Below are 115,343 nucleotides of genomic sequence, written 5' to 3'. Positions count from 1 at the left end.
GGTAATTGGTTTGGCAGCATACATAGCCCTGCTCCCGGCTAAAAGCAAATAATTAGTTTGCCATTATTTTGTTAGGCAGATATATGCCTACTATTTCATCAAGCTTTTGTTTTGGCAATGGCTTGCTGATAAAACCCTTAACTGCCGAAAACTCATTAGCACGTTGCTTATCACGATAATCAATTGACGAGCTTACGATAAACACATCCGGCTGTTTGTGCAACGATGGCATTAAATGCTCCAGATCAGTAAGAAACTGCCAACCGCTGTAAGGCATATGCAGATCAAGAAATATAACATCGGGCAATACCGACAGATCCTGGTGGTTCTCCTCTAAAAAGCTAATGATGGTTGAGCCATCAAGGGTGTGGGCAGTATCCTCAAATACTTCGTAATGATCGAACAGCTTTTGCATTATCAGGTGTTCAATCGGGTTATCGTCAATCATTAATGTTTTACACATGGTGCTGTTATTGTTTTTGTACTGAGGGGAATGCAATTGGTATGCCAGTTAATTTTATGTATTGTTGACGTTTATTGAAGCCTAATACATAGTGTACAATTTACACAATGAGCATTTTTGGGGAATTTTGGGAAATATAATCTATGCCGATCAAGAAACAACCTATCGCATAGCGACATATTTAACCATGAAAATAACCATTGATTAATACATCTCAGTTCAACATAAATTATGAGTTAACAAAAAAGGTTGCGGCGTTAGCACCGCAACCTTATAGAAAAACAGAAACAATATATTATTACCAACCCTGATTTTGGGTTATGATACCATTGCTACGGTCGATCTCTTTTTGAGGCACCGCCCAAACATGGTGTACTGATGGATTGAATGTGCGTGATGGCCAGATAACACTACCGCTAAAGCCATGCAGCGGCTGAGCGTAAGCGGCCTGCGCATCGCCCCAGCGTACAAGGTCGCGGTGGCGATCGGCCCATTCACCGGCCAGCTCGCAACGGCGTTGTTTTTTAAGCTCGGCTATGGTAGCGCCCTGTATCGGGTCTAAACCGGCACGGCGGCGTATCATGTTTATCTCGTTATCAGCGCTCTTACCCTGCATCAGCGCGGCTTCAGCCTTGATCAGTATAACCTCGGCGTAGCGCAGTAAAGGTATGTTAAGGTCGGTAGTAGGGTGATCGCCATTAGGACTAATGTGCGTACCCACCGGGTTAGCATAGCCAAACGGCTCCATGTATTTGTTAAACTGGTAGCCCGATAAGCTGTTAACCGAGCTATAAGAGGTTTCAACACCAAAGTACATGAATTTATCGCCCGGTTTTAATATGGTAACCTCACGACGGGTGTCGCCGGTTTCAAAGGCATCATACAGCTCTTTGGTTGGCTGGTAGTAGCCCCAACCATTGTACTGGCCCCAGCCTTTATTTTCGAGCATAACACCTGCCAGTATACTACCCCAACCGGCAGCGCCCTTTGGTGTACTTACAGCCGACCATATATACTCCGAACCATAGTTATTAGCTGATTTGAACACATCGCCATAGTTTTCCATCAGCGAGCGTTTACCGAAGTTAATTACCGAGTCGGCATACTTTTCGGCATTGGCGTAATCCTTTTTATACAGATACATTTTTGACAGGTAACCCCATGCCGCAACTTTATGCGCACGGCCGTAGTTGGTTACACCCAGCTCATCAAAATAAGGCAACAGGTTAGCGGCCTTTTTCAGTTCGCTTTCAATGTAATCATAATTAGCGGTAACGTTCGCTGCCCTTGGCGTAGGGTTAGGGTCGTTATTATTTTCGCGGGTGATGATAGGCACACCGGCACGATCATCGGCATAGTTATACGCTAACTGAAAATACATCAATCCGCTTAAAAAATAAGCCTCGCCCATCAGGCGGTTCTTCAACGCGCCATCCATGCTGATGGCAGGCACTTTGTTGATCACGTCATTAGCGCGGCGAATAACCGAGTAACGCATATTCCATTGATCAACCGTGTAGCTGCTTGAGTAATAGGTGCTGCTAAAATTTTTGATGGCATCAGCATTGGTGTTGATACGACCGGTAACCATATCATCGCTGGCGTTGATGAACCACATATAACCACGGCCGTAAAATTCTTCGCCGTCAAAAGGTTCGTACATGGCATTGGCGCCAAGTACGGCATCGTCAGACGTTTGCCAAAAGTTACTTTCAGACACCGCGCCTTCGGGCAATATATCAAGCTGTTTTGAGCAGGATGCCATTACCAGCCCTGCCGACGCGATCAGTATTGTATTTAATATCTTTTTCATGCTCATTATTAATTTATAGTGAGATATGTTTTACTTACAGTGTTAGGTTGATGCCGAAAATAAAGGCGCGCGATTGCGGATACCTGCCAACATCAATACCATAGTTATCAAAGCCAACCTCGGGGTCAAAACCTTTGTATTTGGTAAAGGTGAACAGGTTGTTAGCGCTTGAGTAAATGCGCAGCGAACTGATACCGGCTTTTGATAATACCCTTGGCGCGAAGGTGTAACCCAGGGTTACGTTCTTGATACGCATATATGATCCATTCTGAATATAAAAATCAGAATTGGTACCGAAGTTACCGTTGGCATCGGTAGCGGTGATGCGTGGCACGTTGGTGTTGGTATTTTGCGGTGTCCAGGCATCAAGCACATCGTTAAGCAGGTTGTAATTTTGACCTAAACCACCGGCATTCCAGCTGGTGTATTGCAGGGCGTTGTACAGCTCGTTGCCTTGTACACCCTGTAAAAATATATTCAGATCGAAATTCTTATAGCTGGCGTTAAAACTCAAACCATAAGTAAAGTCGGGATAAGCGCTGCCTAAAAACTGGCGGTCATCATCACCTATCTTACCATCGTTGTTATAATCAACAAACTTGATATCACCCGGCTTGGCGTTAGGCTGAATTACCGTACCGTTTGATGATTGATAGTTATCAACTTCATCCTGGCTTTGGAACAATCCATCCGTTTTAATTGAATAGTACGAATACAATGGCTGGCCTACCTGTATGCGTATTGGCGATAATAAGCCACGTACACTTGGGCTGCTGCCTGTTGTAAGGTAATCATTAGGTAATGACAGCACCTTGTTATTCAGCTTGCTCAGGTTAGCGTTAATGCTGTAGTGAAAATCTTTACCAGGGGCGCTGTTGTAGGTAAGGCTTACCTCAACACCTTTATCCTGCACCTTACCACCGTTAACCCATACGTTACCCAAACCAATACCTGCCGGAATGCTCATCAGCATATCCTCGGTATTTTTGATAAAGTAATCGGCATTTAAGGTGATACGCTCATTTAAAAAGCCCAGATCCAAACCTATATCAGTTTGTTTTGATTTAGCCCAGGTAAGGTTTGAGTTAGCACGATCGTAGCTGTAATAGCCATTAAGCAAAGTTGGATCGGCACCCAAATAAAGTGAGCCTGATGCCAGGTTAGGGCTTACCGCGGTAGTTGATACCGACGACAGGTTACCCAACACACCATAGCTTGCACGTACCTTTAAATTGCTTAACCAGGTAACCGGCTGCATAAATTCTTCCTGACTAACAACCCAGCCACCTGATATGGAGCCAAAGTTCTGGAACCTGTTTTGCTCAGCCACCAGTGATGTACCATCCCTGCGGCCGGTTAATGATAACAGGTATTTACCATCATAGTTATAGTTAACCCTGGCCAGGTATGATATCAGCGCTTCCTCAGTTCTGTAATCACCCGGTTTTATCAGATCGCCGGTACCGTTAACAAAATAGCGGAACAGCGGGTCCTCATTACCAAAACCCGACAATGAGGCCGATAAACCCTGGGTACTGTTTTTTTGATAGGTATAACCACCCAATACATCAAAGTTATGTTTACCAAATGTTTTGGTATAGTTCAAAGTCTGCTCGGCCAGGAAACGATTTTCATTGCCCGATGCTTCAGAAAGCGTATTGGTCAATACCGGCTTACCCACCTCAGGCACTATAGGCGAGAAGTTTTTGTAGTAGTTGAATACCTTGGTGATCGAGTAGTTTGAACGGAACTTTAAGCCCGGCAACAAAGTAGCTTCCAAATAAGGGTTAGCTATGATGGTGTTGATCGGATTACTGCTGTCAATTCGCTCCAAATTAGCTACTGGGTTAACCACGTCACCGTATGAACCCGCGTACTCAACAGGCAAGCCCGAATAAGCGCCGGTTGCTGTACGTGGCGTAATACTTGGCGGGTAGAATATAGCTGCCTGTATGGCGCCTGTATAACCGCTAAAGGTGTTGGTACCACGACCATTGGTATTACTGAATGACAGGTTCTCGCCTACCTTAAGCCACTTGTTAACCTTATGATCTGAGTTGATACGGTAAGCGTAACGCTCAGAGAATGTGTTAAGCAATATACCCTGGCCTTTACGGTAGTTAAAGCTCATGTAAAAATTGCTGTTATCGTTACCGCTGCTCAGGCCTAAATTATAATCCTGCATTTGGCCGGTGCGGAAAATCTCGTCCATCCAGTTGGTGCGTGTTATCTGCCCGTCAGGATACAAAGTAGCATCAAACGCGGGTAAACGATCTCTGCCCGCCGCGTCAGTAGCCGTATTGTAAACATCGGCATACTCTTTAGCGTTAAGCGGTTGCAGCATACGCCAGGCATTTTCAATGCCGTACTTGGCATCAAAGTTTATTGATAGCTTGCCTTTTGTACCTTTTTTAGTGGTGATCAATACCACACCACCCGATGCACGTGAACCATAAATAGCCGCCGAAGCATCCTTCAGTACTGATATCGACTCAATATCATTAGGGTTTGTAGTTGGCGTACCCGGATAAAAAACCGAACCATCAATTACATACAATGGTTGCTCGCCGTTTATACCACCCAAACCACGAATGTTCACCTGCGGTGTAGCTGTCGGGTCGCCGCCGTTGTTGTTTACCGTAACACCGGCTGCCTTACCTTGTAAAGCTTCCTGCACGTTACGGAACGAGCGTGAGGTCAGCTTATCTAACCCAACAGTACCAACGGCACCTGTCAAGGTTGAGCGGCTTTGGGTGCCATAACCCACAACCACAACCTCGCGCAACGATTGGTTGTTGGCCTTCAAAACCACATCAATAGTGGTTTGATTTTTAACGGCAACCTCCTGGCTGTTAAAGCCGATGTATTGGAACACCAGAATATCGGTAGGCTCAACGTTAAGTTCAAACTGGCCGTTATCATTAGTTGTGGTGCCTTTTGATGTACCTTTTACGGCAACGCTCACACCTATCAGCGGCAGGCCTTCCTCATCCTTTACTGAACCCGTAACACGAATGGCCGCAGCCGATTGGCTTTGCCTGGGCTGAGCCGGTTCAACCGGTTTTTGCAGTTCAACCTTAAGTAATATATGTTGCTCATCTACCTGCTGTACCGAGCCTTCGTAACCGGCCAGCAGTTGTTTTAATACGCTAACAACCGGCTGGTTGTTGGCGTTAAGGCTAACCATACGCTCAGAGTTAAATACACTTGAGTTATAGCCTATTTTGAAAGAGCTTTTTTGCTCAATCAGTTTAAATACATTTTTAATACGCTCATTTTTTACCGTAAGACTGATGCGCACGGTATTCATGTTTTGCCCCTCGGCCGAGTATGACGGCGTGGTGCTGATAGTTACGATCAATAACATCATCAGCAAAGCCTGTAGCTTACTGTAAATGTTGTTGGTTGAAATTAATTGATAAAGATTTCTCATTTTTACTTACTTGTTATTAACGTAATTCACGATCGTTAAAATGACATGGCCCGCTGCTACAGCGGCCGATCTCTTTTTTTGAACAGGCTGGTGTTAGCGCACCGGCTTGTTCTTTTTTCGCTGTTGATTTACCTCATATTTTAATGGCAGTTTTTTGCATGTATTGTGGTTTTGTTTTGGGTATACTGATAGGTAATGCCGGTTAGCTGGCCCAGCACATCAAGCGCGCGGGGTAATGATTCTCCCGATAGATCGATAGTGTAGCGGCAACCTTTGGCCGGTTTATCAATAAGCTGAATGGGGTGATTGTAATGCCTGCTTAAAGCCTGGGCTATTTCGCTTATGCTGGCTTCCTCAAAGTAGGCACCACCTGTTTGCCAGTTGCTTAGCTTGCCTGCATCGGTTGTTTTTATAAGATGTTTGCCGCTGCTGATGTTATAATTTAGCATCAGGTTATGGGTAAGCACACGGCCCAGTTGTTTAATGTTGCCGTTATGCTGTTCCTCGCTAACCTTTACACGGCCTTTTACCACGGCTACCTTGATATTATCTTCGGCGCCGTAGGCGTGCACGTTAAATTCGGTACCTAAAACCTGGGTTTGCAGTTTGCCTGTGGCTACAATAAATGGCCGGGTAGTATCGTGCTTTACGCGGAAGTAAGCCTCGCCCGATAATTTTACATTACGGCGCTTTTCATTAAAATCGGCACTTACAGTTAAGGTTGATGCCGCGTTGAGCATAACCTCGGTACTATCGGGCAAAGTGATCATCTTAACCTCGCCGTTGCGTGTGCTGAACTGCTGCTCGGCAACTGTTGCCGGTTTGTTAAGCGCAATGTATAACCAGTATGTCAGCGGGAAAATAAGTACTGCCGCCGCGCCTTTAAGGTATGGCAACATCAGCCTGTAGACTGATGCCTGCCTGCCGGTACCGCGCAACACATTTTGCCTGATATTTTTTACGGCCGCGTTCTCTGCGGATCTGTCCGCTCCCCTATTTTGGGCCAGACTCGCGTACCAGGCTTCAACACGCGCTTGTTCTTCAGCGGTGCATTTGCCCTCGCGGTACTTTTTTAGCAGATCCTTAATTTGTGCCGATCGTTCTGTGTTCATCTGCACCTATAATCGGGCAACAGGGCAAGTAGTACCGTTAAGTAATCATGAAAGGTTTGTTAAAATAACATCAACAGCGAGATTTCGCTATTTTGTAAAAAGCGCCTTGATCAGTAATAACATTACCGATGCCCCCTCCATACCGGTAAAGCGTATACGCAGGCGTTTAATGGCGATGGTAAGATTATTCTTCACCGTTTGTTCGGATAGGGAAAGCTGGCGGGCAATATCCTTTACGGGCAAATGTTCCTGTCGGCTCAGCCTGAAAACGCTTTTTACGGTATCGGGCATTTTATCAACCTCGCTGCTTAACCAGTCCTGCAATTCGGCGGTCATGATGCCGGTATCGGCAGCCGGGGCAACCTCGTTGTTGTATTCGGGCAACAAGGCTTCGTAGTTAACTATCTCCCTGTCAGCAGTTATATAATGATCAACCACCTTGTTTTTGGCAGCTTTGTACAGGTATGGTGAAAGACTATCAATAATATTTACCGTGAAGCGGTTATTCCACAGGGTAATGAAAATATCCTGAACAGCCTCCTGCGCGTTCTCTGCCGATTGGATACGGGCATCAATGTATCTGAACAGCGCACAGTCGTACTTTTTCATGAGTTTCAACAGGGCCAGTTCATCGTTGGCCTGCATTTGGCTCAACAAATAGGTATCCGCTGGCAGGCTGTTTTTCATCGCCCCAAACCTACAGGGCAGGCTTTAACTAAATGTTACGTACAGATAAATTATGTTGAAACAAATAAAAAAGGAGCATCAGTTACTGATGCTCCTTTTTTATGGTCAAACTACCACCCTGCTCTTTCGTACCGATATCATGGTTTGCAGCACTACCGACATCATCACGAAAAGTAATCCTAAATAGAAGGAAAAGTTAACCTCCCTGCCCTCCTTAAAAAACAGGAACGCCAGTACAATGGAGTATACAGGTTCAAGGTTAAAACTCAGGTTTACGGTGAAGGCCGGTATAAGCTTCAGTGTTTCGGCAAACATAATGTACAGACCAACGGTACAAATAGATGCCAACAGAAGCAAATAACCAACATCCGTAAAATTGGGAATTACATTAACAGGATAGAACCAAAGATATACCGGCATCAAAACACCCAACCCTACAGTTCCGCCGGCCATTTGGTAAAAGTTGATTAAACGACTGTCGTACTGCTTAACCAAACGCTCATTATAAATGGTATACAGCGCCGCGAAAGCCGATGATATTACACCCAAACCTATACCCAGCTGGTACGATGAATCAAAATGAAATATGAGCGCTATGCCAAACAGTGTAAGCATACTTAAGCCCAGCTCGGTTACATTGAATCTCTGCCTGTTTACAAACGGGGCGAATATGGCGGTGAAAAAGCTGGTTAAACAATAACATACCACCCCTACCGAGATGTTGGAGTACTTGATGCTCGCGTAAAAAAACACCCAGTGTATGGTGATGAGCATGCCCACCTTGGCAATGTCAAACTTTTGCTTTGCTGTAATGGCTGTTGATACTTTAAACAACCTTAATACAAACCATAAAATAATAGCCGAGAAAAACACACGGTACCATACCAACGGCACTTGGTTTAAAGAGATAAGCTTACCGAACACACCGGTAAAACCCGCGAGAATTACAGCGAGGTGTAATACAATATATGATCTTTTCATAAAAAGAATGGATCTGCCTGTTCCTGAACAAACAAGGAGTTAAAAGTTAATAAATAAATTCAATACCAGAGCCGATAAACAGCCCTGGTATAACTAATCACTATTTATTAATACTTTGGAGGCGAAATACTATTCTTTAAAATCATATCTGTAATACATCAAAGCTATAAAAATCAATCAAAATATTATATAAATCATATAAATAATCACAAGTAATATCTATTTACATGATTTAGAATAATTAATATTAACCAACCTCAGCATTCAAAGCAATAATGGCCTTACGGAACAGATCGCGCGCTAATACAAACTGGATATTTACACGTCCGTTGGCAATACCGGCAGCCATTATGTTTATCTCGTTATCGGCAAGCGCGGCGGTGGCTTTGGCCAGCAATCCGGGTTTATCCATATTGCTGCCCAGTAAACAAACTACGGCCACAGGGTCGCAGGTTACACGCTCAAAGGCGGCACGCAGGTCGGTCAGTAATTCCTGGCGCAAATCATTCTCCCATATTACTATGGTTATGCTGTTGGCGCTGGTACTTTTAAAGGTGTAGCTAACACCGTGATTAAAAAACAGCTGCATGATTTGCAGATCGCTACCTACGTTACCCACCATCAGCGGGTCGTAAATATCTATCAGTAATTGCTGGTCGGTACCGGTAATAACCTCTACCCTTTTTTGCGCCGAAACATAACCACGGGTTATCAGCGTGCCGGGGTGCTCGGGCTCAAAGGTATTTTTTATGCGGAGATGAATGCCCGCCATCTCCAGCGGTTTTGATGCCTTTGGGTGGATAGCTTCCATGCCTACATCAGCTAACTGGTCGGCAATATCGTAATTGGTATTACCTACCGGGCGCACATTCTCGATACCCACAATGGCCGGGTCGGCGGTTGAAAGGTGATATTCCTTATGGATTATGGCCTCGGCAGGCAACAATATCTCAGCGATTTTTGAGAAGGTAACTTCCGAATAACCACGATCGAACTCGCGCATAATACCCTCGGTACCTTTGGCATAACCGGTAACAATGGCCACACAATTAGGCATATTTATCTTGTTGAAGGCATCAGCAATACGCTCGTTAATGGTCATGGCGCGCGAATCATCAAAACCGGCAAGATCAACCAATTCGGCATTTACACCCTTGTTACGCAGAATGCTTGCTAATACATAGGCCGAATGAGTTTCGCCTATCGAGGCCAATATCTCGCGTGCGGCCAACAACACACCCTCATTCAAATAGCCTGATGCCAGCATGGTGGTGGCACTATCAAGGTAAGTAAGTGCGCGGGCCATGTGTGTTTCTATCATCGCGTCGGCAGCGGCTACATCAAGGCCAAGCGGTTCGTATTTTTTGTTAAGTTCCTTTAAAAACTCAGTAACCTCGTTCAAGGCTACATCATAACTCTCGCGCGCGGCAAGGCGGTGGTATACTCCGGGGGCCTTGGTCTTTTTATTTTCGAGCAGTACATTGGTAACGCCCGAGAATGCTGAAACCACAAAAACGCGGTTGTATAACTCAGCTCCGGTACGTTTATATAAAATAATATTGTCAATAACCTGGTGCAGGGCACTCATGGATGTGCCGCCTATCTTTTCAACTGTAAGCATAATGGGGCTAAGATATGGATTTTATAAAAACGCGCTTAAGCCCAACAGCTATAAATACTGCATAACTTATACACTTTAAACATTTTGCACCCAAGCCTGTATTTGTATAACTTTGGTTTGATACATGATAGCTGAATTTGAAAATTACCTGCGACGGCAAACCACCCTTAGCGATGACGACATAAACCGTGTTATTGCCGGGGCTACCCTTAAAAAGCTGCGCCGTAACGAGTTTTTGCTGCGCGAGGGCGATATATGCCGTCATAAAATATTTATTGCTAAAGGGTTATTGCGCTTTTTTAGCGTAACTGCCGATGGCGGCGAGCATATCCTGCAATTCTCGCCCGAGGATAACTGGATGCTCGACCCTGAAAGTTACGATCAGCAAACACCAACACAATACTATATAAACGCTGTTGAACCCAGCGAGGTACTGCTTTGGGCCAAGCCCGAATTTGATGGTTTGCTGGTAAGCGTGCCGCAGCTAAAGCTATTTGCCGAGCAATTAATATCGCGCAGCGGATACAATAATCGCCAACGTTTACTTACAGCTTTAAGCGCCACACCCGAGCAAAAGTACGAGGACTTTGTACGCACCTCGCCCGAGCTGCTATCGCGCCTGCCCTTGCGGATGATCGCATCGTACCTCGGCATCTCCCTAAAAACCCTGAACAGGGTACGCCACGATCAGTTGCTACGCTCCTGAAAAAATCGTGTCAAATGACCTTGTTTTGAGATGCCTCTGCTATGCAACTTTGTTATAAATAAAATTGCTAACCTATGCGAGTATTTGTAACAGGAGCATCCGGATTTGTGGGCTCCGCAATTGTAAATGAATTATTAAGTAACGGCCACCAGGTGTTGGGGCTGGTACGCTCGGCCGAAGCTGCCGAAAAACTAATCGCCGCCGGTGCCCAAGTGCTGCAAGGCGATGTTAATGATGCCGATATTATTAAGCAGGGCGCTACCACGTGCGATGCCGTGCTGCATACCGCCTTTAACCACGATTTTTCAAAGTACAAAGCTAACTGCGAGGCCGACCGCCTGGTGATCGAAACCTTTGGTGATGTTTTGGCCGGTACCGGTAAACCACTGGTCATCACATCGGGTGTGGGTTTGCTTGGCTTAGGCAGACAGGCTACCGAGGATGATGTTGTACCAGGCGGATCAGACGTGATACCACGCGCGGCATCAGAAGAAGCTGCCAAAGCCGCTGCCGATAAAGGTGCTGATGTATACATTGTGCGTTTACCCCCAAGCGTACATGGGGATGGCGACCATGGTTTTGTACCGATGCTGATCGATATCGCCATAGAAAAAGGTGAAGCCGCTTATGCTAATGATGGCAGCAACCAATGGCCGGCTGTTCACCGTACCGATGCGGCTAAAGTGTACAGATTAGCTATCGAGAAAAAACCGGCATTAAAGGTTTTCCACCCTATGGCCGAAACGGGTATACCTTTCCGTAAGATAGCCGAGGCTATAGGCCAGCGTAAAGGCCTGCCCGTAGCAATCAAAACCGGCGATGATGTAGCGGCATACTTTGGCTGGTTCGCGCATTTCGCATCATTGAATTGCCCGGCATCGAGCCAAAAAACCAGTGAGGTATTGGGTTGGGAAGCCACAGGCCCTAAACTGGTGGATGATATTTTGAAGTATTATTAATTGATATGCCGGTCGGCTTAACGCTGGCCGGCCATCATATCATAAATATTGCCAAAATAAACGGCATCTTCCATCGCGGCCTGAAAACCGTCCCATTCATCCAAACTAAAGGTGAGGCAAATGTCGTTATTAGGTGTGCGCAGCACCAGGCGTTCCTCACCATCAGGGAAAGGGAATGAGGCATCGGCAGCATCCAGGTTAGCGGTAAATGTTTTGAACGACCGGAATTGTTCTTCCGAAAAATTAAGCAACAAATTATGCTGCCAAATGCAAAAGGTTCTGCAATCGGGGCATTGGCTAATTACGGTTTGTCCCTTGCGGGCTAATACTATATGCTGACACATAGGCAATTTAATTTGTGCCTGTTTTGCCCGTGCGCCAACAAACGGCCGCACGGACAAACAGGGCTTTATTCATAGGTAGATGAATTTCAAAAAACTATACACTCATCAACTCCCTTAAAACCGATAGGCAAAACTTGCCGTGTAGTTTACCGGGCGTTGCGGATTAACTGACCAATAGCCGGTATAATACTGCTTGTTGGTTAGATTATTACCGTTCAGCGTTATTCTGTAACGGTCGCTATCATAAAATAAACTTGCATTTAAAAGGGTGTAGCTCGGTAATTCAAAAACACCGGTTACACTGTTATCTATCACCTTGTATACACCGGCGTAGTTGCCGCCAATACCAAAGCCAAAATCTTTCAGGCTGCCGCGCTGTATCTTGTAGTTGCTCCACAGGTTTACCATATCCTGCGGGCCCTGGCCACCCGGCGCACGGCCGTTCTCGGTATAAAAATCGGTACCGTTGCTTGATGTATTTTGAATACGGTTATGGGCGTAACCGGCAAGCAGGCTCCATCCCGGTGCAGGGTAAGCGTTAATATCTATCTCAAAACCACGGCTGCGCACCTTACCACGCTGATCATAATCAAACGGGTTTTCAACCAAAGGCGTAACACGGTTGGCCACCTTTATATCGTAGTATGATACCGTAGCCGATAGCTTATCAGAGAACAGGTTGGTTTTGGCGCCAAACTCCAGTTGGTTGGCATGCTCGGGCGTAAATGTTTTTACACGCGGGTTGGTTTCACCATCCTGATCGAACACCTGTTGCGGGCCAACATTTAAAAACGAGTTTTGGTAATTGGCGAAGATCGAAAGCCTGTCTATCAACGGCTGGTAGATCAGCCCGAATTTTGGCGAGAGTTTGAATTGGCGGAAGTTATCTGTCGGGTCGCCCATTTCACCATGATCAACCAAACCATCGGCACGTAAGCTGGCCAGCACATTCAGGCCCGGCGCTACGGTTATAACATCTGATATATATGCCGCGTAGGTTGATGTACTCACATTGCTTTGGCTGTTGCCTGTGCCTGCCAGCAAACTATCAACCGATGCACGGGTAAGGTATACAGGCAATGCGCCATCCGGATAACTCACATCGCCCTGCGGAGTAACCAAACGCATCATACCGTAACCTGTACCGTTATCAATTATATTACGGTTAAAGTAATCTAACCCTAACAATAAGCGGTGGCGCATACCGCCCAGCTCAACATCGCCATTAAAATTTTGCTGTATATCAATGGTGTTACTGGTTTGATTCTCTTTATGAATGTATTGCTCAAACACGTTGGTGCCCGCCGCATTGCCATATATGTAACCATAATAACCATCAGCCTTTACCGAGCCGCGCGATATGGCGGTTTGCGATGTCCAGTGATCGTTGAACTTGTACGTCATTTCGCCCTGCATGGTATAGCGCGGGTTTTTTATAGGCAGATCATTACTGGTGAATGATTTTTTGGGGTCGAGGTTAAGCTCGGCAATGTTTCTTTGTGTAAGCGGATCGGCACGGTTGGTATTGAAGAATACCGGCGCTACTGATCTTTCCTCCTGCAATATCTCCGCCATAAAGTTGAACGTAAGCTTATCATTAGCCTGGTAGGTAATGGCAGGCGCCAGGAAAAACGACTTGCGGTAACCTGCATCCTGAAAACTGTTTTCGGTGCTGTAAGCGGTATTTACACGCAGGGCTACCTTTTCTGTTTTACTTAACGGCGTATTTACATCAGCCGAGATACGGTTAAGGCCGAAACTGCCCGCGGTAAATGCAACCTCGCCACCTGTACTGAAGTAAGGCTTTTTGGTGATCACGTTGATGATACCGCCATACCCAACAAAGTTGGCGCCGAACAGTGTACCCGACGGGCCTTTCAGCACCTGAACCTCCTGCACATCAGCCAAATCAAGGTTGCCTGATGTAAAACCCGGCAGGCCATTGTAAAGCGAGGGCTGCGCTTCAAAGCCACGCAAGGCAAAGTATGCGGCACCATCACCTGCACGGCCTGTTGATTCCCAAGTACGGGCTATGCCCGGTACGTTGCGCATTACATCATCAAAATTAACAATGCCCTGCTGCTTAATAGTTTCAAGCGATACCACATGGTATGCCTGCGGATTTTCCAGATTTTTCAGCGGCGTTTTGGCAACCATGGCATTCACCTTATTGGTATTACGCGATGATATGGTTACCTCCTGCAATTGCGATGAATTTTCTTTAAGTACAAAATTCACTACGGCTTGCTGCCCGGCTACAACATTAACCTGCTGCTCCTGGCTTTCTAAACCAATAAGCGATGCGATCAGGGTATAGCTGCCCGGCTTAATATTTTTTATAGTGTAATTACCGTTGGCGCCTGTTACTGCGCCTTTAGTTCCGCCTTTTACAGATATGGTTACCGCTTGTGCAGGCTGTCCGTCGGCAGTGGTTACGGTACCGGTTATGTTTACGTTTTGGGCGTAGGTTTGTGAACCGCAAACCAATAAAATAATAAACAGGCTGATGCCTTTAACAATTGTTTTTGTAGAAGTTTTACTGCATAAGTAAGATTTCATGATTGATTAATAAGTTTATGGCTGCGAGCAACCCGGTGTGATTGAACAAAGTAAAATCTTATTTAGAATAAATCCAAATAAAAAGAAGCAAATATTATTTATTCACCGAAATCATACACTAAACAAAAAAAGAGCGACCTTTTTGAGGTCGCTCTTTTTGCAAATATTTATATTCTGATTTTTACCAGGTACGCTTTTCCATAAACTTGTCGAGCTGTGCTCGGGTCATCTTCATTTCTTCGGGATGCTTATCAAGCCATTTAATAAAGGCATCCTTTATTTGTGGTGTCCATTGGCTGTCTATCTCACCGGTTGAATAGGTGCCTGCTTTCAGCATTTCCTGCCCGAATTTATCACGCAGGGCAATAAACTCTGCCGTTACAATAACCTTTTCGGCCAAATGCGCCGGGATGAACAGCACACCCTCTTTTTCAGATATCACCAGATCACCAGGCAAAACAATAGCCTGGCCAATGCGAATAGGCGTATTCAAACCCATCAACACGGTTTCTTTCAGGTACGATGGATCAAAATCTCTCACGAAAGCATTAAAGCCCTCAATTTTGCTCAAGCCCTGCAAATCGCGCACCGAGGCATCAAATATTACCCCATTGCCTGATTTTTTGAAGATGGAATTACCCAGGTTATCACCTATAAGCGTACCTTCTTTTATCTTACCAAAACCATCGGCTACATAAACATCGCCGGTAGTCAGCACGTCGATTGGCCAAGCATTAGTATTACCCTTACGGCCTTGCTTAGCGCCGCGGTCTTTAATGTTCTTTTCAACATCCGGGCGGGTAGGCATAAACATGGCAGTTACCGCACGACCAACAACGGGTTTGTCGTTCACGGTTTTCCAGCCACGTTCAAACTGGTTGTTATAGCCTTCGTTGGTCAGCACCGTCCAGGCTTCTTCAATACCAATGTTTTTGGCGCGTTCAATCAGTCCATCGGGTATTTTAGGGCGGCCATCCTTAAAACGTTCGCCTTTCCACTCCGAGGTATAAAATATCAGTTCGTCGCGTGTAATGGTTTGTGCATCTACGTTGGTAAACCATGTGATCAGCACACTTAAACCAATAGCAGCTTTTTTAAATGTCATAAAATAATGTTGAGGTGACTAAATTAACGGATAGTGATGGGATTGGCAATGCCATTCAGATCGTACACTATTTTACCTGCGCGTACGGTAAGTTCACACTCCAGTTTTTTATCGGCTTCAACCTTACGGCCGGTATAATCAAACAAACCGAATTTGCCTTTACGTACGTTAAGTATAGCCACATCAGCCTCGGCACCTACGCTCAGGTTACCCAGTTCTTCGTGCTTAATTTCAGTAGCGGGGTTTGAGGTTGATGCCTTGATCACGCTTTTCAGGTCCATACCCAAAGCCAGGAATTTTGACATGGTGGTTAACATATCTTTCATGGCATTGTTCATGCTGCCGGTATGTATATCGGTGCTGATAGAGCTCGGGAAAAAGCCCTCCTTAGCAGCCGGTATAGCCTGCGAAAAGGCAAAGCTGATACCGCCGTAGCCTACATCGAAATATATACCGCGCTTGCGGGCTTCAAGCACAAATGGTTTTACTTTTTGGGTTTGCTGATCAACAATAAATTCCCGGCCGTTTATCTGTGCGAAACAATGGGTAAATATATCGCCCGGGCGCAGGTGCTTCATAAACAACTCCTCGATAGGCAATGGCGGGGTGCTGCCACCAAAATCGATCATCACAGGTATGTCACCGGCTTCTTTACCTGCCGCAACGGCACGGTCAACCGGCGACCAATCATGTCCCTCATAATGCGCAACCTTGAAGCCTACAATGTATTTCTTGAACCGGTTAGCCATCAATGCCGACATGCGGGTATCCATATCGTTCAAATTTTGTTCGTAACCGCCACGCATACCCTCACCCACAATATTCAAAAAAGCTAATACCCTTGTTTGCGATTGATCAATAGTTTGCTCCTTAAACGTGGTGAACGTACGCCAGCCTGAGCTGCCCGCGTCAACCACGGTAGTTACCCCGTTACGAAAGGTAAAGCCATCAGGCGGCAGGGCCAGGTTACCGTTTTCGTACTGATGATCGGGCGCGGTACCAAAAAAGTTGTGTGAGTGTATATCGATCAATCCGGGTGTAACATACAAACCCTTGGCATCAACCGTTTGGGTGGCGTTGCCTGTAATGCTTTTGGCCACCTTAACAATTTTGCCATCGGCAATGGCTACATCCATTACTTCGTCAATATTATTTTTAGGGTCGATAACGTGGCCCCCCTTGATCAGTAAACTGTAAGTTTGCGCCGATACCGCGTTGCTGAAACACAGTGCCACAAACGCAATGGCGAATATTTTTTTCATCTGTAAAATAGTAAATTCAAACAACCATCCCTCATTCTGAGCCACTCAGCCATCCGGAAGAATATAAAATAATAAATGCCGCAACTAAGCGGCATTATATGTTAGGCTGAGGCAGCCTGTTGTAATATTGCTTTAACCCTGCCGGCTACCACATCTATCTGATCGGTACGCAACAGTACTACGCCTACAATTAGCGAGTCGCCTTTTTCATTAGCAACAATACTTGGGGTGCCGCTTTTTAATGCTTCAACAACCTGTTTAGGTGTAGTTTTTATTTTAGCCTGATCCCAGGTGGCAAACAAGCTCGGGAAGGCATTTGCAGGCCCCGGATCAACTACCTGGCGGGTTTTTACCGTTGGTACGGTTTCCAACTTAGCGCCGATGGTTTTTACACGTTGCTCCCAATCAGCCCATTCTTTTTTATGATCGCGCTCCAGATAAGCTTTCAGCGCAGCATACATACCAAACATTTCCTCCTTGTTCACTTTCATCGGGCGACCGATAGGCGCTTCATGCGGACTATGGTTCAATCGCGCGGCAGCTATCAGATCCTTACGACCGAACAACAAACCGGCACTTTGAGGCCCACGTATCATTTTACCGCCTGAGAAAGTTACCAGGTCAAAGCCCATCTTTTGGAATTTGAACAGGTTTTCAACCGGTGGCACATCTGCCGCGGCATCCAAAAACGTAGGGATATTACGGGCTTTGGCTACCTTCAAAAATTCCTCGTGGGTAATGCTGCTGCTACCGGCCGCGTTAAAAAACAATGCCATAACGGTATTGCTGTTAATAGCGGCGGCCATAGCGGCAGCACCTTCAACTTCAATAATTTTAGCGCCTGTAGTGCTCACCGCCTGATCAAACAAATACCTGTGCGATTTTTGCATGATCACCTCCGGGCGCGGACCCGGCAGGTTAGGCAGCATTTTTATTTTTTGCTCATCAGTACCTGTGATACAGGCCGCGGTACCCAGCACCATGGCACATGCCGCGCCTGATGTTACCATAGCCGCCTCGCAATGCAGCATTTCGGCAATTTTAGCGCCTACTTTATCTTGCAGATCGTACAGGTTAGCAAAATCATGCGAGGTTGAGTTGATAGCCTCCAATACCTCGGGCAGCATTAGCGAGCCCGAAAGAAAGGTCATGGTAACTGACGCGTTGATAACCGGGGTAACACCCAGTTCCTTAAAAAAATCGCGCTTAGGGGCTGGCGCGGCCTCGTGGGTAACAGCACTTGCTGCTTTAGCAGTCAGTGCCCCCGCGAAAGGGAGCATTGACAGGCTTTTTATAACGTTTCTACGTTTCATTATCAAAGTTTAATGGGGGTTGTTAACCGATCAGATATAGGCAATGCAGTCCATCTCAACCAGTGAGTCGCCGGGTACGCCGCCTTTGGCAACAGCTACCGTGGTACGCACCGGAGGTTTTTTACCAAAGCGGCCTTTGTAAACCTCGTTCATGCCTTTGTAATCGGCAATATCGTTCAGGTAAACATTAACCTTCAGTACCTTCTCCATTGATGAACCTGCTTTTTTAAGCTCTGCCTCAAGCTCCTTCAACACGATCTCAGTATGGGCCTTAATTTCAAACGGCACTGTGTGTGCACCCTTGCCGGCTACAAAGATCATGTTGCCTAATTTGGTTGAGCCAGAGAACAGCGGAACATCATCCTGCGTGGTAATGTTGTTTACTTCCTTCTCGTCGGCTGCCTGTACATTGCTTGCCTTAGCAAGGCCAAAAACAGATAAACCAGCTACCGAGGCCAGCATTTTCTTTACGATCGATCTTCTTTCCATTGTTTTGTTATTTATTTTTCTTCAGTATTGAATAAAGCTAAGTTAAAAAATGAATAGCCCGCCGTCAAATCATTAAACACGGCGGGACTATTCGCCACTTAACTAACCAAATTCTTTTTTATTATGGACGATCCCACCACATACGGGTCAGGAATTCATCCGCGCCCTGGCGCGCGATAGCCGCCCTGTAGTTTTCGCCATTTAAGTTCTGCTCAGTTGCAGGGTATAAAAATCTTCTGAAAATTTTACCGCCTGTAGCGTTACCCACATAGTTGTTAGGTGTAAGGGCCGGATAGCCTGTACGCCTGTAAGTACACCATGTTTCGGTAGCGTTAGGGTACACACCTACCCAAAACTGGGTGTAGATCTGCTCTAACTGTTGCTCAATATTACCGGCTGTATTCAGCTGATGGTAACGAATGTAGGTTTCTATCTGGTTAGTTGATATATTACCTGCACCGGTGCCAAACTGTGCCCACTGCCTCATGGCCGCGCTTATACCACTCTCGTACGAAACGCTGGCCGATGCACCTGTATACCAGCCACGCAATGCGGCCTCAGCTAACAAAAAGTTAACTTCGGCATTGGTAACTAATAAGTAAGGGCTGTTCAACTGCAATATAGTTGCCGGGTTAGGCTCAGAGTATGTTACAAAATCAGCAGGTTTGGTACCCAGCATAGCCGACATACCTTTTTGTACTGATGATGTAGTATCAGGCGTGGTACCATTCCATACTATTGAAAGCACACCTAAACGAGGGTCGTTATTAGTTTTCAGGAAGTTGATGAAAACGTCCTGAAACTTACCACCCTCCGGGTTGCTGTTACCGTTACCTGCAATATAATCAGAGTTATACAGGTTTAACGCAAGCGGATTTTTGTTGATGTCCTGACCTGTTAATACATAACCGGTTACTTTGGCTACATCAGCATCTTCCAATATAACACCACCTGCAATGGCTTTTTTAGCCCAGGTTTCGGCAGCGGTAGCGTCAACCTTGGTCATGCGCATGGCAAGGCGTAACATCAGCGAGTATGAGAATTTTTTCCACTGCGCCATGTTGCCTTTGTAGATTAGATCGGCAGCGCCAAAGCCTGTACCTGTGGTATTGATGGCTGTCGCGGCTTCGTCAAGCTCTTTCAACATATCCGCATATATGGCCTGTTGCGTATCATAAACCGGCATGTAAAGGTTTTCGGTATACCCTTTACCGGCCTGGCTGTATGGTACATCACCGTACAGATCGGTTATACGGCTAAAGCAGTATGCTCTCCATATACGTGCACATTGCAATTGGTTTGACACGGCTGCATCAGTACCCAAAGCTGCAATAACCTGAGTTATCTCGTTTATCTCCTTCGGGTAAGCGTTATTGAATACCGGCCACGATTGCTGGCTTTGGCTAAGTACATACTTGGCACCAAAACCGGCCACATCGTTATAGCTGGTGGTGTATTGCATGGTGCCTTGCAGCAGGTTAAGCACATCACCCGTACCATCAAGTAACGATTTGGTGAACACGAACGCCGGGGTTGGATTTGGCGATGTATTCGGGTTAACGTTCATATCCTCCAAGCCCTTATTACATGCCTGCAAACCCATTGAGCCGGCCATGAAGAATGCTATATATTTTCTTAAGTTTCTTTTCATATCAAATTGTCCTTTTAATAATTATTGGATCAATGCCCTAATTAAAACTTAACCATCAGGTTTAAACCAAAGCTGCGGGTACGCGGTAAACCAAACGACTCAAAACCCTGGCTTGCACCGTTGGTGAAGCTTGATTCCGGATCAAAATTGTCTGTTTGGCTGTATAGCGTTAACAGGTTACGCGCAACAAAGGATATGCTTGCACCTTGCAGTTTAGCAAACTTCAGCTTATCAACAGGGATGTTGTAACTCAGGATAACCTGACGAAGTTTAACAAAGCTCGCATCGTGCAAAAACAACTCTGAATATGATTTATTGTTATCATAGTAAGTACGCAGATCGGCCACAGGCACTGTACGTGAGTACGGGTTACCAGCCTGATCAACACCGCTTATAGCTAAACCACCATCACGACCAGGTAAGGTGCTTTTCATCAAACCTAAACGTGTACCGTAGATCTCCATAAGTGATAGTATCTTGTTACCGAACTTACCATCAACCAATACATTCAGGCCAAACCTTTTGTACTTAAAATCGTTGGATAAACCCATGGTTAAAGGCGCAACGCCATTACCCAGGTTTTGCAGTGGTGTGGCAACAGGTAAACCTGTGGTTGCATTGTAAACTACGTTACCGGCTGCATCACGCTGCATGCGGGTACCCACAATGCTACCGTAAGGCTCGCCAACAATGTTGTTAATGTAACCCCAACCGTTTACTGATGATGCCATTTGTATCTGGTTCAAACCGGCGGCAAGCTTAACAACCTCATTTTTGTTGTAGGCCATGTTGTAGCTGGCGCTCCAGGTGAAATCCTTGGTTTTAACAGGCGTACCGTTCACCAAAGCCTCAATACCCTTATTGCTCAACTCACCCACGTTCAAAATAACGTTGTTGTAACCTGATGTTCCTGATATAGCAACTGATACGATATCGTTAGTTGTTTTACGGTTATACAAGGTCAGGTCGAAGCCTAAACGGTTATCCAGAAAACGTGCTTCAACACCCGCCTCAGTAGTAGTTGAGGTGTATGGTTGCAGGTTTCTGTTGGTCATGGTAGTGCTTGATACGTTTTGCAATGGCTGGCCTGAGCTTGGCACCATCATGAAGGCCTGATTAATTTGGTAAGGATCGGGCGCGCCGCCACCTACCTGTGCCCATGATGCACGTACCTTAGCATAAGTTACCGACTGCGGAAGCTTGAACGCTTCTGACAATACAAAGCTACCACCTACCGATGGGTAGAAGATCTTATTATTTTCAGGGCTTAAGGTTGAGAACCAATCCTGACGGCCGGTGAATGTTAAGTAAGCAAAGTTCTTATAACTCAAATCGGCCGAACCCATTAATGAGTTGATACCTGTTTGGTTATTGGTTGGAGTTGTAGAGATTGTCGATAAGTTGGTAGAGCTGTAGAAATATGGAATGATATAGTTAGCACCTACAATGTTTGATTGATTGTAGACAGAACGCTGCTTGTTAGCACCCACAAATGCCGATATACCAAAATCTTTTACCTGAGTATTGTAGTTCAAGGTTACCAGGGCGTTGGTTTCTGACGCGTCAGCCTTTAATTCATTGTACTGGCCGTTAAGCACATATAACGTACCGGTTGGTATAATGTATTTGTAGTTGTAGTTGTAAAAATCGCGGCTTACCACACCTTTTAACGAAAGGTTTTTCAAGAACTGGTAGGTTACGCCTGCCTGGCCAATAAAGCGGTTCTTGGTATCTTTTTGCTGATACTTGTTTACCACGAAGTAGCTGTTTGAAGCGATAGAGGCATCATTCCATGGAATTTCGTTACCGTTGGCATCATATCCCGGATCAAGCCATTGAATATCGGCAGTATTGGCGATCATGTATGGGGTCCAGTTAGGGTTACCCAAAGCATCACCCGCGCTTGCACGGTTCTTGGCATTCTCAATGTTATATTGTGCCGATGCCTCAAAGCTTAATTTTTCACCCAATTTACCTCCTAAACTAAGATTACCTGTTTTACGGCCAAAATCGCTATTAGGCAATATGCTTTTGCTATTCAGATCAGACATCGAAAAGCGATAATTAACAGCCTCAGTACCACCTGTAAAAGCTACCGTATTGGTTAAGTTGGTACCTGTGCGATAAAAATTCTTGATATTATCCTTTTGCGCTGAATACGGATGCTCTAACCCATCAAAGCCAACATAGGTTGAGCCATCAATACGGGCACCGAATGAGCGGCGACCTGTTTGTATAGCAGCAGCCTGGGTCATTGGTTTTACACCACCATCACCCTGGCCATACTCATACTGCCAATCGGGGAAAACTGATGGAGTTTCGGCAGTAAAGGTTGAATTATACTCTACACCAATACCTTTTTGCGCACGGCCTTTTTTAGTAGTTATCAATATAACACCGTTTGCCGCGCGTGCACCGTAAAGCGCTGCCGCGGTACCGCCCTTCAACACGCTCATTGATTCGATATCGTCAGGGTTGATGCCCGCAATACCATCACCACGGTCAACGTTACCGCCGCCTGCGTTGGTGCTTGCACTACCACCCGGTACCGAATTATCAATAGGCATACCGTTTACCACGTATAATGGCTGGTTACTGCCCGATAATGAACCGTTACCACGTATCAACACGCGACTTGATCCGCCAGGGCCGGTTGAAAGACCTGTGGCGTTAACACCCGCAACCTTACCTGTTAAGGCGTTGGCCACGTTGTTTTCACGAGCCTGGGTAAACTCATCACCTTTAACTTCGGTTACCGCGTAGGCCAGGGCTTTCTTTTGTTTTGATATACCCAGTGCCGTTACCACAACCTCGTTCAGTTTGGTTTCGTTCTCAGCTAATTGCACGTTAATAATTGTACGACCGTTAACAGGCACCTCCTGGGTAACAAAACCCATATACGAGAATACCAGGATCGAGTTTTCTTCGGGCGCGGTGATAGAGTAGCGGCCTTCGGGGCTGGTTACCGTACCATTGTTGGTACCTTTTATCATAACACTAACACCTACTAATGATTCGCCTGCCTTGTCAACTACCTTACCGGTAACTTTTACAGGGGCGGCAGCCTCAGTGGTTGGGGCTGGTTCATCAGCAACAGGGGTCTTTTTATCTATTAAAACCACATTGCCTGATATGGAATACTCCATACCTATCGGGTTTAACATTCGCCTTAAAACAACACCTAATTGCTCGTTCTTTACATCAACACTAACTTGTTGTGTAGTAACAATTGAGTTACTGAAAACAAAGCTGATTTTGGTTTCTTTATTAATTTGCCTCAGTACATCTTTAACGGGCATGTTGTTTACATGCAAAGAAATACGGGTATTGAGGTCTTGCGCGGAAAGTTTTTTAGCTGACGCGTACGTAAAGCAAACAGAAATGATGGTACAAATTAAGCTTAACCGCATAAATGCTTTACATATCAAATGTGAGGACAATGATTTATTTGTCATATATTTGATCAAAAATTTATAGTGATGAAATGCCCTTTCGGGTTGACTATGAATTTGAGGGCCCTGAGCCCGTAGAGGTTGGGTGTGCTGGTACCACATTCAACCTTATTTTTTAGTAATATTTTTCTACTCTATATGGGTTCTCCTTCTCTTTGCTTTTAGTGGTGATTGCTGTGTTTTTAATATTGTATAGGTAGTACTGTCGGTATTAGTATATTTTGTGTGGGTTATTTTGGTAACCGCCTTTAATATGCCCGATAATGTTTGCCCCTGGAATATGGCGGTGATGTGTTGCGCCGCCAGCTGATCATCAGCAATATTGATGGTTACGCCGTATTTATTGCTAAGTACTGATGCAACCTCTTTCATATTCGCATTCTCGAATATCAGCTTATCATCTATCCAGGCGATAGCGTCTTCGGGGTTTTTAAGCGTATCCAACTCAAATGCACTTTTACCCTGACGCATAGTTGCTGATTGGCCGCGGGTAAGTACCGCCAATGCGTTAGCCTGCTCATGCTTTACGGCTACCTTACCGGTTAGTACCGTAACATTAAGCGGCGATACCGATTTTGGGTAAGCGCTTACGGTAAATGTAGTACCCAATACATGGGTAAGTAAATTACCTGAGTGTATAACAAATGGCTTATCGGCATTGTGGAAAACCTGGAAATAAGCCTCGCCTGTTAAATATACTTCACGCTTATCGCCATTAAAATTTTCGGGGTAACGCAGCTCGCTATTGGCGTTAAGGGTTACACGTGTGCCATCGGCCAGGGTTACTACCTTGGTTTTGGCTGATGCTGTTTGCTCGGTTAAATAAGCAACCTCGGTTGGTTTGGTATAACGCGGGTACAAAAACAAAGCCGCACCACATATAACCAATAACAGGGCAGTGTGCTTAAACCGTTGCCTGGCTTTTTTAATAGCCCAAAGCCTTAATACTATATTTTGATAGATGCCATCCCAACTGATGGTGTGCGGTGGCGTTTTGTGTTGCGCCTGCTCCCAATGCTTTTTGAAGGCACCGTCAAATTCGTCGAGATTATCCGACTCCTTAACCGCTCCGATAAGTTCATCAAACTCCTCGCGGGTACATGTGTTTTCCATGTACTTTTCAAAGAGCTCTGATTTGCGTTGCCTGTCGTTCATTAATATCCAATTGATACACTAAAGACACAGCAAAGCATCGATCAGACTAATGCATTGTAAAATAATTATTACTTTTTTTTGATCTTTCTTTAAAAATAAGACACATCCAAGCATCAATTTAGATACTTTACACGTTTTAGCAGATTATTTTGGCCTAAAACCTAAAAATCATACCCTAAAATTATTTTTTGATAAAAAATCCAAAGAGAAATCACCCGCCTTAATGATAGGTTCTAATATCGACGAATATTGCAAGATCAAATCAGCTATACAAGCAGCAAAATAGAAGTATAAAGGTGGGATGCACACCATTTTTGGCGAGATAAGTATTTATAAAACTCAAAGCGGCCATCAAATGGTTTTTAACGGTATGCTTTGAAAGATTTAGCTCGGATGCTATTTCATCATAGCTCATGCCATCTTCCTTACATAGTTTGTATACCAGCTGGCGTTGTGGAGAAAGCTTACTTACGGCATTGTTGATTAAAGCTTTACACTCAGATGCGGCAAGGCGGGCTTCGGTGTTGTTATCATTTACCACGGCAACACGCATCAGCTCGTTAACCAGCTTTACATCGCTGGCGGTTTTACGCAGATAATTAAGGGAATAGTTACGGGTGATAGTATATATATAGCCGCCCAGATTTTTTACATCGTTAAGCGCCTCGGCATTTGTCCAAAGTTTAATGAATATCTCCTGGGTTATTTCCTCGGCGGCGTACTGAGATTTTGCTATAGCGTAAACCTGGCTATAAACCTGTTGTTTATAGCGTTCAAATACTTCCTCAAAGGTTAAATTCTGGTGGCGATTTAATTTAAACCCTCTCATTACAGTTAATAGTAATTACGTGATTTTGGACTTCCTAATATAATTAAAAACCTTCCATAACAAAATTTAAAGTATTTAAATGTTATTAAATTATTAAAAAAATTCTCCCCGGAGTAGAAAAGGCAGTATAAATGCGCAATTTCAAAACTTTTAGGTTTAACGCTTACGACTTACAGCAGGCACAACAGGCAAACTTTCGTTACCGGTAGCGCTTACAGACTGCACCGCGAAGAAATAATTATCCTTTGAGTAGGGCAATTTCATCGAAGTATCGGCAGTAAAAATCTTTTTTTGCCAGACCGGGCTTGTAGTTTCGCGCATCAGCACATAATAACCGGCAGCTTTACCGGCAGGTGCTTTCCAGCTTAGCTCGGTCAAGTTACTTAGGGCTACCACGGCAATATTTACGTCCTGCGGCGATTGCGGTGCTTTGGCCATATTGGCCAGGTTGCTCAAATTCATGGCGGTATTTTTGCGCAGGTACTCAAAATCCATAAACTCAGCCAGATCACCATACTGAATGCCCTTTTCAACCCGCACGTCCTGGTGCTGGTGGTTAAAATTCTCGTTCATTTCGGTAATGCGCACCGCGGCATAACCTTGTTGCTGGTAAGGCAGATGATCGCCACCACGTAAAAAACGATCGGGGCGATAGATCATCACCACATCCAGGTTATCTACATAACGCTCCCCTACCTCCTTTACATAACGAGCTAACTGGCGCGACGGACCATCATTCTCCAAACCCATAGCACGGATAGCAGCGGCCTTTTGCTCGGTAAGCTCAAATGCCGACAGCCCCTCGCTAAATACCCGCACACGGGTGTTACCTATTATATTGGTTTCGTTACTGTTATTGCTACCTATAATATCATTATTAAGCACGGCTTGTATGTCCCACTTATCACGCTTGGCATTGGCTGCCATAAAACCCGCGCCAAGCAACCCCTGCTCCTCTCCGCAAACGGCTACGAATATTATCGTGGCCGGGAATTTATGCTTGCTCATGATGCGGGCGCATTCAATAACCGCGGCCGTTCCGCTGCCATCGTCATTAGCGCCGGGTGCTATCCCGCTACGATCCATCACACTACTGCGCATATTATCCATGTGCCCGCTAATGATGAATACCCGGTGATCATTCGGGTCGGCACCCTTTAGCGTACCTACCACATTGGTAAGCACAACCGTGCTATCAATACGTTTACCATCGGGCTTGTAGGTACTGGTATCAAATTTTGCCGTAAACCTCCCTCCCGATGTGGCGGCGAAACTCTTAAACCTGCTCAATATCCAGTTACGGGCGGCGCCTATACCACGTTGCGCATCGGTAGTGCTGCTTAAAGTATTGCGTGTACCAAAGCTTACCAGTTTATTAATATAGTTTTTCATGGAATCGGCTGATACCTCGGCAACCATACCGGCAATCTCGGAATCCTTATTGACAATAACCGGCGATTGGGCAACCGACACCTTATATATACATACTATTGTTAACAGGGTAAATAAAAGTTTCTTCATGATGCGTGGAGTGAGTTGAGCTAAAAATAAACATGATGCGCTTATTTGCCGCCTTTGTTAGTGTATCTTTTTAGTTGCAGCCATCAGCATAGCTTTAAAATACAGTCCGCTTTTTCTGAAAAAGTAATATAACTTTATTGCAACAACACCAACCCATTATTTATTTATGTTAGATAGCTTTCCGTTTTACCTGAGTCTTGCCGTTGTAATTGTATTGCTGGTTATGCTGGCCAACCGTATAAAAGTAGCCTACCCTGTTTTGCTGGTAATTGCAGGCCTGGCGCTAAGCATTATACCCGGCATGCCGCAGGTACACATTGATTCGGAATTGATATTCTTTATTTTTTTACCACCCTTACTTTACGAAGCCGCCTGGCAAACATCATGGAAAGAGCTCTGGCGCTGGCGGCGCATAGTATGCAGCTTTGCCTTTGTGGTGGTATTTTTCACGGCACTATCGGTAGCGTTGGTGGCCAATTATTATATACCCGGCTTTACTTTGGCGCTGGGCTTTTTGTTGGGTGGCATCGTATCTCCGCCGGATGCGGTGAGTACAGCGGCTATACTAAAATTTGTAAAGGTGCCTAAACGCATGTCGTCCATATTAGAGGGTGAGAGTTTACTTAACGATGCCTCATCACTTATTATATTCAGGTTTGCCTTTATTGCCGTAAGTACCGGGCAATTTGTATGGCACCAGGCGGCATTGAGTTTTGTGTGGATGGTAGTTGGCGGCATAATAACCGGGCTGGCGATAGGCTTCGTGATCATGAAGATACACAAGCTTTTACCTACCGATGCCAATATGGATATTATACTCACCCTGGTTACACCATACGCCGTATATATATGTGCTGAGGAAGTGCACAGCTCGGGTGTGTTGGGTGTGGTTGCCGCGGGGCTATTCCTGTCATACCACCGGCATAGTTTTTTGTCGAGTTCGGCACGTTTGCGAAGCACCAATGTTTGGGAAAGCCTGAGCTTTTTACTTAATGGACTGGTATTTTTACTTATCGGCCTCGATCTGCCCCAAATAACATCCGAACTGGGTGATGTAAGTATAAAGGCCGCCATTGGTTATGGCTTACTGATAAGCGGCATACTGATAGTTACCCGAATTATTGCCGCTTATGGCGCGGTGATCACTACGCTGATAGCCCGTAATTTTATAACCGTGGCCGATGCCAGTCACCCCGGGTTTAAAACTCCCTTGCTTTTGGGCTGGGCGGGTATGCGTGGCGTGGTATCATTAGCGGCGGCATTATCAATACCGGTATATGTGCATCAGGGCGTGGCGTTTCCGCAGCGTAACCTGATACTGTTTATCACCTTTATAGTGATATTGACCACCTTGTTGCTGCAAGGCTTAACGCTGCCTTTCATGATCAACAGGATACATCTGCCCGATCCTGACGAGAAGATGCCGGAAGATAAGGTATACCTGAAACTACGCCGACAGCTAAATAAGCTCGCCTTAAAATATCTGGATGAAAAGTATCCGCAGGGATTGGAAGATCCCCCGGCACTACACCAAATGGCACAAAAATGGCGACTGAATAGTAACGAGCCAACAGACACGGATCTGCCCGATGAAACCCGAGATGTTTATAGCGAGATATTAGACCAGCAACGTGTTTGGCTGTTGAAGCGTAACCTCGAAACTTTCTCGATAACCGAGGATGTGATACGCAAGCACCTATTGTTTCTTGATCTGGAAGAAGAAAAGCTAAAGTATTTGTAAACAAGCTTAAAAGCTATTAATTCAAGCATAAAAAATCATCTACCTAAATAAAAGTAAATTTTCATAAAATCGATTTAGTAGATTTTATATATTTGGCATTATAAACCAAATATAACCCCTTCATGAAAAAAGCTTTACTGCCGGCTATAGCGCTTATGGCCTTGTTGTTAGCCTGTTTTGATACACATGCTCAGGATATAAAACTTAAATGGAAGGTTTTTCCGGCGGATGAGCAGGCTACGGCCAATAAGGTATTGGTATCCGGCTACCAGCCACAAAACGCTGTTGACGCTGTGGTGCCGGGCACGGTATTTTACTCGTACGTAAAGGCCGGGGTGGAGAAAGACCCTGATTACGCGGGCAATATTTACCAGGTTGATAAAGCCAAATACAATAAACCTTACTGGTACCGCACCAGCTTTAAAACACCATCTTTATTAAAAGGTAAACGCCTGCGCCTCAACTTTAACGGCGTACATAAACGTGCCGAGGTGTACATAAACGGCAAGCACATTGGCACTATACAAGGTATTGTTGAACGGGGATTGTATGATGTTACCGATCTGCTCAACACCAAAGGCGAAAACACTGTAGCGGTACTTGTAATAACTCCCGACCCAACGTTTAACCTGGCCAACCGCCAAACCCCCACCTACCTAAGCAGCGGTAGCTGGGACTGGATGCCAGCCGTACCGGGATTAAACAGCGGCCTTACTGACACCGTTGCCTTAACCCTGACAGGCCCGGTAACTATACAGGACCCTTGGGTAAGCACTGATCTGCCCGAAAAAGATCTGGCTAAACTAACTGTACAAGCCAGCTTGAAGAACACCACCAACACCGCTGTAAACGGCCATGTAAAAGTGACCATACAGCCGGGCAATATCAGCTTTAACGGCCCTGCTATCAGCATAAAGGCTAATAGTGCAAGCATGGTTAATTATAACGCTAATGAGTTTAAACAATTAGCCATAAATAACCCTAAGCTTTGGTGGCCAAATGGTTATGGCGCGCAAATCCTGTACACCTTAAAATTAAGCTTTGTAAGCGATGGCGGCCTTACCGAAACCGCTGTTAAGCGCTTTGGCATACGTAAGGTAACTACCGATACCACCGCCCTGAAAGGCCCTATGCGGGTTTACGTAAACGGGCAGCCCATACTGCTAAAGGGCGGTAACTGGGGCATGAGCGATTATATGCTTAAGGTGCGCGGCAAGGATTATGAGCCGCGCATCCGCTTGCATAAAGAGATGAATTTTAACACCATACGCAACTGGACGGGCGAGGTAACCGACGAAGCTTTTTACGATTACTGCGACCAATACGGCATTATGGTTTGGGATGATTTTTGGCTCAACAACTTTGGCCCGGTTGATAGTGTTAAGAATTTTGAACTGAACGCCATTGAAAAGGTAAAGAAGTTTCGCCATCATCCGTCCATCGTGATATGGTGCGGGGCCAATGAGGGTTTGCCGGGTGGTGATACTACCGGCGCGCTCAGTATGGCTATTAAAAAGGCTATTAACGAGAATGATGCCGGGCAGCGCCTGTATGTACCACGCTCAAACGCCGGGCCTACCAACCCAAATTTCTCTATTCATGGTGGCAGCCGTATGCTGTCGGGCAGTGGTAACTGGAGCAATACTGATGCTAAAACCTACTTTACCGACCCTAAGAATGGCTACCTGTTCTCGCATAACTCGTGGGGTATGCGTAGCGAGTTGGGCATGGCTACGTTTGTAAATATTGAAAGCTTTAAGAAATTCATGTCGCCTGAGTATTGGGTGGCACCTACCGAACAAGCGGTTGACAGCAAGACCAATGAGTGGGCGCAACACTACTTCAGCACGGCGGGCGAGCTGGGCGGCGGTGCCGATCCGGTGAAATACATCCGCACCATAAACAGCAGTTACGGACCATCAGCTTCGCTGGAGGAATTTTGCAAGAAAGCCCAGTTATTGAACGTTGAAGGCATGAAGGCCATGTTTGAGGCCTGGAACGACCACATGTGGAACGATGCCTCGGGCATGCTGATATGGATGAGCCAGTCGGCCTACCCATCCATGATCTGGCAAACGTATGATTATTATTACGATTTGACAGGCGCATACTTCGGCGCCAAATACGCCTGCGAGCCTATTCACATTCAATGGAGTCCGGCTACAAATTCTATCAAGGTGATCAATAACACGGCATCAGCATTAAATAACTATCAGGCTGTAAGTGAATTTTATGGGGCTGATGGCAAACCACTTGCCGGGTACTCAACCAATAAAACAGCCAGCTACCCGGCTAACGCGGCTACAGAGGCATTCAACCTGTTTAGCGGGAAAGATACTACCAAATTGCCTGAACTGTATTTTGTAAGGCTGAAACTTTATAATGGGCAGCATAAGCTGGTATCTGAAAACTTTTATTGGGCAGGCAAAAAGTATCTGGATTATAAAGCTTTGAATGCAATGCCATCGGTATCAAAAGCCCTCACCATAAGCAAAGCAACCACAAAAAAGGCAAGCAATACAGATAATACACTGCTTACCTACACCATAGCCAATACATCAAAAATGAGCGCGGCATTTGGCATACGGGTACAGTTGCTTGATGATAAGGGCAAACAAATACTGCCCGCCATAATAAGCGACAGTTATTTTACCATGATGCAAAATGAAACCAAACAAATTAACGTTGAAGTAAAAACCACGCTATTAAAGTCTGGTTATCATTTAGTTGCTGAACCTTTTAACAAATAAACGTATTCTATAATGTCTGTTAAAAAATTAAGATCATGCAGGATGCCATCAACTCATTTCTCCGGATTTTCAGCGTAACCACCATCAGGTATTTTGTGATAGCGGGTGTACCCTTCGTGCTGTTTTACATATTGTTTAAAAACAGCTTTACCAAAGCCAAAATACAAGCCAAGCACGCGGGCTTTAAGGATTTTGTGCGCGAGATACTGCACTCCATGCAAACCACGCTGGTATTCGCTGTTATTGCTTTGATCGTGTTGTTTTCGCCGTTAAGAGAGTATACGATGGTGTATACCAAATTATCCGACTATCCGGCCTGGGTTATGCCTGTTTGCCTGCTGCTGAGCCTCATTTTGCACGACACTTATTTTTACTGGACGCATCGGCTCATTCACCATAAAAGGCTATTCAAGCATGTACATTTGCTGCACCATAAATCAACCAACCCATCGCCGTGGGCATCATACTCGTTTCACTTTCTGGAAGCCTGGAGCGAGGGTTTTGTGCTGATACTGCTGGTGTTTATTTTGCCTATGCACACACTCACCATAGTACTGTTTACGGTAGTAGGCTTTGTTATAAATGTTTACGGGCATTTAGGCTACGAGATAGCACCTAAAGGTTTACGTCGATCTTTTCTGTTCGAGATATTGAGTACATCAACTTACCACAATATGCACCATAGCCGCTTTAAAGGAAATTACGGCTTATATTTTCGCCTGTGGGACAGGCTAATGAAAACCGAAAACCCCGACTATGTACAGCAGTATGACCGTATACAGGCACAGCGTTTTGGCAAGGTGGAAGTTGTCAATTAAGCCTCCTTCAACTGCGCTGATGATTCCCTCAAGTTCAGCGTTGTTGATAGGATTATCTTTTGCATGGGTTGTTCGGAGTTTTTTTGCTCTAACTTTTTGAGCAGCAAACTGATCACACTTTCGGCAATGGCTTCAATGGGCTGGGCAATGGCCGATACGGGCGGGGTATGCAGCTTGAAAACATCATAATCATCAAATGATATTACGGCAACATCATTGGGTATACTCAGGCCAAGGTCTTTAAGTACTTTTAGTCCGCAGGTACCAATATGGTCGGTGCCAAATACAATAGCCTCAAGTGCCTGGTGTTTTTTCAAATAGGCGTTCAGCGGCTCCACGATCAGGTTTTCATTGCGGTTAAAATCAACTTCCTTAACAAAGGCTTTTTGCTTGGCCTCTTTCATGGCCAGTTTATAACCATTCATGCGGTCAACCATCTGCGTTTGCTCGGATGTGAACGATATAAAGGCTATGCGCTTATACCCCTGCTGCAACAAATGTCGGGTGGCATTGTAAGTACTAAATTCATTGTTAACCACCACATAATCAGTATCAATCTGCGGCAAATAACGGTCGAACATTACTACCGGCAAACCGCTTTTAATTATATCCTGCACATCATCCTCAATATCCTTGGGCGGGGCCATAATAAAGCCATCCACATGCTTATCGCGGAACATGCCTATCAGTTCGCGGGTTTTATCGGTTTTGTTATCGGTACTGCAATACAGCAGGCGGTAGCCCTTTTCGTATGCCCGATCTTCGATCAAACGGGCTATGTTGGCAAAAAACGGGTTTGATATATCCTCAACCATTAAACCTATGGTGTTTGATTTACCTGTGCGCAAGCCCTTTGCCATAGGGTTTGGCCTGTAATTCACCTCCTTAACCAGCTTTAGCACACGCGCCACCAACTCCTCGCCTATCCGCTTTTCCTTTGCACGCCCGTTCAGGATGAACGATACCGTGGTCTTTGAAATATTAAGCTCGTTGGCAATATCATTGATGGAATATTTTTTAGTCATACTAAACCGATTTTATAAAGGCTACAATATAGGTTTTATTTTTCAGGTTTTATCCGGGCCGGATATTGGTGATTGACGGTCAGCATAAATCACTGACCATCAACCAAAACCAAACTTAACACATTTTATAAAGTTTAAAAACTATTTTATGGTTTAGCAGTAGAAACCGAAAAAGGTTTATCAGCTTTTGCTAAACCCCGCTTGTAGGCAGGCTTTGCGCCCATGGTAAAACGCAGCGTACCGCCATTCATAATAGCCTGGTGGCTCAACCAGTTATGCGTGTACGGCTTACCGTTTAGCGTGGCCGATTGTATGTACACGTTTTGCTTGCTATTATTATCAGCCTGGATGATGAATTTCTTACCATTCTCTAAGGTGATGGTTACCTTTTTAAATACGGGGCTGCCTATCACATACTGATCGGTACCCGGGCATACGCTGTAAATACCCAGCGCGCTCAGCACATACCACGACGACATTTGGCCTTGATCTTCATCGCCGGGATAACCGTTTTCGGTAGCGTTGTACAGCTTTTCGGTAACCTTACGGGCGTACTCCTGTGATTTCCAGGGCTGCCCGGCGTAATTGTACAGGTATATCATGTGCTGTATGGGCTGATTGCCATGCGCGTATTGCCCCATATTGATGAGTTCCATCTCGGTCATTTCGTGTATTGCGCTACCGTAGCCCCCCACCTTGATGGTTGAAGGTTGCGAGAAAACCGAATCAATTTTGGCGGTAAAATTCTTATCGCCGCCCATCAGGTTGATCAGCCCCTGTACATCATGAAAAACCGACCATTGCCAGTGCCAGGCATTACCCTCGGTATAAGGGCCTCCCCAATCCAGCGGATCGAACGGCTCAACCCATTTACCCTGATCATCCTTAGCGCGCATAAAGCGGGTACCGGGGTCGTACAGACTTTTGTAGTTGTACATATTTTTGCTAAAAGCGGCCATCATTTCCTTATTGCCTACGGCCTTGGCTAACTGGTAGCCGCAAAAATCATCATAAGCATATTCAAGTGATTGCGCGGTGGCACCCAGCGTTTTTTCGGAGTAGGGCACATAGCCATTGGCATTATACTCCTTAGCGTTACCACGACCATTAGCGCCACCCCAAGGGCCTTTGTTATTAGCTTCGTGATAGTATGCCTTCAACGCCTTTTCGGGGTCGAATGTGCGGATGCCCTTTACCCAGGCGTCGGTTAATAATGATATGGCATGGTTGCCGATCATCCCCCCTGTTTCCGCCGGGAACGACCACGATGGCAGCCAGCCGCATTGCTCCTGCGCGGCAAGCAGGGCCTGCATATATTGTCCCTCTACTGTCGGGTTAATAATAGTATTCAGCGGGAATTGCGCCCTGAAGGTATCCCAAAAACCATTATCGGTAAACATGTAACCATCGTGCAGCTTACCATCATACGGACTATAATAATAGGGTTTACCCTCTTTATTCAACTCAAAAAAACGGTGCGGAAACAAGTTTGCCCGATACAGGCATGAGTAAAAGGTAGCCTTTTCTTCCTCGGTACCACCCTCAACCAGCACACGGTTGAATAGCTTATTCCACAGTTTGGCCGATGCTGCCCTGGTATTATCAAACTTTGCGAATTTGCCCAACTCGGTATTTAAATTCAGGCTGGCCTGCTCAGGGCTTATGTATGATGATGCCACCTTTACCTGCACCACGGTGCCCGGTTCAAACTCAATATAAGCGCCCTTGCCATCGCCCTCATCAGTGGTATTGTTAGGTTTAATATCACCTTTCTTGTTCTCCCAGGTACCGTATGTTTTAAATGGTTTATCAAACTCCAGTTCAAAATAATTCCTGAAATCCTGCGGTGCCCAGCGGCAGTTGTTCACCCAGCCGGTTATCTTTTTTTTATCGGGAGATATGGTAACAGCGCTTTGTTTGGTGTAACCATCAAGCACCAAATAAGCCGGTGCACCCGCCGGGAAACTGAAACGCAGGTGCGCGCCACGCTCGGTAGTGGTCATCTCGGTAACAATGTTATTATCCAGCTTAACCTTGTAATAATCGGGCTGCGCTACCTCGTTTTTATGCGAGAATTTTGCCGTCCTGTCATCATCCATTACCACCAGTTTACCGGTAACCGGCATCAGCGAAAACACGGCATAATCATTAACCCATGAGCTGCACTGGTGCGATTGCTGAAAACCACGTATGGTATTTTCAAAATACTGGTATTTCCAGCCGTCGCCGTTTTTGCCGGTTTGGGGTGTCCAGGTGTTCATGGCCAGTGGCACGCTGGTGGCGGGGTAAGTATTACCGTACGATAGTTCAAACTTACTGTTAGTACCCTGCAAGGTATTGGCATAGCTCACCAGATTCTTAACCTGCGCCATGGCGGTACTGGTTGTTAACAAGGCCGCAATGGCCACTTTTAAATAGGTAGTTTTTCTCAGCATCATCAATATTTCATATCAAAAGCCAAAAGCATATCCTGGTAAACCGAACAATGCTTTTGGCTAAGTTATCATTATGTATTTTACTTGTTGTACTTAATATTCATCCCACTAAAATGTTACCTGTATACCCAGATTGGCAATACGCTGATTAGGATAAACATCGCCCGCCGAACTTGTAGCCACTTCCGGATCTTGCTGATACCTATCATAATTTCGCCACGTAAACAGATTATAAGCACTCACGTACAAACGGGCGTTCTTGATATTAAAAGGCAACATTTTGGTTGGGAACTGATACCCAAAATCCAGACTTTTTAAACGAATGTAATGCGCGTTGATCAGCCAATAATCTGACAGGTAGTTTGATGGACTGCTCACCGTCAGCGGGTCAGTGCTCAGGCTCGGGAATTGCGCGGTGGCAGCCGTAGCCGGTGTCCAACGTTGCTGATGGATAGGCTGAAACTGGCTCTTGAATGGCTCAACACCTGTACCAACTACCGCGAAGCTGTAACCGTACGCCCCTTGCAGCAGCACATTCAGGCTAAAACCTTTATACGTTGCACCCAAAGTTAAACCCACAAAGGTATTAGGCACGTTAGGGCTACCGATAGCGGTTTGGTCGTACACATCTATTTTGCCATCCTGGTTAATATCCTGATATTTCAGGTCACCGGCCTGTATACGGGCACCATTGCCGGGTATGGCCGGGCGGTCGGGAGCGTTGCTGTTTATCTTCTCCACATCCTCCGGGGTATAATAGCCAATGTATTTATAACCAAATATTTGCCCGATAGGATGCCCGGTACGATACAGCCACGGGTATGCCGGTGCCGCCTCGCGCTGATCAATGATCTTATTTTTAGCGTACGAGAATACCAGGTTGGAGTTCAGCTGTACCTGCCCAATGGATGCCTGGTAACCTATCTGCGCCTCAAAACCACGGTTAACTGATGTACCGCCGTTTACAGCAGGCACGCCTATACCAATTACGTTTGATACATCTCCGGGATAGATCAACTGGTTATAGCGGGTGTTATGAAAATACTCCAGTACCACGTTCAGCTTGTTGTTGAACATGTTTGATTCCAGCGCCACGTTAAACTCCTTTTGCGATTCCCAGAAAACATCGGTATTGGCAAGTGTGCCCTCGCTTATGCTGTTGGCACCTTGCGGGTTTACCCCAAAGTTATAGCCGCCACCGGTGTTGTAAAACTGCGAGTAAATGTAACGTGAGCCGCCAATAGCGTCAGACCCTACAATACCGTATGATGCACGCAGCTTAAGGTATTGCACAAACTTTACGTTATTTTTGAAGTAATCTTCATTGGCGATGTTGTAACCTACTGACATGGCCGGGAAAAATCCGAAACGGTGATTAGCCGCAAACCTGTCTGATCCGTTGTAAGCGCCCGTAAAATCGATCAGGTATTTATCTTTATAACCATAGCCTACCTTTAATGATTGACCGCTGAATTTAGCCGGAGGGTTAGCCTGATCATTATCCTGATACTGGTTATACAGCAACAAGCCGGTTACGTGGTGGGCATTATCAAACACCCTATCGTAAGTGGCAAAAGCTTGCAGGTTTACACGGGTAATGTACGTGTTGGTGTTACCCTCCAGGTTATAATCGGACAATACGTATTTGCCGCGCGGATCAAGTGTGTAGGTGTCTGTCTTGGGGTCGTAATGATAACTTGGGGGATTAAATGTTGGCAAGCCCGAATTATTATATCGGTATAACGATTTGGTATACTGCTCAATACTCGAATAGCTTAAGCGCCCAGTAACCGACAGGCCCTGCGTAATGCCATCAAGATTTTCCTTAATGTCAAACAGCGAGTTAAAATCGGTACGGGTGCTGCGGTCATACCCGCCGTTGGCCAGGCGGGCGTTAATGGTACTTAATTGTTGCGGGGTATTTTTAAGCGATGTACTGTTAAACTGCGAATAATTGTAAGCGTAGCTTCCGTTAGGATTTAAGAACGGGGCCGAGAATGGGGTAACCTTGGTAAAATCATATATCTCACTCAAAATATTAGCCGTATGCGGCTGATTGATGATACCGAAACGCGCGCTCAAATCCAACCGCAAGGTTAGGTTCTTGTTAGCTTTCATATCCAGATTTGAGCGGAAGTTGTAGCGTTTAAAGGCATAATCGCTATTGATCTGATTTTGCGGGTCTGAAAAATTGCGTAGCAAACCATTTTGGGTGAGCGCGCCGCCGGTAATAAAGTATTTAACGTTATTGGTACCACCCGATATATCCACATTTGAATTAGCCTGAAAGGTGTAATCTTTCAAAATGGCTTTGTACCAGTTAACATCTGGGTGGCCGTAAGGGTCGCTTCCGGTGCGGAAGGCTTCCAGATCGGCATCCGTGAACGAAAGGGTACCGTTGGGTAAGTTGTAGGTGTTATTATAATTGGCTTCAGCTTCGTTTATGAGTTGTGCCGATTGATAGGCGTTCAAAAACTGCGGTATCTTGGTGGGCGATTGCACACCCGACTCCAGCCTTAAATTCACATTTGGCGCCCCTGCCTTACCGCGGCGGGTAGTAATTACCAATACGCCGTTAGCGCCCTTAACACCATAAATAGCTGTGGTTGAGGCATCCTTTAATATGGTGATGGTTTCAATTTCGTTCACGTTGATCTGCTGCACCTGGTCGGCTTGGTATTCCACATCATCTACAATTATAAGGGGCGTATTCGAGCCATTGATAGAGCTTAAACCACGAATGTAGAATGATGCCGCATCCCGGCCCGGCTGCCCCGAAGTTTGCTGCGAAAAGAAACCCGGTAAACGTCCCGCAAGGGTATTCTGCACGTTAGCTGTTGGCACGGTACGCACTTCGGAGGCGCTGATCTGGCTGGCGGAGCCGGTGCTGGTTATACGTTTTTTAGGCTGATAGCCCACTACCACCACCTCATTCATATCTTGCGATGCTGATTGCAGTATAACATCAATATTGTTTGATGCGGGTACCTTTGCTTCCTTTTGCGAAAAGCCCACATACTTTACCAGCAACACGCCCGATGTGCCCTTTAAAGTAATTTTGAACTTACCGTTGGCATCGGTTATGGTAACATTGGCAGGCAATCCTTTTTCAACTACGGTGGCGCCCGGTAAAATACCCCCGGCATCTTTTACAGTACCCGTTACCTCCCGTTGCTGCGCGTAAAGCATGGCAGGCAGTAGTATGGTTGTTATGAGTAATAGTATTAATCTTCTCATGATAATATCTTGATTCAAATAATTGGCTGTAGGTTAATTACCATCCGGGGTTCTGTTTCAGGTTCGGATTTTTGAGCGTTTCGTTATACGGGATGGGGTACAGATACATGGCCGGTGCCGTAAACTTTGGCGTAAGCACCGGGGCATAAGCATAGATAAACCCTGCCGATGTATTGTTGATGGTTACCCCTTGTATGGGTTGGTTCATCACGGTTTCGGCTATCTTCCAGCGGCGTATATCAAAAAAACGGTTTTCCTCAAAGGCCAGTTCCACACGGCGCTCTTGATGTATAACCTCGCGCATTTGCTGTTGGGTAAGTCCGGCGGGTAATTGGTATGGGTCCAGCCCGGCACGTTGCCTAACCTGTTGTACCGCCGCGTATATCGAGGCATCAGGCGCGGGCATCACCTCGTTGGCTGCCTCGGCATACATCAGCAAAATATCGGCATACCTGAATATCATCCAGTCCTCGGGCGAACTGGCGTAGTTGCTCTGCGTTTCGTACAGCGCCATAAACTTGCGCATGTAATAACCCGTAATGGTTTGCAGTGTGCCAATGTTAGGCTTGCTGCGGCCACCCTCATAGGTTTGCACCGTTGAATTTAGCCAGGGCGAATTATTATAGAATATAGTAGCCGTAAGCCTCGGATCACGATCAGCATACGGATCATTAGCATTGTAGCCCGATGCGGCATCGGTTATGGCCAAACCATTCTTCATACCAAAGGCATCAACCAGGTTTTGGCTTGGGCTGGTTTTGCCCTGCCCTATCGGGTTGGTGGTAAAACCTATAGGCCCGTTGTTTGATTCAACCGTGTTGGTTTGCCCGTTAGGCCGCTGAAATATCACCTCGGTGTTGGCGGGTACCTGGGTAATAAACGCGTTCTTATAATCGGCCACTAATGAAAATGCATTCAGATCCATCACCGCTTTAGCTGCCTGAGCCGCACGCTGCCAGCGGCTGTCATTAGCGTTTGTATAGCCAGTAAGCGGGTTAGCGGCATCAATGTTACCACCGTTAAATAATGGACTTGCTGCATACAGCAACACCTTTGCCTTTAAGGCCAGCGCTGCCGCGTTTGTTGCCCGCTGCGAGTTGGCTGATGGGTTGGCCAGCGGCACGGTAAGCATACTATCCTTTATGGCATCGCACTCGTTAACTATGTATTCCACGCAATCCTCAAAAGTATTGCGGGGCAGACGCAGGTCATCATCAAGGGTAAACACACGGTCGCCAAGCAGGGGCACGCCGCCATAGCGCTTAAGCAGGTTAAAGTATTGCATGGCACGTAAAAAGCGGGCTTCGCTTTTCCAGGCGTATTTCATGGATACGCCGGGGCGTAATTGATCCTTAACCGGCACTATATCAATATTGCTGATAAATATATTAGCCTGCCTGATGGCTTTGTAGCTATCCTCCCAAATGTTATCTCCGGCAGGCAGGTTGGTGGCGTTATACGCGCCGGTTGCCAGGCGGTAAACATCAATAGTAGCGTTGTTGGTTGCTGATACGGCATCATCAGTAGCGGCGTCCAAATATTCACCATTTACACGATTATGGCCCGATTTAAGGAAGGCGTAAACGCTGTTGAGGTAGGCGTAAGCATTGGTACCCAACGAATCGTCCTTATCAAAAACATAATCGATGGTGCGTTGCTCGGCAGGTACAGGCTCATACTTTTTACAGCCTGCGGCTATGCCAACCACGGTGATCACTGTTATTATTTTGTATAATGTTTTCATGACTTTCACGTTAGCTATCGTTATAATTTTACACTTATCCCTGCGTTAAACACCCGCATTATGGGGTACGCCAATCCGTTCACTTCCGGGTCAAAATCCTTGAAGTCAGACAGGGTGACCAAATTCTCGCCGTTCACAAATACCCGCAGGTTGGCAACGCCAAATTTTGAGGTAACCGAGTATGGCAGCGTATAACCTACCTCGGCATTTTTTAAGCGCATATAATTGCCCGAGTGCAGATAAAATGTTGATACCGCGCCATTATTAGGATTAGCACCCGCCGTTAAACGCGGCGATGTGGCCGTTGCGGCAGTTTCAGGTGTCCAGCGGTTAAGTATAGTGGTATAGGCCTGTCCGTATGGTGCGGTACCGAAGCCGCCCTTGCCCATAAAGCCCTGGGTAATATCGCCCTGATTAAATATCATCTGGCTATTGCCCACACCCTGGAATATGGCGCTCACGTTAAATCCTTTGTAATTAAAACCAAGGTTCAATCCATAGTAAAGCAAAGGCTTCAACCCGCCAATGGCCGATGCATCATTTTGATCAATAATTCCATCATTATTCAGATCCTTGTATTTTATATCGCCCGGTTTGGCGGTATAACCGGCTGTGGTGGCACTGCTGCTGGCTTCGGCCTGGGTGTTAAAGAAACCCAAAGAGGTATAACCATATATGGCCGATAGCGGCTGACCTGTACGCGTCATCCATGGGTACATTTGCTGCAATTCATCAGCATATACCTGTTTGGTGGCTACTATATTAGCATTACCGGTAATAAAGTAATTAAAATCGCCAATGTTGCTTTGGTGGGTAAGCGTAAGCTCACCGCCCGATATTCTGTTGATGCCAATATTTTCAACCGGGTAGGTAGCGCCTATCAGTTGGTTGCTGCTGCCGCGTGTACGCAGCAGATCGTAATAGCGGGTGTAATAATAATCGGCAGTAACTAATAGCTTGTTGTTGAATAAGGCTATATCAGTACCTAAATTAAACTTGTGGGCACGCTCAGGGTTAAGGTTGGGGTTGATGACGCCATTAACCTCACCATAACCGCCGCCGGTAGAATAACCTGTTCCTTGCGGATAACCGCCGCCCGAACCTGAATCGTAAGTACTGCGGTAACTGAAATAACCCGACAGATCGACATTACCGTTACCGGTATTAGCATAGCTGGCGCGCCATTTCCACGAGTTGATCCAACTGATGTTATCTTTTATAAAGCTTTCGCGACCCATTTGCCAGCCCAAACCACCGGCATAATACCAGCCATAACGGTGGCCGGGAGCATAACGATCGTCGCCACTGTTGTTGATGGTACCGGTTAAATAATATTTATTGGCATAGTTGTATGATAGCTGCAAGGCCCGGTTTTGCATGTAGCGCGATAGATCGTACGTTAACACTACCGACCTGAAATCGTAAAACAGCATGGCGTTAAAGTTGTGGTCGCCTACGCTGCGATCATAATTAACCGCCGCCTGCGCATAGGCATATCTTGAGTTCGATACGTTGTTGAAGCTGTTGCTTTGCGCCCTTGGGTTACCGTAGGTATTGTAGCTACCATCGGCATTGTAGCGGTACACCGCGTTTTGCAAACTACGGTCGATAAAGTTTTGAGAGTTGATAGCGAAGTTACCCTTACCACGTAGTGATAAACCTTTGATGCTTCTGCCCAGATCGTACTTCAGATCAATATTGGTCAATATATCATGGTTTTGGGTATTGGTATAGCCCGAGTATTGACTCATGGCCAGCAAGTTGTTATTGTAGTAGTCAAGATTTTGCCCACCAAATGATCCGTCGGGATTATAAACCGGGTAAGCGTTGCCTGGCGTACCATAAAGTCTGTCCAGAATAGTAGTGAACCCTGTACCACCCTGCCCCGGGTAAGTAATGGTTTGCACTCGGCCAAACAGTTGCAGGTCGATATCAAAATCCTTACTGGCGGTGATGTTAATGTTGGAGTTAAGAATGTACCTGCTCAGGTTGGTATTGGTATTGTACGATAATGATTTATCGGCATTAAGTATCCCCTCCTGATTAAAATAATTAAGCGATACCGAGTAGCGTGCCACAGCGTTACCGCCCGTAATGTTCAGCTTATAATTACGCATGGGGGCGTTTTTGCGAAGCAGGGTTTTAAACCAGTTAACATCCGGGTGGCCGTATGGATCAGTACCGTTACGGTAAGCGTCAAAATCGGCACCGGTATAAACAGGTGAGCGGCCATCATTTTGCAATGCTTCGTTATATAAATAAGCATATTGTGAAGCCGCTAATGGTGTTGGCAAGCCTAACGATTGCTGTATGCCCTGCTGAGCGGTGAACGATATCAAAGTACGGCCTTGTTGCGCTTTTTTAGTGGTTATAAGCAATACCGCGTTCGAGCTGTTGATACCCAGCAAAATGGTTGATAAACCATCCTTTAATACCGATACCGATTCAATAGTTTCCGGATCGATAGAGGACAGCTCGCGCTGCACCCCATCAATAACGGTGATGGGTGCCTGTGCCCCGTTGAACGGATTAACCGCGCCACGCACTTGCAGATCAAACTGCCCGTTATTATCATCAGCCTTGATGTTTCGGCCTGATACATAGTTGAAACCGAACGAGCCTGTTGTTGGTGAGCCCGCCTGCGGATTAGGGAAACCACTGCGCTGCCTGGTATACAAACCGGCCAACTGCCCCGGCAAGGCATATGTATACAACGAGCCCGGCGTAGTAGTAAGCTGATTAGTGTATATGGTTGATACCGCCGCCAGATTATCATCGGCGTTTACGGTATTGTACAGCACATCAAGCTTTTGCGGATTGCGCAAAAACTTTTCGGATAGCTGGATGCCTACCGTATCGGCCTTTACCCTGTATTGCGCCACGTTGTAGCCCGTGCCAGTGATTTGCAACGTGCTGCCTCGTGGGGCGGCTATATTAAAGTTTCCCTTGTCATCAGTAGTAATGGTATCGGTAGATTTAAGCACCACTACCTTTATGCCCTTAAGGGGGATATTGAACTGATTGAAAACCGTACCGCTCACTGTGCCGCCGCCTTGCGCACGGGCGCGGTTAAGCCCCGCCATCGCCATGATCAGCAGCATCAAAATACTTTTTGTAACGTATCTATATTGCATCAGATTTGAGGTTTATATTTTAAAAACTGGGCATAGGCCGGGCCGGGCAACACATATTTTGCTATAAAAATTCGCTGTTTTTGCTACCTGAAGCCTGCCTTTGCCGCTATGCCTTACTCACAAACAAAATTTAGTTTAAAGGGGGCATCGGTATTGCCATAACCTACCTTTATGGTGCCATCTTTATTGGTAAAAAAGTAATCGATACTGGTGAGGGTTTGCCCTGCCGCCGCGTTGAAAAACTTTCGCGGCCAAAACGTTATCTGGAATTTATTGGGTTGGGTTTCCGTCATTTTCGAGGCGGCATTTTGCGCGCAAACCTCAATATCCTTACCATCGCTGGTGTGGGCGGTGCCGCAAAAGTATATCTCGTTTTGTCCCTTAAGCGCGGTTTCAACCACGGTGTTATCAAAGGTGATGGATTCATAATCATTATCCAGAGCCTTTACAGGGTTAAGCACCGCTAATGATGGATTACAATAATCTATCAGATCGCCCTCGCCTACTACCTGCAAACAATCGGCAAATTTGTAAGGCCACAGGTTGGTGGTACCTCCATCAAGCCCGTCGGTGTTGTTACACACTACATAACCCAGGCGTGCCGAAGTATTCAGGCCATCAACCCCCACCTTTATTTTTATAGTGAAAGTGGCCGGTATATCATCGCCATTATTAACCGATATACTTTCAACCGTTTGAAAAGGCACCCACTCCATATCGTCAATATAGTTAGGGCCGATGCCCATCTTATCTTTCATGTGGGTTGACCAGTTTTCGCCGTTTTTGGCGCTGGCCGCAACCTCGGTACTTGGTATCAGCGTAAGCCTGCCATTACCTTTGCTTGAGGTATAGGTAATGGTAGTGTTTTGCCCCAGTTTCCAGCTTTTAGGTGCCAATATGCCTACAATGATCTTTTTAGAGTACGCCGCCAGATCGTTAAATTCGGCCTTAAGGGTTACGGTGATCACATCGCCGGCATTGGCGGTTTCGGGCTGCTGAATAGAGGTTATCAAAAACTCGCAATTCGTCAGCATCAGGATAAAAACGGCCAGCACGGTGTAGCGCAGCAGTTTAGTCCGTATATTTTGTAAATACTTTTTCATAAGCATTTTACTTTAGGGGTTAACTTTTTTGAGGGTGTACTTGTAAACATTCTTATCGCAACCGGGGCTGAATGTGAGCGTGAACCTACGCTCGCCCTGCACCACCGGGAACAGGAATGTTGATTTTTGCGGAGCCGATGCCGTATCGGCAGTAAAGGTTATATCAAACGGGTACTGCGGATCATTGAACTTGTAAGCGCCGTTACCGCTAACAATAAATGGCACCGGGTTTTGTATGGTGTATTTATCATCCGTAAAAGTTATCCTGAATTGGCTCAGCTCATCCATAATACCGGTCACTTTGGTAAGTTCGCGGCCGTTTTGCGTTGCCGATACTATGGCCCAGGTACCGTTAAGGCTTTTCACACTCTCATCAACCACCGGTACAATGCGCTCGGTTTTGCAGGCACTTGCCATTGCTACAATGGCCAAACACATAAGCATCAATAACTTATGCCGCCTTATTCTATTTACTCCTGAAAGCATATCTTATGATATTTAAAGAATTAATAACCCGGATTTTGCAACGTTAATGGCGATTTCGCCACCTCGCCTGATGGTAATGGCCACAGGTAAAGCGCAGGTTTAAAGCCATGCTTGCGCACGTTAACACGATTGTAGCCTACCAATGCGCCCGCGCCGGTACGCTTAACCTCTAAGCCGGTTAACTGTACATCCTGCGTGTTGCCCAGTTTCCAGCGGCGCACATCCCAAAAGCGGTGACCTTCAAAGGCCAGTTCAATACGGCGTTCGTGCTGTATGGCGCTGCGCATCTGCTCTTTGGTCAAACCCACAGGTAATTGGTATGGATTTAACCCCGCCCGCATGCGTATCTGCTCAACAGGGGCATAGGCTTCTGCCGGGCCATTAAGCTCGTTAATGGCTTCGGCATAGCTCAGTAAAACTTCCGCGTAGCGGATCAGGGGTATACAGCGGTCAGATTGATTGAATGAGTTAGGCACCGCTTCCGGGTCGAGCATCTTATTGCTGTAGTAACCCGTTTTTGTGCCCGCGTATATGGCATCAACACCTACACCCTGCCCGTTCACCGTATAAATATTGATGGGCGTTGGCGTTAAGCTCATATTGGTGATATATTTAGATTGATCGTGCAATACGGAGTACGCTAACCTTGGGTCGCGGCCGTGATAGGGATCATTGGCATCATAACCCGAAGCCGGATCGGTAATAGGTAAACCATTGCTCATCTCAAAGGCATCAACAAATTCCTGGTACGGGAAACCGCCACCATGCCCACCCCGCGATGGCGGCAAATAGGCATTTTCCAGATCCTGGTTGCTGCCCTTCATTAACTGCCATACATACTCGGTATTAACCCGTTGCGAAAACAGGTATTGAAAACCATAACCGGCGGCGGTAGCATTATCAACCACCAGTTGAAACTGGTTAAGATCCATCAAGGCCTTGGCAGCATCGGCGGCTTTTTGCCAGCGGCTAACATCATATTCGGTGTAGCCTACCAACGGTTTTACATTGCCTGATGCTATGCCCAGCGGCGAATCGGCACCCGGTGAAGGATCATTAAATAAAGGACTTGCGGCATACAACAGCACACGCATCTTTAAAGCCATACATGCGCTGCCCGATGCCCGGCCGAATAGCAAGCCCTCCTGCTTTACGGGCAATACCGTCGCTGCCGAATCGCACTCGGCTACAATGTAATCTACACAATCCTTAAAGCTGGCGCGCTGGGCAGGTATATGATCTTTATAGCTGTAAACCGTATCGCCCACGAGGGGTATGCCACCGTAATGCTTAAGCAGTATAGCGTAATACCAGGCACGTAAAAAACGGGCTTCGGCTTTCATTTGAGCCTTGGTTTCGGCACGCAAGGGTGCTTTGGGCAGGTTTTTAAACAGCACATTCACAGCCCTGATGTTGGTATAGCAGATACTGTAAGCATCGCCCGCCACGGTATTGGCATCAACCGAACCGTTAGCGAAGCCGATGGTTGTGGTTGCCGAATTATCGTAAGGCTTCGCCTCGTCCGACGCGACATCCAACCCGCCATTGCTAAACCGTGTGGCGCCTTCGCTAAAACCTATGTTGATGTAAATGTTGGTTAAAAAGGCCGTTGTGTTAACGCTATCCTTAAAAACAACATCTTCGGTTAAGTTGCTGGTTTGCGTTTGCCCCAAAAAGCCATCCTTTTTGCAGGACGAAATTGCAGCAACGGCAATACCCCAGAAGAAAACATAGTAGAGATTCTTCATATCATAATTTGAATTTTAAGGTTAGCCCACTGGTCAGGCGGACGAATAATTGGTTGCCTTTAAAGGCCGGAAATAATTGGATTATTGTATATCAAACTTAATTAAATAAAATCGATTTAGTGAATTTTTAGTATCAAATTTGATACTTTTAGTATTATTTTATCATAACGAATACTTTTTTATCACTTTTATCAACATAAATATTTTTCAATTATCAAAATATCAATGTCTTACAAACTATAAATCAGTTTAGCTATTAAAGTATCTTTTAAAAAACAGCATTTGATAGTTGATGGAGTTGCTCCAGTACTCCCAGGTATGCCCGCCGGGGCGCACGGTATAATCGTGTGGTATTTTAGCGTTTAGCAGTTGCTGATGAAAAGCGTTGTTGATGTTGATAAAGAAATCATCACAGCCACAGTCAATTACCAGCTTCAGTGCATCGGGTTTAAGTTTTGCGGCAAGGTGAAATACGCTGTGATTTTCCCAGCTTATGGGGTCATCCTCATACTTGCCTAATATTTGGTTGATGCCAAAATCCTTCGCGTAAGGGCGCAGATCAACACAACCACTCATTGAGCCCGCCGCACCATAAATTTCCTGATGGTTGATGGCCATTGAAAGCGCGCCATGCCCGCCCATGCTTAGGCCGGTTATTGCCCTGCCTGTACGGTTAGCTATCGTTGAAAAATGCGAATCGACATACTGCACCAACTCCTTTGATACATAAGTATCGTACATCCAATCCTTATTAACAGGGCTATCCATATACCAGCTGGCAAAAGCACCATCGGGGCACACTATCAGGCAGTTATACATATCAGCCAGATCTTTCACCGCGGGATCTTTACTGATCCAGTCGGCATAATTACCGCTGAAACCATGCAGCAGGTACACCACCGGGTAATGCTTTTTAGCCGAATAACTTTTGGGCAGCATCACCACGGCTTTGATATCCTTGTGCATAATATCGCTGTGGGTGGTAACCGTATCAACCTTGGCGGCATGGGCGTTAAAAGCGAGGCATCCGCATAAAATGGCAGCGGCAAGCAATTGGTAAACTTTTTTAAACATGATGGCTTAGTTGGTACGGGTTAGGGTGATCTTACGGTTAAGGGGTTTATTTATGCTGTATATCTGTGCGATAAGCACATCCATTTCTTTTTGCCAGGCCTGGCGTACGGTTTTATATTGCGACATGAGGTAGTTTTGCTTGTTGCCCGCTACAAATATTTCGCGCTTGGCAACGGCATTCACGGTATCCATAGCCACTTTGTTATCGGCATTGTACAGACCACGATCGAACAATACATTAAACTCAATAAAGGCATGGTTGCGGAAACGGCGCTCTATTTCCCAGCGCTCCTCGTTCAGCGTCATGATCTGTAAGGCTTGCTGATACTGCGGCGTATTGGTTTGCTCGGCCAGGTTTATGCCTTTAGCCAAATCATCGGCAGACCAGCTGCCTACCGCCTCACCATCTATCTGCAAACTATAATTACCTGCCGAAAGACCTTTTACCGTAAGCAATTCCTGGTTAAACTCTTTGGTAAACGGTATCACTTTAAGCGCGTCGGCTTGCTTGCGTTTATTGCCCCAGCCACGGCTTATGGTATCCATAGGGTAAGGCAGGGCACCTGCCAAATAGTTAAAGCTGATGCCGTTAGGTGTACGGGCAACGTTTGTAATTTTAGCGTTTAATGCTTTGGTCGACTTTGCACTGCCTGCATCAACCACCACATCGGCAATAGGGCGGTTGGCCAGCCCTTGTGCTTTTAGCAACAGGTAAGCCATCACCATATGGCCGTCATTATCCGGGTGGATGCGGTCGTTTGGCGTTAAACTGTAGGCCGGGTCTGTTCTTTGTCCGTTTTGGTTGATGGCCGTCATCGGGCGATTCAGATCAATAAATCCCCAGCCATTACTTTTAGCGGCCTGCTGCTGAAACTCGGCTATTTTAAGCAAAGCCGCGCTTTTACCTTTGTATACGTTGTTAGGCGCTGAGGTGGTAGTTTCATCGTACGGCGATGAGGCAATGATTATTTTACGCACATTAGGCAGCTTTTTAAGCTTGGCTTCCATAATGTGATAGTACTTTTTAGACGTATCCAGGCGTTTTCTGAAGGTTTCCTGCGCGTCATCCTTCCACCACTCCATGTAGCCGGTATCATTCATGCCCCAGGTTAGGGTTACTACCGTTGGGTTGCGGGCCAGCACATCATCATCCAGCCTGCGCGATAGTTGCTTTGATACATCGCCACCTATACCGGCATTCAAAAAGGTAACTTTAAGATCGGGAAACCTCGTCATGTAATACAGCCACATATACGAGTGATAATGGCCTCCATCGGTAATACTGTTACCTACAAAGGCTACCCTATCGCCATTTTTAAAAGGCGCCACGGTTTGGGCCGATAATGGCGATACATTAATACTTAAAAGCAATGCCGAGGCGGTAGCCAGGCGGCTTAATTTTTTTTGGTTCGATCTAAACAGCATATTCATTTAATCGATTTAGTGATTTAAGCGAAGAAATGCCTTTCTCCGTGGTGTGTTATCTATTTTGTTAAACCCCAGTTTTTTGCAGGCGATGCGCCCATTACAAACTCCAATGTGCCACCGGCCATAATATCGCGGTAGTCGATATAGCTTTTGTTGTATGGTTTGCCATTAAGCGTAGCCTTTTGTATGTATATATTGGTGGCCGAATTATTTTTAGCTACTATATTGAATGCCTTACCTTTATCTAAGGCGATAGTAACTTTATTGAATACCGGACTTGTCAGTTCCTGACGTGTTTCGCCGGGGCAAACCGGGTGTATACCCATAGCCGACAGTACATACCAGGCCGACATTTGCCCAACATCCTCATTACCAACCAATCCCTCTACCCCATTGTGATAGGCATCACGGGTGATTGTGCGTGTCCATTTTTGGGTTAACCAAGGCTTACCCAGGCGGTTGAACAGGTACGGAACATGATGCACCGGCTCGTTAGCGTGGTTGTAATAATCGTTCCACATCATGTTTTTGGGCGTTTTGGTAAAGAAGTTTTCCAGATCGGCCACCACCTTTTCACGGCCACCCATTAGGGCTACCATGCCATCCACATCCTGCGGCACAAACCAGCCTTGCTGGTAGGGGTTGCTTTCCATACAACCGTACCATTGCTTTAAACGCCCTGAATCAGGCCAGGCTATCCAGCTGCCATCTTCTTCGCGCGGCCTGAACCAGCCTTTTTCACTATCGAATAGATTTTTGTATGCCTGGCCGCGTTTCATGTATTTATCCTGATCAGCCTTAATACCCACAGCCTTTGCCAGTTGCGCGGCACACCAATCGGTATAAGCATACTCTAACGTGTACGATAAACCTACCGAACCTGCGGTATAACCACGCTCGCCATTCCCAAATTTTTCAACTGAATTTACAGATAGCTGATAGGCCTTTTTAACATCAAAACCACGTATGCCTTTAGCATAAGCATCGGCAATAACCGATACTGCCGGGTTACCCAACATACAACCGCTATATGCGTTTAACAGCTCCCAACGTTCCAGGTAGTTCTTGTTTTTCTCATCAGCCAGGGTGACCAATGAGTTGATCATATCATTCACCAAAGTTGGGTTCACAATAGTTTGCAGGGGCATCTGACTACGAAACACGTCCCAACCGCTAAAAATAGTACGCTTGGTGAACATAGCCGAGCGGTGCGCCTTACCATCGCCACCGGGATATTGTCCGTCAACGTCCTGTACTATCCGTGGGTCGAGCATGGTATGGTACAGTGAGGTATAGAAAACAGTTTTCTCCTCCTCGGTACCGCCATCTACTTTTATTTTGGAGAGCGCCTTGTTCCATAAAGCGATAGCCTTTTGATGCACGCCATCAAAATTCCAATCCTTTGTTTCTTGCTGCAAGTTTTTGCGGGCGCCATCAATACTTACAAAGGATATACCGGCCTTTAATTGCACCACCTCATTGGCGGTGGTTTCAAACTCGGTATAAAAACCAAGATGCTTGCCTTCTTTCTCCTTTACGCCCTTGATTACCTGTGCTTGCGCTACTCGCTCCTGATAACGGGCGCTTATTACATCTTCCAGTTTACGGCTCCAATCATCGGGGATATCGACACTCCAAACACCGTAGTTTTTAAGCGGTTTACTAAACTCGGCATGAAAATAAACGGTGTACTCGGCATGCCCATCGCCGTTGCCCCAGCCGCCGCCATCGGGTGTACATTTCATCCAGCCTTCAATGGCGTGATCATTCACCACCTTTACATATTGTAAGGTTGATGTACCACCTACCCTGCGGGCCAAATCAATTTGTATGCGCGACCGTTTGTTTTGCGGAAAGGTAAAACGCAGCATACCACTATGCGGCGCGGCCGCCATTTCGGCTTTTATATTATCGTTAAGCGTAACAGCGTAATAGCCCGCTGATGCTTTTTCGGTTTTCTTATCAAAGGCTTGGCGGTAGCCGCTATCGGGTTTCTGCAAGGTTCCGGCGCTGGTTTTCAGATCGCCCATTGTAGGCATTACTAAAAAGTTGCCCAGATCGCCATACCAGCCCACACCGCTCATTTGCGTAAAGGCGAACCCTTCAATACTGGTATGCTCATAGCTGTAACCCGGCGCATTATCGCCACCGGTAATGGTATTGGGGCTTACCTGCACCATACCAAAAGGCACATCAGCACCCGGAAAGGTTTTGCCCAGGCCATGGTACACCCCCGCCGCTGCCGAACTGGTGCTTGCACCAATAAACGGGTTTACGTAATGGGCAACATCCTGCGCGTTAACGGCAGCAAGCGTACCGGCTATAAAGAATGATAAAGCGCCAAGCAGTTTTAGTTTCATCAGGTAATTGGCTCGCCGCGAGGTTTTAGCCTTGCGAAATAATAAATTGGTTATCAACAAATATAATTTTCTTTTAATCGATTTAGCAAATTTTATATTATTTATTTCTAAACCGCTCATCATCTAACTAAATGCAACGTACGGAAACCAAATTTTGGCATCGAAAACTGAACTTGCGAACTGCCGTTGTTTAGTTTTTTTACTATCAGGCTACCTGCATCGCGCCCATCCAACTCAACCAATTCAGCCTTTTTTATGGCGAAATTCAGTTTTATAGCTTTATTGCCCGATGCACCTTCGGCATTAAACAAACGCAAAAGTATGCCCTTTTCATCATTAGTGACAGCCGTTATTGCTAAACCTGTTTTCTCAACATCTATCAACGATCGGTTTACAGATAATGGTTTAGCATTTGACACCGATGCCACCAATGGCTCATTCCATCCTGCCGAGGCCGACCAGATACCAGCCTTATCCCACAAACCCGCATGCGGCAGCAAGGCATAATGTATAGATGTTGGCCCATCTGTAAAATAATCCCGCCCCCATAAACCCATACCCGAGTATTGCGCAACCAACCCCAGCGGGAAATTATCGCCATGCGTATAGCTGGTAGTATGGTCGGTAAACAGGGCCACACCGTAGCTACCATCGCCGGCCATAACATCAACCCAATTGAGTATCACATTATTTTTGATGCTATCCCAACTGTTAAAAAAGGTGCTTTTCAGCTTACTGGCAGTTACCTCAAATGGGGCGTTCTTGTAAACTTTTTGATCTTTCAAGGCCAATGGGAACACGGTAAGCAGCTTATTGCTATCGTTATAAAATGGCTTTTTATAGTCGGTCCATTTGTAATTGCTTTTATCAACATACTCGCCTACCTTAACGTTGCGCTGCCAGTCAATATCCACCCGCATATCAACAACCGGATCATTGGCAACGAGACTGATACGTTGCTTTACCTTGGTACCTGAAATATTTGTAGCTATCAGCAAAGTAGCGCGAACCGGCCCTTGCTCCACAACAGTTATTTCGGCAGGCGAATTTTTGCTCGATTTAAACCCGCCATCCTCATAAAAATTACCACGAAGCGAATTGAAACCGTTAGCATTCTGCTTATCTACCAGTTCCTTTTTATAACGTTTATCATACCATGCGGTAATACTGCCGCCTTTGTAGGCATCTATGGTTAAGCTATACAGATCTGATTCAACCACATATTTACCATCCGCCAATTTGGTGACCTTTACGCCCGGCGTTGCCTTTGCTGTTCCCTTTTCAAAACGATAAGTAGCATAACCGAATGACGGTACGTTAGCCATAAACAACACGCTATCTCCGTTAATTTGCGATGGTATGGTGTTGCCCTTAACATCCCTGATCACCATACCTGCGGATAGGGCTACACTTACCGCTTGCTGCCTGCTATGAGCCTGGGTGTTGTAAACAGTGATGATATTCCCGGCCTGTGCTGTTTTATTGATGGATGCTTTAGTTAGGCTGTCGCTCTGCCTGATGGTATTTGCTGTCCAGCCCTTAACCTTATCGGCCCAGGTATCGCCTTTGTCACCATTGTAGGGTACTATCCAGCAATCGTGGTGTTGCGCCAGCATGAGCATGCGCCAGGCATCATCAAAATTGGCGGTGAGCTTATTGTCACCACTTAATGCTGCTATGGCTGATAATTTTTCGGCCTGCAATATTTTGTTCTCGGCGGCACGTACCCGTTGGGCTATCTGCTGTGTAACCTGCGATCCCCAAACCAAACTCACTAAAATATCTTCCTGACTCACACGCCAGTCTGTTGCCTTTTCACCTTTGGTTATCTGCTCAAAATAGTTGCGCCATGTGGTGTATTGTTTTTGCGTTGCCGGATCTTTCTGATCCAGAAAAGGGCCGTTCTTCCAGCCTGCATCCTGCAAAGTCATGCCGATTGGGTGCTTTATGCCATATTTCAGGGCTGCGTTGATGTAGTCAGGACTATTATTCCAGCCAATGGTTTGCCATGTTGATTTTGGTTCGAGTTGCTCAACGGCATAACGGGGAACCGTGGTAATAGCGCTACCATCCGGACCTATCCAGTTAACCAATTCGCCGCCAAATGCTTTTGTATAGCCACCAAAACAGGTATTAGGGTTTTTGAGCGATGCGTATTTAAACCCATATGACCGAAGTATCCCCGGCAGGGCATTAGTAAAACAAGGTTCTTCGGACGAATAGGTATTGAACTGTATCCCAGGGAAGGTAGCCTTTAATTTTTTGATGCCATAACCCAACTGACGGATAATACTCTCGCCATCAATATTATACATATAGCTTTGGGCATAGGCCGGGTTAACATATTCCATCCGTCCGTTAACCGACTGATCAGCCATCAGCGCCTTAAATTCCGCGAAAGCCTGCGGGTCAACCTTAGCGGCACGATCCCAGGTTTCGGGCTCTATCTCCAAATTTATTTTCCAGTACGGATGCTTGTTGAGCATATCAACCATAAAGCGGGTATTCCAGTCGGGGTAATGCCCCCAAATACCGCCATGATAACCATCAATAAAATAGGCCTGTTGCGCATGGGCATTCACGCCCGCGCAAGCAAAGGCAATTGCGGCGCAAAACAGCTTGATCCGGCTTTTAAGTATATGCTTCATTAATGTTCGTCAATTTCTATGCTAACCTTGTGTGCCTTCGGCTGATTTATAAGGTATAACTCATTGGTTAATAGCTCTATTTCCTTTTGCCAGGCATCGCGCACGGGCTTTAGCCTTGCCTGGTAGTAAGTATTAAGTACTGCGCCTACAAAAAAGTCTTTTTGGGCGTACTTCTTTACCGAATCCACAGTGGCTTCACTATCGTTATACAATAAACCTTTGGGTTTTAATATCGAGTAATGCAGCCACCAGTATTCACGCAGGCGGCGTTCAATGGCCCAGCGCTCCTCATTAAGGTGCATAATGGCCAACGCCTGCTGATACTGTGGTGTAGCGGTTATTGTTGCCATATTAACACCTTTTTCCAGTTCGGCAGCGGGCCATGTGCCTATTTTTGTACTATCAATTTTGATGATGTAACTTTTACCCTTTTGCAATCCGGCAACCTGTAAAACTTCCTGGTTAAACTCCTTGATAAAAGGCACCAGCTTCTGGGCATCCGCCTGCGAGCGACCGCCTTTTGAAACTGTATCAAGCGGATAAGGCAGGGCATTGGCCAGGTAGGTGAATGATACAGATTTATTATTAGCTTTCAGATTGGTGACCCGGCAATTTTCGGCGAGCGTTGTTTTACCTGCGGATGCGTTGATAGCTAATTCGGCAACTTTTTTACCGGCAAAACCCTGCGCTTTTAAAAACAGGTAGGCCATTACCATGTGCCCGTCAATGGTTGGGTGAATACGGTCAAAACCCTGCATGGTAAAGCCCGGGTTTGATACCTGTTGCTTGCGGTTGATGGCCTGCATGGGCTCATTAAAGCTGAAAAAATCCCATTTGTATTTCTTCGCGGCATCTTTTTGCAGGGCTATTACTTTTTGGATAGCCTCATTTTTACCTTGTATGGGGTGAGCTTTGATCTCCGCATCCCCATCATAGGGTGACGAGCCGAGCATTATCTTGCGTACATCAGGATGGGCGTTCAATTTTTGTTGGATGGATTCAAAGCTATTTTTAGCTGTGTTGATCTTAGCCCGGTAATTTGAATCGGCCTTGTCGCCTTCTAAAAACTGGTAACCGGTATCATTCATACCAAAGCCGAGGGTTACAACCGTTGGCTTACGGGCGAATACATCCTCATCCAAACGCTCATTCATCTGCCCGGCTACATCTCCGCCGATACCGGCGTTAAAGCAGTCGATACGCATACCGGGGAAACGGGTTATATAATACAACCATATAAACGAATGATAGCGCCCGCCATCGGTAATGCTGTTGCCGGTAAACACCACCCTGTCACCCGCCTTAAAAGGGGCTATTTGCTGCGCGAATGCACCGGCGTATAAAAAAACAGTAAGTATTATCAGGTATAGTTTTTTCAATATGGTATAAGTATTTATCCCTCTTTACAGGATGCGTTATAAATTAATCGGCTCAGCCAAATATATAGTTTTCAGTATCAGCATAAAATTGATTTAGCAAATTGTTACAAATCAATTTTAAACAAGAAAACCTCGGCGAAATTCAATTTATTCGCCGTGGCTACATAAATTTAAATACCTGCTGTTGAGTACGGTATACGCACCGCTTTTAGCTGATAGTAATACGGATCAGTACGGTTATTGGTGCATGGCGATACGCCTGTGCAGCCTGTAAAATTCAAGCAATAGGTTATCAGCAATTCGTTACGGCCATTGTTAAACACCGGGTGCGCGTTGATAACGTAATGATTAGCCAGCACGCCATTTATTTTATCCTGAATGGCATACATTTTTTTACGGGACGTAAAGGGGCCGGTCGGGCTTGTTGCTGTTGAAACATAAATATTATGCGGATCGCTGCTGCCGGGGCAACCATAGCCAAAATCCATCTCAACCAATACGTATTTACCATTTAAATAGGCCACGCTACTGCTTGTACGTAATGATTTGGTAGTGTTACCATCTAAACCCAATTGCGCTGTCGACGCGGTTGACGGTGTTGCCGCCCAGTTAGTACCATCCCAAAACTGCCAGGTAAACGGCGTGCCTGTAGCAAAACGTGCCACGTACAGATACTTGCCGCCAAACGCGTCGGACAGGTTGCCGTAGGCGTACACATAGCCATCGCCGGGTTTTACAAAACCTAAAGGGTAATCAATATCCGTTTGGTTTGACAGGCCGTTAACCGTATGGCGCACAGCCGTTCCCCAGTCAAGGCCGCCGGTATTTTCGGTAAAATCGTAAATAACCGTTGAGTTGAATGTGCCGCCTCCCTCGTGGGCGTACATGTATACGTGGTTATCTATCTCAACCCCTACCCCTGGCCAGGTGTATGTACCGCCATGATCATTAGGGTTTGGGCTGGCCAGTATCTCATATTTATAGGCCGAATTATGTGTGGTTATGTTTGATGTTTGCGATGGGTCCCAATTAGTGGATGATGGTTGCAGCAGTGCCGAGTTACGAACATCAAAAAGCTGTAATTGATTACCGCCGTAACAAGGAAAGGTTTTGGTAACCGGGTCCCACGTACCGATGTTTGAGGTATAGGTATCTTCGCCTACCCACAATACCTTACCATTGTTAGCGCCGTAGCTAAGCGGTATGCTACTCCCCTGATCAAACGCTATGGAGCCACTTGTGCGACTAAAGAATTGATTTACCTGATCATCACGATAAGCTTCGGCCGTAAGGCTGTTAAAGTTCCAGTACTGGCTGTTGTTATTCACTAACGCTGCCTGGGTAATGGCCGCGCCGTTGGCTGTTGAACTACCGTTGTTGGTGAGCACGAAGCCGTTAGAGTTTTGTATGTAGTAATTATTGGTAGCGCCCACTTTATGCAGATACCATATTTGCGCCGGGAAAGCGTTGCCATGATCGGTAAACAATTGTGTACCTGCGTTGCCATCAGGCGCTTCGAGGTAGAGGCCGTTGGCCACGTTCAGTATTTTAAACGGAGTTGAACCGGTTATTGTGCCTGTGCCTTGCTGTACTAAATACCATTTTTGATTTTGCGATGTACCGGTACCAAAATCGAGCCCGGTGTATTGCTGTATGTTTTTGGGGTTAGGTTGAGCCGTCATGAGGTTATCATCGCCCTTAATCTCTAACACCTTGCCCGATGCTACGTTGATAATAGCAAAGCAACCGTAAGCGCTTGGCGGCCCTATCGACAGTGTGGCCTTGCCCGATACCGTTACAGGCTCTACTTTGTTAGGCGGAACAAGCTGTTTTGATGCACAGCCAACTACCGCAACAACAGCTAAAGCAGCGGCGCCGGCAATAAGGTTTATTTTCATAACTGGTTTATAATTGGTTATAACAAACCTAAAATTATAAAACCGATTTAGCAAATTTTATATAAAAATTAATTCTAAGCCATCGGCATACCGAAGAAGAACGAGAAGGTTGTGCCCTTGCCCGGTTCGCTGTTAACCTCTATGGTACCATGATTGGCCTGCACAAACTCGTACGATAGCATTAAGCCTAAGCCGGTGCCCTTTTCGCCATGCGTGCCACGCTGACTGGTATTAATGCGTTTAAATACCTGTTCAACCTGCTGCTGCGGCATCCCTACCCCATTATCCTTTACATAGAAGTTGTACCTGCCCGTAAACTCATCGGCAATACTGCCTATCATCACATATCCGCCGGTTGAGGTGAACTTTATAGCATTTGATAACAGGTTACGCATCACAAAATCAAAGTGATCAACATCGCCGTTAATTATAACATCTTCATTAACACGGGTGCTTACAATAATATGCTTTTCAGAAGCGGCATTTTTAAACAGCTGTACGTTTTGTTCCACTATGTCGGCCGGTTTAAAATCTACCGGATTAACCTGGCTGCCCTTTAGCTGTAACTGCCCCCAGCGCAGCAACTTGTTCAACACATCCAACGAGGCATTGCAATTTTGCTGTAGCTCGGTAACTACCTGGTTGCGCTCGGCCGGGGTAAGGTCATCATCCTCCAATAGCGATAAAAAGTTTTTTACTGTAGCCAAAGGCGCCCGCAGATCATGCCCCAAAACAGAAAATAGCTTATCCTTACTCTCGTTACTGGCACGCAAATCGGCATTAAGTTGTTGTAGCTGATGGTTATACTTGCGTATGCGGGCATAAAATATCACTACAATAACCAAAACGCTTAGCACAGCAATGGTGATGAACATGATTATTCTTTTCTGGATGCGTTGCTCACTGTTTTGATATTTAAGCTTAGCCACATTGGCTTGTGAATGTTGCAGATCATAATTGGCTTGCAGGTTACCAATTTCGGTAGCACGAGCCAGGTTAAACACACTGTCGCTAAGCGCGCGTTCGCGCTTGTTGGTTTGTAAGGCTTCCTTGTATCTGCCCTGCTGTTCGTAAAGGGCAGTCATACGTTTCAAAGTTTCAATGGCAACCTTGCTGGCATGCTTTTGATAAGCGAGGGCAACGGCATCCTTTAAATATTGCAGCGCGCGTTCAGGGTCTTTGTTACGGTAAGTATCGGCAAGGCCATTCAGTGTTTGCAGCTCGCGCAGGTAGTTCTTTATTCGCCGGGCCCTTTCGAGCGAGGTTAGCTGTATGGATGCCGCTTTCTCCGTATCGCCCGAGCGTGCGTAGGCCATACCCAGGCCGTTAAGTAAAGTAACATTTATACCGGCATATTGCGGCTCGTTACTCAGGGCTATACCTTTTTCGTAATAGGCTATGGCTTTTTTAATGTTGCCTGTTTCGGTATATATAACTCCAAAGTTGTTGTATATGTATAATGTTAAGCCTGATAACGGCAGCTTGCGCGATATTTTTTCAGCAGTTTTCAGGTAGCTTGATGCCACATCATATTCCGACAGGCCCATGTAAGCTTCGGCCAGGGTGATGTTTGATTCCATGATGCCGCGCGAGTTCTTCTCCTGCTCGTTTATGCGTAACGATTTAAAGAAATACTCCGTGGCTTTGTTAAAGTTACCCTGCCGCATTTCGGTAACACCAAGCCTGATGGTTTCGTCGGCTATACCTATCTGGTTATCAAGCTGCTCGTAAACCTTAATGGCTTTGAGATATTTTTGCCTCGCCGCCGAGAAGCGCCCCTGGTTTTCATCAATGATACCCAGATGGTTAAGCATTACGGCCTCGCCTTTTTTATCGTGCAATTGCCTACTCAATTGCAGCCCCTTATTGGCGTAAAAAATCCCCGAATCGGGAATGGAGAAACGGTAATAAATTACCAGCTTTTCATAATCAGCTACTGATTTTGGCGCATCGGCGGCATACCCGTCACCAGCAATCGTCAACAACGTGACAATGCTCGCGAACCAGAAAAAAACCATCCTCATCGTATCTTTAGCTTGCATTAGGGGTAATAGCGTTGCAAAAATAACTATTTAAATAAATTTTAACCTGTGAAGCAATTATATCGTTACAGATTATAAGCACTTTACAGATAAAGCAATTAACATTAAACACACTGACTTAACAATTTCATAATCCGATGGCATATTAGTTGCGTATGTACCGGTGTTGATTACCCATTAAAGATTTGTGACGATGTTTTACTTTGCTTTTTTAATACCGGCCACGATGCTGGTACTTGCCTTTAGGCATTACAAAAGTTTTAACGCGAAAATTGGCTCAGGCAAGGTGACGGAGATCATCAGCGCCCGTAAAAGCTACCAGATCTATCTGGGCTTAGGCTGCTTTTGCGCACTGGCACTAATACTGTTCAAACTATCGCAGTTACCCCCGGTTTTTCAGGCACCCTGATCGAGAAAAACTTGTAAAAAAATTAAAGCCATGGCCGCATTTATGCAACCATGGCTTTTTTGTTTCAGTTAAACTGATGCTTAGTTATTTACTTTCAGATCCTTACCCGCCAGATCCTCCCAACGGTAAAGCTGAAAAGTTTTATCATCGCTCATACCAACGAACAAGCCGTGCTTAAAATCAGCGTTCAATGGTATTGATACCACGTCAGACCCATCGCTGTTGCTGGTTGATACATGCAAACTTTTGATAAAGGCGTTATTCCCCGCGCGATCAAACACCTTGAACTGGCCGGCCGATTGATCGGACACCAGGATATATCCTGTAGTATCGCCGGTTTTGTATATGCTGATGCCTTCGTGATCTTCCTTAAAGCCCTCCTTAGCGAACAGGTTAAGCTCCTGATCGCCTTTACCCGGCTCGGCATAGTATTTACGCACGCCAAATTGCTCGTCGGAGTAGTAAACATAACCCATCTCATTATCAACCGCTATTGATTCTATCTCTTTTTTACCACTGTACTTACCAAACTTACGTTTCAGTGTAGCTTTAATATGGCCGCTACCATCATCAGTTAACAGGTACTGCCACAGGTAACCACCCGTTGTAGGGCCGGTTTTACGGCCAACTACGGCATATATCTCCTTTTTAGCATTGGTGTACATAGCAATGCCCATCAAATCGCGAAAGCCTGCTGCCTCATCCTCTCCCTCAAAAACAGGGATGCCGCCATTGTCCACCGGTTTCATATCCGGCAACGAGAATATGCGCAGCTTGTGGCTCATGCGTTCAGTAACCACGGCAATATCTGTAGGCTTACCGTTCAGCATCAGGCCATAGGCTATATCCACATTGTTAGGGCGTTTAAGGCCTTTTACTATTTTATCCTTAATGATCTTTCCTTTCAGATCGAACACATATAGCGCGCCTACCTCATCCTTATCCGTACCAACTATAAGCGATTGCGACGCGTCAGCCGGGTTTATCCATATCGCCGGGTCATCGGTATCACACATTACCTTTTCGGTTACGTATAGTGGTTTTATTACTGTATCTGCTGCCGTAGTATCGGTTTGTGCAGTTTGTTTGGTTCCGTTATTGCCGCATGATGCTAAAGCGATGCCGCTAATTAAAAATATGCTGTTTATATATCTGTTCATGTATTATTTGCTTAATGTCAGGGTGATCTCCTCGGTTTCTTCGTCGTTGTACTCGCCTTTAAGGGTTAGGGCAAGTGTTTTGCCGGTGATGGTAAACTCGCCGCTGTATTTAAACTCCGCTTCCGAGCCATCTTCCTGCTCAATGTCATCGGCAAATTCAACAGCGCCTGCCAGTGCCTGGGTGTCCAGTTCTTTAATACCACCCTCAATCTCAATCTCCTTGTTCACGGTTTCTACCTCGCCGCATTCATCAACCTGTTCGGTTTCCTTTAATTTAACCACGGCCTTAAATTCATCGTAAGCAAACTCAATGGTTATCTCCTCAACATCTTCGGCTTTCAGGTCTTTTACATCCTCATTTATCAATCCAAATAAGGCCACAAATCTGCCGAATTGTGCCGCATCGTTAACATCCAACTCGTACTCGCCGTGTACGGCTTCATCATCCAATACAATATACTCAAACTTGTTGGCCGTATTTACCACCACCTTTTTGTTCTCGCCCTCAATACCGGTAAGTTGTATTTCAATTTTACGGTCGGTAGTGTTTAGTACGTCATCATCAAATAGCTGATCGTCGGTTTCAAACTCAACCTCTATCTCCTCAACCCCGGCCGGGAAATCAACACTGCCCTTGCCTGTGCTGGCATCAAAAGTTAAATTAAGGTCGATATCCTGATCTTCGGATGTAGTGCAATCATCAATCTCGTAAAAAGCCTTTGCGCCCTTTATGTATTGCGATAACTGGCTGAAGCCTTCAAAATCGGTCACCTCAAAATTTACACGCACACCTTGGGTAAGGGGTATTACTTTGCCGCCCAGGTTTTCGCCGGTTGGGTCAACCCGGTCAATAAGGGCCAGCTTAAAGCTGAATTTGTCCTCATCCTCTAAACCACCATCGCCCTCATCAGCAAAATTGATAATCTGCGGAAAAGCATCGCCCACATTAGGCTCCACCACGTTATCGTTACGTTTATCGCAGGCACTCAGGGCTACCAAAAATGCCGGCAATATGAAATATCTTAATATTTTCATTACTATATAATTTATTGAAAATGTTAGCTGTATTATAAGTTGAACTTAAGGCCGAAACGCATCCAGTACCTGTAAAACTCGCGTTGTATATACTGATCAGATGTACCTTGGTAAGCTTGCAATGGCTGGTTAGTTAGGTTAAGCGCCTCAACAAACAAGCGAAACCTGCTGGTAATGGCATAACCTGCCGTAGCATCAAGCTGCATGCGGTTTTTGATGAAGATATCCTCGCTTGATGTACCGCCCAGCTCAGACAAGTAACTGCCATTGAAGTTAAGCGACAACCTGGCCGAGAACTTTTTGCCCTCATAAGCCAGCGACGCGTTACCTACGTGGTTAGCCTGCCCCGGCAGCCTGATCTCCTCCTCGGCATTGGCGTTATCCTCATTAGCCTCACGACTTTGGATGCGGGCCTTTGAATGCGTGTAAGTATAGTTCATATACAAGCTAAAATCGCGCAGGAAAGGGATGAACGATAACCTGCGTTGAAAGGCGATCTCAGCACCCAGCACATCGGCATCGTTACCGTTTTGTGATTGGGTGATGTCAATACGCTCGATGATAGGCGTACCGGTTGTTGGGTATGGCGAATTGAATATGGTACGGCGATAAATAAAGTCATCCAGTTTTTTGTAGAACAACCCTGCCGATACAATACCTACCGAACCAAAGTAATGCTCACCCATCAGATCGTAGTTGATGGCCTTAACCGGTTTCAAGTCCGCATTACCAATGGTAGCCACACGGTCTTCACGGTTAACCTCCTGCGATGGAATGATCTCCGAAAAGTTAGGGCGGGCATAAGAGTAAGTTACAGCAGCACGCAGGTTGCTGAATTTATCCAGCTCGTATTTAAGGTGTAATTGCGGCAATACAAAATCGTACACGCTGGTGCCGGTTACCGGCCTTATAGCTTCCAGATCGCCATTAGCCGCGATAATTACATCCTTTGAATCATAACCAGCCTTGGTACGCTCGTAACGTACACCACCTAAAACCATCAGTTTATTGATCTGCTGGCGACCCATCAAATAGGTAGCAAATACATCCTCGGATGCTTTGTATGATTCCAGCGCCTCATCGGCAGCCTTATCGGCAATTTGCAGTTCAAACTGCGATGGGTTGGCATTGAAATAACGTATCACGCTCGAAACATCCAGCGGGTTACCCATAGCGTAACGACCAGACATGAACTGATCTTTAACCGGGCGACCTTCAAACTCGTTCAAATCAGGTACACCGCCCAGGTTCTCGAAGGTGTTTTGTACAATACTATAGCTTTTATCTTTTGAGCGCACCTTAGCACCAAATTTTATTAAGCCCGAGCTGTTGTTTATTTTGTACGGAATGCCAACGTTAACCTTAGCGGTCAGGTTTTTATCCTTGGCAATGGTGTTGCCCATGCCCAACTCATCAAACCCGTAAAGCGAATTGTTGGTATAATCCTGATCAGTACTGATGGTTGGGTAACGGGTATCTGTATAGTTCAGAGTGCTTGGCATACCGGCAATAAATGCAGCCTCGTTATCAAACGGTGTTTTTTGCTCGGCAAGGCTATACTGTGCCTCGTAATCCAGCAAAAAGTTTTTGAAGGTATGTTTTGCACCGGCGTTTAATGATAATACCGATTGTGCCTCAAACCTGTCTTTAGTCAATTTTTCTATCTCCTCATCATTAGGTTTGAACACGTAACGACGACGCCATTCGCGGTCGGTAAAGCGAGAGTAGATGGTGCGGAAATAAACTTCGTGATGATTGTTGAAACGATAATCAAGCGATGAGCTTAAGCCTAAACGGGTACGGGTAAGTTCGTAATCGCGCAGTTCCAGTTCATTATCATTAATGGCGCGCTCAATACCGTCTGATCCAAGGTTGTTTTGGTAATAGTTACCATTGAACAACATGCCCAGTTTTTCATTTTTACCAAAACGCTGGCCGTATTGTAACTGACCCTGTACGTTGCCTTTATTCATCAGGCTGTTGTAACCGCCGCCCACAACGCCCGATATAGCCGGGGTTTTGGTTTGAGCGGTACGTGTAATGAGGTTAATTGAACCGCCGATAGCGTCGCCATCCATATCGGGCGTAAGGGCTTTGGTTACCTCGATAGATGCCAATTGATCTGACGGGATCGCGTCAAGTGCTACGTAACGCACATCAGCCTCGGGCGAAGGAATTTGCTCGCCGTTGATGCTGGTGTTGGTGAACTGCGGCGCCAAACCACGTACAGATACGTAACGCCCCTCACCCTGATCGCGCTCAATATTTACACCCGGTACACGTTGCAGTGCCTCGGCTGCGTTCGGGTCGGGGAATTTGCCAATCTGGTCTGCCGCGATAATGTTTTTGATATTGTCGGCATTTTTTTGCTGGTTAAGCGCTTTGGCCTGGCCTTCGGTGTAGCCGGTAACTACAACATCCTGCAAGGTGGCCTGGCGGCTTTGCATAACAACGTTAAGTACCTGTAACTGCCCGGCAGCTACGGTAACGTTTACCACGGTATCTTTATAACCCAAATAGCGTACGGTAACCGCGAGGTTGCCCGCGTTAACGTAAAACTGGTACTCGCCGTTCAGGTCGGCAGCGGTGCTGCTGGTGGTGCCGTTAACCAGTAAGGTTGCACCGGCAAGCGGCTCGCTGGCCTGCCCGCTAATTTTACCTTTAATAATACCGCGCTGGGCCATGGCCACACTGCTGCCGCATATTAAAAGCATTAAAAAGAGTAGTTTTTTAAATTCCATAAACTTGATCATTGTGATTTGATGCAGCAAAGATTATCTACCCAAAATGCAATTGTAATATTAGCGGCGTTACAAAACGTATACACTGTTTTTAGGGGCGTAAACAAAGCGTGTACAAGCGTTAACAAAACAAAATAACAAACTGAAAATCAATGGTATAAAAATAAAAAACAAGCCATTAAGTTTGCGTTAACGGTTTGTTAGGTTAGTTTTAACAAGTAGATTATTGCCGATAGCATCAGGATCATCAAATCAAGGCGTCGCAAACCCAATGGCTTATTTAATTGTTCAGAAAATAAATCAATTAAGGGTAAAAGCCATGAGCCTTAAAGAGTACGCCAAAAAACGCGATTTTAAAAAGACAGCCGAGCCAAAAGCCGGCAGAAGTAAGGATAGGAACCACCTGATGTTTGTTATCCAAAAGCATGATGCCACCCGCCTGCATTATGATTTCAGGCTGGAGATGGATGGTGTGCTCAAAAGCTGGGCGGTACCCAAAGGCCCCTCAACTGATCCGCAAAACAAACGCCTGGCCATGATGGTGGAAGACCACCCTTTTGATTACCGCAATTTTGAGGGCATTATACCCAAGGGCGAATACGGCGGCGGTACCGTTATTGTTTGGGATGAGGGCACCTATGAACCTATTGAGGAGATAAAAGGTAAGAAAGCGCAAGAGAAGCATTTGCTGAAGCAATTAAAAGAGGGATCGTTAAAGATCAAGCTACATGGCGAAAAACTGAACGGCGAGTTCGCCCTGGTAAAAACGCATGGCATGGGCGAAAATGGCTGGCTGCTTATTAAACATAAGGACGATCACGCATCTAAAAAGGATATTACCAAGCAGGATAAATCGGTACTATCAGGCAAAACCATCGCGGCAATGGAAAAAACCAGCGAAAAGGTTTGGCAAAACGGGCACGAGGAAGATATAGATCAGCCTGAAAAAGCATCGGCAAAGAAGAAAACTCCAAAAAAGAAAGCCAGCCCAATGGCTGATGATAAGCTGGAAAAGCAAACGCAGGAGAGCGAAAAACCGGATCTTGATGTTGCTAAGCTTTTAAAATCGGCACCCAAACGTAAATCGCCGGTAAAGGTAAAACCCATGAAGGCCACCCTGGTTGATGAACCCTTTGACGACCCCGACTGGCTATATGAGGTAAAATGGGATGGCTACCGTGCCATAGCGGTAATTAATACCAGGAGCGCCGAACTGATATCGCGCAACAACATTCCCTTTGATAAGTATTACCCTATAAATAACTTACTAAAGGACTGGAAGATAAACGCCGTAATAGATGGCGAGATAGTGGTGCTGAACGATAAGGGAATATCAGATTTTGGCGCGCTGCAAAACTGGCGCAGCGAGGCCGATGGAAACCTGGTATACTATGTTTTTGATATACTTTGGTATGATGGGCATGATCTTACCGGGCTGCCATTGAAAGAGCGGTTGGCCATACTGCAATCGGTAATACCGGCTGATGATGATCGCATACGGCAAAGCAAATCCTTCGCGGCAAACGGGGTGGAGTTTTTTGAAGCCGCCGGAAAGATCGGTCTGGAAGGGATCATTGCCAAGAAAGCCGACAGTGTGTATACTTCTGATCTGCGCTCAAAGGAATGGCTCAAGATAAAGGTTCAACGCCGGCAGGAAGTGGTGATAGCGGGCTTCACCAAAAACACGGGTACCACCAAGGCATTCAGCGCGCTGATATTAGCGGTTTATGAGGGTAAAAAGCTGCGCTACGCAGGCAAGGTGGGCACAGGCTTTTCGGACAAGCTGCAAAAGGAAATGATGCAGCAGTTTAAGCCTTTGATAACTGATAAGGTACCGTTTGAGGTGGAGCCTGATGTTGATAAGCCGTCACGCTTTCGCCCGCAGCGGGTGGGTGCAAAACCAACCTGGTTAAAGCCCGAATTGATTTGCGAGATCAACTTTGCCGAAGTAACCGGCGAGGGCGTTTTTCGGCAGGCATCATTTAAAGGTATGCGGGTTGATAAAAAGGCCAAGGATGTGATATTGGAAACACCGCAGGAAACACCGGATGCGGTTGATAAGGCCGATGATAAACCTAAAAAAGCATCGCACAAAGCCATAAAACCACCTGCCGATAAAACCCGCAAAACGTTGCTCAACCCAAAGGATGAAACGCAGGTGCGCAAAATTTGCGGTCACGATTTAAAGTTTACCCACCTGAGCAAGGTTTACTGGCCCGAGGATGGCTTTACCAAGCGCGATATGTTCAATTATTACTACCAGGTTGCGGAGTATATTCTTCCTTATCTGGTTGACAGGCCCATGTCGCTTAACCGTTTCCCGAATGGCATACACGGCAAAAGTTTTTATCAAAAGGATGTAAAAGGCAAAGCGCCTGATTGGGTTACCAAAACCTTCCCCTACACTAATGGCGAGGGCGAGAAGAAGGAATATCTTGTCGGGTCGGATGAATCCTATTTGATGTGGATGGCCTCATTGGGATGTATTGAGATGAACCCGTGGTTTAGTCGAGTAAAATCGCCTGACAATCCAGATTACTGCGTGATCGACCTCGACCCCGACAAAAACACTTTTGACCAAGTGGTAGAAGCCGCGCAGGAAGTGCATAAAGTTTTGGATGCCATCGGCGTACCATCATACCCTAAAACATCAGGCTCAACGGGCATGCACATTTATATTCCGCTGAATGCTAAGTATGACTATGATCAATCGCAAATGTTTGCCAAAATGGTGGTACAACTGGTGCATGAACAAATACCTAAATATACCAGCCTTGAACGCATGGTGAGCAAACGCAAGGGTAAAATGTATCTGGATTTTTTGCAGAACCGCCCAGGGGCTACCATAGCCTGCCCCTACTCGTTAAGACCAAAGCCCGGTGCAACGGTATCAATGCCCCTCACCTGGGATGAGGTTAAACCCGGCTTAAAAATGAGCGATTTCCATATCAATAACGCCGCCAACAGGCTTAAGGAAACCGGCGATCTGTTTAAGGGTGTGTTAGGCAAAGGCATTGATCTGGAAAAGGTTATCAAAAAGGCGCAAAGCACCTTCAAATAAAACCCAACACATAAACAATAATGTTACGGGCACAAATACATTGAGTTAACATTGGCTTAATACAGCTGAAGTACCTTTAGGCAAAATCCGCTTTAGGGAGCAATGTATATCAGGCACATCATCAATTCAGGCAACAGCAAAATCAAGGCTTTACTGCTGTGCATCATATTGTTGAGTGTTTGTTTGGGGAACGCCCGTGCACAAAACCTGAACGATGATGCTCCCGAAAAAAAAGCGGCATCAGCCATACGCGATCCACAGGTTGCATTTGTGGCTATAAAAAAGAAACTTACCACGGCCCTGTCAAAAAACGATCAGCTTAGCGCGGCACAGTGTTACCAGCAAATAGGCGAGCTTTTTTATTATCAAACCGGCTACTCGCAAGCTTTGGATAATTATTACAAGGCTGATAAGATATTCCGCACTTTTAACGACCGCTTAAAGCTGGCCGACAACCTGAACAACATTGGCCAAACCTATTACCATGCCCGCCAATATACAGCAGCTACCAAGGTTTTTATGGAATCGCTTAAGCTATACAGGGCGATGAATAACCGTAATGGTGTTGCCGAAGCCTATGGAGCCATTGGCCAAACCTTTGAAAAAACCAACGCCTACGCCAAAGCGGTAAACTATCAGCAATTGGCCCTGCGCGAGTATAAGCTGGCAGGCAACAATAACGAGATTGCCAAGATATACGAAAACCTGGGCAGCTTGCACGAGGATAAGTTGCAGCTGGATTCGGCGCTAAAATATTTCAGGCTGGCCGAGCAAATCAACAGCCAGAACAACAATATGCTGGCGCAGATAGAGGTGATCAATAACCTGGGCGATGTTTACCGTAAATCGGGCAAGTACAGGCAATCATTACCCTACACTTTTAAGGCGGCCAGGCTGGCTGAAAAGTATAACGATCAATACCAGCTGGGCAGCGCCTACCGCGATCTGTCGAAAGCCTATAACCTGCTTAACCGTAACGATAGCGCTTACTTTTACAGCGAGGCCGGGCGTACCATCTTCCTGAAAATATATACCGAGGAAAACGAAAAACAACTGGCCATACTGCAAACCTTATTCGAGATAGAACAAAAGGACAATGCCATTGATCGTTTTGAAAGCGAAAAAACTACCAACCGCATTATAGCCATTGGCGCTACGGTGATCATGTGCCTGGTTGCCCTGCTTGCCGCCAGTGTGATCAGCAGACAAAGGCTCAAAATAAAAAACGAGCAGCGGCTGAACGAGCAAAGTCAGCAAAGTTTTAAAAGCGCCCTCGAACTTAAAACCAAGGAACTTACCACCCATACCCTCAACATCATACAAAAAAACCAGTTGCTTGACGAACTTAAAGAGAAGTTGAACACCATGGTGAAGGATGATAAACGCGACCAGCGCCGTGAGTTAAAAAAGCTGATGAATATGATACAGATCAGCAGCAGTCACGACAAAAACTGGGAGGACTTTCGTGTGGTATTTGAGCAGGTACACGAAAACTTTTTCGACCGGCTAAAACAGCACCCTGCCGGGTTAAACGCTGCCGACATGCGCCTGCTCGCCCTGCTCAAGATGAACTTAGGCTCGGCCGATATTGCCACCATGCTCGGCATATCGCAGGACAGCCTGCGCATTGCCCGATACCGCTTACGCAAAAAACTAAATCTTGATGAGGGCGAACGCTTGCAGGATTTTATAAAGGGGTTAGGGTGATCTTTACCGAAAGACCTTTTACTATATATTTCTTATCTATAGTTTCTTCGTTTTAAGCCCCAGATCGGGCGAGGAATGTACCCGGCCTTTGTCGGTTATAATTACATACCGATATTCAGGGTAACGACTGATGAACTTTAGCGCTGCCTGCTCGCCCAAAACCATCATAGATGTGCTGAAACCATTGGCACGCTCGGCGCTCGGCCCAAATATGGTAACACTGCACAAGCCCGATGCCGGGTAGCCTGTTTTTGGGTTGATGATATGGGTATAACGCTTGCCATTGAACACCACAAATTTTTGATAGCTACCCGATGTAACCACCGCGCCATACTTTAGGGGCAATACGGCAAATACGGTATCCTCATGCAATGGGTTGGTGATGCCTATCGTCCAATCGTTGCCGTTGGGTTGTTTGCCCCAGGTAGACATGTCGCCGGTAGCGTTTACAATGCCCGCTTTTATACCTCGGGCCAGCATCATCTCGCGACAACGGTCGGCGGCGTAGCCTTCGCCCAGGGCACCAAAGCCTATCTTCATGCCTTTTAGCTTGAGGTAGATGGTGCAGTTGGCACTATCCAACTCAATATTTTTATAACCCACACGCGCAACCGAGCGTTTTACGGCTTCGGGCCTGGGCATGGCCGTCATGCTGCCATCAAACTTCCATATACGCTCCATAGCGGCAAAGCTGATATCAAAAGCACCATCCGTTTCGCGTGAGAGGCGAATGGCACGCTGTGTTAGTTCAAACACTTCGCGGTCGACCTTTACCGGGGCGATACCGGCATTTTGGTTAACGGCAGATATTTGCGAGTCGGCTTTCCAGTCAGATATCAAGCGCTCGATACGGTCTATCTCGGTGATCACCGTATCAATGTTACGCTCGGCGGTAAGTGAATCATTAGCCACCAATGTTATAATAAACCGCCCACCCATCAACTTAGCCGACCGCTGCCTGAGCACCTGTGCCTTGGCGTTGAATGATAGGGTTGTAATGAGTATGAGGGATAGTAATGCGGTGAGGGTTATATTTTTTTTCAATGTTATATGTAATTAACAGGCTTGGTTATCTATATAAAGTATAGCTAAAACTAAAAACAGCCTTGTGATACAATGCCAAAAATACAAGTTATGAGAAGGAGCTAAAGACTGATGTAAACAAAAAACCTCTTTAAATTTCTTCAAAGAGGTTTTCTCATTTCTGTGCGGAAGAAGGGACTCGAACCCCCACGCCTCGCGGCGCCAGATCCTAAGTCTGGTGCGGCTACCAATTACGCCACTTCCGCATTAGGATTTTTACAGGCTGCAAAGATAGCTTTATTTAGTTATTATTAAAATAGAATTTTAACTTTTTGGCTAAGTAGCTAATCCTCTTGCTATTATTTTTTAGTTGGGCTTAGTACGCATTCTCCTCACCACGTACAGCATTCCAGAATGTCAGGAAGATGATCTTCAAATCCAGCAGGAACGACCAGTTCTCCAAATACCACACATCGGCCTCAACACGGGCCATCATATCCTCGGTGGTTTTGGTTTCGCCACGCAGACCACGCACCTGTGCCCAGCCGGTAATGCCCGGTTTCAGGAAGTGACGCACCATAAAGCGGTCTATCAATGCCGAATACTCCTCGGTATGCTTCAGCATGTGCGGGCGTGGCCCCACTACCGACATATTACCTATCAGCACGTTAAAAAATTGTGGCAACTCATCCAAACTGGTTTTACGCATAAATTTACCGATCTTGGTAACACGGTCATCATTTTTAGTGGCTTGCTTGTTATCCGAATCGTTATTCACCTTCATGCTACGGAATTTGTAGCAGTTGAATGATTTATTATCCCTACCCGAACGTGCCTGCACAAAAAATACAGGTCCTTTTGATTGCATTTTGATAATGATAGCCAGTATAGGGAACAGCCAGCTAAACACGAACAGGATAATGAACAGCGAAAAACTGATATCAAAAATACGTTTGATGGCGCGGTTCAGGATGTTCTCCAGCGGCTCGGGCCTGATGGATATTACCGGTATGTGGCCAAAGCTTTGTATCAGCGTAGGTTTGATACCGTAATCATAATAATCAGGAATAAACTTAAAGCGAATCAGGTTTTTATCAGCCTCCAGCATCAGCATCTCTATCTTTTTAGCTTCGGTGCTGGGCAGGGTACAAAATATCTCGTCGACACGGTTATTTATGGCGTAATTTATACTATCGCTGGTGCTGCCCAGGTACAAAGCCTCATTGCGCAGCTTATTCGGGTTATCGTCAAAGAAACCTACAACCGTATAGCCACGGCTCGGGTTATTATTAAAAAAGTTTGAAAGGTCGGTACCAATACGCCCCGCCCCTATAATGATGGCGCTTCGCGAATCTAACAGTAAAGCCCTGTCGCTACGGCGTATACCCAGGAATATCAATTTCCAGAAACCCAGCAGAAAGCCAAATAAGGCCAGCGAATAAAACAAATACTCGCGGGTAATAAAGTAAGCCTTGGTACCTATCAGTATAATAATGGTGAAGCAAATAAAGCTCACAAACAGGAAGTACGTTTTGATCAGGCCACGGTAAGTGCGGATAGAATCCTTGTTCAGCACCTGCTCATACAAACCGGTTATATTGGCCGAGAGCAGCCATATAAGGTTAAAAACCAATACAATTGGCAGGTAATTCTTATTACTTATCCATGAGATATATGACTTATCCTCAATTAAGTACGCGATAACCATACTCAGATTCAGGATGATATAATCAATAGTTAGGTTGATCGCTTTTATAAACGTAGTATATCTGTGGACCATAAACGTGATAACTGTTAGTTAGACAGCTAAAATTATTAAGTTCTTAAAATATCAAGATTAATATTATGATTTTTTAGCTTCGGTGCGAACAAATTTAACAAAATTAAATTCCCATGCCAGTAAAAACGAATAAATTAACCTTATCATTAAAGCCGCAATGTTTAATTAATACTTCATATACGAGATTTACAATCACTTGGTGAAATAAAATTAACATTAAATATAAACACTTATTAAATAACTAATAAGATATATTCATTCTTTATAACCGCCCGCTGATGATGCCCCTGTCAAGCAACCCTTTCAGATCGTACAAAACGGAGTTTTCATCTTTTTTAAGGCCGGCATAATCCAGCGTTAAAAACTCGTTGTGGGCAACAGCCACAATTACAGCATCATACTTTTGCTTTAACTGCTGTTTATCGGCAATGGTCTTTATACCATATTCGGCGGCAACTTCTGCAGGGTCAGCCCATGGGTCGTACACCTCGTAGGCGGTTTCAAATTCATCCAGCACCTTTACAATATCTATCACCCGGGTGTTGCGCACATCGGGACAGTTCTCCTTAAAGGTAAAGCCCAATACCAGTACATCAGCATTTTTAACGGGGATGCTATTCTTCACCATCAGCTTAATTACTTCCAGAGCTACGTAAGTGCCCATACCATCGTTAAGCCTGCGGCCTGCCAATATTATTTCGGGGTGATAACCAACCTCCTGCGCCTTTTGAGCCAGATAATAAGGGTCGACACCGGTACAATGCCCGCCAACCAAACCGGGCTTAAACTTTAAAAAATTCCATTTGGTGCCCGCCGCCTCCAGCACATCATTACTATCAATACCCAAAAGGTTAAATATTTTTGATAGCTCGTTAACAAAGGCAATGTTAATATCGCGCTGGGCATTCTCAATTACCTTACTGGCCTCGGCTACCTTAATGCTTGGCGCCTTGTGCGTACCTGCGGTTATAATGCTGCGGTACAGACCATCAATAAAATCGGCAACCTCAATCGTTGAGCCTGATGTTATTTTAAGGATATTGGTAAGCGTATGTACCTTATCACCGGGATTGATGCGCTCAGGAGAATATCCCGCGAAAAAGCCTTCATTAAATTTCAAGCCTGATACATGCTCCAATATCGGTACGCATACTTCTTCGGTTACGCCCGGGTAAACGGTTGATTCGTAAATAACCACATCGCCTTTGCTTAATACCGACGCTACCGTGGCGCTGGCCTTTTCTATCAGGCTCAGATCGGGGCGATTGTGTTTGTCGGTTGGTGTGGGTACTGATACAATGTAGACGTTGCAATTACTGATATCATCCGGCTGAGAGGTTAATTGCAAGCCGGTTTCGTTGTTATTCAATACCGATGTAAGCTGCTCCTGCCCTATCTCCAGGGTACGGTCATGCCCTTCACGCAATTCGCTGATGCGCTCGGCGCTGATATCAAAACCCCAAACCTGATACTTTTTTGCGAACTCAACCGCCAGCGGCAGGCCCACGTAACCAAGACCAATAATAGCTATCTGAACCTTTTGCGGAGGAGAAAATACGAACGGAGGGGTAACGGTATCTGTCATTTACAAAAAAACTATACTGCGATAACAGTATTCAGGTTGAATAAACTCACTAACCCATAAATACGGGTAGCCTTTATTTTGTTTTACTGGTTGTATATTTGATATACGCCTTCAATGGCGCGGCGGTCTGCATCGCCTACCAAAACGGTGGTGATCTTTTTTTCGATCATCAATAGCTCGGCATTGTTTATCAGTTCATCGCCGGTGATAATGATGGGCGATGTGGTCATGATGTCGGTTATTTTAAGCGTGCCGGTATCGCTGTTTTTTATCAGCGCGCGGCGCAGATCGCCATCGGTTACAATGCCTTCAATACCATCAGCGCTGCCTACCATTACCATACCCAAACGCCCTGCCGACATGCGCAGCAGCAGATCGGTAAACGTAGCATCCTTATCAATATAAGGCAGGTTATCGGTACGCATTAAATCCTTAACCTTGGTTAGTAGTTTGCGCCCCAGGCTGCCGCCGGGGTGAAAGCGGGCAAAATCTTCATGCTTAAAGTTACGGGCTTCCATCAGCGCTATGGCCAGGGCATCGCCCATTACCAGCATGGCCGTGGTTGATGAGGTTGGCGCCAACTCCAACGGACAAGCCTCCCTCGTTATTTTAACATTGAGGTGGTGATGGCTATTCTTTGCTATGGTTGATGCCGGGTTACCCGTAATACCTATAATAATATTGTTATGCCATTTAAGGAATGGGATAAGCTTCAGCACCTCGTCCGACTCGCCGGAGTACGAGATCAGGATCACCACATCATGCTCGCTTATCATACCCAAATCGCCATGAAAAGCCTCGGCCGGGTGCATATAAAAGCTCGGTGTGCCGGTGCTGGCCAGCGTTGCCGCTATCTTTTTGCCGATAAGTCCCGATTTACCTATACCGGTAACAATGGTTTTGCCACTGGTACCAAGTATGGTTGTAATGGCATCGTCAAAAGCATCATCAAGCAAACCGGCTACATGCGTAAGCGATTCTATTTCAATATCAAATACTCTTTTGGCGATGTCTTTCATCTTGAACCGGAATTTTCGGAATTAAACTGTCTTGAACCAGATTTTTTAGAATTGTGGGATTAACAGAATTTTTGTGTTTGGATTACTTACCTTTTCTTTAAACCAATGGTGCTATTGCATTTTCCAGGTCTTGGAGTTTTAGCATGTTGGGGCCGTCGCTGAGGGCGTTATCGGGGTCGGGGTGTACTTCCATAAAGTAGCCGTCGGCGCCAAAGGCTTTGGCGGCAAGGGCCATCATGGGTACAAAGGTACGGTCGCCGCCGGTTTTGCCGCCTGCACCGCCCGGGCGTTGTACCGAGTGGGTACAATCCATACAAACGGGGTGGCCAAAGGTCTTCATATCATGTATATTCCTGAAATCAACAGCCAGGTTATTGTAGCCATACATATTGCCACGCTCGGTTAATATCACCTGGTTATTACCGGCTTCGATAACTTTTTGAGCAGGATAGAACATATCAGCCCCTGACAGGAACTGTGCTTTTTTTACATTCACTATTTTACCGGTTTGCGCGGCTGCCACCAGCAAATCTGTTTGACGGCATAAAAAGGCAGGTATCTGCAATACATCAACCACCTCGCCTACTACCGATGCCTGGTAACTTTCGTGAATATCGGTCAGTATCGGCAAACCGAAACGCTCTTTTACATTATTGAGCATTTCAAGGCCTTTCTCTAAACCCGGCCCGCGGTATGAGTGGATGGATGTGCGGTTGGCTTTATCAAACGATGATTTGAATACTACCGGCACATTAAATTTTTGCCTTACCTCGGCTACCTTTTCGGCAACGGTGTACAGCAGTTCCTGGTTTTCCATAACACAGGGACCTAATATAAAGAACGGCTTTTGCCGCATTTGTTCAAACAACATATACGTTATATTAAATAATTAGCAAAGATGATAAAATTCGGGCCAATTATAAATTTTTGCCATTTTGGCTTACAGCGCATGCGCAATAACAAAGCCGCTTGCCCAGGCCCACTGAAAATTGTAGCCACCCATCCACCCCGTTACATCAATACACTCGCCGCCAAAATACAGGCCGGGCACTTTTTTAGCTTCCAATGTTTTGGATGACAGCTCATCGGTTGATACACCGCCGCGCATTACCTCGGCCTTATCATAACCCTTATCGCCGGCCGGTTTTACCTTGAAATTATGCAGCAGACTCTCGATCAGCTCAACATCAGCCTTACTTAACGATGCCAGATTTTTCTGTACCGGCAACCTGTCCGCCAAAGCATCAGCAAATTTGCGGGTAAATAAGCCGGAGAGCAGGGCCAGCAGAGTTTTTTTACCATTGGCTACCCGCTCCTGCTGTATCAGTTCGGTTACATTTTGAGTGGGCAACAGGTCGATATAAATGAATTCGCCCGGCCGCCAGTACGATGATATTTGCAATATAGCCGGACCGCTCAGCCCCCAGTGGGTAAACAGTATGTTCTCCTCAAAGCTTGCCTTGTCATTCCATACCCGGCAAAAAATACTGTTGCCTGATAGTTTTTCGTACCAGGGCTGATCTTTACCCGTAATGGTTAACGGTACCAGCGCCGGGGCTGTTTCCATAACCGTCATGCCGAACTTTCGGGCGGTACGCAAGCCAATATCCGTAGCGCCCAGCTTAACAACCGGCAACCCGCCCGAAGCCATTACCACTTTAGGCGCGGATATTTTTTGCTCGCGATTATACCGCTCATAGCTTATTTCAAAACCTTCATCGGTTTGTTCAATAGCTTTTACGGTGGTATCATACCATATCTGCTGTTCCAGGTCGGCGCATAGGTTGGCAAATACGTTCACCACATCGCGGGCCTTATCGGTTACCGGGAATAGCTGGCCCAGCGTTTTTTCTTTTCCGCTGATGCCATAGGTTTCAAAAAAGCTGATAGTATCGTCCACCGTCCACTGCGCGAAGGCCGACTTGCAGAAGTGCGGATTTTGCGAAATGAACTGCTGCGCCGAGGCATACAAGTTGGTATAATTACACCTGCCGCCACCGCTGATGAGTATCTTGGCGCCGGGGCGGTCGTTCTTCTCCAATATCAATACACGCTTGCCTAAAAAGCCGGCTTGTACGGCACACATTAGTCCGCAGGCGCCCGCTCCAATTATTATAGCGTCAAAATCTGTTTGTTTTATTAAATTTGCTGTCATGCACGAGGTTTCGCAAATATCCGAATTTGGCAAGATACTGATATTTTTAATTGTTGGTTTTTTAGCCGTTGGGATGACCTTTTTTTTGAATAAGCTGCTATCCAGGCAAAACCCTAACGATTTAAAGCTGTCATCATACGAGTGCGGCGAAGAACCAACAGGCAGCGCATGGCTACCATTTAACTCCCGTTTTTACGTTATAGCCCTTATATTTTTGCTGTTTGATGTAGAGATGGTGTTCGTTTTTCCCTGGGCTACGGTATTTGGCAACCATGAACTGATAGCCGCCGATAACCGCTGGGGATGGTTCGCGTTAGCCGAAATGTTCATATTTTTAGGCATACTGATATTGGGTTTGGCTTATGTTTGGCGCAAAGGCGACCTGGAATGGATAAAACCCAAAGTTGCCATACCAAGCAGCGGTGTGAACATACCGGCATCGCTTTACGAAAAGATAAATTTAGAACAAAGTGCCTACCAGGTAAGGCCATTTAATACCGAGCCTGCAATTGCCGAAACCGTTACAAACACGCCAACCCCGGCCGCGGCACCAGCCGCCACTGCCGAAGCGCCTGTGCGCAAACCTATGTTTAAACCAAACTTTAAAAAGCCCGGAAATGACGCCTGATCTAACTAATGAAAGTGGTGGTTTAGTAGTAACCAAAATGAACGATCTGCTCAATTGGGCACGCATGTCATCCTTATGGCCGCTGAGTTTTGGTATTGCCTGCTGCGCTATCGAGATGATGGGCTCTATGGCATCAACGTACGATCTGGATAGGTTTGGTGTATTTCCCCGCCCATCGGCACGCCAGGCAGATGTTATTATTATAGCGGGTACGGTTACCTTTAAAATGGCCGAGCGCATTAAACGCCTGTACGAGCAAATGCCCGACCCAAAATATGTTATCTCAATGGGCTCATGCTCCAACTGTGGCGGCCCTTACTGGCAACACGGCTACCACGTAGTAAAAGGTGTTGACCGTGTTATACCCGTTGATGTTTACGTACAAGGCTGCCCCCCACGCCCCGAAGCCCTGATAGGCGCTATACTTGAACTGCAAAAGAAGATAGAAACCGAGCAGTTGGTTAGGATATGATAGAGTTTTTGAATACTCATTATCAGCCTTTGCTCCTTATTCTTATCAGTATAATTTGTTTTGCCGCTGGATCGCTAAAGAAACAGCAAAAAAACTATCTTTTAAAAAGCGGAATAAAAACTACCGGCGTTGTTGTTGACCATGAGATTAGAAGAAGCCACCCAAGTAGGGTGCCAATTTATTATCCAATAATTGAATTCGAGGACAATGAAAATAAATTGCGGCAGTTAAAATGTGACTTTGGATATAGCTTTAAACTATTCAAGCAAAAGCAACAAGTTGAGATATACTACGATTCCACAGATATTCGTAAATTCATTATTAACGATAGAAAAGCCAAACCATTTGAATATATATTCCCTTTAATTGGTTCAATTCTTTTTTTAACTGGCATCTATCTTTTTATAAGATAATCAGGGTATATCTCCCGCCAACTATTTGCAGCCACGAGATAATTTTGAGGATAAGGTTGTGTTTTTTCATGATCTGGTTCATCAAACATAAAAAAATAAAAACAACTTATGCCGTTACAACATTTAATAGCTGTAATTTAAACAGAGCCGCGCCGGTTTAGGTAAGGCATCTTAAACCTGTAACAATGTATTTAGCTTTAACCATCACAAGTTTTTTGCTTGTATTTATTGTTTTTTTGCCGCTCGTTAAACATAGTTATTGGGTGTTCCGCGCGCTGGAATATCCCCGTTTTCAAAAATTCGCGGTTTGCGTGGCGGTATTTGTAGGCTGGGGTATATTTTATTCGTACACCAGGCAAATAAACCTTTATGCGTTCATCGCACTCTGCATCGCCATTATATACCTCATTGTTAAAATATACAACTACACCGTTTTCGCTGTTAAAGAGGTTCGTACTATAAAAAGCCGCGATCAAAAAAACGAGATCAAGGTACTGTCAGCCAATGTTTATCAGGATAATACCGAGTTTCAGAAATTGCTCGACCAAATAAAAAGTGTTGACCCCGATGTGATTTTCCTGCTGGAAACCGACCCGAAATGGGAAACCGCTGTAAAGGAACTGGAAACCGCTTATCCGCACATGCTGAAAGCGCCGTTGCCTAATACCTATGGCTTATTGTTTTACAGCCGTTTCCCGCTAAGTGATGCCAGGGTAAATTACCTGATCAAGGAGGATATCCCATCCATCGAAGCCATTGTCGAATTACCATCGGGTGTTAAGGTGCAGCTTTGGGGCTTGCACCCCGAGCCCCCGGTACCAGGCGAGAGCCTGTACTCAACCGCTAAGGATAAGGAGTTGATGAAGATAGCCCTCAAAGCCCGCGACAGCGATATGCCTATCATCGTATTCGGTGATTTGAATGATGTGGCCTGGAGTTATACTACCACCCTGTTCGGCAAGGTGAGCGATCTGCTGGATGTACGCAAGGGTCGCGGTTTTTACAGTACCTTTTCGGCCAAGCATTGGTTTTTACGCTTTCCGCTGGATTATATTTTTTGCTCGGCCGAGTTTGGTTTAGTGCAGATGCGCCGCCTGCCTTACAATGGCTCCGACCATTACCCGATATTTACCCACCTGATATTCAACAAACGTTTGGAACAAGTACAGGATGGCCCCGAAGCCGATCAGGAAGATATTGAGGAAGCTAAAGAGATACTGGAAAAAGAGGTAGAAAAGGAATAAACAAAAACGGGGTTAAGTGAGCAAATCACCTAACCCCGTTTCAATATTATAAGGATGTATTAATAAGCCCGTGCAAACAATACCCTTTGGGTTGATGGCTTGCCGGTAAGTATACATTTACCCTCCTGCTGCGGATTATTTAATGGAATGCAGCGGATGGTAGCCTTGGTTTCTTCTTTAATACGTTGCTCGGTTTCAGGTGTGCCATCCCAGTGTGCTGAAATAAAGCCCGGTTTTTCATCAAGCAAACGCTTAAACTCATCGTAGGTATCAACCTCAACCGTATTTTCCTCGCGGAAGCTGTGGGCCTTAGCGTAAATATTAGTTTGTATCTCCTCAAGCAATGCCTCAATATGGGCGGCTAAGCCTTCCTGCTGTACAGTTTCCTTGGTTTTGGTATCGCGACGAGCCAGTTCAACGGTACCGTTCTGCATATCACGGCTACCGATGGCCACACGTACCGGAACGCCTTTCAACTCGTATTCGGCAAATTTAAAGCCCGGGCGTTGGGTATCGCGGTCGTCAAACTTAACTGATATACCTTTGCCTTTTAGCTCAGCACTTAAGCCCTTAACGTAGGCACGGATGTTCTCCAGTTCCTTATCGTGCTTATAGATGGGTACGATAACTACCTGTATAGGTGCCAGTTTTGGTGGCAGCACCAGTCCTGCGTCATCAGAATGTGCCATGATCAGCGCGCCTATTAAACGGGTTGATACCCCCCATGATGTTGCCCAAACATAATCAAGCTTACCCTCTTTATTAGCAAACTTAACATCGAAAGCCTTGGCAAAATTCTGCCCCAAAAAATGCGATGTACCTGCCTGCAAGGCCTTACCATCCTGCATCAGCGCCTCGATACAATAAGTATCTAACGCACCGGCAAAACGCTCATTAGGGGTTTTACGGCCACGCACTACCGGCAGCGCCAGCCAGTTTTCGGCAAAATCCGCATAAACATCCAGCATTTGTTCAGTTTCGGCTACAGCTTCTTCGGCAGTGGCGTGGGCGGTGTGCCCCTCCTGCCATAAAAATTCGCTGGTACGCAAAAACATACGGGTACGCATTTCCCAACGCATAACGTTAGCCCACTGGTTAACCAGTATAGGCAAGTCGCGGTACGATTGTATCCAGCCTTTGTAGGTATTCCATATAATGGTTTCGGATGTTGGGCGGATGATCAGTTCTTCCTCTAATTTCGCTTCCTCATCCACAACAATTTGTCCGTTTTCATCGTTCTTTAGGCGATAATGAGTAACTACCGCACATTCTTTGGCAAAACCTTCAACGTGGCTTGCCTCTTTTGAGAAGAACGATTTTGGTATAAGTAACGGAAAGTAAGCATTGCTGTGTCCTGTGTCTTTAAACATTTTATCGAGCACGGCCTGCATTTTTTCCCATATTGAGTAGCCGTAAGGCTTGATGATCATGCAACCGCGCACGGGCGAATATTCGGCCATGTCAGCTTTTATTACTAACTCATTAAACCATTGCGAATAATCTTCGTCTTTACTAATAATGCCTTTGCTCATTTTATATTTGTGGAATGGATTTTGACCTTTAGATTAATATATAGTGATGCCAAATTTATAAATTTAAAACTTATCCGGGTTCGAACTTTTTACTAAACATATATATGAAACTTCATATTACCATAGGAATCGCATTGATCAGTGCCGCAGCGCTGAGTTCCTGCTCTACAACCAAGCTGGCCTCCAACCAGAGTTTTGCCGACGATGATATGTACAACACCGCTGCTAAAGCAGGTGATGCGCCGGTATACGCGGCACGCCCCGTTTACCGTAACGAAGACCCTGGCGTAGGTACTGACGGTTACGAGGATGACTATTACACAACCGATGATGAATATTATTACTATGATGATTATTCATCGCGCATAAACCGTTTCGGGTATTTCTCACCGTTCGGATATTATGATAACATGTATTACGGTTATGGCGGCGGCTTAGGCTGGGGCGGCTACGGCGGCTGGGGCATGGGTTTAGGCTATGGCTATGGTGGCTGGGGCATGGGCTTAGGTTGGGGTGGCTATGGCGGCTGGGGTTACTCGCCCTGGGGTTATGGCTATGGTTTAGGTTACGGCTATGGCCTGGGTTATGGCGGCTTAGGCTACTCATACTGGGGTACCGGTTGGGGCGGTTCACCTTATTGGGGTGTTTACTCGGCCTATCGTTCATCAGGCAATGCACGCCCGGTAAGGGGCTCAGGCAGCCCGCGCAGCGCATTGGGCGCGGTTAGAGGCGGCGGCTCAGCCGAATCATACATGCCAAATCGCCCTAACAGACTTAGCGGTACCGGCAGTTCATCAAACGGATCATACACCGGCGGCAGCAGAGGCAACGGCGGCTCGCGCGATATGAGCGGCGATAGCCGTGTTTCAAGGCCAACACGTGATGCTCAACCCTCATATCAACCACAACCGGCTTCACGCCCGTCATCATCACCAAGCTTTGGCGGTGGTTCATCAGGTGGCGGTTCTCGCGGCGGTGGCGGCGGTGGTGGCCGTCCTTCACGTAATTAATAAAGTTTTATCACAACAACCTATTTATAAGCATGAAACTTAAATATATACTAAGCGCGGTGGCTATGGTAGCCATCGCCAAGAGTAGCTTTGCCCAATATTCGCAGGATGCGCTTCGCTTTTCAACCACGCAACCGGGCTCAACAGCGCGTATAAAGGCAATTGGTAATGCCAACGTAGCCGTAGGTGGCGACTTGACCTCGGTAAGCGGTAACCCTGCCGGTTTGGGTTTCTTTACCCGATCGGAAATTAGTGTTACGCCCGAATACGACATGTTCAAATCAAAAGGTGATTACCTGGGTACTACCACAAACGATAGCAAGAACACCGGCAACCTTAATAACGCGGCCGCGGTATTTTATTCAAGATTGAACACTGCCCGAGGTGCCGATAAATCGCAAGGGTGGTTAAGCCTTAACTTTGGTTTGGGTTTTAGCCGTACTAACGATTTTTATAACAACTCGACCTATGGCGGCAACAACACATTAAGCTCAATAACTGATTATTATGCCGACCGTGCCAACTCAAGCGGAACCGATCTGCTTGCTGATTGGGCTTACGGCCATAAACTGATCGATCTGTATAACAACAATGGCAATGAGGCTTACGCGAGCAATGTTATTATTGATAATAACTCAACCGCCTTGCAGCGCAATGTTATAACTCGTACCGGTGGCCAGTCTGAATTTAACCTGGCATTGGGTGCTAACTATAGCAACAAGTTTTATATAGGCGGTAGCTTAGGTATCGCTACTATTCGTTACAACTCATCACAGGTGTTTACAGAAAGCGGTGATGTATCTTTAAGAGAAGGTACTACTGATGTAACCCGTGGTTTTCAATCAGCTTTTGTGCAGGATCAGGTTACACGCGGTACCGGTGCCAACATTAAGTTAGGTATGATCTACAAGCCGGTTGAGGCTTTACGTTTAGGTTTCAACTTTACATCGCCTACCTGGTATAATATGGAAGATACTTATCGCGAAAGCCTGTCAACCAATATAACCGGAGATAACAGCTACCGCAATAACGAAACTTACGCCTTGAATTACGATCTGCGTACACCGTTAAAAGTTGCTGGTGGTATTGCTTACTTCTTTAAAAACTACGGTTTTATTACCGGCGATGTGGAGTATGTTGATTACAGTTCGGCCAAATTAATGACTAACGACAGCTATGATGCTTCGTTTGATAATGGTAACATACGTACATTCTATAAAGGAGCCGTTAATACCCGTTTAGGTGCTGAGGCTCGCTTAGGCAAATTCGCTTACCTGCGTGGTGGTTACAACATATTTGGCAACCCAATGCGCGATAATGGCAGCACTATCAAAACCGCATCAGGCGGTTTAGGTTTCCGTTCAGGCCATTACTCTTTGGATGCTACTTATCTGCACAGCACAGGCAGTAACACATTCTACCCTTACGAAATAGGCGATGCCAGCCCATCAGCTACATTGCGTAACACAAGCGATAACTTATATTTGACATTGAGCTATAGGTTTTAATCGGAATTTTGTCTGACCCGAATTTTTCAGAACTATTTTCTGAACCGGAATTTTCGGAATTTGAGGATTGACAGAATTTTGAATTGCATACTACAAAAAAGAGAAGCCCTGCTGATTTAGCAGGGCTTCTCTTTTTTTTATGATTATGAGTTTGATCTAATATCTCAAATCTAACCTCTCATATCTCCTAATTAGTCTTCGTTCACGAATGAGCGGAGCATCCAGGTGGTTTTTTCTTTGAATTGCATAAAGCGGTTAACCATATCATTGGTGCCATCATCGCCAGCATCGGCGGTTACGTCAAGTATCTCACGCTCTAATTCAATTAATGATGCCATATCCTGAATAATGGCGCGTACCATATCGGTATCCTTTAGGCCGATGGTGTTTATTTCTTTTAAGCTCGATTCTTTAATATAATCAGCAAAGGTACTGTGCGGTGGTTTGCCCAGGGTAAGTATACGCTCTGCAAGCTCATCAATAGTAGTTAATGCCTCGGTGTATAATTCCTCGAATTTAAGGTGCAGCGTAAAAAAGTTTTGTCCTTTAATATTCCAGTGGCAGCCTCTTAATTTTTGGTAGTGAATATGGTAATTGGCCAGCAGATCATTCAGCAGGTCAACAACCGGTTTTACTTTACGTTCCTCGAGGCTTATTTCTTTTGCGTTCATAAGATTTAAATGTTGTTTTGATTGTTTAACAGGTGTGTAAGTTCAATGTTTGTACCAAAGCTAAGCAGTTTTTAATAATTATAGGATATTTGCAAACGCATGACAACATTTAGTCCGATACTTCAAAAAACATTCGATGGTACCATCTGGCGCATGGATATTGACGAGATCACCTCCACCCTCGCCTTAGAGATACGCAACGAGGCTGACAGAACGACAAGCTTTGCTGCCATTAATCTGCCAAAAGCACACGTAAATTTTGAGGGATATACCACGCACGAGCGTTGGCTTACCGGTATGGAAACGGTGCATAACGGCGTGCTGCTGCTACATTATTTTCAGGGAGAAAATTCACCGGTACATAAAGGCATAACGGCTATCAATACAGCGGATGGATCAGAGCTGTGGAGCAATTATTCCTTAGCGTACGATCATCTGAGCGCTACCGGGCCGGTACTGTTCAATACCCAAATGCTGCCTAAGAAATTATATGTGCACGATATTGTTACCGGCAAGGCATTAAGGCCATATAATACTATTACTGACGATGAACTGATAAAACAAATACAGGTACCGCAATACTTGCCACAACAGCAAATACCTGCCTTATTACAGCATATTGAGCCCGCGGGTGGTTTGATACATTATTTGGAGCATAATAGTTACAGAATTGTATCTTTGCACACCCTTAACAACGGGGTGTTGCAGCAATGGCTGTATGTGTTGGATGATGAGCATATTTGTTACGAAGAATTGTTAATGACCGATATACAAAAATTACAGCCCGAGGCGTTTGTATTACATAAAAATTGGCTCATCTGCCTGAAGAACAAAGCCGAGTTACTGGTTTTGGAAATATAATTTATTGTATTATAAAACATTATGAAATTTAAGCTGACTTTTCTATTGATATCAACCATTACCTTTTCCGCCCCCGTTTTTGCAGGTAGTGTAATTGATTCAATAGGTGTCGAAAACCAAAGCGGGAAAAAGATAATCTTACATAAAATAGATCCGAAGGATAATTATTACTCGATAGGCCGACGTTACAACATAAGGCCGAACGCGATAATCAAATTCAACAACAACGCGCCAATGCGCATAGGCAACGTAATAAAAGTACCAACTGAAGTGCCTTTTGACGAAAGCCAGCAACAGGTAGCCACCACTACACCAGCACCTCAGCAACAACAAACACAAACAAGGCCTGCTACACAACAACCGGTACAGCAGCCGCAAGTACAAACCACACCTCCGGCTACGCAGCAACAAACACAGCCTGCAACTGCCGACGCTAATAATATTCCCGAGTATCAGGATTATAAGGTATCAGCAGGTGAAACATTGTTCGCTATATCGCGCAGGTTCAATACTACTGTTGATGATATTGTAAGCATTAACAAACTGACTAAAAAATCACTTTCGGCAGGGCAAATTATTAAGGTGCGTGCTAACAAAACCACTACTACCCCACCGCCGGTAACTACCGTACCCGATACTACCAAGGTTGCAGCCGTGCGCGACTCGACAGAGCCGATGCCGGTATCATCAACAGATTCGGTTGGCGCGGGTGTTAGGCCAAACCGTTATGGCTTGTACGAAAAAAATGAGAAAGGCGTAGCCACCTGGATGGATGAGGCCGGCCTTGACCCGAATAAGAAACTGGTGCTGCATCGCACCGCCCCCATCGGCACCGTGATCAAGATCATTAACCCGATGACCAACCGCACTACCTTTGCAAAGGTGGTTGGCAGGTTTACGGATAACGAATCGACCAAGGACGTTATCATTGTTATGACTAAAAATGTAGCCGAATCATTAGGCGCGCTTGATAAACGTTTCCACGTAAATTTAAGTTACGGCACTACGAATGAATAAACCTTTTATTGTTGGCATAGCCGGTGGCAGCGGCTCTGGCAAAACTTTTTTTTTAAAGTGTTTTTTAAAGCATTTCAGCAGCGACGAGGTTGCCCTTGTATCGCAGGATGATTACTACTTCCCGGTGGCGGATAAAATGACCGCCGAGGAAAATAAGCTCTATAATTTTGATCTGCCCGATACCATTGATCATACCCATTTTGAGAATGATATTGAGGACTTGCTGAATAATAAAAGCATCACCAAACTCGAATATACTTTTAATAACCCCAACGCCAAGCCTAAAACGCTGGAGATAAAATCGGCACCGATACTTATCGTTGAGGGGTTGTTCATATTACATTTCCGCAAGATTGCTGACATGCTCGACCTTAAGGTATTTATTAATGCCGATGAGGACGTAGCCCTGCAACGCCGCCTGAAGCGCGACCTGATAGAACGTGGTTACTCGAACGATGACGTGCACTACAAATGGGTAAACCACGTAGTACCGGCCTACAAGGAGTATTTGTTGCCCTACAAAAACGAGTGCCACAAGGTAATTACCAACAACAGCCACGTAGCCGAAGACATCATCTGCATAACTGAAGCCATAGCCAAAGAAATCCGCGAGAAGGTGCTTTAGGAGTTCATAATTCATAGTTCATAGTTCATAGTTCATAGTTCATAGTTCATAGTTCATAGTTCATAGTTCATAGTTCATAGTTCATAGTTCATAAGGTGAACTGCGTTTTGGAATTGTGTATTGTATCGATACTAAAATAATTTCATAGCCTCCACTCTTCGGCTATGAACCATGAACTATCAACTCTTAAATATTAACTACCTCCATCCTCCTACTATGAACTATGAACCATCAACTATGAACTAATAAAAACAATTCCATCGTACAATAGCTTATTAATGAGTACCAATAACTAATGTTATGAATGCTTACAGCGATGACGAATTAAGGAATGATGATGCCGCTAAGCCTAATGCTTACCCGGTTGATGATAATAACCTGAAAGAGGAAAACCTGAAAAAATCCTTTTTAGGTGGTGAGGTAAAGAAAGCCGACGCACCGGGCATGGAAAGTCATGGCGCGGGCGGACATAAGTTTGGTGAGGATGGCTCAACGCCGCCGGGCGATGCGCCTAACAATCCTTCACAACATGCGGGATACACCAATGCCTACTTTGCCCGTACCGAGCCATCCGACGAAAAAACGGAGAATATCAACTTTAAAAGCGATGATCAGGATGGTGAGCCGAATTATGAAGGCTCCCGGTCTGACAAGGATTTCACCCCCGACGAGGAAGCCGATTAAGGCATCAAAAAAACTATAAATGTAAAAGGGTTATCAGCAAGCTGATAACCCTTAATTGCTTAAACACACTATTTATAGCTTCATTACTTATGCCCGGTTATACATAATGTATCAGCACTGATGTAATGCAACGAACAATATCGACCAATAGAAGCATTGAATCGACCACCGGGCATAATACTCCGTTTTTAATATGATTAGTGTTTTTTAAAATGTGCCTGTTACATTTGGTAATATGAACACCATGAAACGCAACACACTCGCCTTTGGGCTGGTTTTAACCGCTGCCGTTTGGTTTGGCTGCGATAATAAAAAAGCTGACACACAAACCACTAACGGCCCTATCACTGATAATGATATACGCGGATACCTATCGGCACTGGCCGACGATTCGCTTACCGGGCGCAAACCCTTTAGCGAGGGCGAAACTAAAACCATCAATTACCTGGCCGCGCAGTTTAAGCAAATAGGTTTAGAGCCTGCTAACAAAGGTAGCTATTTTCAGGATGTGCCATTGGTTGAAATAACAGGCACGCCAACCGCCTTGCAGCTAAGCGGCAAAACATCGGCAACGCTAAAGGCGGGTACCGATTTTGTGGCTTCGACCCGGCAGGAGCTGCCATCGGTAGAGTTAAAGAATTCGCCGCTGGTATTCGCGGGCTATGGTGTGGTCGCGCCTGAGTATGATTGGAACGACTATAAAGGTCTTGATGTTAAGGGTAAAACCGTAGTGGTATTGGTGAATGATCCGGGTTTTAAATCGGGCAGCCGCACCTTGTTTCATGGCGATACCATGACCTACTATGGCCGCTGGACATATAAATATGAAGAAGCCGCACGACAAGGCGCGGCGGGTATACTCATCGTGCATCAGTCGGAACCGGCAAGTTACCCCTGGGGTGTGGTAAATACCAGCTTTTTGGGATCGAAACTATATCTGCAACAATCAGACAAACACCTGTCGCGCTGCAAAATGGAGGGCTGGATAAGTGAGGAAACCGCCAAAAAGCTATTGACCAATGCCGGTATTACCGACGATATGCGTGCCTATGCCCGTAAAAAGGATTTTAAGGCTGTGCCACTTAATACAACGGCAAGCATCAGCATAAGTAATAAACTAAAGTATTCTACATCGCATAACGTGGCGGCTGTTTTAAAAGGCAGCACTACGCCTGACGAATACGTGGTTTATACCGCCCATTGGGATCACCTGGGTATTGGCCAACCGGATGCCAAAGGCGACAGCATTTACAACGGCGCGGTTGATAATGCCAGCGGTACCGCCGCCCTGCTTGCCATGGCCAAGGCATTTAAAAACGCAAAGGAACAGCCTAAACGTTCTATACTTTTCTTGGCGGTAACGGCTGAGGAACAGGGGTTGTTAGGTTCAGAATATTATGCAACGCATCCGTTATTCCCGCTGAATAAAACCGTGGGTAATTTGAATATGGATGCCTTATCGCCAAACGGAGAAAGCAAGGATATACCAATAACCGGCAAGGGACAAAACGATCTGGAAGATTATGTGGAAGCCATAGCCAAAGAGCAGGGACTGACCGTTGAGGCCGATCCTAACCCGGGTGCAGGTGGTTATTACCGGTCAGATCATTTTAACTTTGCCAAGGTTGGTGTACCTGCTTTAGATATGCACACCGGGCCTGATAGTAAAGTGCATGGCCGTAAATGGGGCGAGGAGCAGGATAAGATATATACCGAAGAACATTATCACCAGGCATCAGATAATTATACGCCCAATATGGATTTGAGCGGCATGAGCCAAACTGCCAACATACTTTACCGGATAGGCGCTAAAGTGGCCGATGAAACTACCTTTCCACAATGGAAAAAAGGTTCGGAGTTTAAGGCGGTGAGAGATAAATCAATGGCAGGTAAATAGCATCAGCATGGAAGATTATAAAACCGTAGCCGCATCGCAAACCACACTTACCGAACTGATGATACCCTCATACGCCAACTTTGGCGGCAAGATACATGGAGGTATCATAATGGGTTTGCTGGATAAGGTGGCCTACGCCTGTGCCGCCAAGCATGCCGGTGCCTACTGCGTTACCGCCTCGGTTGATACCATTGATTTTTTGGCCCCTGTGGAGGTTGGCGAACTGGTATCGCTCATGGCATCAGTTAATTATGTAGGTAAAACCTCGCTGGTTATCGGCATCAAGGTAATATCGGAGAATGTAACCACCCAGCATGTAAAGCATACCAATACCAGCTACGTTACCATGGTGGCAATGGACGAACACCGAAACACGCTGCCTGTGCCAGGCCTCATACTGCAAACCGACGAGGAAGTGCGCCGCTTTTACCAGGCTTATCATCGTAAGGAACTAAAGAAATACTATAAAACAGAAGAAAAGCGAATGAAATCGGCCTACGAAATAGCCGAATCGGTAGAGCTTTTGAAGAATGAGCGCTGCATTATTCAAAAGAAAGACTGACAAACAAACCGATACATAAAAATAAAGCAGGCTTTTACCGGCCTGCTTTATTTTTATAATTTAGCCCCGTGCCTCCCCGTAAACAACCCGCCCCTGCCAAACCACGAACAACGGTAAAACGCAAGCCATCCGCTACCGCGAAACGGAAAAAGAAAACGGGCAGTACCTTTAACTGGTATCCTTATGCCATTGGGTTGGCGCTGGTGCTGTTGTCGCCATTTTATTATGGGTATGTGGTAAAATTCTTCTCGTCAACCTGGCGATGGATATGGGACAGTGGCAAACCTGCCACCTATCGTACCTACAAAAGTTTTGATATTGATATACCTATAGCTTACAAGATACACGGCATTGATGTATCGTACGCGCAAGGCCAAATAAACTGGCAGCAGGTAAGCACTATGGAGGAGGACAGCGTGCGCATACACTTCGCCTTTATTAAAGCTACAGAGGGCCTGCTCACTGCCGACCCATATTTTAAGCGTAACTGGCGCGAAGCCCCCAAGTTTGGTATCGTTTGCGGGGCTTACCATTATTTCAGGCCTAAAAAGGATGGTTTATGGCAGGCGCGTTTCTTTCTGCAAAATGTTAAGCCAGAAAGTGGCGACCTCCCTCCGGTGGTTGATATTGAGGTGACCGACAATGTATCGCCCGAAAAGATGCGGAAGGAGCTTAACGCCTTTATTGACCATCTGGAGAAGAAAACCCACGTTAAGCCTATCATCTACACCAACATCAGCTTTTATAAGCAATACCTTGAAGGCTATTATGATGGTTACTCTTTATGGATAGCGCATTATTATAAGCATGAACTGAACGTTTCGGAGAGCACTAACTGGTGGTTTTGGCAACATTCGGACAGGGCATACGTGAATGGTATAGCCCATGAGGTGGATTTTAATGCCTTTAAAGGCGACAGTCTGCAATTTAAACAGCTGCTTATACCCTAATTTTTGCCGACTATGAGGGCACATTGTGGAGATGCTCCCCAATAATTAAGTTTGGCACAAAACAACAATCAACTAACTATCAGTTACTTAACAGAAAATAACCCTACTGGCATAATTGTGTATTATAAGTTATCGTACTTAAATAATAAAAATAAATATATCTACAGTTATGAAAAAGATCATTTTGTCAGTAGCCTTTTTAGGACTAATAGGAGTAATCAACGCTAATGCGCAATCTACAACCACTGAGCAGCCAGCTGCTTCACAACAGCCAGCTCAGCAAACTCCTCAACAGCCTCAGCAACCAACTCAGGACCCGGCTAATACTACCACCAACCCTGGTACTACTACCGATGCCCCTGCTGCCGGTGCAACAACTAACGATGCTGCTGCTACCGCCCCTGCAACTACCGGTTCAACTGAAGAAGTAAAAACTCCGGTTAAAGTTGATGAATTACCAGAAGGTATCAAAACCACATTGAAAAGCGATGCGGTAAAAGAATATACTGCTGTTGATGCATCATTAGTAAAAGCAGGTGGTGCTGAATACTACATCATTAACCTTAAAAAAGGTGATGACCTGCGTTTTGTGAAGCTTGACAAAGACGGACGTCCCGTTAAGCAATAAATAAGCACTCATAATCACAATATACCTCAACTTCAAGAGCCGGAATTTATTCCGGCTTTTGTATTTTTACACCTTATTGCAACAAACTATCCATGGCAAAAATATTACTGGTTGAGGACGACACTACATTTTCACAAATATTACAAGGCTTTTTACCCAGAAATGGTCATGAAGTGGTTGCTGTGAACAACATAAAAAATGGTTTATCACAGCTGGACGACAGCAAGTTTGATCTGCTACTGCTTGATTACCGCCTGCCTGATGGCACCGGTTTAGAAGTTATGGCGCACGCCCATGATAAGGGGCTGAAAATTCCGGCGGTGATGATGACCAGCTTTAACGATGTACGTACGGCGGTAAAGGCCATACAATCGGGCGCGTCAGACTATATTACCAAGCCGGTAAACCCTGATGAATTGCTGATGATATTAAAATCGGCATTAACAAAAGGTGGCGAGCCGGTTACTGAAACCATTAAGGCCGATAAGCCAGCGGCAACAACTACAACAACCAGCTACCCCGGTTTTATAAAAGGTACCAGTACCGAATCAGACAAACTTTACGAATATATTGACCTTGTGGCACCAACTGATATGTCGGTAGTGATACAGGGCGAGAGCGGTACCGGCAAGGAACATGCCGCGCGTTTTATACATGAGCGCAGCAAGCGTGCCGATAAACCCTTTATAGCCATTGACTGTGGCGCCCTGTCAAAAGACCTGGCTGCCAGCGAACTATTCGGCCATATAAAGGGATCATTTACAGGTGCTTTAACAGATAAGAAAGGTTTATTTGAAGTAGCCGATGGCGGCACCCTGTTTATGGATGAGATAGGTAACCTGAGCTATGATGTGCAGGTTAAGCTATTACGTGCCTTGCAGGAGAATACCATACAGCCATTAGGCAGCACCAAGCAAATTAAGGTTGATGTACGTATTATTGCCGCAACCAATGATGACCTGCTGAGCAGCGTAAGTAATGGCGATTTCAGGCAGGATCTTTACCACCGTATCAACGAATTTAAGATACAGATACCAGCGCTGCGCGAGCGTGGCCGTGATCTGCAATTGTTCATCAGTCACTTTATAGGTATCTCTAACGAGGAATTGGAGCGTAACGTAAAAAGCATATCGCCCGAAGGTATGGAACTACTTACCCGTTACGATTGGCCGGGCAACCTGCGCGAACTTAAGAATGTGATAAAACGCATGGTGCTGTTAACCCGCGGTGAGGTAGCAGGCGCTGAATCATTACCTGATGAGATGAGCAACTATGTTACCCATTTGCCGGTTAGTCCTAATAATGATGCCGATTTGAAAGCATTGAACGAGGCTAACGAAAAAACGGTTATTCAGCAAACTTTGCAAAAGGTAAAGTACAATAAATCAAAAGCGGCCAAGCTGTTGAATATCGACCGTAAAACATTGTACAGTAAGATAGAGCGCTACGGCCTCGACTCTTAAACCTCGGCGCTGTGCAGATACTCACGACGTATCTGCTCGCGCAGGTGTTGTAGGCGGATAATCAGGGCGAGCAGTTTATTGGTATGCATATTGTTTAGCGTATCGGCCTTATTTAACTCAAGCTCAGCAGCACGCAGATCGGCAGCAAGCGTTTTGGCACCTATCTGCGCTGTACGCCCTGCCATGCGGTGTACGGTTATGGCTATCTGCTCAAGCACCTCATCGCTGTAATTTTCAAGCAGTTGTTTCAGGCTGTTAATATCGTTATAGGTATCATCGGTAAACAGTTCGAGTATGCGGGCCAACTGATCCTTATCGCCAAAGGTCATTTGTTCGAGGGAGCGCATATCAATTTCCTCGCTTACGGTTTCTTCCTCGCCAAAATCCAGTATCTCTATCAGTTCATGCTCCTTAAATGGTTTTTTAACTATACCATTAAAGCCAGCGGCCAATATACTCTCCCGCTCCTGCGGAATTACCTGTGCCGTTAAGGCGAATATTTGCACCTCCGCCGGTAATTTAGCACGCAGGGCTTTGCAAAGCTCAATGCCGCTCATGCCCGGCATGCGTATATCCATCAGTATATATTTTACGTCCTCCGTCCAGGCGGCATCAAGCACCTGTTGCGGGGAGTTAAAGCTGCGGTGGCTAATGTTATGCTTAGTAAGCATCAGTGAGCACATTTCGAGGATGAAGCTGTCATCATCCACAACCCACACCATTTCGGTACCTGCTTTAAGCACCGGCAAATGGGCATTTTCAGGATGATGCTTTTCGGGCGCGGCAGCCACGGCAAAACTCAGGTGGAATATAAATTGAGAGCCCTTACCCAGCCTGCTGCTTACGTGTATACTGCCCCCCTGCGCTTCAACCAATTGCTTGCTGATGGTTAGCCCAAGGCCGGTGCCTATCTGCGTTTGGTTGTTATCGGCCTGTTCAAACTCATTGAATATTTTTTGCAGATCGGCCGGTGCCATGCCCATGCCTGTATCAGCTACCCTGAAGGTAAAGTTAAGTCGCTCGCCTTGCATTACACTGCTTACGGCCAGCCTTACATAACCCTCATCAGTAAACTTAATAGCATTGCCCAACAGATTATATAACACCTGCTTTAACCTGAAGGCATCGCCATTAACATATAATTGCGGCGAAAAATTGGCTTTCAATTCCAACCTCAACTGTTTCTTTTCCGCCTGAAAACGTACAACAGAGGCAACCTCGGTCATCACCTCCAGCATATTGAAAACGGAATTGGTGAAAGTGAACTTGCCTGATATAATACGGTTATAATCCAACACCTCATCCACAATTTGCACCAGGTGGCCGGACGATTGATAAATGGCCTCGATATGGTTACGGCGCGGATGCTCCTGCTGACGTATCAGTTCGGCATAGCCAATAATGGATTGCAACGGCGTGCGTATCTCATGGCTCATGTTGGAGAGGAAACGTTGCTTGGCCATGCTGTGGTACTCGGCTATCTCCTTGGCTTCTTCCAGTTCCTTACGGTAACGGTTGCTGCGCGATATATCGATCAATATCAGCGCTACCAATATCAGGGTTATCAAAAAGAAACCGAGCATGATCATGCTGATCTTCTCGACACTGGTATTCACCACCGCCTTGGCATGGGTATTATTGTATTCAATTTGCGATACTACCTCATTTTCTACCTGTTTAAGTATGGAGAGTATCTGTGTGATCAGCTTGGTATTGGCATTGGCCAGCACAACCTCCTGGTTAATGAACTGGGCACTTTTGCGTAACTGATTCTTTTCAATACGCGATACGGCCTGCGTCATGCTGGTCATGATGCTATCCTTAATGGCCTGGGCTACGGTATCTTTTTCAATATTGAGTTGCTCGCTTACCACCTTGTAGGCAGTATCGGCCGGCTTTTTCTTTTTACCGAACAGCTTGCCAAAAAACCCGCGCCTGTCCTCATTATTCTGCGGGTATACTATGGTGGTCGATATCTTTTTTTCGGTAGTTACGGCAGCACTATCGGCCTTTACATTTTTATCTACCAGATCATTCAACACCTCAACCTGTGCCGAAAAAAGCTTGTTATTCACCAACTTTTCGCGCACCTGCAAATAGTTCATGAAAAGCTTATCGCGATCGCGCAGCAGCTTGCGTAACGATTTTAAGCGCCACAGCTGTACCCTGTCGTTCTGATAAAAACCTTGCAGGGTATCAATTGACCGGTTGATGGACCGGGTTTCATTAAAAAAATTATCATTACTGCCGCCATTGCGTAAAACCTGCATACGCTGCATCTGGTCGAGCTGTGATACCCGGCGCGAAAGGTCATTTACTATACGCAGCTTATCATTCGGTGCCGAAATATTTTCGACCGCGCCCAGCATCTCATTAAAAGCTCCCTTACTAACGTTCCAGGCTAAAAAAAGGGCAACACAAGCCAATATAAAGGCAAATACTACCTTACCCTTAATTGAGCGCATAAAACGTTTCCACTGATTATCAGCCATCTGACCGTTGAAGAAGATAAATAATAATAACGCAAAAATAGCGGGTTTCTTTTTTACATGTTAAGCATATCCGCCTCTTCAAACTATCTTACAACCAAAAATGGCTGTTAAATGTTTGTTTGAGCTAAATATGTGGCACTATTCATTACATTTTGATTAGAAAGTGTGGCACTAAAATCAAATGTTAATATTGCGCTGGCTAATTATTTGCTTACTTTGAAAATTAAACAGAGATATTTTTTGAATGTATTGGTACGAAGAAGACGTTAAGCAATTAGAAAAAAGAAGTCAGCAACTCGCTTACGAGCCCGAAACGCTGTTTTATGGCAGCTCAACCATCAGGCTGTGGGAGAACTTATATACTGACTTTGCCGACCTGAAACCGGTTAACCTGGGTTTTGGCGGATCAACGCTTGCCGCCTGTGTGTGGTTTTTTGAACGGATTATGCTCAACTATAATCCGAAACGCCTGGTAGTATATGCCGGCGATAACGACCTTGGCGACGGCCGCACGCCCGAGGAGGTATTTATATTTTTTAAGCAACTGATGGTAGAGGTTGAACGCAGGTTTGGTAACATTGAGTGCCATTATATATCGTTAAAGCCGAGCATAAATCGCCGTAACATTATTGATAGATTTAAGTATACAAACAACTTAATTGAAACCGAAATAGTTAAAAGCAGCAGCAACTGGCATTTTATTAATATATTTAGCCATATGGTTGATGCCGGTGACCACCCAAAAGGGCGGTATTTTGTGAACGACGGTTTGCACTTGAGCAAAGAAGGTTATGAAGTGTGGAAGCAGGTTGTAGCCGATAACCTAAACGTTCATCATTAATTATTTATTCACAATTAAGTAACATGCTCTGCTGATATTCACCATCAAAAAGCTATGCCGAAATGAACAGGGAATATCATAAATGGTATAGTACCATGCTGCAACGCGACATGGAGCTTTTGGTATTTGGGCACAGCGGCCGCGTAGTGCTGTTTTTTCCTACCCGCATGGCCCGGTTTTACGATTACGAGAACTGGGGAATAATTGAAGTTTTACGGGAACAGCTTGAAAAAGGCTATTTGCAGATATACTGTGTTGATAGTGTAGACAGCGAAAGTTTTTATAATCAGGCCGTAGAACCATCGAAGCGCATCATCAGGCACATGGAGTATGAGCGTTATATTATTGATGAGGTGATGCCCTTTATCCGTAAAAAAAACAATACCGATTTTATGGAAGTGGCGGGTTGCAGCATGGGCGCTTTCCATGCGGCTAACATCGGGTTAAAGCATCCGGGGTTATTCAACAAGGTGATATGTATGAGCGGCCGTTACGACCTTACCCGCCTGATCGGCGATTTTAAGGATCTGTTTGATGGCTATCGTGATGAGAACATTTACTACAACTCGCCTATGCAATTTATCGGCAACATACACAATACCGATATAGTTGATAAGCTGCGCTCATCAGAATACATCTTCGCAATTGGTGAAACCGATCCGTTTGTTGATAATAACCACGAGTTTACCCAACTACTTTGGGAGAAAGGCATACCCAACAACCTTTACGTTTGGGATAACTACGCGCACAAGGCCCGTTACTGGCGACAAATGGTGCAGTTGTATCTTTAAAAGATACTTACCGGCAGTACTATCTCAAACCTATCGCGACCGGTGCCGCCGAATACATCCGGGTCAAGCAGTCGGCTGTATCTTACACCGAATGAGATGGCTGTTTCGTTAAAGAACTTGGTATCAAAAAATACCGCTCCGCCCACGCTCCTGAAATTGGCCTTGAATATATTGCCCGAAGCATAAAAATCAGAGCCGCGGGTATACTCATAAAACGCGTTGCCACGAATACGCATCAGGTAAATAGTATTGGCCATCCCTGCATCCGGGTAAGCTATCGGGAAGTGATAGTTTGCGCCCAGCTTATCCATCTTATACAAATTCTCAACCGAGTAACCTTTTGAGAACGGGAAGTTGTTAGAGAAGCTTACCGCGTTGTTTTGCCCGTGTTGCTGATGCGCGGCATTGATAACCAAACTGTGGTTTGGCCACAAGCCCGGTAAATAGAATGTACCCGATGCCAGGTATTGATTAGCCGACACACTCACCCCATTTTTATAAATAAATAGCAAAGTTTGCCCCCACCTTGGATTAATATGCTGCCGGGCCTGCTGCACACGGGTTGAGAACGACAGGTAGTTATTAAGATAAGTAAAGTGTCTGTTAAACACCGTGTACTCGTTATGGTAGTTGGTTTGGGCATAATAAAAATCACTGCCTAAACTCAGGCCGGTTATGTTTTTGCCACGGGTAAAATTGAATGGCAGCTGTACACCGCCATGTATATTAAACTCGTTCCAGTACACATCGTTGCCACGGTACAGGCGGCGGCGCTCAAAAATATAGTCGGCACCGGCGGATAGATAAGGGAACAGCGCGCCATAGGTAGCATTAAAACCCGCCTGCTTATAGCCCTCGTTACGATTATAATTAAAGTAGAATTCAGATTCAAACGTATTCAGTACGTTTTGCCCGAGTATGGACAGGCGGTAATCCGGGTCACTTATCTCGGGTATCAAACTATGGAAATTGAACAGGTTATATCCTTTTTTGTATTTAGTTGGCTGGTAATTGTAAACGGTGTCCTCTACCCTATGTATCATATTTGAGGCAACGTTTTTATCCAGCGATGAAACACCAAATTCTGACAGACTTGCGGATTGATCAGCAGTTGATACAGCCTCCCATTTTACATCAATTTTATTAACCTGTGTTACCTGGTAACCGCCTGCCGTAAAGCCAACCCAGGCGAGTTTATTGTTTGATACAGCGGGCTGATAATTACCAATAGTGTTTACACCGCTTTTTAGCTTGAACAGTTTTTTATCCTTAACCGACAAGGCGAACAATTCATCATTAATGCCCGATGTGGCGGTAAAGTAAACCGTATCCTGCTTAACGGTTAAATAGCCTACAGGTCTGTTAGCAAACGGCAACGCTACATCCTGCTGGCCGGTAGTTGTGTTTATGCGAATGATACCCATGTCGCCTTTCGTGTTACGCACAGCCGACAGCACATCATCGCCATAAAACTTAGGGTAAGTGTAAAACAGCTGCCCGCCATCAGGCAATGCCGATATCAGCTTGCCGGTTTGAGCATCCAATACGTGCAGTGCGGCCTTGCCATCAGGGTTTACCTGGACGGCTACTATGCGCTTACCATCGGCACTAAATGCTGGTGAAAAGTATTTGGTTTTGCTGGTGAGGGTACGTTCGTGCCCGGTATTTACATCAACCACCCGTAACTCATGGTAATTGCGGTAGCCCCAGCGCAAATCGCGGCGGTAGGCGGAGTATATGATCTTTCCATCGTTATAATCAAAATACCTGTCTTGCGATATGGCTCGTGTAGTTATCTTTTTCTCTTTGTCGCCGGTGCGTATAACAAAACGGGCTATATGGTTATAAGGGCTTTTAAGGTAAATGACGGTGCTATCGTTCACAAAAGCCGGAAACTCCTCATCGGCTACAAAATGTTTGATCTGCTTTTGCGGCGCGGCATCATTAAACTGCTGCTTGAAACTCGCGAAAGCCTCATTACGGAAGGTACTGAACCTTACCCCCGAGTGATTTTTAAAGCTACTTTGAAACGGATAAAACAGGCTATTGAACGCGGCGGCATCATGCGTAACATCGCGCCAAAAATCATCGCCATATTTTTCACGACCGTAAGCTACCATCATATAGCCCAACGGGTAATGGTTAGGCACATAATCGCGGTACGATCCGTTACGCAGCTTCATCCAGCTGTAATCCTTACCGGCAGCCCACAGGCCTCTGAAACCGTTATAAAAATAAGGTAACCTGCCCCTGCCCTGCCCGCTTACCAGCGTTTCGTTATATACGGCATCGCCCTCAAAAAACCAGTTGGGTACACTTAATGTATTGCCTAAAGCTTGCCCGCCCTCGCCAAATAATATCTTCAGCAAGCGCGAAACACCTACGTTAAAGTTATTGTACTGCTGCACATGCCTGAACTCGTGCACGGCCAGCATATCCGTCCACGGTATGCTGCCCAGCTCAAAGCTGTTTTGCTGCGGGGTTAGGTAAAACTCGCTGCGAAAGGGCGCCAAACCAACATAGCCATTACTCTCGGTAGTTTGGTTTTGCAGTAAAATGTTTACCTGTTTTTGCTTTACGCCGATAGTGGGTTTTACTACGTTGTTTATGCGATTGATGAGCACGGTTATACGCATCCCGGTGCTATCCATCCCGGCGGGGAATATTACCCTGGCTGCCGGAGTATTGAATTGCTGCCATTTTAACGATGGAGGATTACCCCCAAAAGTTTGCGCATCGGCCGCATTATCGGCTAATAAAAAAAGTGCTAAAAATACCGCGGGCAGATTTCTTTTTATAAAACGGCCTGTGTAACTCATTAAATGCCTGCCCATTCGTAGTAAATAATCGGGGTCATAAAAATATGAAAAATATGTAATTGAAAATCAGAATTAGAGATTAAAAAGACATTCGGCCTGTTAAATCTTGCTACATTTGCCCTGTTATGGCTAAAGTTTCTATAAACCTGGCAACAGGCTCATTACAAAAGGAAGAAATTATTGTAGGTATTGATCTGGGTACTACCAACTCGCTGGTGGCCTTTATTAATGCTGATAAGAACGCGCAGGTGATCAATGATGCCGGTAAGGGTGTACTGGTACCCTCGGTGGTGCACTTTGGCCAAACCGGCGACATAACCGTAGGTAACGATGCCAAAAACTACTTGGTTACCGATCCGCAGAATACTATATTTTCGGTTAAGCGCTTGTTAGGCCGCTCGTACCACGATATTGAAAATTATAAGGACTTTTTCTCGTACAAGGTTATTGATGATAATACCGAAAGCCTGGTTAAGATAAAGGTTGGCGATAAATTCTACACACCGATAGACCTATCGGCACTGATATTAAAGGAGTTGAAAGAGCGTGCCGAGCATGCCCTTAAAACCCCGGTTAACCGCGCGGTTATTACTGTACCGGCGTATTTTAATGATTCGCAGCGCCAGGCCACACGCGATGCCGGTAAACTTGCCGGGTTAGATGTACTGCGTATTGTGAACGAGCCAACTGCCGCCAGCCTGGCCTACGGCATAGGCCTCGACCCGGAAGAAACCAAAACCATTGCCGTGTACGATTTGGGTGGTGGTACCTTTGATGTATCAATACTGCAAATACAGAACGGCATTTTTGAGGTGTTGGCCACCAATGGCGATACCTTTTTAGGCGGTGATGATTTTGACCGTATCATCATAGATTATTGGTTAGAGAAGAACAACCTTGATAAGGCACAGCTTGCCGAAAACCGTGAGCTATCGCAACAGTTACGCTTAAAGGCTGAGGAAGCTAAAAAATCGTTCGCCCACCAAAGTATATTTAATGAGCAACTTGGCGATATATGGTGCACGCTTGATAAGCAAACCTTTGAGCAACTGATATTGCCTAAGGTACAGCAAACCATTACCTGCTGCCAAAACGCACTTAAGGATGCCAAACTGGATGTTAAGCAGATTGACGAGGTGGTAATGGTAGGCGGATCAACCCGCACGGCGCTGGTTAAACAAATGGTGGCCGAGTTTTTCGGCCGCCCGGTGCATGATGAGGTTAACCCTGATGAAGTGGTTGCCCTTGGCGCCGCCATACAGGCCGATATTATGGCCGGTAACCGTAAGGATATTTTATTGCTTGATGTTACACCGTTATCGTTGGGTATTGAAACCATGGGCGGTTTGATGGATGTGATTATTCCACGTAATGCCAAGGTACCTACTAAGGCGGGCAGACAGTACACCACCTCAATTGACGGACAAGTGAACATGAAGGTAGCCGTTTACCAGGGCGAACGCGACCTGGTGAAAGAGAACCGTAAGCTGGCCGAATTTAACCTTAAAGGCATCCCGGCCATGCCGACGGGTTTCCCGAAAATTGATATTAACTTTTTGCTGAACGCCGATGGTATCTTAAAAGTACAGGCTATTGAGCTGCGTTCGGGTGTTAAGCAGGAGGTTGAGGTAAAACCAACCTATGGCATTACCGATGACCAGGTAGAACAGATGCTGATGGACAGCATTACCCACGCTAAGGATGATGTAAGCCAACGCATGGTGATAGAAGCACGTACCGAAGGCGAGCAGATGATATATACCGTTGAGCGCTTTTTGCAAAAACACGGCACATCAGTAACGGCCGAAGAAACTGCGCAAACCAACGAGCATGTCGCGGCACTTAAACAGGCCTTAGAAAGTGGTGATAAAGACATCATCCACAAACATATTGACCAGCTTAACGAGTTTACCCGTCCATTTGCCGAACGCCTGATGGACCAGGCCATTAGCCACGCCATGAAAGGCAAAAGCATCGACTAAAAAGTTTTAAATAAGATATTTACAGGTGTGTATTTTTTGCATTATTTTAGCAGAAAAATACGCACCTAAATGATATCACATTTTAAACTATTGCCTCTGCTGGTTATTGGGTTATTATCTTTTGAAGTTTCGTCTGCACAAAACACATATTTTACTCCGGGTGTAGGTTTGTACTATGTTAACAACAATGCTAAATTTGAATATACCGTAACTTCTACGGATGGTTCAACGCAAAAAATTAAATCAAAAATATATCAGGATTCGGCATCACGTAAATTCTATATAGAGTTTGTGGATAAGAAAGCTCCTAAATCAGACCCAAACCGCATACAAAAGATATACCCTGATCAAACTATAAGTATTTCACGGGTTGTAGAATATGGTGTCCCTCCTGTGTATGGCATTGCTAAAGATAGCTGCTGGATGTTTAAAGTTATTAATGGCCCGATAAATGCCTATTCTCATTTTGCAGGAACATCTGACAGATATGATGAGTCGACAATTATTGGTATTCAGAATGGCGAAAACATGCCTATTATAGCATTCACTCCTGATAATTTAAAACTGTTAATATCTAAAGACAGGTACGCAATGGATTACTTCACCAGAAAAAAATACCTGAAAGCTTTAAAAGAATATAATAACAATAAAAAAGCAAGATCAGCAAGATAAACCATGAAACTCACCTCCCTGCGCCCCATATTGTGGACAGAAAAGTTTGATGAAACCATCAGCTTTTATGTGGATATGCTTGGCTTTATCGTGAGTGAACGTAATGATGATTGGGGCTGGGCCTCGCTCTATCGCGATGAGGTAGAAATTATGCTGGCTAAACCTAACGAGCATGTACTCTACGCCAAAATTGGCTTTACAGGTTCGTTCTATTTAAATACTGATGATGTGGAGGCCTTTTGGCTGGCCGTTAAGGACAAAGTCAACATTTGCTACCCCATTGAAACCTTTGATTGGGGCATGCGCGAATTCGCCATTTACGATAATAATGGTTATATATTGCAGATAGGTCAGCAGGTAGCTGAGTAAAAAAGAATTCACCAAAAACGTCATTGCGAGGTAAGAAGCAATCTCTTTAGGATATTCCCTTAAGAAAGTCGCTCGGGGATTGCTTCGTACCTCACAATGACGAGGGTTTTTATTTACCTATTTGCCATCCTTGTCATTTCGAGGGATAGCAAGAAATCTGTCTGCGTTTATAACCCATCCTAAATTCTAAGCATTTCTCGCCATTGCTAAATGACAGTTGAGATTATCACTCTCCAACAATCAACCTCGCAACCTTTTTACCACTACTCAGCGCTGCTTCAACAGTTCCCATTTTAGGACCATCGTATAGGTATTCGCCACAAAAGAAAAGGGTATGATCAATCGGTTTAAACAAAATTTGACGAGCCTCGGCGCTATCAACAGTATCATAAGCGTAGGAACCGAGAGTGAACGGATCTGCGGTCCAGTTGGCAATGTTCCAGGCTATCAGCTTGCTTTTCAATATATCGGGCGCTATCTTAAATATACGACTAAGCGATGTCAATGCCAGTTGCAGCATATCCTCATTGCTGGTGTCCTTTCTGTCAAAAGCGGCGGGGCCACCAAGCCAGCCGGTAAGTATCGGGGTATCGTATGGCGACTGAGTCCACCAGGTGGGTACAGCTTCGCTGCTGAGCAGAAAGCCCATGTTTTTCAGTTCGGCGCCGACGAGTTTAGTTATGGCATCATCATGCCAAAAAGCATGATCGAATTCCAGTAATACTTTTATTATCGCCCCGAAACCTATTTGCTTTATGGCGTTTAGTTGCTCGGGTATTTCAGGGGTAAAAGTAATGGCGCTTTGGGCATTATCTTTCGCCTGTAATACGCCTAAAGGTAAGGCAATCACGGCTTTGTCGGCAGTGTAGACAATACCATCGGCAGTGGTGGCGGTAACCCGGCCTTTTTCCCAATGGATATTCTTTACTATCGACCCTAAAACTATTTGGTTGCCTACCGATTTACAGGTATCGGCCAGGTATTTTATCATGCCACAATAACCATGTGTAAGGCGGTATTGATGTTCGTCGTCCTCGTTTTGCCACTCGTTGCCTAATGCCTTGGCACTGGCTTTGGCAGGTATAGCCGTATCATAGCCCGATACAAAGCGGATGGCGCTTTTACGCAGGGGAGCATAGCGTTCATCGGCAAAATAAGTATCTAAAAACTCGGTGATAGGCATATCGGTAGTTAGCTCACTAAGTTTCTCGATCAGCTCATCCCAACCTTCAATAAACTCACCGTTTTGTGTAAACCGGCCGTTATCATACTGCCACATCTCAAAGCCCGCATGCTCGTATTTAATTCCGGCTTCGTTAAGCAGTTGCAGGGTTACTGGCAAATTGCCATGTACAAACTCGGCACCCAATTCGGCTTGCTGAAAAAATAATTCGTTGGTTATGGTATGTATGCGCCCGCCGATACGGTTACGGGCTTCTAATATGGTAACGGTTTTACCGGCACGGGTTAAATTATAGGCAGCCATTAAGCCCGAGGCTCCGGCACCTATTACAAGTACGTCTGTTTTTTTCATGTATGGTAGATAATACCAAGTTAGCAAAACAAATATGTTATTAGCAAATTGTTATTGCCCGAATACAATTTTTAAAAAACTACCGTCAAATTAGTTGTTAACTAATTAACTTTATATTTGAAGATTATTAGAGATATTGCAGGATGCCGCCAAGAGGAAATCAGTTTAAAACAAATACTATAAGGGACGAGAACAAGCCCCGTACTACAGGTGGTAAGCCCGAAAAAGGCAGGGTTTTTAAGGTTAAGCCCGAAAATTTGCCCACGTTTGATTTGAAGGACGGTCGCCTGATCAAGGTTGTTGGCCTGTTCTTTCTTATCCTATCCATATTTTTTTTAACAGCCTTTACCTCGTACCTTTTTACCTGGCAAGAGGATCAAAGCTATGTATCAAAAGCTAACGGTGGCTGGGATAACCTGTTTAAAACCACACAGGAACTCGCCCTGAAAAACATAGACCCGGTGGTTGATAACTGGCTGGGTAAATTCGGCGCTCTGCTGGCCAATCAATTCATTTTTGAATGGTTCGGCGTGGCATCGTTTCTGTTCGTGTTTGTGTTTTTTGTGATGGGTTACAGGATGCTGTTCAAGGTGAGGTTATTTGCCATGAGCAAAATGCTGGCTTATACGCTGTTCAGCATTGTATTCCTTTCTATCGCTTTTGGTTTTTTTCATTCGTTTATCAAAGATACTCCGCATTTTTTAGAAGGTCAGTTTGGCTTTTGGAGTAACCGTTTGCTGGAAGCGCAAATAGGCCAAACCGGTGTTTTGGGCTTGCTGGTGTTCGCTGCCTTTACGGTACTGATCATTGCCTATAACATCGACTTTAAACTACCTGAACGCAAGGAAAAAGTAAAACCGGAAGCGGTGCCCGATGTAGTACCTGAGCCTGTTGACCTGATAGATGAAGAACTATCAGAGCCGGTTGAATGGCCACGCGCCAATGCCCACGGTACCCTGCGCGATAAACTGGCTGCTAATGTGCCAAAAACCGAACCTGTAAAACCACAGCCTGTAGTACAGGAAGTGCCCGTTTTTCATGAACCCGTAGTACTTACGCCCGACCCGGTAGTGAACGAGCGCGTGATACATGAGCCGGAGGAGGAAGAAGAAATACCGCTTACCGTTGAAACCGAACGACCAACGGCTATTCTCAATATCGAAAAAAGTGATTCGGATAAAGCGAATGACCTGGTTGAACAATTCGGTACGTTCGACCCAACGCTTGATCTGGCGAGCTATAAATACCCGCCGCTTGAGTTGCTGGAAAACTATGGCACCAACAAGATCGCTGTTAATGCCGAGGAGTTAGAGGCCAACAAAAACAAGATCGTTGAAACACTCAATCATTACAATATTGAGATCGATAAAATAAAGGCGACCATTGGCCCAACGGTTACACTGTACGAGATAATCCCGGCGCCGGGTGTGCGTATCTCCAAGATCAAGAATCTGGAGGATGATATTGCGCTGAGCCTTGCCGCCTTGGGTATACGTATTATTGCCCCAATGCCGGGCAAGGGTACCATCGGTATCGAGGTGCCTAATCAGCATCCCGAAATGGTGTCAATGCGCTCGGTACTGGCAACCGAAAAGTTCCAGAATACTACCATGGATCTGCCTATCGCGCTGGGCAAAACCATATCAAACGAAGTATTTATTGCCGATTTGGCCAAGATGCCCCACTTACTGGTGGCGGGTGCTACCGGTCAGGGTAAATCAGTGGGTATCAACGCTATTTTGGTATCGCTGTTGTACAAGCGTCACCCGGCTGAATTGAAGTTTGTATTGGTCGATCCTAAAAAGGTGGAGTTAACCCTGTTCCGCAGAATTGAGCGCCACTTTTTAGCTAAGTTGCCCGATGAGGCTGATGCTATCATCACTGATACTAAAAAGGTAATTAACACCCTTAATTCGTTATGTATCGAGATGGATCAGCGGTATGATCTGTTAAAGGATGCGCAGGTACGTAACCTGAAGGAGTACAACGCCAAATTCATCAACCGTAAAATACCTAACCCGGAGAAACACCGTTTCTTGCCGTTCATTGTACTGATAGTCGACGAATTTGCCGACCTGATGATGACCGCCGGTAAAGAGGTGGAGATGCCAATTGCCCGTTTGGCGCAGCTGGCCCGTGCGGTGGGTATTCACCTGGTAATTGCTACGCAAAGGCCATCAGTTAATATTATTACGGGTACCATTAAGGCCAACTTCCCAGCCAGGCTGGCGTTCAGGGTATTGTCAAAGATAGATTCACGTACCATTCTCGACGCTGGCGGTGCCGATCAGCTGATCGGTCGTGGTGATATGTTGCTGTCAACCGGCAGTGATCTGATACGTTTGCAATGTGCCTTTGTGGATACGCCGGAGGTAGAGAAGATATCATCATACATAGGCGATCAGCGGGGATACCCAACAGCGCACATGCTGCCTGAATACGTTGGCGACGGCGAAGAAAGCGGCGGTGCAAAAGATTTTGACCCTGACGATCGCGACCCAATGTTTGAAGATGCCGCCCGTTTGATAGTACTGCATCAGCAAGGTTCAACCTCGCTCATACAGCGTAAACTTAAGCTGGGCTACAACCGCGCCGGCCGCATCATTGATCAGCTGGAAGCGGCAGGCATAGTTGGTCCGTTTGAGGGAAGTAAGGCGCGTGATGTGCTTTACCCTGATGAATATAGTTTAGAGCGCCATTTGGAAGCTTTATCGGGTAAGGGGGAGTAAGGCCTCACCCCAGCCCTCTCCTGAAGGAGAGGGGGTCTATAAATGCACTATAAAAAGTCGCGTCATTGCTTTAAGATACGGAGCAATCCTCGAGCGACTTGTCCATAGGAGAATATCCTAAAGAGATTGCTTCTTACCTCGCAGTGACGTGATTTTTATATTGCATTATCCCGCTTGTCATTTCGATGCGCCAGCGAAAAATCTGCACGCGTTCGATAGCCAGGCGAGAGATTTCTCCTCGTTCCTCGTTCGAAATGACAACAACTGATGACAAAAAGTATTAGCTTATTTTTCAACCTCCTCTCCTCCAGGAGAGGGCTGAGGTGAGGCCTTATCCTGCCTGCCCTGCCAATAAATAAAGCACCGCCATACGTATGGCAACACCATTCTCTACCTGGTCGAGGATTACGGATTGTTTGCTGTCGGCTACGTCGCTGGTTATTTCAACGCCGCGGTTTATGGGGCCTGGGTGCATCACCATGATCTCTTTGTCGAGATTGTCGAGAATTTGCTTGTTCAAACCATATAACATGGTGTACTCCCGTATAGAAGGAAAATATTTAATATCCTGCCTTTCCAGCTGTATGCGCAGCATGTTGGCTACGTCGCACCAGTTTAGGGCTTTGATGAGGTTATGTTCTACCTTTACACCCAGTGTACCAATGTATTTAGGTATCAATGTAGTTGGGCCACACACCATTACCTCGGCGCCTAATTGCTTAAGGCATAATATATTTGATAGCGCTACACGCGAGTGCAGTATGTCGCCTACTATCACCACCTTTTTACCGGCAACATCACCATACTTTTCGCGGATGGAATAGGCATCCAGCAGGGCTTGTGTAGGGTGCTCATGCGCGCCATCTCCGGCGTTCACAATCTGGGCATTAACGTGTTTTGACAGGAATATACCCGCACCTGCATAAGGGTGGCGCATCACCACCATATCAACCTTCATGGCTAATATGTTGTTCACGGTATCAATCAGGGTTTCACCTTTACTTACCGATGACGATGACGCCGCGAAGTTTACCACATCTGCCGAAAGGCGCTTCTCCGCCAGTTCGAACGATAAACGGGTACGGGTCGAATTCTCAAAAAATATGTTGGCAATGGTAACATCCCTAAGCGAGGGCACTTTTTTTATCGGCCTGTTCAGTACCGCTTTAAAAGTATCGGCGGTTTGTAAAATGAGTTCTATATCTGCCTGATTCAGATCCTTAATGCCTAAAAGGTGCCTTGTGCTTAATCCTGCCATGTTATGTTGATTTCGAATTTCGGGTGTTCGATTTCGAATTTTTATTTTAAATACTCTTTTATATACACTTGAACTACGTTACCGGGTAATTACTTTACCTCGCTCAGTAATTCTATCTTATCCTCTCCATCGGTTTCCTTCCAGCTTACTACCACGCGTTGCGAGGCGATAGAATCAACCTCGATACCCACATAGTCGGCAGCCACCGGTATATGTCTTGAGTAACGGCGATCAACCAATGTAAGCAGCTCCACCTTTTCGGGGCGACCAAAGGCCAGCATGGCATCCATGGCGGCGCGTATGGTACGGCCTGTCCACAGTACATCATCCATCATTACCACCTTTTTACCTTCAATAATAAAATCGATACGGGTTTGGTTGGGCACCAGCGGACTCTCGCGGCGACGAAAATCATCGCGATAGAAAGTAATGTCCAGGTCGCCCTGTAAAATGGTATCGTTAGGTAATATTTTGCGGAGTTCTTCGGCTACACGTTTGGCTAAAAATATGCCACGTGGTTGTATGCCAATAAGTACGGTGTTTGAAAAATCATTATGATTCTCGATCAACTGACGACACAAGCGCTGTATTGTTATCTGAAATTTCTGACCGTCGAGCAGTGTTAGATTTAGCATCGCTGGGATAGATTTGGGCAAAAATATGAAAAAGTTTGGTTTTTGTTATATTAGCATTAATCGATGTATCGAATGAAAACTAAACAACCTATAACCTTACTACAACTATTAACGCTTTGTATCCTATTATTATTTGCACACAAGCCAGCCATTGCCCAGGTTAATGGCGATACCTCTGCACTAAAAAAGTTAATAGCTAAAACCGACCTCTACAATAAGCTAATGCCGGTTGAAAAGATATTTGTGCACCTTGATAAACCCTATTATGCCGTTGGCGACACCGCTTGGTTTAAAATATATGTATCAAACGCGGCAACCAACCAGCTGTCATTACTAAATGGCAAGGTATATTTTGAGTTGATTGGTGATAGCAGCAAGGTAGTCGAGAGGCTGGCCATACCACTTAACGGAGGCATAGGCATGGGCGATATTAAACTGAATGCTGAAAATATTAAAGATGGCAACTATACCATAAGAGCCTACACAAACTGGATGCAGAATTTTGGGGAAGACCATTATTACCACCAGCAAATTTATATAGCAGGTGCGTTAAATAATAACGATTGGCTTGTGGGCGAGCAACACACCAATACTACTATGCAAAAAGGCATTAATACTAAATTAGCCTTAAAACTAACCTCGCTACAACAAAAACCCATAACCGGAAAAGAGGTTGATGTCCTTGTTTTAAATGGCAGTAAAACCGTGTACAAATACCCCGCTATAACCTCCCCCGAAGGCATAATTGCTATGGATTTTACGCTATCCGATAAGATCGACAGAAATCAACTCGACATTTTGGTGAAGGATAGAGATAATACCGGCCAAATGCTCAAATTTCCGCTGCCTGATAATACTGATGATATTGATATTCAGTTTTTGCCGGAGGGCGGTTATATTTTAGGAGGTGTTTACAACCGGGTGGCCTTTAAAGCAATTGACAATAATGGCTTAGGGGTTGATGTAACAGGCACCATAGTTAACAGTAAAGGGGAGCAGGTAAATACATTTACTTCAACACATAAAGGCATGGGTAGCTTTGCGCTTATCCCTCAAATAAATGAAAGCTATACAGCAAAAATAAAACTTGCAAGTGGCTCAATTAAGGATGTACCACTCCCCTTGCCTAAACCCGAAGGTATTGCGCTAAGGGTAGATAATTTAAAAAGCACGGACTCGGTATATGTATTTGTAAGCGCACAGGGAAGTGCAGGCCTGCCCGTAAATAATTATAACCTGATCATACATTCAAATAGCAAAACCTATTATGCCTTACCTGTTAAGTTTCGCAACAATTATATGTTCGCAAGGCTCCCTAAAAAGGGGCTGTTAACTGGTATAACTAATTTTTCGGTGGTTAACAGTAAAAACCAGGTACTTAATCAGCGTAAAATATTTATTAATAGTAGCGATAGTATAAAGCTTGATATTAACACTAACCAAAAGCTTTATGCTCCTTTAGATAGCATTGCTATACAAATTCAAGTTAACGGCAGTGACGATACACCATTGCTCTCCAACATTTCAATAGCTGTTACTGATGATGAAAAAATAAAGCACGATCAGTATAGCAATAATATGGTGAGCCAAATGCTGCTTACATCTGAATTAAAAGGAAATATTGAGGAACCCGGATGGTATTTTGAACATTACAACGCCAAAGCGCTCGACTGCCTGATGCTTACCCAGGGGTGGACATGCAATTACATAGAAGATGCGCTTACGAAAACAAATATTGCCCCAAAATTTGAGGCTGATAGCGCTAATAATATCTCGGGCAAGCTTAAAGGCTTTATGGACAGGGCAGGCAAAAACCTTAAAATAACACTTTTTGCCAGTGGCCGTGATATTTATTTAATGGATACCATAAGCAATGATCGCGGTGAATTTGTTTTTAAAAACCTGCCTTTTAGTGATTCCGTAGCTTATACATTTAGGGCACATACACAGAAAGGAAAATCATCCATTGCCGAAATAATTGTTAATGAATTTAAACCGGCAGCTATACCAGCGAGTACAATTATGCCACGGCCTATGCCCTGGTTCGCGCGAGATGATGCTTCATTGATAAGTTACCTTACCGCCAATTTTGCCGAAAAACAACGGGTACAAAAAAACGACTTAGGTAACATTAAAGGACGTGTGTTAAATACTGTTGAAATAAAAGGCCGAAAGCCGGTAGGTGTAAAAGGAATTTATGGCGAGGATCTATATTCATACGATGCTAACATCACAGAAAAAGACCTGATAAAGGGAGGCCGGGTAACACTGTTTGACTATTTGAAGCAAAACGTAAAAGGCTTTAACGTTATGCTATCAGGCGGTGGAGATCAATTTATGATGAATGGTACAATCATAAAAAATATACTTGTTGATGGCCGGAGTGTAGATATGTTTAGTCCTGCAGGGGGCGGGTCGAATAGTAGTTTTAATAACAGAAAGTTATACATGCAAGTAAGCATTACCGAACTAAAGCAAATAGTTATGACTCACTATTTTGATGATGCAGATAAACGCGTGCGTGCTAATCTGTTAATAAAAAGCAGATCCGGATCAGGCCCTATATTGCCATCAGACTATGGTAAGGCATACGTTTACAGACCGATACCGGTTTATCTTGCCAGAGATTTTTATAAACCCAGGTATAAAGCATCAAACAATGTAAATGTGATCGATTACCGATCAACCATACATTGGGAACCCAACATAATAACGGATGATAAGGGTAAGGCTAACTTCTCCTTTTTCGCTGCGGCCAAACCGGCCACCTATACCCTGATTATTGAGGGCACAACCCTTGATGGGCGATACGCGCACAAGGTTGAAAAAATAACCATCAGCGATCAGCAGAAATCAAAGTAAAAAAGGAGAGCCGGTTATATGTAACCGGCTCTCCTTTTATCATCTATAATTCTCTGTATTAAGACTCCTGGCTTGGATAAATTTACTTACCGGCCTCGAAGTCTGATTTGGCTGGCCCCTCGGGTGGGATCTCCTGCGGTTTGGGTGGGGTTACACCTGTTTGCTCGGTGTACGAGGTGTCATTACCCTCCTGCGGCTGGTTGTATTCACGTGTTGGTTTATAACCCGAACCCTCCTGTTCTGATTCCTCTTTTTCAGGTATCTCGTTCGGGTCAGGGTCTACTGATTCGGGAGCCAGGTGGGCTTCAAAATCCTTATCCTCGTCCACACCATTTCCCTCGTTTGCGTCATACTCACGGTCAAAGGCGGCATCATCGCTCAGGGTGTTGGTATAATTGGCGGTAAGGTCGTCATCGTCGTCGTCCTCATCTTCATCGTATAACGGATCGGTATTATCAACCTCTACCTCCTCCAGCTCGGTATCATTATCTAATTCATCTTCGTCTTCGTACAGGAGTTCATCTTCCTCATCCAGATCATCCTCATCCGGATCAATTGCATCGCCCGGGGTTTGATAATTATTATTGGCATAAGTGGTTTCGCGTTCCTGCCTAAGCTGATCGCTGCGATCATCCCAGGCCATATCATTTATCGTTGTCATAGGTTATCAATTTTAATTACTAATTAATAAACCTACACAAACGGCCGATTGTTTTCTTTATTTAAGAAATCAACCGGCCGTTAGCCAATATTCTATTAAGGATTGTTAATAACAATAATTACGCCTTTACCAGGCAAACATCTTTCAGTTTTGCTACGGTAAAATCAACCTCCTCCTTGGTGCTGTATTTAGAGAAAGAGAACCTTACCGACGCGCGCGAAGGGTTTGCGCCGATTGCGGTAAGTACGTGCGAACCAATATCGGTACCCGAGCTGCAAGCGCTGCCGCCCGATGCCGAAATACCGGCTATATCCAAATTGAACAGCAGCATATCGGCCATATCCATTTCGGGGAATGATACGTTGAGTACGGTGTATAAACTCTTGTCGGCATCGGTTTCGCCATTAAAGCTTATGCCCGGTATCTCGGCCTTTAGTTGCTCTATCATGTAGCTCTTAAGGCCTTGTATATGCGCCTGATGTTCCGCCATTTCGGCATAGGCCATTTCAAGTGCCTTGGCCAAACCGGCAATGCCGTACACGTTTTCGGTACCGCCGCGCATATTGCGCTCCTGAGAACCGCCGTGTATCATAGGTTTTATTTTAATACGATGGTTGATGTGCAAAAAGCCCACACCCTTTGGCCCGTGCAGCTTATGCGCCGAACATACCAGGAAGTGCACTTTTAGCTTACCCAGATCGTGCGCGAAGTGGCCCATCGTCTGCACTGTATCACTATGGAATAGGGCATCATACTGCTCGCACAGGTCGCCTACGCGTTCAATATCCGTTAGGGTACCAATCTCGTTATTAGCATGCATTAACGATACAAAGCTGCGATCGTTCTCCTGTAATAATTTTTCGAGATGGGCATAGTCAATATTGCCCTTGTGGTCGGTATCAACAAAACTTAGCTTAATGATGCCGGTTTTTTCCATCGCCTCCAGGGTATGCAGCACAGCATGGTGCTCCAGCCTGCTGGTGATGGCGTGTTTTAATCCATGATCAACAATACCACATTTAATGGCCGTGTTGTCAGCCTCGGTACCGCCGCTGGTAAAAAATATTTCGGCAGGCGATGTATGCAGCAAACCCGCGATAGTTTTACGCGCGCGCTCAATTAATGTGCGTGCCTCGCGGCCATGCGCGTGTATTGACGATGGGTTGCCAAAATGGCCTTCCATCACCTTGTACATTTCCTTTAATACCTCCGGGTCAAGCGGCGTAGTGGCCGCATTGTCTAAATAAACACGCATTATGTTGATCAGTTGTTGTGGGCAGATCGCTCCGCTCACGGTTATTGTCCTTTGTTAATATTACGGCAAAAACACGCCGTATGCTACATTACGCTATA

The 115,343-nt window shown here is 45.5% G+C and carries 81 protein-coding genes and 1 tRNA gene; 30 read left to right on the top strand and 52 right to left on the bottom strand.

Going from position 1 to position 115,343, the window contains the following annotated elements:
- Positions 1–52 precede the first annotated feature (52 nt).
- The 7 genes from IM792_RS15395 to IM792_RS15365 all read right to left on the bottom strand — a co-directional run bounded on the left by IM792_RS15395 (position 53) and on the right by IM792_RS15365 (position 10,110).
- The gene (locus IM792_RS15395; RefSeq protein ID WP_194102786.1) at positions 53–463 is read right to left on the bottom strand and encodes a response regulator; all 411 of its coding nucleotides are present in this window, start codon (positions 461–463) and stop codon (positions 53–55) included.
- Between the two features lie 298 nt (positions 464–761).
- The gene (locus IM792_RS15390; RefSeq protein ID WP_194102785.1) at positions 762–2,276 is read right to left on the bottom strand and encodes a RagB/SusD family nutrient uptake outer membrane protein; all 1,515 of its coding nucleotides are present in this window, start codon (positions 2,274–2,276) and stop codon (positions 762–764) included.
- Positions 2,277–2,310: 34 nt separating this feature from the next.
- Positions 2,311–5,709: a TonB-dependent receptor gene (locus IM792_RS15385; protein ID WP_194102784.1), complete on the bottom strand. Its 3,399-nt coding sequence runs from the start codon at positions 5,707–5,709 to the stop codon at positions 2,311–2,313.
- 140 nt (positions 5,710–5,849) lie between these two features.
- On the bottom strand, positions 5,850–6,821 hold the full coding sequence (locus IM792_RS15380; protein WP_194102783.1) for a FecR domain-containing protein: 972 nt from the start codon (positions 6,819–6,821) through the stop codon (positions 5,850–5,852).
- Between the two features lie 87 nt (positions 6,822–6,908).
- A complete protein-coding gene (locus tag IM792_RS15375; protein WP_194102782.1) occupies positions 6,909–7,508 on the bottom strand; it encodes a sigma-70 family RNA polymerase sigma factor in 600 nt (199 codons plus the stop codon).
- Between the two features lie 105 nt (positions 7,509–7,613).
- Positions 7,614–8,489 carry a DMT family transporter gene (locus tag IM792_RS15370; RefSeq protein ID WP_194102781.1) on the bottom strand — a complete coding sequence of 292 codons (876 nt, stop codon included), beginning with the start codon at positions 8,487–8,489 and terminating at the stop codon, positions 7,614–7,616.
- Between the two features lie 247 nt (positions 8,490–8,736).
- Positions 8,737–10,110 carry an aspartate kinase gene (locus IM792_RS15365; RefSeq protein WP_194102780.1) on the bottom strand — a complete coding sequence of 458 codons (1,374 nt, stop codon included), beginning with the start codon at positions 10,108–10,110 and terminating at the stop codon, positions 8,737–8,739.
- A gap of 124 nt (positions 10,111–10,234) precedes the next feature.
- Here IM792_RS15365 and IM792_RS15360 point away from each other — a divergent pair, with 124 nt between their 5' ends.
- Both IM792_RS15360 and IM792_RS15355 read left to right on the top strand, forming a co-directional pair.
- Complete coding sequence (locus IM792_RS15360) at positions 10,235–10,816, top strand: Crp/Fnr family transcriptional regulator (RefSeq protein WP_194102779.1); 582 nt, start codon at positions 10,235–10,237, stop codon at positions 10,814–10,816.
- Positions 10,817–10,890: 74 nt separating this feature from the next.
- Positions 10,891–11,775 (top strand): SDR family oxidoreductase, encoded by an 885-nt coding sequence (locus IM792_RS15355; protein WP_194102778.1) that lies wholly within the window; start codon positions 10,891–10,893, stop codon positions 11,773–11,775.
- Between the two features lie 17 nt (positions 11,776–11,792).
- Here IM792_RS15355 and IM792_RS15350 read toward each other — a convergent pair whose 3' ends face one another.
- The 11 genes from IM792_RS15350 to IM792_RS15300 form a co-directional block, all read right to left on the bottom strand.
- Positions 11,793–12,119: a DUF6686 family protein gene (locus IM792_RS15350; protein ID WP_194102777.1), complete on the bottom strand. Its 327-nt coding sequence runs from the start codon at positions 12,117–12,119 to the stop codon at positions 11,793–11,795.
- Positions 12,120–12,233: 114 nt separating this feature from the next.
- Positions 12,234–14,678: a TonB-dependent receptor gene (locus IM792_RS15345; protein ID WP_228085150.1), complete on the bottom strand. Its 2,445-nt coding sequence runs from the start codon at positions 14,676–14,678 to the stop codon at positions 12,234–12,236.
- Between the two features lie 181 nt (positions 14,679–14,859).
- Positions 14,860–15,783 carry an RraA family protein gene (locus tag IM792_RS15340; protein WP_194102776.1) on the bottom strand — a complete coding sequence of 308 codons (924 nt, stop codon included), beginning with the start codon at positions 15,781–15,783 and terminating at the stop codon, positions 14,860–14,862.
- A 23-nt stretch (positions 15,784–15,806) separates the two neighbouring features.
- Positions 15,807–17,045: an amidohydrolase/deacetylase family metallohydrolase gene (locus IM792_RS15335; protein ID WP_194102775.1), complete on the bottom strand. Its 1,239-nt coding sequence runs from the start codon at positions 17,043–17,045 to the stop codon at positions 15,807–15,809.
- A 101-nt stretch (positions 17,046–17,146) separates the two neighbouring features.
- Positions 17,147–18,358: an aminotransferase class V-fold PLP-dependent enzyme gene (locus IM792_RS15330; protein WP_194102774.1), complete on the bottom strand. Its 1,212-nt coding sequence runs from the start codon at positions 18,356–18,358 to the stop codon at positions 17,147–17,149.
- A gap of 30 nt (positions 18,359–18,388) precedes the next feature.
- A complete protein-coding gene (locus tag IM792_RS15325) occupies positions 18,389–18,847 on the bottom strand; it encodes a RidA family protein (protein ID WP_194102773.1) in 459 nt (152 codons plus the stop codon).
- Between the two features lie 121 nt (positions 18,848–18,968).
- Positions 18,969–20,498: a SusD/RagB family nutrient-binding outer membrane lipoprotein gene (locus tag IM792_RS15320; RefSeq protein WP_194102772.1), complete on the bottom strand. Its 1,530-nt coding sequence runs from the start codon at positions 20,496–20,498 to the stop codon at positions 18,969–18,971.
- A gap of 41 nt (positions 20,499–20,539) precedes the next feature.
- Positions 20,540–23,797 (bottom strand): SusC/RagA family TonB-linked outer membrane protein, encoded by a 3,258-nt coding sequence (locus IM792_RS15315; RefSeq protein ID WP_228085149.1) that lies wholly within the window; start codon positions 23,795–23,797, stop codon positions 20,540–20,542.
- A gap of 282 nt (positions 23,798–24,079) precedes the next feature.
- Positions 24,080–25,063, bottom strand: coding sequence for a FecR domain-containing protein (locus IM792_RS15310; protein ID WP_194102770.1), 984 nt, complete (start codon positions 25,061–25,063; stop codon positions 24,080–24,082).
- A 304-nt stretch (positions 25,064–25,367) separates the two neighbouring features.
- Positions 25,368–25,934 carry an RNA polymerase sigma-70 factor gene (locus IM792_RS15305; RefSeq protein ID WP_194102769.1) on the bottom strand — a complete coding sequence of 189 codons (567 nt, stop codon included), beginning with the start codon at positions 25,932–25,934 and terminating at the stop codon, positions 25,368–25,370.
- Positions 25,935–26,090: 156 nt separating this feature from the next.
- A complete protein-coding gene (locus tag IM792_RS15300; protein ID WP_194102768.1) occupies positions 26,091–27,455 on the bottom strand; it encodes a M20/M25/M40 family metallo-hydrolase in 1,365 nt (454 codons plus the stop codon).
- 166 nt (positions 27,456–27,621) lie between these two features.
- Between IM792_RS15300 and IM792_RS15295 the strand changes: the two genes are divergently transcribed.
- The 3 genes from IM792_RS15295 (at position 27,622) to IM792_RS15285 (ending at position 32,764) form a co-directional block, all read left to right on the top strand.
- Positions 27,622–29,196: a Na+/H+ antiporter gene (locus tag IM792_RS15295; protein ID WP_194102767.1), complete on the top strand. Its 1,575-nt coding sequence runs from the start codon at positions 27,622–27,624 to the stop codon at positions 29,194–29,196.
- 122 nt (positions 29,197–29,318) lie between these two features.
- Positions 29,319–31,946, top strand: a complete 2,628-nt coding sequence (locus tag IM792_RS15290; RefSeq protein ID WP_194102766.1) for a sugar-binding domain-containing protein — start codon at positions 29,319–29,321, stop codon at positions 31,944–31,946.
- Between the two features lie 35 nt (positions 31,947–31,981).
- Positions 31,982–32,764, top strand: coding sequence for a sterol desaturase family protein (locus IM792_RS15285; RefSeq protein WP_194102765.1), 783 nt, complete (start codon positions 31,982–31,984; stop codon positions 32,762–32,764).
- Here IM792_RS15285 and IM792_RS15280 read toward each other — a convergent pair.
- The 15 genes from IM792_RS15280 to IM792_RS15210 all read right to left on the bottom strand — a co-directional run bounded on the left by IM792_RS15280 (position 32,761) and on the right by IM792_RS15210 (position 60,487).
- Entirely contained in the window at positions 32,761–33,789 is a 1,029-nt protein-coding gene (locus IM792_RS15280) for a substrate-binding domain-containing protein (protein ID WP_194102764.1), read from the bottom strand. The two genes, IM792_RS15285 and IM792_RS15280, sit on opposite strands and share 4 nt — an antisense overlap.
- Positions 33,790–33,935: 146 nt before the next feature.
- On the bottom strand, positions 33,936–36,227 hold the full coding sequence (locus IM792_RS15275; RefSeq protein ID WP_194102763.1) for a GH92 family glycosyl hydrolase: 2,292 nt from the start codon (positions 36,225–36,227) through the stop codon (positions 33,936–33,938).
- A gap of 105 nt (positions 36,228–36,332) precedes the next feature.
- On the bottom strand, positions 36,333–39,461 hold the full coding sequence (locus IM792_RS15270; protein WP_194102762.1) for a TonB-dependent receptor: 3,129 nt from the start codon (positions 39,459–39,461) through the stop codon (positions 36,333–36,335).
- A gap of 37 nt (positions 39,462–39,498) precedes the next feature.
- The gene (locus tag IM792_RS15265; RefSeq protein ID WP_194102761.1) at positions 39,499–41,205 is read right to left on the bottom strand and encodes a RagB/SusD family nutrient uptake outer membrane protein; all 1,707 of its coding nucleotides are present in this window, start codon (positions 41,203–41,205) and stop codon (positions 39,499–39,501) included.
- A gap of 20 nt (positions 41,206–41,225) precedes the next feature.
- Positions 41,226–44,339 carry a SusC/RagA family TonB-linked outer membrane protein gene (locus IM792_RS15260; RefSeq protein WP_194102760.1) on the bottom strand — a complete coding sequence of 1,038 codons (3,114 nt, stop codon included), beginning with the start codon at positions 44,337–44,339 and terminating at the stop codon, positions 41,226–41,228.
- A gap of 113 nt (positions 44,340–44,452) precedes the next feature.
- Positions 44,453–45,442, bottom strand: coding sequence for a DUF4961 domain-containing protein (locus IM792_RS15255; protein ID WP_194102759.1), 990 nt, complete (start codon positions 45,440–45,442; stop codon positions 44,453–44,455).
- A gap of 12 nt (positions 45,443–45,454) precedes the next feature.
- The gene (locus tag IM792_RS15250; protein WP_194102758.1) at positions 45,455–45,859 is read right to left on the bottom strand and encodes a DUF5004 domain-containing protein; all 405 of its coding nucleotides are present in this window, start codon (positions 45,857–45,859) and stop codon (positions 45,455–45,457) included.
- Positions 45,860–45,948: 89 nt separating this feature from the next.
- Positions 45,949–47,676 carry a RagB/SusD family nutrient uptake outer membrane protein gene (locus IM792_RS15245; RefSeq protein WP_194102757.1) on the bottom strand — a complete coding sequence of 576 codons (1,728 nt, stop codon included), beginning with the start codon at positions 47,674–47,676 and terminating at the stop codon, positions 45,949–45,951.
- 249 nt (positions 47,677–47,925) lie between these two features.
- Complete coding sequence (locus tag IM792_RS15240; protein ID WP_194102756.1) at positions 47,926–48,750, bottom strand: alpha/beta hydrolase family protein; 825 nt, start codon at positions 48,748–48,750, stop codon at positions 47,926–47,928.
- Positions 48,751–48,756: 6 nt separating this feature from the next.
- Positions 48,757–50,181: an SGNH/GDSL hydrolase family protein gene (locus IM792_RS15235; protein ID WP_228085146.1), complete on the bottom strand. Its 1,425-nt coding sequence runs from the start codon at positions 50,179–50,181 to the stop codon at positions 48,757–48,759.
- A 53-nt stretch (positions 50,182–50,234) separates the two neighbouring features.
- Complete coding sequence (locus IM792_RS15230; protein ID WP_194102755.1) at positions 50,235–52,538, bottom strand: GH92 family glycosyl hydrolase; 2,304 nt, start codon at positions 52,536–52,538, stop codon at positions 50,235–50,237.
- Between the two features lie 119 nt (positions 52,539–52,657).
- The gene (locus IM792_RS15225; RefSeq protein WP_194102754.1) at positions 52,658–55,186 is read right to left on the bottom strand and encodes a glycoside hydrolase family 38 C-terminal domain-containing protein; all 2,529 of its coding nucleotides are present in this window, start codon (positions 55,184–55,186) and stop codon (positions 52,658–52,660) included.
- A complete protein-coding gene (locus tag IM792_RS15220; protein ID WP_194102753.1) occupies positions 55,186–56,565 on the bottom strand; it encodes an SGNH/GDSL hydrolase family protein in 1,380 nt (459 codons plus the stop codon). Before IM792_RS15220 ends, IM792_RS15225 begins: the two co-directional genes overlap by 1 nt.
- Before the next feature lie 170 nt (positions 56,566–56,735).
- The gene (locus IM792_RS15215) at positions 56,736–58,463 is read right to left on the bottom strand and encodes an RICIN domain-containing protein (RefSeq protein ID WP_194102752.1); all 1,728 of its coding nucleotides are present in this window, start codon (positions 58,461–58,463) and stop codon (positions 56,736–56,738) included.
- Positions 58,464–58,537: 74 nt separating this feature from the next.
- Entirely contained in the window at positions 58,538–60,487 is a 1,950-nt protein-coding gene (locus IM792_RS15210; RefSeq protein ID WP_194102751.1) for a tetratricopeptide repeat protein, read from the bottom strand.
- Between the two features lie 211 nt (positions 60,488–60,698).
- Here IM792_RS15210 and IM792_RS15205 point away from each other — a divergent pair, with 211 nt between their 5' ends.
- Complete coding sequence (locus IM792_RS15205) at positions 60,699–60,914, top strand: hypothetical protein (protein ID WP_194102750.1); 216 nt, start codon at positions 60,699–60,701, stop codon at positions 60,912–60,914.
- 80 nt (positions 60,915–60,994) lie between these two features.
- Here IM792_RS15205 and IM792_RS15200 read toward each other — a convergent pair whose 3' ends face one another.
- The 3 genes from IM792_RS15200 to IM792_RS15190 are packed head-to-tail and all read right to left on the bottom strand — an operon-like array spanning position 60,995 to position 65,862.
- Entirely contained in the window at positions 60,995–62,074 is a 1,080-nt protein-coding gene (locus tag IM792_RS15200; protein ID WP_194102749.1) for a phytase, read from the bottom strand.
- Between the two features lie 3 nt (positions 62,075–62,077).
- Entirely contained in the window at positions 62,078–63,109 is a 1,032-nt protein-coding gene (locus tag IM792_RS15195; RefSeq protein WP_194102748.1) for a hypothetical protein, read from the bottom strand.
- Between the two features lie 32 nt (positions 63,110–63,141).
- The gene (locus IM792_RS15190; protein ID WP_194102747.1) at positions 63,142–65,862 is read right to left on the bottom strand and encodes a TonB-dependent receptor; all 2,721 of its coding nucleotides are present in this window, start codon (positions 65,860–65,862) and stop codon (positions 63,142–63,144) included.
- Positions 65,863–66,169: 307 nt separating this feature from the next.
- Here IM792_RS15190 and ligD point away from each other — a divergent pair, with 307 nt between their 5' ends.
- On the top strand, positions 66,170–68,911 hold the full coding sequence (gene ligD, locus IM792_RS15185) for a DNA ligase D (RefSeq protein WP_194102746.1): 2,742 nt from the start codon (positions 66,170–66,172) through the stop codon (positions 68,909–68,911).
- A 102-nt stretch (positions 68,912–69,013) separates the two neighbouring features.
- Entirely contained in the window at positions 69,014–70,618 is a 1,605-nt protein-coding gene (locus tag IM792_RS15180; RefSeq protein ID WP_194102745.1) for a tetratricopeptide repeat protein, read from the top strand.
- 36 nt (positions 70,619–70,654) lie between these two features.
- Here the strand turns inward: IM792_RS15180 and IM792_RS15175 are convergent, their stop codons facing one another.
- The 7 genes from IM792_RS15175 to IM792_RS15145 all read right to left on the bottom strand — a co-directional run bounded on the left by IM792_RS15175 (position 70,655) and on the right by IM792_RS15145 (position 78,180).
- On the bottom strand, positions 70,655–71,662 hold the full coding sequence (locus IM792_RS15175) for an FAD:protein FMN transferase (protein ID WP_228085145.1): 1,008 nt from the start codon (positions 71,660–71,662) through the stop codon (positions 70,655–70,657).
- A 163-nt stretch (positions 71,663–71,825) separates the two neighbouring features.
- A tRNA-Leu gene (locus tag IM792_RS15170) sits at positions 71,826–71,907 on the bottom strand.
- A 110-nt stretch (positions 71,908–72,017) separates the two neighbouring features.
- Complete coding sequence (locus IM792_RS15165) at positions 72,018–73,421, bottom strand: undecaprenyl-phosphate glucose phosphotransferase (RefSeq protein WP_194102744.1); 1,404 nt, start codon at positions 73,419–73,421, stop codon at positions 72,018–72,020.
- 262 nt (positions 73,422–73,683) lie between these two features.
- Positions 73,684–75,006: a nucleotide sugar dehydrogenase gene (locus tag IM792_RS15160; RefSeq protein WP_194102743.1), complete on the bottom strand. Its 1,323-nt coding sequence runs from the start codon at positions 75,004–75,006 to the stop codon at positions 73,684–73,686.
- An 83-nt stretch (positions 75,007–75,089) separates the two neighbouring features.
- The gene (locus tag IM792_RS15155; RefSeq protein ID WP_194102742.1) at positions 75,090–76,025 is read right to left on the bottom strand and encodes a KpsF/GutQ family sugar-phosphate isomerase; all 936 of its coding nucleotides are present in this window, start codon (positions 76,023–76,025) and stop codon (positions 75,090–75,092) included.
- Positions 76,026–76,122: 97 nt separating this feature from the next.
- Positions 76,123–76,881 (bottom strand): 3-deoxy-8-phosphooctulonate synthase, encoded by a 759-nt coding sequence (gene kdsA / locus IM792_RS15150; protein WP_347343819.1) that lies wholly within the window; start codon positions 76,879–76,881, stop codon positions 76,123–76,125.
- Between the two features lie 84 nt (positions 76,882–76,965).
- Positions 76,966–78,180, bottom strand: coding sequence for an NAD(P)/FAD-dependent oxidoreductase (locus IM792_RS15145; RefSeq protein ID WP_194102740.1), 1,215 nt, complete (start codon positions 78,178–78,180; stop codon positions 76,966–76,968).
- Between IM792_RS15145 and IM792_RS15140 the strand changes: the two genes are divergently transcribed.
- The 4 genes from IM792_RS15140 to IM792_RS15125 all read left to right on the top strand — a co-directional run bounded on the left by IM792_RS15140 (position 78,179) and on the right by IM792_RS15125 (position 80,937).
- Positions 78,179–78,808: an NADH-quinone oxidoreductase subunit A gene (locus IM792_RS15140; protein ID WP_194102739.1), complete on the top strand. Its 630-nt coding sequence runs from the start codon at positions 78,179–78,181 to the stop codon at positions 78,806–78,808. The genes IM792_RS15145 and IM792_RS15140 overlap by 2 nt on opposite strands.
- Positions 78,798–79,280 (top strand): NADH-quinone oxidoreductase subunit B, encoded by a 483-nt coding sequence (locus IM792_RS15135; protein ID WP_194102738.1) that lies wholly within the window; start codon positions 78,798–78,800, stop codon positions 79,278–79,280. Before IM792_RS15140 ends, IM792_RS15135 begins: the two co-directional genes overlap by 11 nt.
- Positions 79,277–79,693, top strand: a complete 417-nt coding sequence (locus IM792_RS15130) for a DUF3592 domain-containing protein (RefSeq protein WP_194102737.1) — start codon at positions 79,277–79,279, stop codon at positions 79,691–79,693. Before IM792_RS15135 ends, IM792_RS15130 begins: the two co-directional genes overlap by 4 nt.
- 185 nt (positions 79,694–79,878) lie before the next feature.
- The gene (locus IM792_RS15125) at positions 79,879–80,937 is read left to right on the top strand and encodes an endonuclease/exonuclease/phosphatase family protein (protein WP_194102736.1); all 1,059 of its coding nucleotides are present in this window, start codon (positions 79,879–79,881) and stop codon (positions 80,935–80,937) included.
- Between the two features lie 59 nt (positions 80,938–80,996).
- Here the strand turns inward: IM792_RS15125 and proS are convergent, their stop codons facing one another.
- Positions 80,997–82,469: a proline--tRNA ligase gene (gene proS / locus IM792_RS15120; protein ID WP_194102735.1), complete on the bottom strand. Its 1,473-nt coding sequence runs from the start codon at positions 82,467–82,469 to the stop codon at positions 80,997–80,999.
- Between the two features lie 104 nt (positions 82,470–82,573).
- Between proS and IM792_RS15115 the strand changes: the two genes are divergently transcribed.
- Together IM792_RS15115 and IM792_RS15110 are read left to right on the top strand one after the other, a co-directional pair.
- Positions 82,574–83,479 (top strand): hypothetical protein, encoded by a 906-nt coding sequence (locus IM792_RS15115; RefSeq protein ID WP_194102734.1) that lies wholly within the window; start codon positions 82,574–82,576, stop codon positions 83,477–83,479.
- A gap of 32 nt (positions 83,480–83,511) precedes the next feature.
- Positions 83,512–84,987: a hypothetical protein gene (locus IM792_RS15110; protein WP_194102733.1), complete on the top strand. Its 1,476-nt coding sequence runs from the start codon at positions 83,512–83,514 to the stop codon at positions 84,985–84,987.
- Positions 84,988–85,178: 191 nt separating this feature from the next.
- Here IM792_RS15110 and IM792_RS15105 read toward each other — a convergent pair whose 3' ends face one another.
- Entirely contained in the window at positions 85,179–85,658 is a 480-nt protein-coding gene (locus IM792_RS15105; RefSeq protein ID WP_194102732.1) for a DNA starvation/stationary phase protection protein, read from the bottom strand.
- A gap of 99 nt (positions 85,659–85,757) precedes the next feature.
- Between IM792_RS15105 and IM792_RS15100 the strand changes: the two genes are divergently transcribed.
- From IM792_RS15100 to IM792_RS15060, 9 genes are all read left to right on the top strand, one after another.
- Positions 85,758–86,519 carry a DUF4905 domain-containing protein gene (locus tag IM792_RS15100; RefSeq protein ID WP_194102731.1) on the top strand — a complete coding sequence of 254 codons (762 nt, stop codon included), beginning with the start codon at positions 85,758–85,760 and terminating at the stop codon, positions 86,517–86,519.
- A gap of 21 nt (positions 86,520–86,540) precedes the next feature.
- Positions 86,541–87,536, top strand: a complete 996-nt coding sequence (locus IM792_RS15095) for a LysM peptidoglycan-binding domain-containing protein (RefSeq protein WP_194102730.1) — start codon at positions 86,541–86,543, stop codon at positions 87,534–87,536.
- Positions 87,529–88,161, top strand: coding sequence for a uridine kinase (locus IM792_RS15090; protein ID WP_194102729.1), 633 nt, complete (start codon positions 87,529–87,531; stop codon positions 88,159–88,161). Before IM792_RS15095 ends, IM792_RS15090 begins: the two co-directional genes overlap by 8 nt.
- A gap of 300 nt (positions 88,162–88,461) precedes the next feature.
- Positions 88,462–88,845, top strand: a complete 384-nt coding sequence (locus IM792_RS15085; protein ID WP_194102728.1) for a hypothetical protein — start codon at positions 88,462–88,464, stop codon at positions 88,843–88,845.
- A gap of 244 nt (positions 88,846–89,089) precedes the next feature.
- Positions 89,090–90,742, top strand: a complete 1,653-nt coding sequence (locus IM792_RS15080) for a M28 family metallopeptidase (RefSeq protein ID WP_194102727.1) — start codon at positions 89,090–89,092, stop codon at positions 90,740–90,742.
- A 7-nt stretch (positions 90,743–90,749) separates the two neighbouring features.
- Complete coding sequence (locus tag IM792_RS15075; protein ID WP_194102726.1) at positions 90,750–91,304, top strand: acyl-CoA thioesterase; 555 nt, start codon at positions 90,750–90,752, stop codon at positions 91,302–91,304.
- A gap of 68 nt (positions 91,305–91,372) precedes the next feature.
- A complete protein-coding gene (locus tag IM792_RS15070; protein WP_194102725.1) occupies positions 91,373–92,254 on the top strand; it encodes a GH25 family lysozyme in 882 nt (293 codons plus the stop codon).
- A 169-nt stretch (positions 92,255–92,423) separates the two neighbouring features.
- Complete coding sequence (locus tag IM792_RS15065; RefSeq protein ID WP_194102724.1) at positions 92,424–92,882, top strand: hypothetical protein; 459 nt, start codon at positions 92,424–92,426, stop codon at positions 92,880–92,882.
- Positions 92,883–92,974: 92 nt separating this feature from the next.
- Complete coding sequence (locus IM792_RS15060; protein ID WP_194102723.1) at positions 92,975–94,345, top strand: sigma-54 dependent transcriptional regulator; 1,371 nt, start codon at positions 92,975–92,977, stop codon at positions 94,343–94,345.
- Here IM792_RS15060 and IM792_RS15055 read toward each other — a convergent pair.
- Positions 94,342–96,837, bottom strand: coding sequence for an ATP-binding protein (locus IM792_RS15055; protein ID WP_194102722.1), 2,496 nt, complete (start codon positions 96,835–96,837; stop codon positions 94,342–94,344). The two genes, IM792_RS15060 and IM792_RS15055, sit on opposite strands and share 4 nt — an antisense overlap.
- Before the next feature lie 244 nt (positions 96,838–97,081).
- Between IM792_RS15055 and IM792_RS15050 the strand changes: the two genes are divergently transcribed.
- Positions 97,082–97,678 (top strand): GDSL-type esterase/lipase family protein, encoded by a 597-nt coding sequence (locus IM792_RS15050; RefSeq protein WP_194102721.1) that lies wholly within the window; start codon positions 97,082–97,084, stop codon positions 97,676–97,678.
- A gap of 62 nt (positions 97,679–97,740) precedes the next feature.
- Entirely contained in the window at positions 97,741–98,469 is a 729-nt protein-coding gene (locus IM792_RS15045; protein WP_194102720.1) for an alpha/beta hydrolase-fold protein, read from the top strand.
- Here IM792_RS15045 and IM792_RS15040 read toward each other — a convergent pair.
- Complete coding sequence (locus IM792_RS15040; protein ID WP_194102719.1) at positions 98,466–101,303, bottom strand: hypothetical protein; 2,838 nt, start codon at positions 101,301–101,303, stop codon at positions 98,466–98,468. The two genes, IM792_RS15045 and IM792_RS15040, sit on opposite strands and share 4 nt — an antisense overlap.
- 110 nt (positions 101,304–101,413) lie before the next feature.
- Here IM792_RS15040 and hscA point away from each other — a divergent pair, with 110 nt between their 5' ends.
- From hscA to IM792_RS15025, 3 genes are all read left to right on the top strand, one after another.
- Complete coding sequence (gene hscA, locus IM792_RS15035) at positions 101,414–103,270, top strand: Fe-S protein assembly chaperone HscA (protein ID WP_194102718.1); 1,857 nt, start codon at positions 101,414–101,416, stop codon at positions 103,268–103,270.
- A 69-nt stretch (positions 103,271–103,339) separates the two neighbouring features.
- On the top strand, positions 103,340–103,942 hold the full coding sequence (locus IM792_RS15030; protein WP_194102717.1) for a hypothetical protein: 603 nt from the start codon (positions 103,340–103,342) through the stop codon (positions 103,940–103,942).
- A gap of 3 nt (positions 103,943–103,945) precedes the next feature.
- On the top strand, positions 103,946–104,311 hold the full coding sequence (locus IM792_RS15025) for a VOC family protein (RefSeq protein ID WP_194102716.1): 366 nt from the start codon (positions 103,946–103,948) through the stop codon (positions 104,309–104,311).
- A gap of 226 nt (positions 104,312–104,537) precedes the next feature.
- Here IM792_RS15025 and IM792_RS15020 read toward each other — a convergent pair whose 3' ends face one another.
- Complete coding sequence (locus IM792_RS15020; protein ID WP_194102715.1) at positions 104,538–105,845, bottom strand: NAD(P)/FAD-dependent oxidoreductase; 1,308 nt, start codon at positions 105,843–105,845, stop codon at positions 104,538–104,540.
- Between the two features lie 143 nt (positions 105,846–105,988).
- Between IM792_RS15020 and IM792_RS15015 the strand changes: the two genes are divergently transcribed.
- Positions 105,989–108,574 carry a DNA translocase FtsK 4TM domain-containing protein gene (locus IM792_RS15015; RefSeq protein ID WP_194102714.1) on the top strand — a complete coding sequence of 862 codons (2,586 nt, stop codon included), beginning with the start codon at positions 105,989–105,991 and terminating at the stop codon, positions 108,572–108,574.
- A 331-nt stretch (positions 108,575–108,905) separates the two neighbouring features.
- On the opposite strand, the gene IM792_RS15010 is transcribed toward IM792_RS15015, so the two are convergent.
- Entirely contained in the window at positions 108,906–109,832 is a 927-nt protein-coding gene (locus IM792_RS15010) for an aspartate carbamoyltransferase catalytic subunit (RefSeq protein WP_194102713.1), read from the bottom strand.
- A gap of 89 nt (positions 109,833–109,921) precedes the next feature.
- Positions 109,922–110,467, bottom strand: coding sequence for a bifunctional pyr operon transcriptional regulator/uracil phosphoribosyltransferase PyrR (gene pyrR / locus IM792_RS15005; RefSeq protein WP_194102712.1), 546 nt, complete (start codon positions 110,465–110,467; stop codon positions 109,922–109,924).
- Between the two features lie 72 nt (positions 110,468–110,539).
- Between pyrR and IM792_RS15000 the strand changes: the two genes are divergently transcribed.
- Positions 110,540–113,329, top strand: coding sequence for a hypothetical protein (locus IM792_RS15000; protein WP_194102711.1), 2,790 nt, complete (start codon positions 110,540–110,542; stop codon positions 113,327–113,329).
- A gap of 82 nt (positions 113,330–113,411) precedes the next feature.
- On the opposite strand, the gene IM792_RS14995 is transcribed toward IM792_RS15000, so the two are convergent.
- Positions 113,412–113,990: a hypothetical protein gene (locus tag IM792_RS14995; RefSeq protein ID WP_194102710.1), complete on the bottom strand. Its 579-nt coding sequence runs from the start codon at positions 113,988–113,990 to the stop codon at positions 113,412–113,414.
- Between the two features lie 118 nt (positions 113,991–114,108).
- On the bottom strand, positions 114,109–115,245 hold the full coding sequence (locus IM792_RS14990; protein WP_194102709.1) for a cysteine desulfurase family protein: 1,137 nt from the start codon (positions 115,243–115,245) through the stop codon (positions 114,109–114,111).
- Positions 115,246–115,343: the final 98 nt, after the last annotated feature.

It is taken from the genome of Mucilaginibacter sp. JRF (assembly GCF_015223065.1).
Lineage (GTDB): Bacteria > Bacteroidota > Bacteroidia > Sphingobacteriales > Sphingobacteriaceae > Mucilaginibacter.
This window is presented reverse-complemented; position numbering and strand designations above follow the sequence as displayed.

What these genes read in the sequence shown, in the direction of transcription:
- IM792_RS15380 (WP_194102783.1), bottom strand. Translation starts at nt 6,821, where the DNA reads ATGAACACAGAACGATCGGCACAAATTAAGGATCTGCTAAAAAAGTAC.
- IM792_RS15050 (WP_194102721.1), top strand. Translation starts at nt 97,082, where the DNA reads ATGTATTGGTACGAAGAAGACGTTAAGCAATTAGAAAAAAGAAGTCAG.
- IM792_RS15090 (WP_194102729.1), top strand. Translation starts at nt 87,529, where the DNA reads ATGAATAAACCTTTTATTGTTGGCATAGCCGGTGGCAGCGGCTCTGGC.
- IM792_RS15345 (WP_228085150.1), bottom strand. Translation starts at nt 14,678, where the DNA reads ATGAAATCTTACTTATGCAGTAAAACTTCTACAAAAACAATTGTTAAA.
- IM792_RS15245 (WP_194102757.1), bottom strand. Translation starts at nt 47,676, where the DNA reads ATGAAGAATCTCTACTATGTTTTCTTCTGGGGTATTGCCGTTGCTGCA.
- IM792_RS15135 (WP_194102738.1), top strand. Translation starts at nt 78,798, where the DNA reads ATGACGCCTGATCTAACTAATGAAAGTGGTGGTTTAGTAGTAACCAAA.
- IM792_RS15060 (WP_194102723.1), top strand. Translation starts at nt 92,975, where the DNA reads ATGGCAAAAATATTACTGGTTGAGGACGACACTACATTTTCACAAATA.
- IM792_RS15335 (WP_194102775.1), bottom strand. Translation starts at nt 17,045, where the DNA reads ATGAAAAAAATATTCGCCATTGCGTTTGTGGCACTGTGTTTCAGCAAC.
- IM792_RS15000 (WP_194102711.1), top strand. Translation starts at nt 110,540, where the DNA reads ATGAAAACTAAACAACCTATAACCTTACTACAACTATTAACGCTTTGT.
- IM792_RS15125 (WP_194102736.1), top strand. Translation starts at nt 79,879, where the DNA reads ATGTATTTAGCTTTAACCATCACAAGTTTTTTGCTTGTATTTATTGTT.
- IM792_RS15240 (WP_194102756.1), bottom strand. Translation starts at nt 48,750, where the DNA reads ATGTTTAAAAAAGTTTACCAATTGCTTGCCGCTGCCATTTTATGCGGA.
- IM792_RS15265 (WP_194102761.1), bottom strand. Translation starts at nt 41,205, where the DNA reads ATGAAAACATTATACAAAATAATAACAGTGATCACCGTGGTTGGCATA.
- IM792_RS15310 (WP_194102770.1), bottom strand. Translation starts at nt 25,063, where the DNA reads ATGGAAAACACATGTACCCGCGAGGAGTTTGATGAACTTATCGGAGCG.
- IM792_RS15105 (WP_194102732.1), bottom strand. Translation starts at nt 85,658, where the DNA reads ATGAACGCAAAAGAAATAAGCCTCGAGGAACGTAAAGTAAAACCGGTT.
- IM792_RS14990 (WP_194102709.1), bottom strand. Translation starts at nt 115,245, where the DNA reads ATGCGTGTTTATTTAGACAATGCGGCCACTACGCCGCTTGACCCGGAG.
- IM792_RS15015 (WP_194102714.1), top strand. Translation starts at nt 105,989, where the DNA reads ATGCCGCCAAGAGGAAATCAGTTTAAAACAAATACTATAAGGGACGAG.
- IM792_RS15055 (WP_194102722.1), bottom strand. Translation starts at nt 96,837, where the DNA reads ATGGCTGATAATCAGTGGAAACGTTTTATGCGCTCAATTAAGGGTAAG.
- IM792_RS15215 (WP_194102752.1), bottom strand. Translation starts at nt 58,463, where the DNA reads ATGAAAATAAACCTTATTGCCGGCGCCGCTGCTTTAGCTGTTGTTGCG.
- IM792_RS15365 (WP_194102780.1), bottom strand. Translation starts at nt 10,110, where the DNA reads ATGCTTACAGTTGAAAAGATAGGCGGCACATCCATGAGTGCCCTGCAC.
- IM792_RS15340 (WP_194102776.1), bottom strand. Translation starts at nt 15,783, where the DNA reads ATGACATTTAAAAAAGCTGCTATTGGTTTAAGTGTGCTGATCACATGG.
- IM792_RS15285 (WP_194102765.1), top strand. Translation starts at nt 31,982, where the DNA reads ATGCAGGATGCCATCAACTCATTTCTCCGGATTTTCAGCGTAACCACC.
- IM792_RS15225 (WP_194102754.1), bottom strand. Translation starts at nt 55,186, where the DNA reads ATGAAGCATATACTTAAAAGCCGGATCAAGCTGTTTTGCGCCGCAATT.
- IM792_RS15085 (WP_194102728.1), top strand. Translation starts at nt 88,462, where the DNA reads ATGAATGCTTACAGCGATGACGAATTAAGGAATGATGATGCCGCTAAG.
- IM792_RS15140 (WP_194102739.1), top strand. Translation starts at nt 78,179, where the DNA reads ATGCACGAGGTTTCGCAAATATCCGAATTTGGCAAGATACTGATATTT.
- IM792_RS15275 (WP_194102763.1), bottom strand. Translation starts at nt 36,227, where the DNA reads ATGATGCTGAGAAAAACTACCTATTTAAAAGTGGCCATTGCGGCCTTG.
- IM792_RS15025 (WP_194102716.1), top strand. Translation starts at nt 103,946, where the DNA reads ATGAAACTCACCTCCCTGCGCCCCATATTGTGGACAGAAAAGTTTGAT.
- IM792_RS15320 (WP_194102772.1), bottom strand. Translation starts at nt 20,498, where the DNA reads ATGAAAAGAAACTTAAGAAAATATATAGCATTCTTCATGGCCGGCTCA.
- IM792_RS14995 (WP_194102710.1), bottom strand. Translation starts at nt 113,990, where the DNA reads ATGACAACGATAAATGATATGGCCTGGGATGATCGCAGCGATCAGCTT.
- IM792_RS15030 (WP_194102717.1), top strand. Translation starts at nt 103,340, where the DNA reads ATGATATCACATTTTAAACTATTGCCTCTGCTGGTTATTGGGTTATTA.
- IM792_RS15195 (WP_194102748.1), bottom strand. Translation starts at nt 63,109, where the DNA reads ATGAAAATATTAAGATATTTCATATTGCCGGCATTTTTGGTAGCCCTG.
- IM792_RS15165 (WP_194102744.1), bottom strand. Translation starts at nt 73,421, where the DNA reads ATGGTCCACAGATATACTACGTTTATAAAAGCGATCAACCTAACTATT.
- IM792_RS15235 (WP_228085146.1), bottom strand. Translation starts at nt 50,181, where the DNA reads ATGAATATGCTGTTTAGATCGAACCAAAAAAAATTAAGCCGCCTGGCT.
- IM792_RS15350 (WP_194102777.1), bottom strand. Translation starts at nt 12,119, where the DNA reads ATGTGTCAGCATATAGTATTAGCCCGCAAGGGACAAACCGTAATTAGC.
- IM792_RS15260 (WP_194102760.1), bottom strand. Translation starts at nt 44,339, where the DNA reads ATGCAATATAGATACGTTACAAAAAGTATTTTGATGCTGCTGATCATG.
- IM792_RS15230 (WP_194102755.1), bottom strand. Translation starts at nt 52,538, where the DNA reads ATGAAACTAAAACTGCTTGGCGCTTTATCATTCTTTATAGCCGGTACG.
- IM792_RS15160 (WP_194102743.1), bottom strand. Translation starts at nt 75,006, where the DNA reads ATGACAGATACCGTTACCCCTCCGTTCGTATTTTCTCCTCCGCAAAAG.
- IM792_RS15065 (WP_194102724.1), top strand. Translation starts at nt 92,424, where the DNA reads ATGAAAAAGATCATTTTGTCAGTAGCCTTTTTAGGACTAATAGGAGTA.
- IM792_RS15045 (WP_194102720.1), top strand. Translation starts at nt 97,741, where the DNA reads ATGAACAGGGAATATCATAAATGGTATAGTACCATGCTGCAACGCGAC.
- IM792_RS15385 (WP_194102784.1), bottom strand. Translation starts at nt 5,709, where the DNA reads ATGAGAAATCTTTATCAATTAATTTCAACCAACAACATTTACAGTAAG.
- IM792_RS15200 (WP_194102749.1), bottom strand. Translation starts at nt 62,074, where the DNA reads ATGAACAGATATATAAACAGCATATTTTTAATTAGCGGCATCGCTTTA.
- IM792_RS15190 (WP_194102747.1), bottom strand. Translation starts at nt 65,862, where the DNA reads ATGATCAAGTTTATGGAATTTAAAAAACTACTCTTTTTAATGCTTTTA.
- IM792_RS15115 (WP_194102734.1), top strand. Translation starts at nt 82,574, where the DNA reads ATGAAACTTCATATTACCATAGGAATCGCATTGATCAGTGCCGCAGCG.
- hscA (WP_194102718.1), top strand. Translation starts at nt 101,414, where the DNA reads ATGGCTAAAGTTTCTATAAACCTGGCAACAGGCTCATTACAAAAGGAA.
- IM792_RS15130 (WP_194102737.1), top strand. Translation starts at nt 79,277, where the DNA reads ATGATAGAGTTTTTGAATACTCATTATCAGCCTTTGCTCCTTATTCTT.
- IM792_RS15095 (WP_194102730.1), top strand. Translation starts at nt 86,541, where the DNA reads ATGAAATTTAAGCTGACTTTTCTATTGATATCAACCATTACCTTTTCC.
- IM792_RS15145 (WP_194102740.1), bottom strand. Translation starts at nt 78,180, where the DNA reads ATGACAGCAAATTTAATAAAACAAACAGATTTTGACGCTATAATAATT.
- IM792_RS15305 (WP_194102769.1), bottom strand. Translation starts at nt 25,934, where the DNA reads ATGAGAGGGTTTAAATTAAATCGCCACCAGAATTTAACCTTTGAGGAA.
- IM792_RS15355 (WP_194102778.1), top strand. Translation starts at nt 10,891, where the DNA reads ATGCGAGTATTTGTAACAGGAGCATCCGGATTTGTGGGCTCCGCAATT.
- IM792_RS15110 (WP_194102733.1), top strand. Translation starts at nt 83,512, where the DNA reads ATGAAACTTAAATATATACTAAGCGCGGTGGCTATGGTAGCCATCGCC.
- kdsA (WP_347343819.1), bottom strand. Translation starts at nt 76,881, where the DNA reads ATGCGGCAAAAGCCGTTCTTTATATTAGGTCCCTGTGTTATGGAAAAC.
- IM792_RS15295 (WP_194102767.1), top strand. Translation starts at nt 27,622, where the DNA reads ATGTTAGATAGCTTTCCGTTTTACCTGAGTCTTGCCGTTGTAATTGTA.
- IM792_RS15395 (WP_194102786.1), bottom strand. Translation starts at nt 463, where the DNA reads ATGTGTAAAACATTAATGATTGACGATAACCCGATTGAACACCTGATA.
- IM792_RS15250 (WP_194102758.1), bottom strand. Translation starts at nt 45,859, where the DNA reads ATGGCAAGTGCCTGCAAAACCGAGCGCATTGTACCGGTGGTTGATGAG.
- IM792_RS15210 (WP_194102751.1), bottom strand. Translation starts at nt 60,487, where the DNA reads ATGAGGATGGTTTTTTTCTGGTTCGCGAGCATTGTCACGTTGTTGACG.
- IM792_RS15100 (WP_194102731.1), top strand. Translation starts at nt 85,758, where the DNA reads ATGACAACATTTAGTCCGATACTTCAAAAAACATTCGATGGTACCATC.
- IM792_RS15270 (WP_194102762.1), bottom strand. Translation starts at nt 39,461, where the DNA reads ATGAGAAGATTAATACTATTACTCATAACAACCATACTACTGCCTGCC.
- IM792_RS15290 (WP_194102766.1), top strand. Translation starts at nt 29,319, where the DNA reads ATGAAAAAAGCTTTACTGCCGGCTATAGCGCTTATGGCCTTGTTGTTA.
- IM792_RS15205 (WP_194102750.1), top strand. Translation starts at nt 60,699, where the DNA reads ATGTTTTACTTTGCTTTTTTAATACCGGCCACGATGCTGGTACTTGCC.
- IM792_RS15180 (WP_194102745.1), top strand. Translation starts at nt 69,014, where the DNA reads ATGTATATCAGGCACATCATCAATTCAGGCAACAGCAAAATCAAGGCT.
- IM792_RS15010 (WP_194102713.1), bottom strand. Translation starts at nt 109,832, where the DNA reads ATGGCAGGATTAAGCACAAGGCACCTTTTAGGCATTAAGGATCTGAAT.
- IM792_RS15080 (WP_194102727.1), top strand. Translation starts at nt 89,090, where the DNA reads ATGAAACGCAACACACTCGCCTTTGGGCTGGTTTTAACCGCTGCCGTT.
- IM792_RS15325 (WP_194102773.1), bottom strand. Translation starts at nt 18,847, where the DNA reads ATGGAAAGAAGATCGATCGTAAAGAAAATGCTGGCCTCGGTAGCTGGT.
- IM792_RS15390 (WP_194102785.1), bottom strand. Translation starts at nt 2,276, where the DNA reads ATGAAAAAGATATTAAATACAATACTGATCGCGTCGGCAGGGCTGGTA.
- proS (WP_194102735.1), bottom strand. Translation starts at nt 82,469, where the DNA reads ATGAGCAAAGGCATTATTAGTAAAGACGAAGATTATTCGCAATGGTTT.
- IM792_RS15300 (WP_194102768.1), bottom strand. Translation starts at nt 27,455, where the DNA reads ATGAAGAAACTTTTATTTACCCTGTTAACAATAGTATGTATATATAAG.
- IM792_RS15255 (WP_194102759.1), bottom strand. Translation starts at nt 45,442, where the DNA reads ATGAAAAAGTATTTACAAAATATACGGACTAAACTGCTGCGCTACACC.
- IM792_RS15280 (WP_194102764.1), bottom strand. Translation starts at nt 33,789, where the DNA reads ATGACTAAAAAATATTCCATCAATGATATTGCCAACGAGCTTAATATT.
- IM792_RS15075 (WP_194102726.1), top strand. Translation starts at nt 90,750, where the DNA reads ATGGAAGATTATAAAACCGTAGCCGCATCGCAAACCACACTTACCGAA.
- IM792_RS15040 (WP_194102719.1), bottom strand. Translation starts at nt 101,303, where the DNA reads ATGGGCAGGCATTTAATGAGTTACACAGGCCGTTTTATAAAAAGAAAT.
- IM792_RS15360 (WP_194102779.1), top strand. Translation starts at nt 10,235, where the DNA reads ATGATAGCTGAATTTGAAAATTACCTGCGACGGCAAACCACCCTTAGC.
- IM792_RS15155 (WP_194102742.1), bottom strand. Translation starts at nt 76,025, where the DNA reads ATGAAAGACATCGCCAAAAGAGTATTTGATATTGAAATAGAATCGCTT.
- IM792_RS15330 (WP_194102774.1), bottom strand. Translation starts at nt 18,358, where the DNA reads ATGAAACGTAGAAACGTTATAAAAAGCCTGTCAATGCTCCCTTTCGCG.
- IM792_RS15020 (WP_194102715.1), bottom strand. Translation starts at nt 105,845, where the DNA reads ATGAAAAAAACAGACGTACTTGTAATAGGTGCCGGAGCCTCGGGCTTA.
- pyrR (WP_194102712.1), bottom strand. Translation starts at nt 110,467, where the DNA reads ATGCTAAATCTAACACTGCTCGACGGTCAGAAATTTCAGATAACAATA.
- ligD (WP_194102746.1), top strand. Translation starts at nt 66,170, where the DNA reads ATGAGCCTTAAAGAGTACGCCAAAAAACGCGATTTTAAAAAGACAGCC.
- IM792_RS15315 (WP_228085149.1), bottom strand. Translation starts at nt 23,797, where the DNA reads ATGCCCGTTAAAGATGTACTGAGGCAAATTAATAAAGAAACCAAAATC.
- IM792_RS15375 (WP_194102782.1), bottom strand. Translation starts at nt 7,508, where the DNA reads ATGAAAAACAGCCTGCCAGCGGATACCTATTTGTTGAGCCAAATGCAG.
- IM792_RS15370 (WP_194102781.1), bottom strand. Translation starts at nt 8,489, where the DNA reads ATGAAAAGATCATATATTGTATTACACCTCGCTGTAATTCTCGCGGGT.